The sequence below is a fragment of the Occallatibacter sp. genome (assembly GCF_035317045.1).
Taxonomy (GTDB): Bacteria; Acidobacteriota; Terriglobia; order Terriglobales; family Acidobacteriaceae; genus Telmatobacter.
Map to the genome: position 1 here is coordinate 57,672 of NZ_DATHHT010000039.1, position 115,343 is coordinate 173,014.

Genomic DNA, 115,343 nt, shown 5'->3' on the forward strand with positions numbered 1-115,343 from the left:
CGAGAGTGAGCACAGGCGAGATTTTGCCTGTTGCGAAATTGTAAAAATCGATGGTGGGGTGAGGATCGGCGTCGCTATCGAGGACGTACAGACCTGCGGCGGTGACGGCGTGGTGTCCCCAGAAGCCGACTTGGGGACGGTCGTGGACGACCAGGGTTTCTGCGCCACAGCCACCGCGGGAACGCGAGGTTGCGAGCAATGATTCGACCGACGCGACGGTTGAAGTGGCAATGAAGTAGCCCAGACGGGCATTCGGTGCCGGGCGCCTTCAGGCGTCCGGCCCTTGCCATTTCAGGCGACGGGATCGTTAGGCGTGAATCGGATGAGGGTTACTTCGAATCCGGTCGAGAGTAGAAGTCGATTAGATTCCCATCCGGGTCGCGGAAGTAAATGGATCGAGTTCCCCAAGGCTGCGTGGTCGGTGGCTTGACCCAGATCTTCACGACGTCCCGCAGCCTTTGGTATTCGCCATCGACATCGGCAACTCTGAACTCAAGGATGATGCTCCTGTTGCTCGCTGCTGTAGCTGAGCCTGGAATATAACGTTCCTGCGCCTCGGCCGAGAAGATGGCCAGGGCACCAACGTTGGTGTGGAACTCGGCGTAATCTTCGCCTGACATTTGCGCGTCCCGTTTGAGAATAGCAGCGTAAAACTTGACCATCTCTTTCATGTTTTTCGTGACCAGGCAGGTGTTCACGAGGGCTGGGGCCTCGGTGAGGGCGGGTTCTTTGTCGTGAGCAGATTGTGCGTTCGCGGGGTACACGACGAAGAGTGCGATCAGCGAGACGGCGGTGAACCGCAGACAACGAGGTCCAGTCATCTTATGCCTCCCCATGATCGAATCGCCGGCGACGCAGACGGAAGTTGCCTGCGAGCAGGAGTGCCAATCCAAGCATGCTGCGGCATATACGAGATCAAGCGAAAGGACAGTGATGCCATCCGGCTGGACCGGTCTCTGAGCGGGCTCTAAATCAGCTTTGCCTGGGCGCGGTTGATCAGGCCGATTTGCGTTTGGCGGACTTGGCAGGCGTCTTCACAATGCCGATGCCTTTGGCTGGTGGTTTTGCGCTCTTGGGCGGTTTCTTGGCCGAGACCTTGTCCGAACCGATGCTCTTGCGCAGGGCGTCCATAAGGCTGACCACATTACTTGGTCTCTGTTGCGGCGCTTCGTCAATGGGAACAGGCATATGATTCACCTTCGCTTCGACGAGGGCCTTGACCGCTGTTTCGTAGCCGTCCTCAAACTTGTTGATGTCGAGTTTGCTCGACATCCGTGCGATGAGCGTCTCAGCGAGCTGAAGAGAGTCGGAGTCGATGGCTGGCTGCTTGATGTCGCGGAAGTAGTCGGCGCGGTTGCGCAGTTCGTTCTGATAGCGGAGGGTGTAGGCCATCATGCCGGGGCTGTCGGGGCCCGCGGGCACCAGGGCGATGACGTTTTCGCGGCCTGAGAACGAGACTTTGCCGATGGCGGCCTTGCCGGTTTTCGCCAGGGCCTGCCGGACGACGTTGAAGGCTTCGGCGGACATGTCGTTTTCGGGAGTTACGAAGTATGGCTTCTCAACGTATTCGGGATTCAGGTCGGCAACTTCGACAAATTGCGATACAGCAATCGTGTGCTTGGAGGGGATGCGCAGGTTTTCAAGTTCGCTGGGCTCGATGATGACGTACTTGCCCTTGCTGTATTCGTAGCCCTTCACGATCTCATCGTTCTCGACCGCGGTTGTGGCTTCTTTGCTTTCGGCCGCGCTCTCGAGCACTTTCTGATGGCGGATTCGTTCGCCGGTGCGGCGGCTGATCTGGTGAAAGCTGATCTGGCCCTTGCTTTCGGTGGCGACGTAGAGGCTCACTCCAAATGCCACGAGCGAGATTTGAACGTTGCCCGACCAATAAGGACGTGCCATGAGACCTCCAATAAAGGCGGGCCGGAAAGAGCACAGGAAGCGCAGACCCGCAGACTGAGGAGTTTAGCGCATTTTGTAAACGTCGGAGAAGTGTATATATAGTAAACGACAGGACTTTCGTCTTGTCTTCGCCTCCGTTATCGGGAGCAGATTCGAACGGCCAAGGCCGAGTTTCGGCTAGTGCGCGATCTCGATTCCGCGGCCGAGGATGACGATATAGGCAGATCCAAAAACAGCCGCGCCTACCCACCATGCCACCTGACGCGGCACCACAAGCGACGTCTCAGGAAGCGGCCTCGGAATCATTCCGTCAAGCCAGAGCATGCCCGAGGATCCGCCAAACGCGGCCGGGATGGTGGACTCCAGCAGCAGCTTGATGCCCAGCGGATCGAACATTCCGGCAGCGCAACTGAAGATGCAGCTGGCGAGATAGGGAAGCCGGCCGATGACGTTGTATGCGGCACGCGTGGAGCAGAAGGGCCGAACCGCAAGGGCGAGCAGCCATGCGACAAGCACGTAGAGACCGAGGCCAACGATCGCCATTGCCGTGCGCAACAAGGCCTGGTGGGGCAGCCCTGTAATCACCTGCTCCCAGTCTCCGAAGCCGAAGATGCCGGAGAACATGAAGTAGCCGGTGCCGGAGAAGAGATTGTGCGCGGCCAGCAGCCAGCAGAAGTAGCGAAGGCTGGCGCGCGTCCCGGCAGCGTGTGTCGCCAGCAGCGCCAATGTGCCGGCAGCGAGGTTGACGAGCGTCCCGCCCGCCTCGACCCATCGATCCTCATGCAGGCTTGAGAGATGGTTGCTAGTGAGTTCGATGGGGACTCCGCCGCGAAGCCAGGAGGTGACGCCATGGCCAACCCCCTCGTGCAGCAGCACGGTTATACCCGTGGCGACGATCGCCATGCTGATAATGGTCGCCTTGCTGTGCGCGGAAGGCATGGCGGGAATTCTATCCCACGCTGGATGCCCGATGCCCCTCCCTCAGGCCCTGCGGATGAGGTGGACGGCGGACCAGCCTACGGCAACGCCGACAGAGCGGAGCATGGTGGCATCAAAAGGCAGAAAAAGTGCGAATCCGACGGCCGCGAAGGACCAGATAAAGAGGGCCCAGGTAAGGGTGTTGCGGCGATCTGCGTAGCTTTGCTTGAGTCGGGCCAGAAGTCTCCCGCTCTGAGAATGATCGTCCATTGTGTCGCTTGTCTCCTCTGCTCTGGAATCGGTCGGGGAGATTCCCGGAACACATCGTTTGGACCCAAAAGTACAGTCTGGGGCTACGTACAAAGTAACCTCCCCTCGCTGTTACTTAAATACTCCTTATGGGGAATGCCCTACACCCCCAAGGTGGTCCGGATGCCAGCCAATAAACGTTGTTAACCATGCCACAGGCTCGTCCGTTGTCTGGATAGAAGGGCCGGGAAGGCCTCTTCGATTTCGGGGGAAAACAATGCAAACGCGTCGCCTGGTCTACCGGATCCTTTCTGCCGTTGCTCTTTCCGCACTGCTTCTGGCCACACTGGGAGCGGCCCAGCCTCGCATTTCCACCCCGGGGGCCGCGCAGGTACCGAGCTTGGAGCCGGTTCCCAACGAGCGCGATGTGGCGGCGAATCAGTCGGAACTGATCCAGTTGCTGCGGCTGAGCCCTACCCTGACCACCGTGGTCTCGCACGATCCTTCGCTGCTCTCAAACCAGGAGTACGTCGCGCGGAACAACCCGCAACTGGCAGCGTTTCTCGCCGCGCATCCCGATGTGGCGCGGAATCCCGAGTTCTACCTGTTTTCCCATCTCAAGCATGAAGGCGGACAGCCCGATGAGGCGCTGGAGCGCGCAGTTTGGCCAGATGTGTATCGTTCCCAGCCACAAATGTCGAGCTTTGATCGGGTCTGGAGCGATACGGTGCCGCTATTGGCATTTGCGTGCGGCTTGACCGGCATCTTCGTGCTGGCTCGCATGTTCGTCGAGAATCGCCGCTGGGGCCGCATCTTCAAGCTGCAGAGCGATGTCCACGGCAAGCTTATCGACAAGTTCACCAGCAACCAGGAACTGGCCTCCTACATGGAGACCGAGGCGGGCAGAAAGTTTCTTGAAGCGGCGCCGATTCCCGTTGGGATCGAGCAGGACCGCCGCATGCCGAGCGCCGTCGCGCGCATCCTCACGCCGCTGCAGGCTGGCATTGTGATGGTGCTGCTGGGCATTGGGCTGCTCTCGCTGCGGCATGCGGGGCCCGATATGGACACGCCCATGCTGGTTTTCGGAACGGTCGTGCTGATGCCCGGAATCGGCTTTATCATCTCAGCAGGCGTTTCGTGGCTGCTGGCGGCAAAGCTGGGCCTGATGCCCGCTGACTCGGCCGCGCAAAACAGGTTCGATCCGCCCCTCGGCGCTTCCTCGGGATTCAAGGACAGGCAGTGAGTTGCGGGGAGCGCGGTGAAGGTGAGGAAGCAGAGACCCATGCCCTGGGAATCGACCATTCCGAACGTGCTGGCAGGCGAGGGGCAACCCCTCGCGGCCGGCGCGTCCGCCGCGGCGATGGATAACGAGCAGTTCGCCGGTTTTTATGCACGCTCGGCCCGATCGCTCTGGGCTTACCTCGCGCGCGTAAGCCGCGATCGCACACTTGCCGACGACCTGACGCAGGAGAGCTATGTGCGCTTTCTGTGCGCCAATCATCCTTCGGATGGCGAAGTGGCGGCACGGCGCTACCTGTTTCGAATAGCAACCAATTTGTTGCGCGATCACTGGCGGCGTCCGCGGTCATCGTCGATTGACGATATGCCGGAAGAGTTGTTTACAGCGCGCTGCGGCGAAGGCCACGCAGATTCGCTGGCGATGCTGGGCCCGGCGATGGCGCAGATGCGGCCCCGAGATCGGCAACTGCTCTGGCTGGCGTATGCCGAGGGCTACTCACACCACGAGATTGCGGAAGTGACGGGGCTGGCTTCGGCGAGCATCCGTCTGCTGCTGTTTCGCGCGCGACGCAAGATGGCACGTTTGCTCCGTCAGAAGGAGGAAGCATGAGCCCGTTCACATGCGCGCGCGAGCGAGAGGTGACGGAATTGCTGCGCCAGGGCTACTGGCCTGAGGCGTGCCCGGAGGAACTGCGCACGCACGTCGAGACGTGCCGAAGCTGCTCCGATCTTGTGCTTGTGACCCAGGCGCTGCAGGCTTCACGCAAGCAGACACTGGACATCCCACATCTTGAATCTCCCGGCGCCTTGTGGTGGCGCGCCCAGCTGCGGCGACGCAATGCGGCAATCGAGACTGTTGGGCGGCCGATTCTGGGTGCGCAGATCTTCGCGCTGATGCTCTTGATCGTTGTTGCGGCGGGTGGTCTCGTGTGGAAGGGAACCCTGGTGATGGCATGGCTCGAGGATCTGCCGCAGGCGCTTCATCTCGATGCGCTGGTGCCGTCCGCGCTTTCGAAGTCCGGCGGCATGGGCTGGATCGTGCTGCCCGCACTGGCAACGGCGGCGCTGTTGAGCGGCGTTGTAGTTTACCTGGCCACAGAAAAGCAATAATCTGGTTGCATGTTTCGTCTCTGCCGATCTGATTTCTGAAACCGCCCCGGACATATGTACGATACGGCAGCAGAGGAGTATGGCCATGCCGACCTATGTGATTCTTCTTCGTGCCGTCAATCTTGCCGGCCACGGCAAGCTGCCGATGACCGACTTCAGAAAGATGCTGACCGGGATGGGATTTGAGAACGTCGAGACGTACATTCAGAGCGGCAATGCAGTCGTGGACTCGAAGGGCTCCGCTGCCAAGGTCGCGCAGGCCGTGGCAGCCGGCCTGGAGAAGCTGATGGGCGCTCCATGCGGAGTGGTGGTCCGCACGCAAGAGCAGATGGAGCGCGTGATCCGCAAGAATCCCTATGCGGCCGAAGCGGCGGCGAAAGGCGCGTTGGTGCATGTCGCGTTCCTGGCTGGACCGGCCGGGCCACTGGCGGTGGCCGGACTTGATCGCATCGTTACGACGTACCCCAAGCGCCGAGACCGGTATCACCTTGCCGGGGACGCTCTCTACCTGCACTTGCCGGACGGCGCGGCAGAGACGAAGTTTACCGGAAAGGCACTCGACAAAGCCATTGGCGTGATGGGAACCGCACGCAACTGGAACACGGTTCTCAAGCTACATGCGATGTCGAAGCGATAGACACATGATCTCAGCCGATGAAAAAATTAGGTGAGGTTGTCTAGTTTCCAGCGAGCACGGCATCGGCGATGCGCGCGGCTTCGACTGCCGGACGAGCATCGTGCACACGGACGATCGACGCTCCGTGCAGGATTGCCGTAACGAGCGCTGCGATGCCGGCGATTTCGCGGGACTCGACCGGGGCCGCGTCGCCACCGAAAAGGGGAGCCAGGGTGTGACCGAGGAAGGACTTCCGCGATAGACCCGCGAGAAGCGGGCAACCGAGCGCGAGGAATTCTTCCTGGCGTGCGAGCATTGTGTAGTTCTCGTCGAATTTCTTGCCGAAGCCGTAGCCGGGATCGAGTATCACTGCTTCAGCGACGATGCCGGCGCGCGCAGCAATCGCAAGACTCTCCGAAAGCCCGGCGCGGATGGTTTCAATGAGCGTATCGGGAGGCAACTTCGCCTGCGCACGCCATTCTTCGGGCCGGCCGCGTGTGTGCATCAGCACCACGCCGCATCCTGATTTCGCACAGACATGCGGCATCGCTCCATCCCACGTGAATCCGCTTACGTCGTTGATGATTTCGGCGCCGGCCAGGAGTACGGCACGCGCAGTGTCGGACTTGTAGGTGTCGGCGGAAAGAATCGCATCGGGCCGGTATTTGAGGATGCCCTCGATCACTGGAAGCAGCCGCGCCTGTTCTTCCTCGGCGGTGACCTCGGCTTCGGTGGGATTGCCGGCACGGGATCCGGGCCTGGTGCTTTCCGCGCCCAAATCGAGCAGGTCAGCGCCATCGTCGAGTAGCGTGAGCGCCTGCGCCACCGCGGCTTCAGGATCGAGAAATCGTCCGCCGTCGCTGAAAGAATCTTGCGTAATGTTGACGACGCCCATCACCAGCGTTCGCCGGCCCAAGTCGAGCGAGCGTGTCCGCAGCGTCCAGTGCGAGATGGTGCGTCCTGAAGGAGTCATCGCATCGAAAACATCTACATGGACCCTGACCCGGCACCATCAGATGTCCGATTCGATTCTATGGGTACGGCTGCATCCGGCGGCAGGGGCATTCACGAATCGCGGCCTGCTAAACTCCCTGCATGTTCCCCATCCGGCGAATGTTGGCGCTCTGCCCGGCTCTGCTTCTCTTCTCCGCCACCTGCACTTTTCCGCAGACCCACCATACTCCTGCCTCCGCACGACGCCCGGTACATGCTGCGCCGGCAAAGGGAGCGATGGCCGACCGCATTCAGGCGATCCTGTCCGATCCCGCGCTCAGCCACGCGGAATTCGGCATCAGCGTGACTACGCTCGACGGACAGCCGATCTACGGACTCAACGAGGGCAAGCTGTTTACGCCTGCCTCGAATGCAAAGCTTGCCACCACCGCCGCTGCATTTGCGCTGCTGCCGGTGGAGAGCCTTACGTGGACCACGGATGTGGTTGCGGGCGGCGACATCGATTCTTCAGGTGTTCTTCACGGCAACATCCTGATCCTGGGCTCGGGCGATCCCACGATGAGCGCGCGGCAGTATCCCTACAAGCCGCCATCTCAGCCTGCACCGCCGCCGATACCCCAAAATCCTCCGGCGAAGTCGCCCACCGGGAAGCCGGCCGCCACTCCCACGCCGCAGGAGGTAAAGGCTGAACCAAGCGCCCTCAATGTCCTGGACCTGCTGGCCGAGCAGGTGGAGCAGGCCGGAGTGCGCACCGTCGAGGGCGCCGTGGTGGGCGACGACAGCTTTTATCTCAGCGAGCCCTATGGAACCGCGTGGGCGTGGGACGACTTGCAATGGGGTTATGGGGCGCCCGCTTCGGCGCTTTCGTTTGCCGACAATACGATTGAACTGACGGTGACAGCAGATCCCGCAAAGCCCGGCGGGACCCTGGCCCAATGGTCGCCTGACGTCGACTACTACACGTTCGAAAACTCGATGACGATGGCGCAGACCGGGGATGTCGCGCATCCGGGCCTCGAGCGCAGGCCGGGGAGTCTGCTGGTGAGGGCCTGGGGAACGACACCGCCCCAGGGCCTGCACGCGCCGCTGGCGATCGAGGATCCGGCCGAGTTCATGGCCTCGGCATTCAAGGATGCTTTGTTGCGCCGGGGCGTAAAGGTCAATGGGGATCCGACTTCAGCACACCGACTGCCGACGGGGACGGGAGAATTTAATGCAGAGCGTTCCGAGGCTCTAAGGCTGGCACCCCGCATGCTCGAGACCGTTGAGGCTCCGCTGAATGAACGCAAGGTACTGGCAAAGCACATCTCGGTGCCGGTTGCGCAGGACATCATGGTGACCAACAAGGTGAGCCAGAATCTGCATGCGGAACTTCTGCTGCGGCTGCTCGGCAAGACTTTCGCCAAGGATGGAAGTCTGGCGCAGGGCGCGCGCGTGGTGCGGCAGTTCCTGGTGGACGCTGGCGTGAGCGATGGAGACTTCTTTTTCTACGATGGCTCGGGTATGAGCATGGACGACCGCATCACTCCGCGTGCCTATACGCAGTTGTTGTCGTTTGCAACGCGGCAGGCGTGGGGAGTGCCATGGCGCGCGACGTTCCCGGTCGCCGGTGTTGATGGATCGCTCTACGGGCGCTTTCGGAATTCGCCGCTCCGGGGAAAGCTATGGGCGAAGACAGGCACCCTGAATGAGACGAATGCATTGTCGGGGTATCTGCAGACGGCGAGCGGAAAGACGCTGGCCTTTTCGATCCTGGTGAATGGACACAGGCCGGGAAGCGTGGTCGAGCTTCCTGCGATGGAGGAGATCTGCGAAGCGATCGCGACGACAGAGTAATCTCGTGCTCCGGGGGTGAAAGACAACTGCAGGTTCCTCCGCTCGCTGCGCTCGGTCGGAATGACAGGGTTTAAATGCCTGGTTTGAGGGCGGCGACGTATTCGGTTGCAGTTGAATAGCCAGTTAGCGTGCGCCCTGCTTGACGAACAGCCTTGCGGCGAGCAGCGTACTGCCGCAGCCCATCAGGGTCAGCACCATCGCCTGGACCCATAGTTCGCGAATGCCTGCTCCGCGCAGAATGATGCCACGCAGGATCTCGATGTAGTACGTGGCTGGGATCAGCCGGCTGATGCCCTGGAAAAACGGCGGCATGTTCTCGATCAAAAAGATGTAGCCGGAGAGAAAGACCGAGGGCAGAATCGTGCCCATGGAAAGCTGGAATGCCTCGGCCTGGGTCCGTGCGCGCGTTGAGATCACGAGGCCGATACCCAGCACCGTCAGCAAGAATGGAATGGAGAGCATGAGAAGCAGAACCACGTTGCCGTGTACCGGCACAAGAAACACCGTGCGCATCACGAGCAGGATGACGCAAAGTTCGCTGAAGGTAAGAGCGCCGTACGGGATCATCTTGCCGACCATCAAGCCGAGCGGGGCGACTGGGGTCATGGTGAGTTGTTCGAGAGTGCCGCGCTCGCGCTCGCGTACGAGGCTCAGCGCGATCATCAGAATCGCCATCACCTGAAGCAGAATTGCAATCAGTCCGGGGACAAAGAAGTTGGCCGAGCGGGTTGCGGGGTTGTAGAGCACCGATGGGCGCACTTCGATGGGCATTGCGCCATCGGGCAGCGCGCGGCCCAGCGACTCCTTGAGCGCGACGCCGGTGGCGGTGCTCGTGGCCTGACCCGCAACCGATGGGTCAGAGCCATCAACGAGGACGAGGACGGTGGCGGTGGTGCCATCCTGCAGGCGACGGGCGTAATCGTACGGGATGCGGATGCCGACGCGAACTTTGCCGCCACGAATCGCTTCGTACATCTGCTCCTGCGACTGTGCGTAGAGTTTCAAATCGAACACGTCGGACCCGGCGAAGGCCTGGAGCAGGCGGCGGCTGTCTTGCGTATTCGATTCGTCCAGGACCACGGTGGGGATCTGGCGGATGTTCGTGTCAACCGCGAATCCGAAGAGAAACAACTGCAGCATGGGGATGAGCAGCGCGAAAAAAAGCGTGCCGGGGTCGCGGATGATGTGCAGAAACTCCTTGCGGCAGACGGGAGCGAGACCGCGAAAGAGGACCTTCATCGCTGCGACTCCATAATGCGGTAAGTGAGGCTGACAAAGACGTCTTCCAGCGACGACTCGATTGTTTCGATGTGCGCTTGCGGTAGCTGGGCGCGTAACTGCTCCAGTTTGTCAGTCTCGGCAAGTGCATGGATGGTGTGGCCGAAGACGGTGGCTTCGCGCACACCTGGAAGATGACGAATGCGATCGAGCAATTCCGAAGGGTTCGGCACGCTGATTTGGATACGTGACGTGCCGGCGGGATTGGCGTCGGGGAGTTTTTGCAACTCGGCGACGGTGCCGATGGCGATCAGCTTCGATTGATAGATATAGCCGACGCGACCGCATCGTTCGGCCTCGTCCATGTAATGCGTGGTTACGAAGAAGGTGACGCCCTGGCCGGAGAGTTGAAAGAGCAAGTCCCAGAGCGCCCGGCGCGCCACTGGATCGATGCCGGCGGTGGGCTCATCGAGAAAGACAACCTCGGGTGAATGGATGATGGCGCAGGCAAGGGCGAGGCGTTGCTTCCATCCGCCGGAGAGTTGGCCGGCACGTCGATTCATGTAGGGTTCAATGCCGGTGAGTGCCTGGACTTCGCGGGTTCGAGCGGCGGCCTGGTTGGCATCGAGGCCGTAGACGCCGGCGTAGAAACTTATGTTTTCTGCGACGGTGAGGTCTTCGTAGAGGCCGAACTTCTGCGACATGTAGCCGACGTGGCGGCGAATCTCGGCCGCATCTTTGCGGATGTCCATGCCAAGGATGTGGCCGGTGCCTTCAGAAGGGCGGAGCAGGCCGCAGAGGGCCTTGATGATGGTGGTCTTGCCGGATCCGTTAGGGCCTAGGAAGCCGAACAGCTCTCCCTTGCCCACTTCGAAGCTGACGTCGTTGACCGCGGTGAATGCGCCGAAGCGGATGGTCAGGTGATCGGCTGCGATGACGGCGGTCATTCCAGACGCACCGTCGCCGACATGCCCGATTTGAGAATCTGCTGCGCGTTTTCGACGTAGACCTTGACGCCAAAGACTTCGTGCTCGCGGTCGCTCTTGGTCTGCACGTTGCGGGGAAGAAACTCGGCTTGCGACGCGATCTGACCGACGTGGCCATCGAATGCGCGGGTGCCGAAACTGTCGACGCGCACCGTCGCATGCTGACCGAGGCGGACGCGTGCAAGATCGGTTTCAGGAATGTAGACCTTGACCCAGAGCTGCGAAACTTCGAGCATCGTGATGACGATGCGGCCGGCGGGAACCAGGTCGCCGGGGCGGACGCTGACGACTTCGACGACGGCATCGGCCGGGGCAGTCAATTCTGCCTCGCGCAGGCGTGCATCGAGCTCAGCGACAGAGCCCTGCGCTTCTGCAAAGCGGCCGCGTGCCGATTCAATGTCCTCTCTGCGGAAGCCCTTGCGCGCGAGGACGGCGGCGGCTTCGGCCTGCTTGTATTTGTCTTCGGCGGCGCGCAGATCTTCAGGGCGCGTGCCGGCCTGGAGCAGTGCAAGATGCTGTCGGGCTGACTCGGCGCGCTGGGCGGCGGCATCGCGCTTGTCGCGGGAGTCGTCGAATTGCTGGCGCGAGATAGTGTCTGTTGCCACCAGCTTTTGCATGCGCTGAAAGGAGACCTCGGCGTTGGCGGCGTCGGCAGCGGCGGCTGCATAGTCGGCCTTGGCCTGATCGATTTCCTGCCGGCGTGGTCCGTTGCGCGCTGCCTCGAATGAAGCCTGCTGCGCGCGGGCTGTGGCATCGCTCTGGGCGATCTCTTCTGGACGATTTCCTCGCAGCATCTTGTCGAGATCTGCCTGTGCCTGATCGACCTTTGCCTGGGCCTGGGCGCGCTGTGCCTTCAGTTCGTCGCATTCGAACTGAACGAGCACGGTGCCGCTCTTCACTAACTGGCCCTCCTCCACGTGAACAGCAGTAACGCGTCCTCCGATGCGGGAGCCGATCTGGATCTCGCGCGTTTCGACTGTTCCGGAGTACTCGTAGCGGCCACGCTGCGCCATCCAGACGAAGAGGCCCCAGATGACGGCGATGAGTGCGACCGCGGCAACTCCGGCGATCAGGATGCGGCGCTTCATGCGATTCCCTCCCCGCAGAATCGGCGGCCGCGCACGGTATCGACGCGGGCCAACAATAAGCCTTGCGTTGCGTGGCGGAGAAAGGTTTCGAAACACTTTCAGCATGGCATGTGGTTTGAAAAACGCTGTGCGCTGGAACACAGGGGTCGGCGGGGAACCAATGCCTTATCATCGAAACCAGATGCGGACTCGGATTTGCAGTTCTTTATTGGCCCTTTTTGCCGGCTTGGCAGCCCTCATGGTGATGACAGGATGCAAGTCTCTGCCGCCCTCGAAGCCCGAGTCGGAGTGGACGCCGGTAGAAGCGCAAGGAGCGCAGGTGTTTCACCAGGCCTGCGCGAAGTGCCACTATCCGACGACAACGCAAGGTCTGCATGGGCCGGGACTGCAGGCCATCACCAAGGTCAAGGCCATGCCCTCGGGCGCGCCACCTACGGATGATCGCCTGACAGCCGTGATCCTGCACGGACATGGCACCATGCCCGGCACTGCTCTCGATGACCAGCAGTTGCAGGATCTGCTGGCATATCTCCACACGCTATGAGCGGCGACGAAGACAGGCACGCGACAGAACCCGGAGAACAGAGCGAAGGACCCATCATCGGCCATGAGGGAGAATTGAGCGGCCTTCCGGCACCAAAGGGGGAGTTGTTGCCGTTGCCCGGGCTCGCCGCGATTTCGCTCTATCTTCTGGTCCTTGCGGTAGTCATCGTTGTGGGAGTGGTGGGTGGACACTATCCTGCTCTGTTCCTAGTGTTGCCGGTATTTCTTTTTGCCGCATGCGGCGGACTGCTGATGCGGTTTCGCTGGGCGTGGGCTATGGCGTTGTCTGCCGTGTTGATGCTCGGCGGTTACAACCTTTGGCTCTTCGCCCGGCAGCACCTCGTGCCCGGGTTGATTCAAGGCCTGCTGAACATGATGTTCTTCTTCTACCTGGTGCGGCCTGAAGTGCGGGAGAAGCTGCGGTAGAGGCAATTTGAATAGCTTCTCGCAAATATCAGACCCGTGCGGCGTACACAACAAATCGTTCGATGAAATCGTTAAGGGAATGTTCCTCAGCGGCCAAAGCCCGCAACCAATTGATTGAGATATTTGGCACGGCTAAAGCCGTGCCCTTTCAAAGCAATGCACTCCCAACATTCTCGTGGAACCCCTACGCGGCGGGATGGTAATCTCTTGCCCATGCCGCTGAGAATGCTGAATCGTGTTGCCGCTGCTTTTCTGATCATTGCCACAACAATTGCCGCAAACGCCGCCGACGCGCCCAAGAAGCGCGACATTAACCTCGACGATCTTGCCAAGCTGCAACGGGTGAGCGGGCCCGTCGTTTCGCCGGATGGCGAATGGGTGCTCTACACCGTCGGCCAGGTCGATACCAAGGAAGACAAGGGCCAGTCGCATCTCTGGATGGTGAAGTGGGACGGGTCAGTTCATCTGCAATTGACTTATGGCAAGGAAGGCGCATCGTCGCCGAAGTTCAGCCCCGATGGGCGCTACATCAGCTTCACGTCATCCCGGCCGGGGACGGTAAAGGGCGACCAAGTGTGGGTGATGGATCGCCGGGGCGGTGAGGCCGAGCAACTCACTAACATTACCGACCAGAATGTCCAGGGCTACAGCTGGTCGCCGGATTCGAAGAAGCTGCTGCTCACGCTGCATCCCAAGGCGGAGCCCGATCCCGAGGAGGGCAAACCGCCCGCGCCTCCCAAGCCCATCGTCATCGACCGCTACCACTTCAAGCAGGACATCCAGGGTTATCTGCGCGACGACGCGTACAACGCCCTCTACCTGTGGGACCTGACCACCAAGAAAGCCGAGAAGCTGACCAGCGACAAGAACGTAAATGAGAACGACGCCGAATGGTCGCCCGACGGCAAGTGGATTGCATTTGTCAGCAACCATGATCAGGATTCCGATCGCACGAACAACACGGATGTGTTTGTGGTCGAGGCGAAGGCAGGTTCGGCCGCGAAAAAGCTGACAACGTGGAGCGGACCGGATGGCGGGCGACTGGCGTGGTCGCCGGATTCAAAGTCGATTGCCTACTCGCAGGGCGCGAAGATCGAGTTGCTGGAGTATTCCCAGAATAAGCCGGCCGTGGTGACGCTGGACGGAGCGGTGAGCTATCCCGCGGCGAAGTTCGATCGTGGCGTGAGCCAGCCGATTTTCTCGTCGGATGGGCATCTCAGCTATCTCGTCGCCGATGACCGCAATGAGTACCCGGCCGAGGTCGAGCTTGGGGGAGACGGCATCAAGCGCGGGCTCTCGCAGCAGGGCGCGGTGATGACGTGGGACCAGGAGGGCGGGCACACGGCCGTCCTCTACACCAACGACACAGCGCCGGCAGAGATTTATGCGCTCGAGAACGGGGCAAATGGGACACTGCGCAAGCTCACCACGCATAACGATGCGCTGGTCGCTGAACTGAACCTGGTTCCCACCGAAGACCTTGATGCGAAGGACAAGGAAGGCATCGAAGTCCATGGACTGTTGACCCGGCCGGCGGACTTCAAGGCGGGAACGCCTGCGCCTATGATCCTCTTCATTCACGGCGGTCCTAACGGTCAGGATGCGCATACGTTCGATTTCCTGCGCCAGTGGCTGGCAACCAAGGGCTACGCCGAGTTGAATGTGAACTATCGCGGGAGTTCCGGCCGCGGGCAGGATTACGCAAAGGCGATCAAGGCCGACTGGGGGCACTTTGAAGTCGAGGATCTGCTGGCGTGCGTCGATAAGGCCGTTGCGCTAGGCGTGGCCGACCCCAACCGGCTGGCGGTGACAGGCTGGAGCTACGGCGGAATCCTGACCGACTATACCGTCGCCAGCACTGATCGCTTCAAGGCCGGCATCAGCGGCGCAGGAGTGGCAGCGCCCATGTCGTTCTATGGCGTCGACCAGTACATCCTGCAATACGACAACGAACTTGGACCGCCATGGAAGAATCTGCCGCTCTACATCAAGATGAGCTATCCCTTCCTCGAAATCGACAAGCGGGTGCACACGCCCATGATGTTCATGGGCGGAACCTCGGACATGAATGTGCCCTTGATTGGCGGCGAGCAGATGTACGAGGCGCTCAAGTCGCTGGGGCGGCCTACGGAACTCGTTGTGTATCCCGGCCAGTTCCACGGATTCACGCGGCCGAGCTTTATCAAGGATCGCTATGAGCGATGGCTGGGGTGGTGGGACAAGTATCTGAAGGCGCCGGCTCCGGCGGCTGCGCAGCCGAACAAGCAGGCGGAATAGGAAGAAAAGCAGAACCGAATCCCGTAGGCGGCTGGAAAAATCTCCAATCTGCCTGCGGGATTTTTTATTCCTCGAACGCAGATTCGCGATGCCTGGTCGGCGGGATGTCGCGCTCGCGTCGGAACATCCCAATCAGCGCAATGACCGTAGCAATCATCAGCAGAAACGCGCCGGTCGCTACCAAGCCGACGGCAACGGGAACACCTGCGCCTGTAGTGGTGATGTCGATATGAATCGAACAACCAGATAGCGGGTAGGCGAACGAGAGGCCCGTTGTGCCGTTGCAAAAGTAAAAGATGACGAACAGCCCCGCAGCCAGGCAGACGACTGCCGTTACCAATACGCCCTTCATCCGAGTCCCCCTTGCGCAGGATTTTAACCTGCAACCGGCCTCTCTGCACTGCCGCTACAATAGAGAAGATGGAACTGGTGCAGATTGAGCCTGCGCGCAAGACCCCCGCTCCCAAGCCGGAGTGGCTGAAGGCACGCGCCCCGGTGGGCGAGAACTTTCACGCACTGAAGCGGCTGGCGCGGTCACTGGGTCTGCATACCGTGTGCGAGAGCGCGCAATGTCCCAACATCGGTGAGTGCTGGCATCACAAGACAGCAACCTTCATGATGTTGGGGAATCTGTGCACGCGCCGCTGCGGGTTTTGCGCCGTGCCCAAGGGCCGGCCCGAACCCATTGACCATGACGAACCGCGCCGTGTAGCTGAAGCCGTGGCCACACTCGGCCTGGAACATGCCGTCATCACCAGTGTGAATCGGGACGACGATCTCGTGGGCGGCGCGCGCATCTTCGCCAGGGTGATCGAAGAGATTCGCCTTCAGGCGCGGGGATGCCGCGTCGAGGTGCTGGTCCCCGACTTCCAGGGCAACCGCGAAGCCATTCGCATCGTCGTAGACGCGAAACCCGAAGTGATGAACCACAATACGGAGACTGTGCCGCGGCTCTATCGCGTGGTGCGATCGGGCGCGCGGTATGAGCGGTCCCTTGAATTGCTGCGCTACTCAAAAGAATTGAGGCCCGAAGGAATTACCAAGTCGGGCGTGATGGTGGGGCTGGGTGAAGAGACGCACGAGTTGCTCGCAGTCTTTCGCGATCTGGCTGCGGTGGGATGCGACATTCTGACGGTTGGGCAGTATCTGCGTCCATCCCGCGACCACCTGCCCATGGCGCGCTTGTACACACCAAGAGAGTTTCAGGAACTAAAGACCGAAGCGCTCAAGATGGGCTTTCGGCACGTGGAGTCGGGACCGCTGGTGCGCTCGAGCTATCACGCGCACGAGCAGGCTGCATCGACCGGCTTGATGGTGGTGGCGATGCAACCTTCAGCCTGAATCTCGTCCTGCGACGAATTGCGAGTTGATGAAACAAGGAGTGATGCAAAACCATGTCTACTGCCCGACGCGATTTTCTCAAGCAGGCGGGGTTGATGGGGTCGATCGCCATGTTGGGCGGTCCTGGTGCAGGAGCCATGGCGTCCGGCACCAAATTGGCCAGCGCAAGTGAAGAATCCCTGCCATTGCAGGCGGAAGAGACTCCCAAATACCACATCAAGTTTGCTGTGTGCGGCATGAGTCACGACCACATCTACGGAATGGTGGGAGCGATCCAGCGCGGCGGCGGCGAACTGGTCGCAGCATGGGGTAGCGAAGAGGATAAGATCGCGGCTTTCACCAAGCGGTTCCCCAACGCGAGGATTGTGAAGACGCAGGACGAGACTCTGAACGATCCTTCGATTCAGCTTGTCTTGAGTTCGCAGATCGCGAGTGAGCGCGCACCGCTTGGCGTGCGGGCAATGAAGCTTGGCAAGGACTTTCTCTCCGACAAGCCCGGCATCACCACGCTTGAACAATTGGCTGAAGTGCGCAAGACGATTGCCGAAACGAAGCGCATCTACGCCATCATGTACAGCGAACGTCTGGAGGTGAAGGCCGCTGTCTACGCAGGTACGCTGGTCCAGCAGGGCGCGATCGGCAAAGTGATCCAGACCATCAACATTGCGCCGCACCAGATCTTTCAGCATAGCGGCGTGGCTGGCGGCGGCTCGGGCAGGCCCGACTGGTTCTGGAATCCAGAGCAATACGGCGGAATCCTCTGCGACATTGGTTCCCACCAGGTGGACCAGTTTCTCTTCTACACCGGATCAACCGAAGCCGAAGTCGTGGAATCTCAGATCGCTAATGTCCGGCATCCGGATCATCCCAGGTTTCAGGACTTCGGTGACATGGTGCTGCGGGGAAATCGCGGCCTCGGTTACGTGCGGCTGGACTGGTTCACTCCCGATGGCCTCGGCACGTGGGGTGACGGGCGCCTCTTCATTCTCGGGACGGATGGATATATCGAGATCCGCAAATACACCGATGTGGCCGTGAAACCGCAGGGGAACAACCTGTTCATTGTCGACGGCAAGCAGGCACGTTCCATCGACTGCAACAACATGCCGCTGCCATTTGGTCCGCAGTTTGTGGGGGACGTCGTCAACCGTACCCACGTCGCGCAGGATCAGGCGCAATGCCTGCTCGCCGCGGAACTGGTGATCAAGGCGCAACTCGCGGCCAAGCGGGTCACGCTCCAGTAGCCAGAATGCCCTTAAGCTTCCCTTTGAGCGGGATCTAGGTTCCGGCGCCGGGTTGTAGAATAGCCGTTGGCAATTGCTTTGCGAGGAACAGACGATGGCATCGTTTATGGATGGCAATCCAGCACTTAAAGGACTCTCCGGCGATCTGAAGCGGCGCATGGATGCGGCAGTGGCAACGTTTCAGGCCAGTCTTGCTTCTACCCGCACCGGCCGAGCCAGCGCGCATATGCTCGATCAGATCAAGGTGGATTATTACGGCACGATGACGCCGATCAACCAGATGGCGCAGGTGTCCGCACCCGAGCCGCAGTCGATTCTGATCCAGCCGTGGGATCCGTCGATCCTCAAAGAGATCGAGAAAGCCATCCAGGCTTCCGACCTCGGCTTCAATCCCCTCTCCGACGGCAAGATCATTCGCGTGCCCGTGCCTCCCATGACCGAAGAGCGGCGCCGCGATGTGGTGAAGCATCTGAACAAGGTTCTCGAGGAGCACCGCACCGCGGTTCGCAATGTGCGCCGCGACGGCAACGACGCGCTGAAGAAACTCGCCAAGGAAAAGAAGATCAGCGAAGACGAGGAGAAGCGCGCCCTTGAAGAAGTCCAGAAGATGACCGACGAGGAGATCCGCCGCATGGAAGAACTTTCGCGCAGGAAAGAAGCCGACGTGATGCAGGTCTGAGTGGACCAGGATCAGCACGCGTCCGGGCAGAAGAGGCCGCTGCCGCCATGGCTGGGCACGCTCGTGATCGTTGCCATCGATGCCGCGCTGATGGCCTCAACGAACTCCTGCTTTACGATGCTGGACGATGAGAGCAACAGCATCGCGATTGCAGGCCGTCCTGTCGCGCATGCGTTGCGCCCGTTTCTGTTTCGCGACGGGAATCGCGAACTCCACCCGCCTGAGACTGAAATTATCTGGCATCTCTGGCTGCTGGTCACGCATTATTCCTTCGCGCTGCTGCGGCTACCAGCCAATTTCCTTTTCATCGGCGCAGCCTTCTTCGCGGCCAAAAGTGCTGAAAAGCTTGCGGGAAGAAACGCGTATTGGACGACGCTCCTAGTTGGGTTCGCATGGCCGTTTGCGTTTCAGTATGGACGCATCGCCGGCTGGTACGCACTTTCCACTTTCCTGCTTGCACTCGTCACCTGGATTTATTTGCAGATTGTCGAGGACCGAGCCGGGTGGTGGGGCCTGTTCGCCGCGGCATGTGTGTTCTTTGTCTGGTCAAACTATTTCGGGTTCGTATTCCTGGCTTTGCTGATGGCCGATCTCGTCGTCTTCCATCGCGCTGTTGCGTCGAGGCGGCTGGGGCCGCTTGCAATCACGATGGTGGTGGTTGCGGCTTCGTTTCTGCCGCTGTTACGGGTAGCTTTCACCGATGTCGGCGAATACGTGGCATATTCAGGAACCGCCATCAGCCTCAGGCATGAGATTGCCGCGATCGGATATCCCGCATTTGCGATTTTCGGCTCGGCTGCGGTCGCTCCGTGGTTTCTGCCCTTGAGCCTTCCTATCCTGATTGCTACGGCCACGCTGGCGATAGCGATTGTGCGCAGTGCCGCTCGGCGCTGGCTGGTATATGTGGTTTGCGGAATGTTGGCTATGGAGATGGCCCGCGTATATAACATCAAGCGCGTCCTCATCTTTCTGCCATGGATATTTCTTGCGATTGGAATGACGGTGGCTCGCGGCGTCTCCCGAAGTCCGTGGCTTGCACGCGGTGCGGTCTTTGTCATGATTCTGGCGGGATGGATCGGTATCCTGTCGGGGAATCACTACGCGACGACGAACCTTCATGAGCCGTGGGACAAGGTGGCAGGCGTAGTCGCTGCAGATGCGCGGCACGGATCAACAATCGTCAGCGAGAATGCTCCGTTCTTTCTTTACCTGGACTATCAGCTCGATCTTCAATCCATGATGCAATCTGCAGACGGTAGCGATCTTGGAGAAGGCTTTTATCGTGCGCACGGCTCCACGATCCTCGATCCGAACAGCGCGGAGAAACAGCCAAATCCGCTGCGCGGCAAGATCGTACTGGTCAACGGCGCGGGAATGCTCGAGGATGTTGAAGCGATGAATGCTCTGAAAGAAGCTCTTGGCCGTCGTTGTTCGATTCTCGGCGAATACCGTGCCGCGCCCGATCCGGCTTTTGCATGGAAGCGGCGCTTCACAACGGACGTTCCCCTTTTGCCCTATCGCACCGACGTGACCTGGTTCGACTGCAATTGAAGTTTTGCGACGCATTGAGAACACAGAGATCCAACAAGGGAGGCGTCAGGATGAATCACGATCTCGGAAATACCGTTGCCTTGCTTGCGCGTACGCCGGCTGCTCTGGATGGGTTGCTGCGTGGGCTGCCGGAAGCCTGGACCCATCGCAATGAAGGCGAGGGGACATTTACGGCCGTCGATGTCATCGGCCACCTCATCTACGCTGATCGCGTCGATTGGATGCCGAGGGCGAGCTTGATCCTCGAGCACGGTGAGAACAAACCGTTCGAGCCATTCGATCGCTGGGGACATGTGGAGGAGTGCAGAGGCCGAACCCTGCCGCAATTGCTCGACGAATTCGCGCGGGTGCGAGCCGGATGCCTTGACGACTTGTGCGCGCTCAACCTGACACCGTCGCAGCTGGAGTTGCACGGACGCCACCCGTCGCTGGGCTCGGTCACGCTTTCGGAATTGCTGGCCACGTGGGCAGCGCACGACCTGACGCATCTGCACCAGGTATCGAGGATCATGGCGTACCAGTACCGCGAGGAAGTCGGACCGTTCGGGGCATTTCTCGGTGTGCTGAAGTGCGAGGGCCACAGCGGATAAAGAAGTTAAAGTTCCGAGTTCTTAGTTCAGAGCGACTTCAACACCGAACATGAACTGGCGCGCAGCGTCTACTTCTTCGGCCGCTTGTAGAACGGGATCGGAACCTGCTTTGCTCGCACTGAATTCGCGCGGCACTGGACTATGACATCGGTTCCGCTGGCTGCAACACTGGCAGGGACCAGCGCCATGGCGATGTTGGTCTTGAGAAACGGCGCGGGCGAGCCTGAGGTGACAACGCCAATTTGCTTGCCTTCGAGATCGTGGATCGTGTACCCATCGCGCCCTATGCCGCGATCGACCATTTCGAGGCCAATGACTTTGCGTTTGGGGCCGCCGCTGGCGACCACGGCGAGCAACGCATCGCGGCCGATGAATTCGCCCTTATCCAGCTTGAGAAAGCGATCGAGGCCTGCCTCAAGCGCATTGATCTCCTCTGAAATCTCGTGGCCGTAGAGGCTCATGCCGGCTTCGAGGCGCAGCGTATTTCGGGCGCCCAGCCCGCAGGGGCGGATACCGAATTCTTCTCCTGCCTCCATCAGCGCGTTCCACATCTTTACCGTCGTGGCTTCGTCTGACGGGATGTACACTTCGAAGCCGTCTTCGCCGCTGTAGCCAGTGCGCGCGATCAGCACGTTGTGAACGCCGGCCACCTGTCCAAACGCGAACCAGTAGTTCCTGATCGCCGCGAGGTCGACCTTGGTCAGCTTCAGCAGCGTCTCAAGCGAGCGCGGCCCCTGCAACGCGAGCTGCGAATAGTAGCTTGAGTAGTCCGTGATATGAATTCCCGCCCAGCCACCCACCTGCTGGCGAATCCACGCGTAATCCTTGTCTTTGGTTCCGGCATTCACCACCAGCAGGTAATCGTTCTCGCTGAGTCGATGCACGAGAATGTCGTCGACAAACGTACCCTGTGGCGTGAGCAGCGCGGAGTAGTGTGCCTGTCCATCCTTGAGGCGGGCAACATCGTTCATAGTGATGTGTTGCACCGCGGCCAATGAACCCGGGCCGCGGAACTGGATCTCGCCCATGTGGCTCACGTCGAATATCCCTACGCCCGTGCGCACCGCCACGTGCTCGGCGATCAGCCCGCCGCCGGGGCCTGGATATTCGACCGGCATATCCCAGCCGCCGAAATCGACCATCTTGGCTTTGAGCGCGCGGTGCGTGGCGTTAAGGGCGGTCTTTTTCAACGCGGGGACGACGGTCAACTCTGGAGTAGTCATTCAAAAATTCCTCTCACAACCATGCTGTACCCTACCAACGATAGGGATTGGGCGGCCAGAGGGTCAAACCCGGCACGCCGCATCGACTTTGCTTTGGCGAAAATCCATTCCGTGGTCCATGGTGCTGAGCCGCGCGCTCCTGGGCGTGGCCATCCCCCTTGCGGCTGCGCGCCTGCGCGCTCCAGAGGCATGGCTGGGAGCGATGATCGCGGCGGGTTTTCTTTCCGATATTTACGACGGTGTTCTCGCGCGCCGCTGGGGAACTGCAACCGCGGCACTGCGCATTGCAGACTCGGCTGCCGACACGGTCTTTTATGTGGGCGTGCTGGTTGCCGTGGTTGAGCGCCATTGGCCGGTCATTCACGCGCGGCTTTGGCTGCTGGCTCTGCTACTCGGGCTCGAGGCTGCGCGGATCGTTTTTGATTGGGTGAAATTCGGCCGGATGGCCAGCTACCACTCCTATGCGTCCAAGGCCTGGAGCGCTCTGCTGGCCCTGGCGACCATCGCGCTGCTTTGTTTCAACCGCGGTTTCTGGCTCTCCACGGTAGCGATCGCCTGGGGCATTCTGTGCGATCTGGAGGGCCTTGCCATGTCGGCGCTGCTGCCCAAGTGGACGCATGACGTGAAGAATCTGCGCCGGGCACTGAGGATCCGCCGCAAGATGCTGGTGCAGCCTCAGCCGGTTGCAAATTCAAGGTGAACGCTTGAGCTATGTGAGGAGAACCAGGTGAATCCAGTGCGTGGAATTCTGATGATTGTGGCTTCAGCATTCGCTTTCTGGCGTGGCTGGCAGATTCACCACGGCCGTTATGCATGGATGGCCTACGGGCTCGGCGTTCTGGCCCTGGCGCTGTCGGCGTGGCACTTCGTTCACGGCCGCCGCGATCGTTCCTTGTGAGTGACAAGGCGCACAACGCAGCGCTTGTCCTTCGAAATCCTCGTATAATTCCCGCCAATTAACTTTATGGACTATTTCCTGATCATTGTTCTTGGGATCGTTGTCATTTCGGTCTGGAACAGCAGCCGCGACGCCAATGCACGCATGCGCGACGCGGTCGATCGGCTGGAGCGCGAACTTGATTTTCTGCGTTCGCAGCTGGCGGCGCTGGTGAGGGCGAACGCGAAGAGCGGTGAGGCGGCTGAACAAACTGCAACCGCGAAACCAGCAAGCGCAGAAGCGGCCCCCAAGGCGCCAACTCCGGTCGCAGCCCAGGCCGCGCACAGCGCCACGCCTTCGATCGCAGCGTTTACGCCCGTAGCCGCAGCCAAACCCGTTGAGCCGGTGGTTCCGGCCGCCGCGCCTCCTGCAGCAAGTCCGCAACCGACTGCTCCGATGCCGGCTGCGGCCGCACCATCGGGTCCAAAGCCGCCTGTTGCTCAGGCTCAGCCGCCGGCTGTTCAGGCGATGCCAACGGCGACTCCGGAACGCCCGACCCCGAATCAAGCGGAAGCTCAAATTCCGCCCGCAAAACCCCCGGAGCCGGCGAGACAAACACCCGCAACATCCGCGCCGCCCGTCCATGCGGCGGCCTTTCAAACGGCACCGGCTGCAGCAGCCAAGGAGCCCGCACAGGCGGCGACACAGCCCTTCTCGCTCGAACAAACGCTCGGTGCAAACTGGCTGAACAAAATCGGCATTGCCATACTGGTCATCGGCCTCGCTTTCTTCCTTGCTTACAAGCTGCAGACCTGGGGACCGGGAGGCAAGGTGCTCTGCGGATTCGCTGTCAGCCTTGCCCTGCTCGGCGGAGGCGTGTGGCTTGAGCGCAAGCCGGCCTACCGAATTTTCGCGCGCGGAGGCATCGGCGGCGGATGGGCGCTGGCCTACTTCACCACCTTCGCCATGTACCACCTGCAGGCTGCGCGCATCGTCGACTCGCTGCCCTTCGACCTTGTGCTGATGATGCTGGTGGCGGCGGGGATGGTGGGCCATTCCCTGCGATACAAATCGCAGACCGTGACCGCGCTTGCGTTCCTGCTGGGCTTCGGCACGCTGCTCACGAGCCATGTGGAGGAGCCGAACCAGACCGTCGTCTTCTCGCTCGCTGCGAGTGCGATTCTGGCAATTGCTCTTGTCGTCGTCACGACCATCCGACATTGGGCCGTTCTGGAGTTGTGCGGCCTGATCGCGGTTTATGGGAGTCACTTCGTCTGGCTCACCAAAGTGCTCCCCGACAACCACACCGACTTCGCCGAGTTCTGGCCATCGACGGCGCTCATTCTGCTTTACTGGCTGATCTTCCGGCTGGCCTACGTGCTGCGTACGCCGCTCGACAAGCGGGAGGAAAACCTGTCGAGTGTCTCGGCGATAGTGAATTCCGGCGGCGTGCTGGGCCTCTTGAAATTTCAATCGGCGCATCCCGAGTGGGCGTTCTGGGCGCTGGTCGCTCTAGGCGCTTTCGAGATGGGTCTGGCCTGGTGGGCGAAGGAGAAGCGACGCCAGGCGTTTGTGGTGCTCTCCACCATCGCGGTCGTCCTGCTGGTCTCGTCTGTGCCGTTCCGATTTCACGGCGTGAGCTGGCCCGTGATGTGGCTGGTGCAGGCGCAGGTGCTGGCCATCGCCGGGTTGCGGCTGGGCGAACCCGTCTTTCGTCGCCTCGGCCTGCTCACTGGCGTAATAACGGGCGGCGTTCTGGCGCTGCACGATGTAATGCCGCTGGCAATCGAGCGCGTAATGGCAGGCGACACAAGCCGGCATTGGTCGCTGACCGCTGGACTGGCGCTGGCCGCGATTCTCTATTGGACGCATGCCGAGGTCTATCCGCGACGTTGGCCAGAGATTGCCGCGAACGCCCTTGAGAGCCTGGCGCTGAAGCTCTCAAGCTGGCTGGCGCTGGGTGCAGCTGCAACATGTTTGTGGGTCGTGCTGCCTGAGCGCTGGCTGCCACTCGGCTGGCTGGTGCTGTTTCTCGTTCTTGTATTTGCTGGACATCGCTGGCGCGCGAACATGCCGCTGGTGGAGGGCGACGCGCTGGCGCTCGGAGCGGCTGTACTGTTGGTCTTCGATCACGTGTTGCCGCTGGCATATTTCCGGCTCAGCAACGCGGACCTGGGTCATCATCCGGCCGATACAACGGTGCTCGCTTTTGCTGCGCTTGCGTATTGGTTGCGGGGCGAGGTGTTTCCCCGCATGCTGCCGCAGTTTGACGAGCCAGGATCGCCGACGAAGACACTGGCGGGATGGCATGCCTTTATCCTGCCCTGCGCAAGCTGGCTGGGGCTCGGCGCGGCAACCGCGGCTCTGTGGGCGTGGATGCCCGATCAATGGCTGCCGCTCGCATGGATCGCGCTGGCTCTCGTCCTCGTTGTCCTGGGACATCGCTTCAGGGCCATCATGCCGCCGCTCGAGGGCGACATGCTTGCTCTGCTGAGTGCGGGAGTTCTCGTCTTACATCACGTTCTGCCGCTGGTATTCCTGCGCTTTGGGACTGCGGACACGAACAGCCATCCAGCGCTGACGGCTGTATTGAGTCTCGCCGCGCTTGCATTCTGGTCGCGTGCAGAGTTGTTGCCCCGCTTTCTGCCGAAGTTAAATGCCGTATCAAATTGGGATCCCGCTGCGTGGGAAGCCGTGATGCTTCCGCTGGCCAGCTGCATCGGAACTGCGTCGGCGGCTGCGGCGCTGTGGGTAGCGTTGCCATCCGCGTGGGTCGCGGTCGGATGGCTCGCGCTGGTGTTGGTACTCGGCTTTGCCGCGGACTGGATCGCGAGCGGCGCCCTGGCACTGCAGACGGATGCGTTGGCCGTTGCCTCGCTTCTCGGTCTCTCTGGTTGGAATCTCTGGCACGGCGACTGGAGTCATCGCACGCCGCTTTTGATTGGGGTGGCGCTGCTCTATTGCGGAATGAGACGGAAGACCGGCGTGCGCAACTATGTGCCGGCTGCGTACTCCTGGGCTGCGACGGTTTTTCTACCTTTCCTCGTCATCGACATTTTCAAGCCGATATGGGTCGCGCCAATTCTCGTGGCGCTTACGCTGGCTCTCTTCGAGACAGGCCGTTTCACACGCAAGGGATTCCTTCGGTGGCAGAGATACGCGCTGTTCGCAGTAGCGATCTCAAGGCTCGGTACAGATAATCTCCTGGCCACTGGCGCTGATTCTTCCAGACACTTTGCCGATCACTTCAGCCTCATCAATTCCTGCCTGCTCGAAGTGTTGATACTAGCGACGGGCGGTTACTGGCTTTACGAGCGCACACGCAACACCGATCGATGCTCACGACGGGACCACGTTGTCGGGCTTATCGCAGATTTGCTTGGCACGACATCAATCGCGCTGTGGTTTCTGTTTCAATTTCCGTCCTACTGGGTGCCGGTGCCGAACGGTGCCGCGTGGGTAACGGCCATCTGGGCGGCGATGGCCACTGTGCTGATGGCAGTGGCATGGGTGATGCGGCGACACACGTTTCTGGTGCAGGCGATCGCGCTGGCGATGGTCGCAGTGCTGCGTGGCTTGCTCTTCGACCTCTTCGCCGAAGCGCATGGCGATTTCTGGCACGGGATTCTCTTTCATCTCTCGGTGGCCGCGCTGGTGCTGGTGGCCGCGCTGCCGTTCGCGTTCAAACTGCGCGGTCCAGAATTCTGGGCAGGCGCTTCGATCAGTCTTCCAGAGCCCTTTGTGGCGGTCTTGAGCAAGCCCGAGCATTGGTTCTTCTTCGCGCCTTTTGGAGTGATGGTGGTGGCGCTGGCAGTGAAGCTCAGCTCAGGCCACATCACAATTGCGTGGAGCCTGCTTGGGCTGGGGACATTTCTGTTTGCGCTGGTTGTCGGCGAGCGCAGCTTTCGACTTGCGGGTCTGGGGCTGCTGCTCGTGAGTGTGGCAAAGATCCTGCTGATGGATGTTTGGGCCTTGGCACCGCCGGACCGGTACGTCACACTGATCGTTTTGGGGACTGCGCTGCTCGCGGTGTCGTTCCTTTACACGCGGTTCAGTGAGAAGATTCGCAAATATCTGTAAAATCGATCGTCCTTGACGCGCGCAGGTGTTTGGCAGATGGTGAAGATCTCCGAATTACCCTTAGGGCAGCAAAAGGAATTCCGCAACATTCTCGCTTAGGCGATTCCGCAGAAATGATTTGTCAACGCCGTCGCCCTGCACGCCAGAAGCTGCTTAAGCCGAGATACAGAAACACTACGATGATCACCGCGGCGGCGAGGAAAGTCCGGTGATCCGGCCCTTGCTGCCAGCTCGTTCTCGTTCTCCATAAGACCGGTGTGAAGACCAGCACCGGGAGGAGAAAAAACACTCCGGTAACTTCGAGCCAGATTTTGCCACCGACGCTGCGGAAGGGCTTGAAGAACCCGCCGAGTCCACGCGCAATTCCACGCGTGCCTTGACCCGCGACGCGTGCCTGGCCGGCGACGCGTCCATCACTGGTCGCGCTTGTTGCAGCGCTGGCCTGTTGAGCTGCGCGGGCGCCCTGCACTGGCTCGCCCATGATGGCTCGACCGGCAACACGGCCAGCCACGCGCAGTCCCACGCCCAGCACTCGTCCGACGGATTCAGGTCTCACTTCGTTACCACCCCTGCAACCAGGACCCGTTGCCGGGGACCCCGGATATGATGGTAGCAGCGGCGGACCTGCAGGCGACCTGTTCGCATGCAACATGGGTGCCATTTGCCGGATGGCCGTTAGAGAAGTAAGGTATAGAAATCAATCGCCGCTCCCTGCGCAATTATCCGCGCTGGCCGCAGCCGGAGGTAAACCCTTGACATCACGCCTGCGCGAACTGATTCAGCAACTGGGAGAAGCAATCCACGAGTCCGTTATTGAAAGCGAACAGATCGCCGGCGTCGTCCAGGACATCCGCAAGCATGGGTTTGACGTGCTCTTGATGCTTGAAGCCACAATTGGCCTTAACGAGGTATCCAAAGAGACCGAGGAAGCTGACGCTGCCGCGGAAGCCGCCGGTGGCACCTTCACGAAAAACGATGTGAACTTCCTGCGTTCGCTGCGCATCTCCATCGAAGGCGAAGACAACGACGAACTGACCCAGGGCGAAGACGAGACCCAGGCGGGCTGAGTCGCCTGGGTTCGTTCAACTGCTCCCAAAAATCTTTCAGGGGCTAAAGCCCACACTTATTCGCGGTCTTGCGGCACGGCTGAAGCCCTGCCCTGATACAAAGCAGAAGTGCTGAGTGGCTTTTGTATACACGGATACTTAGCTGCGCCAGTGGAGTTCAACCGGGGCCTCAAGCGGATGCTTGCCGGTGCCGTCGAGGCGCGCCTGCTTCAAGGCGAAGTACCACTTGGCGGGTTTGTCGGCGTCGTCGATGAGCATGAGGCTGGGGTTGTGTTTCAAGCCTTCGGCCTGCTGGATCATTGTCTCCTGATCTTGACGAACGAATTTCGCTCCGAAGAATTTAGCGATCGGCGTGAGGAACGGGATGTAGTAGAAGACGTTCCATGCAGCGATGACGTCGATGCGGCAAGTTGACGCGGTCACCGGCGTCACGGTCGTCAGCGAGGAGAACCACTTGTCGCCGCAGCGGATGATTTCAGTGCGGCGATTAGGCAGTACGAAGTCGATGGTGGTTTCAATGGGCTGGCCGTAGACGCCGAGGAGTTTGTAGGGCGCGGAGTTGCCGCTCGGGGCATGGGCGCTCATGCGAAAACCTTCGGGAATCGGCTCGAAGCGCTTGGTCTTTTCGCGAATGCTGGCGCGCGAACGCCACCACCACGCCTGATGAACGAAGGGGCCATGGGCCGGGTCCATCAAGCCGATGATGCCGTGGTCCACATTGCAGGGCAGGTCGGCGGCGAGGTGGGCAGTGCGGAAGCGTGTGCCGAACTTGACGAGTTCCGGAACAGGACGGGGCTGCACGCCGATCGAACGCTTTCCGCTTCCCAGGCCGGGCACGAAAACCCAGGCGTGTCCGTCGCGCTCTTCGCAGGGAAACGCTGTGGCGTAAATGCGAGTCGCGTCGAGGTGGTCGTGGCTGGAGAGCGACGGGATCAGCTCGCAGCGGCCGCTGCATGGCTCAAATTCCCAGCCGTGATAGCGGCAGGTTACGCGGCTGCCGTCAAACCAGCCTTCGCTGAGAGGGATTCCCCGATGGGGACAGCTATCGCGCATCGCGAAGACGCGGCCATCGGTGCGTCGGCCAAGCACAAGCGGGAAGCCCAGCAGCATCGCCTTGGCCAACTTGCCCTTGCGGAGCGTGTCGGTGCGCAGGGCCGGGTACCAGTCGTCGTAGAGGAGAGTGGCGCTGGGACCTTGTATGGGCGCTCCTGCTTCGGTTGTGGTGACCAGGGGCATGTGGCTCAAAGGATAGCAGTTTGGAAGAACACTAAGAGTGCGCGAGGCTGAATTGATCCAGGCTACCGAGGAAGAGGACTGTATCGGGGCATACCCCTATTATCCCGTCTCCCAGCTCAAAGACCTTCTTTTGACGGGCTTACAAGGGCACGCGCGGCCACACTATTCTAATGAATAGACTTAGCTGTAGAGTCCTCTGCCGGAAGGGCTTCGGACGGTGAGGAAGGGCAAGAAGGCTGCCCCCAAAACCCCGAGCAACATTCCAAAGAGGCTCTGTGAATTTCTCATAGTCCTATTGTGCGCCGGACGCTTGAAATTATCTGCAAACCTCGAGGAAGTTTTTTCGTTGTGGAATGTGCGAGTTAGAGGGTTTGTGTTGTTGACAGGGGTTGACTGATTTTGCAGGGTCCGAGAAACCGGATTGAAAAACTCTGCCATTAGGCCGGCAGGAGTCCCGCGCTTCGCAAACACGTCTGAGCGGGGAGATGCAGCGCTGTAACGATGCAGCGGAGAGATGCAGGAGAGGTAGTAGAGATAGACGGGCCGATCAGTGTGGCAGGTTCATCCGTTTAAGAAGATCGCTATATTGGCCGTCGGATCGGATACTGTCCAGAGCCGGGTCCACCATCATCCAGTTCGACTCCCAGCACTTCTGGTCGATTGCCGCATTGATTCGCGAGAAAGCAAGATCCGGTTTTCCGAGGCGGATGTAATTGACTCCAATATCGTAGGGAACGCACGGCTCGTTCTGACGGGCCAGCAGAATCTTCATTCGAGCTTCCCAGTAGGCCTTCCACCCATCGCGCTTGTAGATTGCAAGTATGCCGCTGGCTTTGGCATCCGATGTTTCCATCCCAACCTCGAATGCGTCCGATTCCACCGCCTTATCCCGCATCCCTTTCATCTCGTAGATCCTGCTTGCCCATCCAGCGACGAAGTTCCGTTTGCCGGGCTCCATCTCCAGGGCTTGCTGCAGATGTATGAGGGCTTCATCGTAGTGTCGCGCAAAGAAGAGCGTCGATCCGAGGTGCCGGTTTATGATGAACGAGCCCGGTTCAATCTCCAAGGCTCTCCGCATGTGTGTAACCGCCTCTTCAGGACGGTTCACGGCGTCGAGGTAAACCGCAAAATTCAGTTCGGCGTCAGAGCTATTTGGGCTGAGCGCAATTCCTCGCTTCAGATTCTCTTCCGCGTCCGACCAGCTCCATTCAAAGATGGCCTGGGTAAGGCCGAGTGCCGAATATGCCTCCCCGTTGTCGGGATCGAGTTCAATCGCCCGTCGTGCGGCCGCATCGCTTCTGGTCATCGCATCCTGCGGTCGGATGGTGCCGAAGACACCTTCGATTTGCACAGCGGCGGCAAGACCGGAGTAGGCCTGGGACAATGAAGGATCGATGGAAGTGGCCTGCTGAAAGTAGGCGGAGCTTTTTTCTGGTTCGCGTTTTTGGAGAAAATAGCGGCCGCGCAGGTAGGCGTCATGGGCCTCGGGACTTACCGCGTGGGTAGTTGCCGGCATAGCGACGTCGCTGTGGAGCCGGCGGGCGATGGCCTGTGCGGCTTCGCTGGGCAGCGCGGCAACGTCGTTTGTGCTGCGGTCATAGCTCTCGGCCCAGAGGTGAGCGTCCGTGTCGGCGCGGATGAGCTGGAGGGTCATGTGGACCTGTCCGTTGGCGCGGGAGACGGAGCCTTCGAGGATGGCGTCGACGTTGAGGGCGCGAGCGATTTCGGGCAATGGGCGATGGGCAGCCTTGTACTGCATGGCAGACGTTCGGGAGACAATGCGCAGGGTGGAGTTTTTGGCGAGCATGGTAGTCAGCTCGTCGGTCATGCCGTCGGCGAAGTATTCCTGATTGGGATCGCCGGAGAGGTTGTCGAGGGGAATGACTGCTAGCGAGGTGATGGGCGGGTTCGGGTCCCGATGCAGAAGGTCTGCGATCTTTCTCGGGCCGATAGCCATCACGATAAACAGAACGGTAAGCGCGACGAAGCGGGCAATGACAGCAACTTGAACGGCGAGCGGTTTCTTCGGGGATTCGTGGAGCGGCGGCGTGGGAGCTTCGGGTGCTGTGATGCCGTCTGCAGGAGCAGGTTCGAGGGTGGGCACCGCAGGGGAATCCGTGGCTGGCTCTGCGATGGAGACTGTGGGCGCGATGAAGCGGTAGCCCATGCCGGTGACGGTCTGGATGAATTGAGGATCTTCGGAGTCGTCGCGGAGAAGGTGGCGGAGCTTGCGGATGGCGGTGTTGATGCCGTGCTCGGTGTCGACGAAGACTTCGCTGGACCAGAGGTGCTGGGCGATTTCGGTGCGGGAGACAAGCTGTCCCTGGCGCGAGGCGAGGAGGATGAGTAGCTCCATCGGCTTGCGTTCTACGCGGAGGGCGCGGCCGTTGCGGAGCAGCTCAAAGCGGCTGCAGTCGAGCTGGAAATCAGCGAATTGGTAAGTCGGACCGCGCACGGGGCCCCCTCCGCGTCCGAGATCAAGATTGTCGGAATCCAAGGATAGCGCGTACGGTGCTGGATTTTAAGCAGATATTGCTTCACCAAACCTTTACCAGACGCTTTACCACCGCTTCATTGCCTGTGCGACGCAGATCGGCGTTATCTCGGTAGCACGCCGGCGATCCCCGGCCGAGGAGAGATTCAGATGAGGACAAGAAATTGCAGCTTGATGTCGGCAATGGGCGCGCTGGTGCTCGCGGTGGCGATGGTGCCAAGCGCCCTGGCACAGTGTGGTCTCAACAAGAATTACGTCAAACCCGCTGCCTGGCATCCCCAGCTTGGCTCAGCACAGTTCATGCGTGCCGCCCTTTTTAACGATGATGACCGCGACGACCGCGACGGCCCTTCGATCGTCGGCATGTGGCACGTAACCTTCACCGCCCATACGATGAACGGAAATCCTATCCCCAGCAACGCTTACCCAATGATCGATAACGCCCTCGTTGTCTTTCATAGTGACAAGACAGAGATCATGGAATCGGCCCGGCCGCCGCAGGATGGAAATTTCTGCCTGGGCGTCTGGGAGAGGACGGGAGGTCGCTCCTACTATGTCAACCACCTGCCCTGGCTTGGCAACGATACAGCGAACGCACCCGGCGGCATCGGCAATCCCACGGCTGGGGCGCAAATCACCGAGCGCGTGACCCTTGGCGAAGACGGCAACAAGTACTCGGGAAGCTTTACGCTGGTGGCCTATAACCTCGATGGAAGCAAGGCCGTCACATTTACTGGCGTCCTGGCCGCAACCCGCATCACCACCTCAACCTCCTTCCCCAGCCTGTTCTGATCGGGGCTGACCAGCACGTCCCCGTCCTGCTCATCAGGAAGGGGACGTGCTCCCGGGGAATGCTCTCCGGGACGATCTCGGGGCCCTCGCAAACAGAAATCGCCGACGTGTGATCCAAATTACAAACCGAGTCGGAGCGGTGTGCGGAAATGAACGATCCGCTGGTTCATCGGACATAGGGGTCTCTCACCGTGAAGGCCTAAGCGAGACTATCTCAATGAAACTACAGATCTTGTAAGTCACCGTGCTTTGGCGCACAGCATGCAATCATAGAAAGCAATACTCTCATTCCCCAGAGCAAAATTTCCTTCAGGAGGCGTCCATGCGTGGACTGCTTCAGGATGTTCGCTTTGCCTTGCGGCAATTGCGCAAGAGTCCGGGATTCACAATCACCGCAGGGTTGATGCTGGCGCTGGCCATCTGCGCGAATAGCACGGTCTTCAGCTGGATCGACGGGACGATGCTGCACCCCATTCCCGGCGCTCACGATACCGGCGCGCTAGTGAGCGTGATGCGGGGGCAATGGAATATTTCTCCTTCGCCGCCGCTTTCGTATCTCGATTATCGGGACCTTCGGGAACAGAATCGCAGCTTCGCCGGAATCCTCGGATATAACCACGACTGGCTCACGCTTACGGGCGGAGTAACGCCGGAGCGGATTTACGTTGGCAACGTCACTTCGAACTTTTTTGACCTGCTGGGTATCCAGCCTATGCTGGGACGCTTTTTCCTTCCGGAAGAAGAGACGCGGCCTGACGCTGTTCCCTATGTGGTATTGAGTTACTCGTTGTGGAAGACGCGGTATGCAGGGGACCCGGCGATTGTGGGCAAGACCATCGAGATCGCGCGGCATCCGGTAACGGTGATCGGCGTGGCGCCGAAGGGGTTCAGCGGAGCGATGCCTGGGATTCGGGAAGATTTGTGGGCAACGCTGAACCCGATCGGCTCAAATGCGTGGCGCATGACGCACCGCAACGCGACATGGCTGAACGTGCTGGGAAGATTGCGGCCGGGAGTAAGCCGGGATCAGGCCACGCAGGATCTTGAGACGATCATGCGGAGGATCGCTGTCGCTTATCCGAACGATCATCTCGGCGTGAATACCATTACGCTTGATCCGATGTGGCGTTCGCCCTTTGGCGCCAACATCTATATGGCCACTACGCTGCCGATTCTGCTGGCGATTGCAGGGATCGTGCTGCTGCTGACGTGCGCCAACGTGGCCACGCTGGCGTTGGTACGCTTCGTCGCTCGCCGCCGCGAGATTGCCATCCGGCAATCGTTGGGTGCGGGACGAATTCAGTTGGTCAGGCAGATGGTGCTGGAGGGATTCTTTGTATCCTTCGCCGGCGGAGCACTGGCCTTGCTGCTGACGGCGTGGACGGCGAAAAGCTTTGCGCGATTCATTCCGCCAAACGCAAATCCAGTTGTCCTCAACGGAACTGTGGATCACAACGTTGTGATGGTCATCTTGCTGCTTTCGGTTCTGGCGAGCATTATCTGCGGGGCATTTCCCGCATTGCGCTCGTCCCGTGTGCCGGCCGCAGAGGCGCTGAAGGAAGAAGCGGCGAGCGTATCAGGCGGATCGCACAATCGCCGGTTGCTCAGCGGCCTGGTGGTGGCGCAGATTGCCCTTTCATTGGCGCTGCTTGTGACCTCGGGACTCTTTCTGCGCACGCTCAGAAACATCAGTTCCGCGAATCCCGGGTTTGAGCAGGACCATATTCTGACCGCCTCGGTAGGTCTGGCTATAGCAGGCTACCCTGATGAGGAAGTGCGCGAGATCAGGCACAAGATTCTCGATCGCGTAATAGCGCTGCCGGGCGTTACGGTTGCATCGCTTACGGACTGGGTTCCTTTCAACTTCAACCGCAAGTCGGTGGATGCGTATCCCGAGGGTTATGTTCCGCGTCCGCACGAGTCTCTTGAATTGCGCAGGGCCGATGTGACACCGAGGTATTTCGAGACGCTTGCAATACCAATTCTCGAGGGCCGCGATTTCACCATGGACGATAGTGAAAAAGCGCCCGGCGTGGTGGTTGTGGATCAAACGGCGGCAAGCCGGTATTGGCCACGACAGGATCCCCTGGGGAAGAAGCTGAAGATATGGGGCCAGCCGTTCACGGTCATTGGACTGGTGAAGAACTCGAAGCACAATCTCATGAACGAACTGCCGGAACCCATGATCTACATGAGCTACTTCCAGCAGCCAGACAGCGAATTGACAGTGCAGGTGAAAACGAAGGGCAATCCCGCCGATATGGCGCCGCTCCTGGAGCAGGCGATTCACCAGGTCGATGTGCGCCTGCCGGTATTTGATGTGCGCACGATGCACGAGACTACGCAGATGTCGAGCATGTTTGCGGTCATGCAGAGCACGTTCGCAGGAATGTTTGCCATGATTGCGCTGGTGCTGGCCGCGACGGGGATCTATGGCGTGGTGGCGTATCGCACGCAACTGCGCACGCATGAAATTGGCATTCGGGTGGCGCTCGGTGCATCGCGGTCGGATGTGCTGCGGCTAGTTTTGATGCAGGGAGCGCGGCTCACGATCGCGGGCCTGATGGTGGGACTGGCGCTTGCGTTCGGATTGACGCGCTTCATCGCCGGGTTGCTCTACGGAATCAGCGCGACCGACCCGTTAACCGTGATCGCAGTGGTTGTGCTTCTGGGAGTCATGGCGATTTTGGCGTGCTATCTGCCTGCGCATCGCGCCATGCAAGTCAATCCGGTTTCCGCGATTCGCGAGCAGTAAAACAAAGCCCGGGCCCACCGTTCAAGGTGAGACCGGGCTTGCTGGTGGCGCGATCGATGAGAGCGAGGTTTACATGCCTCCGCCGCGGCTGGCCGGCGGAACGATGCCATTCATGCGCAGATAAACAACCATCTGGCCGTAGTGATCCATCATGTGGGAGATGCCGAAGGTGGACATCCCTGCGCGGGTGCCGTTGGCCGTCATAACGAAAACATTCTCAGGGGTAATGCCGTTGACGTAGGTGTGAGCCTGCGTGAACGAGTCCTTGAGCGCCTGGATGATGTCGGCCTTGGCAGTGAGCTTTTCAATCGCGTCGGCTTTGGCCTTCATGTCGGCTTCGGACATGCCGCCGCCGCCAAAGAAGTAGAGGTTGGCCTCAGTGACGTGCTTTACCTGTCCTCCGAAAGTGCGTACGCCCTTGAAGTCACCGGCTGTGGCGGGCGGCGCAAAATCGAATTTATCTGCGGGCATTGCTTCTGCGGCGTCAACAAATTCCTTTTCCATCATGCCGAGCAGTTTCCCGTATGTTTCTGATGGCGACATTGCCGTCCCGACAGCAGGCTTCGCCGGCTTTGCGGGTGCTGCGTCTTGGGCGAAAGCAAGTGCGGGTGCGGCAGCCACAGCGCAACACAGCAGCATGCGAGCGGCAATTCGTGAGGGGATGTGCATTGGATCTCTCCTTGCGCGGCTGCTTCGTTCGAGTGGAGGGATAAAAGCTCAGGCCGCGTGAAGGCAAATCTAGCAGACGGACTGCGCGTCCAGATAGCGAAATTCCGTGAATCTGTTGCAGAAGGCCGGGAAGGAGTATCAAGCCGGTTTTTAACAATGTCGAGTGACGGTTTCTGTTCCAGATGACCGGTGCATCTTCAGAGGAATCCCACGCAAACTGCCACTCGTCACAAAATCAAAGCTACCACTTGACATTCAAGTACAATGCATCGTCTACTTGGATGCCAAGTGAAGAAGATGACGCTACCAATTCTGCAAGGCACCCTCGACCTGATGATCCTGCGCACCCTCGCAACCATGGGTCCGCAACATGCGTATGGTATTGCCAGCCGGCTTGAGCAGGTTTCAGGAGACCAGCTGAACCTGAACCAGGGAACGATCTATCCGGCGCTGGTGCGACTGGAGCAGCACGGGTGGACGCGCGGGTCCTGGGGCAAGACCGAAAACAATCGCGAAGCGAAGTACTACACCATCACCAAGGCGGGATTGAAGGCGCTGGATGAAGAGACTGCTCGCTGGCGGCAGATGGCGGACGTGGTGGAAAAACTTCTCGCGGAGGAACAATAGCCATGGCTCGCCTGCGCAGACTCCTCGCCAGATTCCGAAGCCTGTTCGGCAACAACCGGGCCGAGAATGAACTTGCGCGCGAGGTTGCGGCCCATCTGGCTCTACTCTCGGAGGAATTTGAACGTCGCGGCATGTCGCCGGAAGTAGCGCGGATTGCCGCGAAGCGCGCCTATGGTGGCGTGGAGCAGGCGAAGCAGGCTCATCGCGATGAGCGGTCGTTTCTTTGGATCGAGCAAGGCGTGCAGGACCTTCGCTATGCGTTTCGCATGCTGGCGAAATCGCCTGGCTTCGCCGCCGTTGCTATTCTGACTCTTGCGCTCGGCATCGGCGCTAATACCGCGATCTTCAGCGAGATCGACGCAGTGATGTTGCGATCGGTTCCGGTGGAGGATCCACAGCATCTCGTGATCTTTGGGTGGAGTGCGCAGCATAAGCCGAAACTTCGCAGCCACAGCGGCTACGGCGACTGTACGGCCGACTGCGCTTTTTCAATGCCGTTCTTTCAGGCTCTGCGCGGCCACACAAATACGCTCACCGACGTGGCGGCATTTGCAGGCCCCATTGAAGTGGGCTTCAGCGGCAACGGCCCGGCAAACATTACACGCGGCCTTTTTGTCTCCGGTGATTACTTCACGACGATCGGAGTAAAAGCCGCTTTGGGAAGATTGCTAGGACCTGCCGATGATACGCCCTCCTCATCCCCGGCGATTGTTCTGGACTATGGCTACTGGCAGCGAGCCTTTGGTGCTGACCCATCGGCCGTGGGGCGCATCGTCCGCCTCAACAACGTGGATGCAGCCATCGTCGGAGTCGCCAGCCCCGGCTTCAACAGTCTGACCCCCGGCAAACATCAGGACTTCTTCATGCCGTTTTCGCTTACGATGCGAGTGCGGAGCGAGTGGTGGGATATCGAGGACCGGCTCTCCGACGCCGGGACGTGGTGGGTGTTGATCGCAGGCCGGCTCAAGCCGGGCATCCCGGTTGCGCAGGCGCAGGCCGAAACCACCACACTCTTCCGTTCGGAAACGCTGCATGGAGCGAAGCCGGCATTTACTGAAGCCGACGCGCCCGTGATCAGGCTGCTGCCCGCGCAACAAGCACTCGACGGGGAGAGCAGCCAGATTGCTCCTATGCTCGATCTCATCATGATTGCCGTAGGCCTTGTTCTCCTGATTGCGTGCGCCAATGTCGCCGGTCTCATCCTGGCGCGTTCCACCAAACGCCAGAAGGAACTGGCAGTCCGCCAGGCCCTTGGCGCCGGGCGGGCGCGGATCGCCCGACAGCTTCTTACTGAGAGTGTTCTGCTGTCGGTTGCCGGCGGCGCGCTGGGAATTCTGTTTGCTGTTTGGGGCGTGGAGGCAATCACCAGGTTTGTGTCCAACGGCCTCGATCAGCCCTTCTCGTACGTCATCGGTCCCGACTGGCGCGTGCTGTCGTTCACCCTGGGCCTCACGCTCGCCACGGGAGTTTTATGCGGACTCGCCCCAGCTCTGCGTGGATTGCGAGGCGACCTCACGCCGTCTCTGCGGGAAAACTCATCGACGATTCCAGGAGCTGTGCGACAGGTCGGGCGGCGTTTTCGCCTCGGTGACGCCCTGGTAGTGGCGCAGGTCGCGCTCTCCATCGTGGTGCTGGTTGGCGCAGGGTTGCTGGTGCGCACCTTGCAGAAACTGCAAACGGTCAATCCTGGATTCGACACGCAAAACATCCTCTTGTTCGGCCTCAATCCTAGCCTTGCGGGATACAAAGATCGGCAGACCGTGCATCTCTATCACCAATTGCAGGATCGATTCGCAGCATTGCCAGGTGTCGTCTCTGCCAGTTATTCAGAGAGTGCACTTTTGAGCCAAAGCTGGTCAGGCACGGACGTGCATCTCGACGGGGCCCCGCCTAAAGAGAATGTCGACACGGCATTGCTTGCAGTGGGCTCGGATTTCTTCTCGATGATGCGCATCCCGATGCTGGCTGGCCGACCGTTTACGACAGCGGACTTCGCTGCGGCAGAAGCGACGAGGGCCGCAATCACAGCTGCGGCGGAAGCGGCTGCAGCTTCCCACGATACACCTGGTGCATATCCGACCGTCGGCACCGCGCATCCGCAAACCGAGCTTCAGGCGCCTCCCGTGCCCGTTATCGTCAACCATGCCTTTGTGCAGAAGTTCTTCCCCAATCAGGATCCTTTGGGGAAGCATATGGGCAACGGGCAGGAAGATGAGCCTGCAATCGGCCCCCGGCCCGGCTATCGCATCGTGGGTGTCGTCGGCGATACCAAGTATGAGCAGCTGCAAAGCGAAATCAGGCCCACCATGTTTGAGCCATTGGAGGGCAACAGCGCCCACTTTGAGTTGCGGGCCACGGGCGATCCCACCGCGCTGGTGAAACAGGTGAGAGACATCGTTGTGCAGGCCGACAATAACCTGCCGCTCTTCGAGGTGCGCACACAGACGCAGCAGATAGAGCAAACGCTTTTTAAGGAGCGGCTGATGTCCCGCTTGTCGAGTTTCTTCGCAATCCTGGCGCTGGTGCTGGCGTGCATCGGCCTCTATGGATTGCTTTCGTACGAAGTGGCGCGACGGACACGTGAGCTGGGCATTCGCATGGCTCTCGGTGCGCAACGGCGCGATCTGATGCGGCTCGTGGTGCGGCACGGGCTGACGCTCGCTCTTTCCGGCGCAATCATTGGCATCGGCGCGTCCATGGCTGCCACGCGGCTCATGGCCAGCATGCTCTACGGCGTGCGGCCCAACGATCCTGCCACGTTCGCAGGTGTTTCGGTCTTGCTGCTGCTGGTGGCCTTTTCAGCGTGTGCGATTCCCGCTTGGCGCGCGATGCGCATCGACCCCATGGTGGCGCTGCGCGAAGAATGAAGCAGAGCCACTTTGCGTGTTTTGCGCGATAAAACGACGGGGAAACAATTCGCGGAGGCAAAATAACAATGACGCAGTGGAGACGGATCGTTGCCAGATTCCGCAATCTCTTTCGCAATCACCGGGTGGAAGCCGAACTTGCGCGCGAAGTTGCGTCGCATCTGGCTTTGCTCGGGGAAGAATTTGAACGTCGCGGCATGTCGCCGGAAGAAGCCAGGATCGCTGCGAAGCGAGCCTACGGCGGCGTGGAGCAGGCGAAGCAGGCACATCGCGATGAGCGAACGCTGTTATGGATCGAGCAAACCGCGCAGGACATTCGTCACGCCGGCCGTACTTTAGCCCGCAGTCCCGGCTTCACCTTTGTCGCTGTCGCCACGCTGGCGCTGGGCGTGGGCGTGAATACAACGTTGTTTACCGCCTATAACGCAGTCGCGCTCAAGCAACTTCCGGTTGCCAATGCGAGCAGCGTCGTGCGCCTCATGCGGACCCTCGACAGCCACTTCATTGGCGAGAATCAGTACGCCTTTTCTTATCCCGAATTCGTCAACCTTCGCGATCGTCAGAACGCGTTTCAAAGTGTGGTCGCCGCCAGTTGGCCGGTGCGGGTCCTCGTTTCAAATGCGGACGAAACCGGCGGTGGATCGACTCAATTCAAATCCGCGCAAGCGCAGATCGTCTCCGGCAATTACTTCGCGGCTCTCGGAATCAATGCAATGCTCGGCCGCGTTTTTGGCCCGAACGAGGATCGCGCTCCCGGCGGCAATCCAGTTGTCGTGCTCAGTCATGCGTACTGGCAGCGCCAGTTCCGTGGCGATCACGAGGCGCTGGGGAAAATCATAAGGATCGGCAACACCTCCTTCACCATCATCGGTGTCGCTCCGCGCGAGTTTACCGGCACAAGCCTCAATCCGCAGGTTCCGGATCTGTGGGCTCCGGTTTCGATGCAGCAGCAACTCGTGCCCGGACAGGACTGGCTGCACAAACCCACCGACTTTGAGTTCCAATTTCTTGCCCGGCTTGATCCTGGCGTCGGATTCAAACAGGCGCAGGCCGAGACCGATGCGCTGATTCGACAGTTCGCCACCACCTACGTCACGCGCGATCACACTCTTTCCGTCGTGCTCGAGCGCACGGCCTTCTTCGGCAATACCGGCGATCCTCGTTTTCGCGCTGGTGTGGGAGCGGTGATGGTTCTCTTCGCGTTGGTTCTGCTGGTGGCTTGCGCCAATGTCACGAATATGCTGGTTGCCCGCGGCGCCGCGCGGCAAAAGGAAATCAGTGTCCGCCTCGCGATGGGCGCCAGTCGTGCTCGTGTTGTGCGGCATCTTCTTACTGAAAGCATGTTGCTTGCACTGGGCGGCGGCGTCGCCGGACTGGCTCTGGCAGCGGCTGCCAGCAAATTGCTTTGGGTCGCGCTTAACCAGATACTCGTGCGGCAACTCGGAAGCGATTTTGTCCTGAGCCTGAATCTCAATCCCGATGCGCGCGTGCTGACCTATTCGCTCGGCATAGCCGTGGCTACGGGTTTCCTCTTCGGGCTCTCACCGGCGTTGCAATTCACGAAACCCGACCTGAACACTTCGCTCAAGGATGAAAGCACCTCGTTCGGACGCGGCATAACACGTTCGCGGCTGCGCGGATTGCTGATCGGAGGCCAAGTCGCTGTCTCAATGCTGCTCCTCACAACCGCCGGCCTGCTCATCCGCGGCCTTGCGCGCTCCCAGGCTGCTGAGCCCGGCTTTGATACTCACAGCGTTTACCTCCTGCGTGCCGACTTCGGAGATGATCCTGTCAAAGCAAGAGCCACGTTTCATCGCATGGCGGACTGGCTCGGGTCTCTGCCGGAAGTGGCGAACGTCTCCTACGGCACTGCTCCCATGATGGGCACCTGGACACCTCTTATCACCATCAAGAGGGCCGATGTTCTGCAGGGATCCATCGAGGCTCGCACTCTCGCGGGTTATGCGTCCGACAATTTCCTGAACACCCTGGGAATCGCTATCCTGCGTGGCCGCAATTTCACTTCGCAAGAATCGGCGACCGGAGCGCACGTCGCCGTGATCAGCGCTTCCGCGGCACGTCTCTTCTGGCCGAATCAGGATTCTTTGGGTAAACATTTCCAACTCGACATGCATTTCGACGGCAAGCTCACCGAGTTTGAAGTCATCGGCATCGCCAGGGATGTGCGATTCGCAAACCTTACGCGCATCGATCCAGCGCGTGTCTATCTCGCGGCTGATCCCGCACTGATCGAGCCTATGTTCTTCACGGTCCATGGCGATCCGCAGGCCGCACTCGCCGGAGTGTGGAAGCATCTGCGCACGTTCGACAGCGACATGCTGCCGAGCGTCTCTCTTTGGAATGTGGAGACCATGCTCCTCGACCCGCAGCGAACACTGGCCCGCGCACTTGCGATGCTTGCGGGCATCCTCGCATTGCTGGCGCTCTCGCTTGCGGGCATTGGAATCTACGGCGTCATGGCGTACGTCGTGACCCAGCGTACGCAGGAGATCGGCATCCGCATCGCACTGGGCGCAACCGCGAGCGGAGTTCTCAGGAGCATTGCTGTCGCAGGGCTGCGTCCCGTCCTGATTGGCATGGTTGTCGGAGTAGCTGGCGGCGCGGGCCTCTCGCTCCTCCTGCACCGCACGCTGGCATTTCCGGGGTCGGCAGATTTTCTCTACGGGGTCAGCTTCTACGACCCGCTGACCTTTTTGGGCATCACGGTGTTTCTGGTTGCAGTTTCTCTTATGGCTAGCCTGGGACCCGCTTTGCGCGCAATCAATGTCGATCCACTAGTAGCCCTGCGCTATGAGTGAGGCAGTTCGTAGTTCCAAGTCACGTTTGATCTGCCGAAACTCCGGGCGGTACTTTGACCTACGAACCTAGAACTCCGAACCTACTTCTCGTCGGCATTGCTTAACTTGCCGCCCTTCACAGTGAAGCGCTCGCTGCGCCAGACTATGGTGTTGCCGGCGAAGCCTGCGATCCATAGGCCAGTTGCGACGATGTCGCGGAGGGGGAGCAGAAGAAGGCAGGGCAGCACCTGATGATCGCCGAGCACTTCGGCGCCTACCGTCATGGCAAGCGAGATGCGGAGGAAGAAGCAGAGCGCGAGCAGCCACAAGCTGAGGGGGCTGATGCCGCTGGCGATGAGGTTGATGGCGGCGAGAGTGAATCCTTGCGTGAACAACAATCCTAAGTAGCCGCCCGGACGTGCGTCGCGCACCGTGCGCAGCCAACGTAACTGGTGATCGCAGAAGCTGCGCCATGCGTAGGCGGGCACACTGGTTTCGACTACCTCCGCGGAAAGCGCGATGCGATATCCGGCTTTGAATATGCGTTCGCCCAGTTCATAGTCGTCGGCGAGATAATCGACGAGCGCTTCGAAGCCGCCGATTTTCTCAAGGGCGTCGCGGCTGACCGCGAGCGTGGAGCCGAGCCCGTAGCGGAGGCCGCCCTCGATCATGCGGGCAACCAGAACACTGGGCATGAAGTCAGCGGCAATGCCGAGCGATTCGAGCCGCGAACCGAGCGTGCCATGTGCCCGGCCGCGATAGAGTGCAGTTACCAGGCCCACCGGTTTGAGCGGCTGCTCGTGTGGCTGCTGCGTAACCGGCGCAAATTGCGCCATCACGCGCTCAAGGTAGCGCGAGCTTACGGTGATGTCGGAGTCGTTGACGAGAATATATTCGCAGCGGGCCTGCTGCACGAGTTGGGTGAGCGTACTGACCTTGCCGTTGGTACCGAGGCGCGCCGGACACTCGATGAGGCGGATGGTGCGCTCGGGGAATTCGGTTTGCAGTTGCTGCACGGCAGGAACTGCAGGGTCATCGAGTGCCGAGACGCCAAAGAGAATTTCGTATCCGCCGGTGTAGGTCTGGCGGCAATGCGAGCGAAACGCTTCAAGCATGCCGGGGTCGATCCCCTTGAGCGATTTGAGAATCGAGACTCCCGGAGCAAACTGCGGGAGCGGTCCGCGGCGTGCTGCGATGTAGACGCACGCTGCGATGATGGCGAATACGTAATAGGCCATCCCAGCGATGGCCAGGATCGTGGTGAATGCTTCAACGGCCAGTGAAATTGCGTGTGGAACCACAGGGGCTAGTGTAGCGGATGAAGTCCACAGTCATAGTTTAGAGTTCACAGTCAGCGACATTGCAACCTTTTGAGGAATGAGAGCCGAAAACTGGAATCTGTTTCACAAATATTCCCCGCGCTGGTTGATGTTCCTCAGGGTTTAGACCCGTTGTCCTTTGGGTTCTTTTCGGCATGACTGAAGCCGTGCCCTGACACAGAACTTACTGATGAATCAGGCTGTAAAAACTGCGAACGAAGCACTGCGAACTCTGAACTTAGAACCGTGAACTGTTCTCACTCGTAGCGCAGCGCTTCTATCGGGTCGAGGTTTGCTGCTTTCCACGCGGGATAGATGCCGAAGACCAATCCGATGGCGCAGGAGACACTGAAACCGATCGTGACCCACATGGTCGACATGGTCGCGGGAAGGCCGATCGGAAGAAAATAAATGATCCACGTGAGCACGGCGCCAAGCAGAATGCCAAAGATGCCGCCCAACGCCGTGAGCGTCACAGCCTCAGTAGTGAACTGCAGCAGCAGTGCGCGCCTGGTGGCGCCGAGGGCTTTGCGCACGCCAATCTCGCGGGTGCGTTCAGTCACGCTGACAAGCATGATGTTCATCACGCCTACGCCGCCAACCATCAGGCCGACGCTGGATACTGCGATCATGAAAAGCACAAGACCGCCTGTAAGTTGACTCCAGAGCTTGGAGAGCGAGTCGGGGCCGAAGATTTCGAAATTGTCCGGCTTGTCGACCTTAACCTTCCGGCGAATACGCAGCATTTCGCGGATTTCTTCTTCGACCAGCGATTTGTTCTTCTGGTCGTCGTACTTGACGCTTATCGACATGTCCTTTAGCTCGGGATAGAGGTTATGAAAAACGCCAAGCGGGAAGAAGACGCCATTGTCCCCCGGGTTCTTGCCGGAGCCGAAGGGCTGCTTGCGCTTTTCCAGGACGCCAATCACGGTGAAAAGGCCGGACGCGACATTCACATCCTTGCCAATCGGATCCGCGTCTCCAAACAGTTCTTCAGCCGTGTCGTGAGCCACCACGCAAACGTGTGCGCGCCGCTGATCCTCATCGTCTGTCCAAAACCGGCCTTCTTTCATCGCCAGTTCTGATACGGTTTCGATCTCCGCAGTTGCACCTGCAAGGAATGCTCCAGAGACCTTTTTGCCGTTGTATTTCACGTCGACATCGCCAACGTGGAAGGTTTGATTCACGTGCTGATATATGCCATCAACGGCGACCACGTGAGGCAACGCCCGCAAGGCGAGGACATCGCCGAGATTCAACTTCTTGCGGGTAAGCATCTCGGTCGTAGGCCGTACGCCGATTAGCGGCATGTGAAATATCCAGAAGACATTCGTGCCCATGGAGGTGACCCAGTCGTTCACGCGGTTGTTGAGTCCGGTAATGACCGAGGAGATGGTGATCACCGTGGTGACGCCGATGACAATGCCGAGAATGGTCAACCCCGACCGGAGCTTGTTGGTTCTCACGGTATCGAGAGCCATCTTGACCGATTCCCGCGTCTGTCCCCGGGCCATGGTGTGCCTGATTTCTAGTAAGTTCTGAGTTCAAAGTTCGTAGTTCAGAGTTGATTTGCTGATGACGCCCTCGGCACTCCTAACTTAGAACTTCGAACTAAGAACTACGAACTGTTTTTACTCGTAGCGCAATGCCTCGATCGGGTCCAGGTTCGCCGCCTTCCATGCGGGATAGATGCCGAAGATCAGGCCAATCGCGCACGAAACGGTGAAGCCGGTAACTACCCACATGGTGGACATGGTTGCAGGCAGGCCGATGGGCAGAAAATAGATGATCCACGTGAGGATCGCGCCCAAAACAATTCCGATGATCCCACCCACGGCACACAACGTCACGGCCTCGGTGGTGAATTGGACCAGCAGCGTGCGCTTGGTGGCGCCGATGGCTTTGCGCACGCCGATCTCGCGGGTTCGCTCCGTCACGCTCACCAGCATGATGTTCATCACGCCCACGCCACCTACCATCAGGCCGACGCTCGAAACGGCGATCATGAACAGCACCAGGCCACCCGTAAGCTGATTCCACAACTTCGAAAGCGAGTCGGGCCCGAAGATCTCGAAGTTATCTGGCTTATCCACTTTGAGCTTGCGCGAGATGCGGAGCAGTTCGCGGATCTCCTCTTCGACAAGCGCCTTGTTTTTCGGGTCGTCGTATTTCACGCTGACCCACATGTCCTTGTCTTCTGGGTGCAGATTGTGAAACGTCCCGAGTGGGAAGTAGGCCATATTGTCAGCCTGATTCTTGCCGCCGCCAAAGGGCTGCTTCTGCTTGTCGAGGACACCGATGACGGTATACAGGCCGGTCTCGATGTTGACTTCCTTGCCGACAGCGTATTGATCGCCGAAGAGTTGTTCCCACGTGTCGTGCCCGAGAACCACAACGTGCTCTGCCTTCTTGTCTTCTTCGTCATTCCACAGGCGACCTTCTATGAAGTTAAGGTCTGTAACCTGCCCGACTTCCGCAGTGGATCCCTGCAGGATGGTGCCGGCAATCTTCTTGCCGTTGTATTTCACGCTGACGTCGCCGACGCGGAATTGCGACTTGACGTGCTGGAAACCGCCATCGGCTGCAACCACGTGGGGCAGTCTCCTCATCGCATACACTTCATCAATGTTGAGCTTCGGGCGACTGAGCATCTCCGTAGTTGGGCGCACGCCGATTACGGGCAGATGAAAGACCCAGAAAACATTGCTGCCCAGCGAACTTACAAAGTCCTGGACGCGGTTGTTCAGTCCGCTGATGACCGAGGAGATGGTGATGACGGTCGTGACACCGATAACGATGCCCAAGATGGTGAGGCCCGAACGCAACTTGTTCGTGCGTATGGTTTCGAGCGCCATCTTGACGGATTCGCCGGTTTGTTGACCTCGCATAGGTTGCTCCGTGAAGTTAAAAGTTTTCAGCTCTCAGTCGTCAGTCTTCAGTTGTCGACCGTTCAGTGCAGAAGGAATCTGTATAGATCCCACGAGCGCATGGATCATCCTTCCCATTTCCTGCGAAAGCCTCGACGCCGATTCGATCTGATCGAGTGATACAAATCCAAGAGACTGTGCCAGCGAGCCTCTCGCGACCCCGAGAAATTGGACCCCACTCGTTGGATAAACCCGCAGACTGATAACTGACGACTGAAAACTCACAGCTTGCGTTTCTCACATTTCTGCCCGTAACGCTACCACTGGGTCGAGCCTTGCGGCTTTGCTGGCGGGGTAGACGCCGAAAAAGATGCCTACGCTGCAGGCCAGGAACAGTCCCAGGAAGATGGCCCAGATGGGTACGGCTGTCGGGAACCCTACAAAGACCGTGATCAGCTTGCCGACCAGCACCCCAAGGAGAATTCCAAAGATGCCTCCCACCGAAGCCAGAGACGCACTCTCGATCAGGAACTGCATCAGCACGTCGCGCTGCTTCGCGCCTAACGCCTTGCGCACGCCGATCTCACGCGTCCGCTCCGTTACGCTCACGAGCATGATGTTCATGATGACCACGCCGCCAACGACCAGCGCAATGGAGCCCAGACCCATCACCACCCACGCGAACACGCCGAGAAGCTGATTGGCGATGTCGAGGAAGGTGTCATTGGTCTGGATTTCGAAGTCGTCAACTGCTCCAGGAGCGTTGTGCCGCCGCGAACGCATAATCACACGGGCTTCGTCTTCGGCGCGCACCATGCCCAGCGAACCGCCACCAGCGCGCGCATAAATGTCCACTGAATCGTTATAGCCGTAAATTTGCTGATAGGTCGTGATTGGAACGGCAACCCAGTTGTCCTGCGACTGGCCAAAGGTTTTGCCCTGCCGGTCGCCAACGCCGATGATGGTAAAGGGAATGCCGTCGACGCGAATCTCTTTGCCCAGCGGATCGCCGCCGCCGATGAGGTTGTCGACGATGTCATAACCAACGATGCAGCTGTGGAATGCATGATCTTCGTCTGCGGGTGTAAAGCCGCGGCCGAGCGCAATATCGATATTGTTCAGCGACATCATCGAGGCGGTATAGCCCCGGATGCCGGTGTTGTTGCTGGAGTGTCCGTTGTAGACCACGTTGGTGTTCTTGAACAGCGATGCACCCACTTCGCTGCAGTCGTCGCAGCCATCCTTGACAGCGTCGTAGTCTTCGATGCGGATGATCTTGCGCTTCTGATAGCTGAAGTACTGGTCGGCGGAAAGGATCACGCTCGACATGCGGTTCACCGTGAACACGTCGGCGCCGTAACCGGAGAGTTTGGTGGAGATGTAGCGCTTGGCACCCTGCACCAGGGTGAGCACCATGATTACCGAAGCCACGCCCATCACCACACCGATCAGCGTGAGAATGGAGCGTAATTTATTGCCCCAGAGGGATTGAAGCGCGAGTTTAAAGGCTTCGAGAATGCTCATGAAATCACTTTCTGCTTGCCCGGCGGATTCCTGGCGGCGCCAAATCCAGTTTACGCATTGATCGGGTCGATCTTCTGCGTCAAGTGACGAAACGGCTCCCGCGACCTCCACATTGAAGCCGGATGACCGCCAGTCAGGATTCGCCGATGTCTTATAGACGGCTACGTGGGATGCCGGGCCGCAGGTTTCCCTTGAATCCAGCGCTCCTCGATAATTGGTACGCAGCCGGAATCCCGACGGTTCCGGAATATCCGGTATGGGGGGGTGCCAGGCGAGTCAGCGGACTAGCGGAGTTCGCTTGGATGCTGGGAGGAATCGAGGAATTGCTGGATTTCCTTCTCGGCCTGCGCATCATGGGCTGCGGTGGCAAGATCGAGTGCATGGCGCGCGGTTTCGACGGCTTTTGAGTGATTTTCGGCCTTGTCAAAGGCCTGGGCCAGACCGAATTCGATACGTAAGTTATTGGAATTGCTTAGTTTTGAAGCCTTTTCCAACGCCTCTACCGCGCCTGCGTAGTCGCCGCTCCATTCCATCACAGAGCCGAGGTTGAAGGCGAAGGCTGCCGAGGTGGGATCGAGTTCGGCTGCTTTTCGTAGTGGCACAACGGCCTCATTCTGCCTTCCATTCATCTCGAGGGACATCCCAAGGCTCTCAAGAAATATCGTTTCCTCAGGATTGAGCGCGCTGGCCTTGCGGAACTCTTCGAGAGCATCGCCCGACTGCTGGGTGGCATTCAGCAAGTTCGCAAGGTTGAAGTGAGCCATGGCATCATCGGGATCCCGCTGGAGGGCACTGCGCAGCATTTCGATCGCTTGCGGCAATTGGTTGCGGTTTGCCAACGCGAAAGCCTCATCCACCATTTTGTAGAACTCGGTGGCCTGGGGATCGATTTTGGCAATGCTGTCGTCTGGGTCCACATTCACGAATTCGGGGATATTGACGGCGCGATTGGCGGCTGTTGTGTTCTCGACCAGTATCGCGGGGGTGTCATTGCCGCTGGCGTCGATGTGGGTGAGCATCAGTTGCGTGTAGGGCGAGCGCGACTTCGATGAGAACGCGAGCCACTTGCCGTTCGGCGAAAAGGTATGCCACGAGTTCATCAGAGACGTGTTGCACGTCATCAAACGCGCCTTGCCGCCATTAAACGGAATGATGTACAGCCGGCTGTCGGGCCGCATCAACAGGCCGTTTTTGTTCTGCACGAAAACGATCCATTTTCCATCAGGCGACACCTTGGGAAAGTTGTTGCTCATCCCGTTTCCAGTGGCGCCGGCCAAGGGAACGGCCTTTCCGCCGCGTCCCTCGTTGAAGGGAATCTTGTAGAGGTCGTACTGAATCTGCGGCTCGCGGGGGTCGTTGGCATACGTGGGCTTCGGCGCACCGGGCGGAAATGGGTCGCGCGCTGTTGCCCGGCTGAAGATCAGGTATTTTCCGTCCGGTGACCAGAACGCGCTGGTCTGGACCAGGTTGGGATCGTCGGCACCCGGCAAGGGCTGCATCTTCTCTTCTTTGCGGTCGTACCAGGCCAGAATTCCGCGGGTGGGATAAAACACCTGGAGGAAGCGAAAATCCTTGTAGTTGGTGCTGAAAAGCCGATCAAGCAGTCCCGACGCGAGCCCCGGAACTTCCTTTTGGTTCTTGTTGGCGTTGTTCGGTGGGCCGATTGAAGTGACCACATATCTGCCGTCCGGCGAAATCTGCGACATAAATCCAAACCGCTTGGTCGCGGGCGAAGAAGTACTTGCCTCAGAGTTCAGGTGGAAGGAACTCCAGTGGATCATGTCCTGGGTGTGGATGGTCATGTTCTTCGAGACCGGGACGAGTGCATAGAGCCCCTTGTCGTTCCTTGGTCCATCCATGTCGAGCCCGAATGTCTTGCCATCGCGCGAAAACGAATGGCAGTTCGCACAGGTGGGCAGTTTCTCCATCACCACATGGCTCTCTGGTTCGGAGACGTTGCGAATCTCCCATTTGATCAGGGGAATGGCAGATTGCGGTAATGGAGCAATTGGAGCATCTTCGGGTGGCGCGGAAGTCCGGAGGGGAACATTGCGATAGAAGATCGGTGCTGCAACCGGATCGGTCGAGGTTGATATGGTCACACTGCCGGCCGATACCGGCTTGTGGGCATCCCCCGTGATTCCGCTAATCGCGATGGTTGCGGGGGCGTTCACCGAGAGCTTTTTCATGGTGGCCCATGTCGCCGCGTCGGGCTGCCATGAGTGGGTTGCGGCCTGCTCTGGCGTCAGTTCCGGCCCCGGACCGGCGTCGGGATCAAGCTCACCGATTTGCATGTTCTTCCCCGGTGCTTCGACGCGCATTGGGGGTTCGTGACCGCCGAAGGAAACGTCGATCACCCAGCCCGTTGCTGCCTGGCTCAGGTCATGCCACAGAAATGTAGGAGCCGTGATATCGGGCGGGAAGACTGATCCGTTCAGCGGATAATCTATCGTGATCTTCGCGGCATTCGCCGCGCGGGCTGCCGGCTTCTCCCCGGGATGGGCTCCGGCTCCAGCGCCGCACAAGACAGCGATAGCAGCAACGGCGAAGACCCACGCGCGCCGGGCGCAGGCGGAGTAGAGAAACTTATTCAACTGGAGGCACTGGTTACATTTTTACAGATAGAGTGGCTGCGGTCCACTCGCGTGCCTTGACCTTTCAGACGCACTGCCGGGAGCAATCGAGACTTCACCTCTAAATCGGCCGCGGGCTGGTGTTGTGGGCGTCGGTTACGTTGTCCGGTTGATCGGTAAAGGATTTGCCCGCATGATAAGCGAATTTCTGGTCTTTTCCGTCGATCCTGCGGATCGCGTCCATGGCTCCGTCATCCCAGGTAACCCTTGCCTCACCATTTACATACGCCCAACGTCCGTGTTCCCGATGAAGGGATCGCCAAGCTCCGCCATCGTCGTCCAACGTGATGTAAAACTTGCCCCCGGAACCGTCGCCAACCTCCCACTTACCCAGGAAATGGCCGCGGGGCGGAACTCCGGGAGATGTCGGAACTGCTTCGCCGATCGGAACGCCGCCCGATCCCGAAAACTCCATGCGGGCGACGTCGGCGAGATTGAAGGTCTGGCGGTGGCCGTCTTTGAAGACGATTACGATCTGGCCGGGAGCAGCTTTGCTAGCGTGGGTCTGGGCGGTCGCAGCGACGACTCCCAGCACCAGGACCGCACATGTGGCGAATCGGACGACAAACTTGCGCATCGTGTTCTCCTTCGGAATGAGCGGATAAGATGGCAGACCCGCGCCCCCATTATCTACGGGGACGGCGGGTTCGGGGTTCCTTCATTTCGCGAGAATTACCGCTGAATGAGTTTCACGGAAAGACCGAGAAGAGTGATCGCAGATCAGTCTCGCTTCCGGCGTTGCGGATCAGCGGGGTGACTCCGAAGATTTCCTGGATCGTTCGCAGGGTCGAACCGTGGGTGTAATAAGTCGAATTGGAGTAGTGATTGCCCTTGGCGTAGGGCGACAGCACGATCATCGGAATTGGACCATCCCCTTTTGCAGCCTCGTCCCAGGTGATGAAGAGAACTCCGCCGCTGCGATAGGCGGTGGAGTTGAGGATCATGGGGACGTTTTTCTTGAGCCATTCATCGCCGTGGGCGATGGCGTTGCCGCCACAACTGTCGTGCATGTCGTTGCACATGTCAGGGGTGATGAAGTTGTAGCGGGCTACAGTGTTGTTCTCGAGATCGTGCGCGAGCTGCGTGAATTGCCGGATGTGCGAGATGCACACCGTGGATGAACTCGAAAGGTGGCTGGTCTGGTCGTCAAAGTAGACAAACGGATTGTGGCGGGACTGGTAGATTTGGCTTCCGCTGGAGTCGACCGGGCCTTGGTTGTTCAGCGGGCAACTGGTCGCGCTAATGTACTCGTCGTAGGAGCGCCAGGAGATTCCGGCATTTTCGAGGAGTTTTACCAGGTGATTGCTGGTGGTCTGGTTATGCTGTGAAGGAGGTCCGTCATCGTGGATGCCGAAGCTGGTGCCGGCCTCGAGCCAGAGGTAGTTCGGCAGGCTCGGGTGGTTCCCCGGAGGGTTGTTGTAGTTGTTGGCGTAGGAGGCCATGGGCAGAAGGGTGAAGTTGATGTAGGGAGCTTCAGGATTGCCCTTGATGTTGAGGCTGCCATCACCGGTCCAATTGTGATTTTCCATCAGGATGATGAAGACAGTCTTGATGTGGTGGAGAGTAGTCGTGGCGTCGGGCTCGGGTTGGACGGGGCCCGCCTCCTGTGCAAGTGCGAACAAAGAGAAGGTTAGAGCACAGGCGACCAAGAGGCTGCTGCGGGTTTTCTCGCGAATTCGGAACATCACCGCTCCTTAATGGGAAGATTTTGATCGCGGCGCTCGATGGCTGGACCGCTACAGGAGTTAGATGGCATCCGGCGGTGGTGTGAGAGGCGGTGCTGTGAGCGATTTCAAGTGCTGCGGAAACGCTGCCGCATCTAAAGCGATATGAACGGCAGATCGAAGCGCATCCTGGTGGTCGGCGCGGGTATGGCGGGGCTGGCTGCGGCGCGGTTCCTCGCGGAGTCCGGCCGCAAGGTGCTTGTGCTGGAAGCACGCGATCGTGTCGGCGGGCGCATCCGCACCCTGCGCGAACAGGGCGAGATTCTCGAACTCGGCGCGGAGTTCATTCATGGGCATCCGCCCGAGCTTTGGGAATTGATCCACGAGGCCGGGCTGGAGACCTATGCCCTGGATGGAAAGGTCGTTTGTCACAGACAGGGCAGGCTCAGGAAGTGTGCCGAGCAGAACGAGACCTTCCGCTTCCTGCATGGGCTCAAAAAGTGGAAAGGAACCGACCTCGCGTTTGCCGATTACCCGGCACTCGAAAAGCTTTCGCCAGAGAAGCGGGAAGAAGTCGTCAACTATGTGCAGAGCTTCAATGCGGCCGATTATCGGAAGATCGGCGTGCATGCTCTCGCCGTGCAGCAGCAGGCTGAAGAAGAGATTGGAAGCGACGAGATTTTTCGCGTCCGCGAGGGATACGACCGGGTGCCGGAGTTCCTTGCCGGCAAGGTGCGGGAAGCCGGCGGCCGCATTGAGCTGTCCCGGACCGTGGAAAAGATCGAATGGGAACGCGGGCGCGTTTCGGTCTTTGTGCGGGACGGCGGCGAACTGGCCCAGTATTCGGCGGATCTGGCCGTGATCGCGCTGCCGCTGGGAGTCTTGCAGCAACTGGGCGTCCTGATTGACCCGATTCCGGATACCTTGCTCGCGGCAAACCAGCTTGCCATGGGACCGGTGCGGCGGTTCACGCTTGTGTTTCGCGAGCGCTGGTGGGCGACGCTGGACCCGGTGAAACTGCCGAAGCTCAGCTTCCTCTTTGCACAGGATGCGATGCCGCCGGTATGGTGGACGGCACATCCCTGGGAAGCGCATACCCTGACCGGTTGGATCGGTGGACCACGATCCGCTGCATTTGATCAGTTCACCCGCGAACAGGTTGGCGATGCCGCATGCAAGGAACTCGCGAAGGTCTTCGCGCTGCCGCTGGACCTGCTGCGCAGTCAACTGATTTGTTGCGCGACGCACGACTGGCAGGCCGATCCGCTGACCTGCGGAGCCTACAGCTATGTGCCCGCGGGCGCGCTTGACGCAGTTTTGAAGATGGCAACGCCGGTGCAACAAACGCTCTATTTTGCGGGAGAACATACCGACACAACCGGCCACTGGGGCACCGTGCACGCGGCCATGCGCTCCGGAATACGCGCTGCCAAACAGGTGCTGGTCGAAGTGAAGACGCAGGCGCCCGAGGCGTCCGCAATCGCGGGTCTGGGCTGACGGTGTGGGCGAGGCGTCAAGCCCAATTCCCTCTGAAAACGCGAATCATCTGGATCCTCCGACCCTGAGCAGCCTTCCTGGTCACAATTCGGGGATCGTTTCCCGGGCTGACGTCGTACGATACTCTGGCGCAGCTTTTCCTGACACCTCTTGACCCCAAATCTGTGAGACCTCACGCCTTGGAGGGCCTGATGATTTCCGCTCGTACCCGGTTAGCGCTTGTTGTGCTGGCGCTTGCCACGCTTTCCCCGATAGTTGCAGCCGCTCAATCCTCCACCAGTTCCGCTTCCGGTCAATCGCCACTGCTTTTGCGCAACCCCTCCCTCTCGAAGGACAAGATCGCCTTCCTCTATGCCGACGACGTTTGGACCGTGAACCGGCAAGGTGGCGAGGCCGAGCGGCTCACTTCAGACGGCAAGGTCGCCGCCGGCCCGTTCTTCTCGCCCGACGGATCGGAGATCGCCTACTCCGCGCACCTCAATGGAAACGTCGATGTGTACGTGATGCCGGCAGGCGGCGGCGTGCCGCGACGCATTACATGGCATCCGGGCGGGAGCGTAGTCGTTGGCTGGAAACCCGACGGCAAAAACGTGCTCATCACCAACGGCGCGATCAGCTTTCGCGATTTCCTGAAGCTTTCGACGGTGCATGCCGACGGCTCAGGCATCCCTGAGCCACTGCCCTTGCCCTCTGGTGTACAAGGCTCCTATTCCCCGGATGGACTGTCCATCGCTTACCAGCCGATCACCAAGTGGGAACAAGCCTGGAAGCAGTACCACGGCGGCCAGACCACGCCGATCTGGATCGTCAACCTGAAAACGCTTGAGTTAGTGAAAGTGCCGCGCGAAAACTCCAACGACTCCGACCCCGTATGGGTGGGAAATTCCATCTACTTTCTGTCGGACCGCAGCGGGCCGATCTCGCTCTTTAAATACGACACGGATTCGAAACAAGTGAGCCAGGTTGAGCCAAACAAGAGCTACGATCTGAAGTCGATGCAGGCAGGGCCGGACGGCCTCGTGTATGAGCAGTTCGGCTCCATTCATCTTGTCGATACCGCGAACGGCAACGATCATCTGGTGCCGATCCAAGTGCATGGGGAGCTGGCCAACCTTGCACCGCACATCGAAACCATTCGCCCCGACGAAATCAGGAATGCCACCCTCTCCCCAACCGGTGCGCGCGCGGCATTTGAAGCGCATGGCGAGATCTTTACCGTCCCCGGCGAAAAAGGCGATACCCGCAACTTGACCAACACGTCCGGCTCGGCGGAGCGCGATCCCTCGTGGAGCCCCGACGGCAAAACCATCGCCTACTTCTCCGACGCATCCGGCGAATACCAGCTCTACTTCCGAGACCAGACCGGGTTCAAGCCGCCAACCGTGATCGACCTCGGGCCCGATCCCAGCTACTACTACAGTCCGACCTGGTCGCCGGACTCAAAGCATCTTGCCTTCCTTGACAAGCACAACCGCCTTTGGCTCGTTGACGTTCCTTCCGGTAAACCCGTTCAGATCGACAAGGCGCTCTACAGCACGTTGGGCTACAGTTTCAACGAAGTCTGGTCGCCCGATTCGAAGTGGATCGCCTACGAACGCGACCTGGAGAATCAGCTTCACGCCATCTTCCTCTACTCGCTCGAGACGCATAAATCGACGCAAGTGACCGACGGGATGAGCGACGCCTCGAGTCCAGCGTTCGACCTGAATGGCAAGTACCTCTACTTCATCGCATCGACGGACGATGGACCTTCGCACGCCGGCATCGACCTCTCGTCGCTCGATCGCGCCCAGACCAGCGCGCCCTATGTCGTCGTGCTCGCCAAAGACGGAGCGTCGCCGATTCCACCCGAGAGCGACGACGAAAAGATCAAGGAAGAAAAGAAGGACGAGCCCAAGCCGCCGATTGCCGACGACAAAAAGGATGCGAAGGCCGACGATAAGGACAAAGACAAAAAAGCCGGCGACAAAGACACGGCCAAATCTGACGATAAAGATAAAGACAAGGACAAGGATAAAGACAAGGACAAAGACAAGCCCGTAAAGGTCACCGTCGATCTCGAGGGCATCGGCAATCGCATCCTGTCCTTGCCCATTCCGCCACGAAACTACGGTGCCATCGCCGCCGGAAAAGCTGGCGTCATCTATCTGCTCGAGGGCTCGCCGTTCGGCCGCGCCTCAAGCTTCCAGGGCTCCGGCATCCATTCAGTGTGGCGCTTCACACTAGAGAAGCGTGAACCGGAGATCGTCCTCAGCGACGTCGATGCCATCCAGATCTCGGCCGACGGATCAAAAATTCTCTACGCGCGCAAAGGTGGATGGGCCATCGCACCGGCCGACGATCTCAAGCCCGGCAATGGCAGCCCCGGCAAGCCGCTGAACCTCGGTGGAATGCAAACCATGGTCGATCCGCGCGCGGAGTGGCGCCAGATTTACCACGAAACCTGGCGCATCCAGCGCGACTTCCTCTACGACCCGAACACCCACGGCCTTTCTGTCCCCAAGATCGAGGCCAAGTACAAACCCTATCTTGATGGCCTCGCCTCGCGCGCCGAGTTTACCTATCTCTCGACCGAGATGCTTGGCGAGGTGAACATCGGACACATGTTCGTCGGCGGAGCGCGATCGCACGATGACGGACCGAAGACCGGCCTGCTGGGCGCCGACTACAAAATCGAAAACGATCGCTATCGCATCGCCAAAATCTACGGCGGCCAGAACTGGACGCCCGGCCTCACCTCACCGCTCACCATGCCCGGCGTCTATGTCAAGGAAGGCGAATATCTGCTCGCCGTCAACGGCCGCGAACTGCATGCGCACGACAACCTCTACCAGTTCTTCGACGGCACGGCTGGCAAGCAAACCGTTCTCCATGTCGGCCTCAATGCCGACGACAAAGACGCGCGGGATGTCACCGTGGTTCCGGTTGGCGACGAGACCGGATTACGCAACCTTGACTGGATCGAGAGCAACATCCGCAAGGTCAATGAACTCTCCGGTGGCAAGGTGGCCTATGTCTACATGCCCAACACGGGCGGATCGGGCTACACCAACTTCAACCGCTACTTCTATTCGCAGCTCAACAAGCAGGCCCTGGTGCTGGATGAGCGCTGGAACGACGGCGGCCTGATTGCCGACTATGTCGTCGACGTGCTCAAGCGCTTCCCGCTCTCCGGCGCGATCGAGCGCGACGGCAAGGCGATTCACGACCCGGTCGGCGCCATCTTCGGGCCCAAGGTCATGCTGATCAACCAGAACTCCGGCTCCGGCGGCGACGCCATGCCGTGGTACTTCCGCAAGGCGGAGATCGGTAAGCTGGTGGGCACGCGCACCTGGGGCGGCCTGGTGGGCATCGGCGGATATCCTCCGCTGCTTGACGGCGGCTTCGTGATGGCTCCGCGTTACGCCATCTATGGACTCAAGGGCGATTGGGAAGTTGAAAACCACGGCATCCCGCCGGACGAAATGGTGGAGGAGTTGCCCAAGGACATCGCCGCCGGCCACGACAAGCAACTCGAAACCGGCGTACAGATGGTGCTTCAAGAATTGAAGGAGCACCCGATTCCGGCGATTCCAGTTCCGGCCTACCCGAACTACCACAAGAGCGACGGACTGGGAAAATAGAGTTCGAGCAAGGCCCGGGTCTTTTCCGCGGACAAGATCTGGGCTTTGCCTGCGCAAATCCGGCCGGCCCATGTGAATTACGATATGCAACCCTCTAGTTGCTGATATCTATTGAGCGATCTGGATTAAGCCGGCGATTGCCGCATAAGGCCTGCCCGGCTTCACGCTGGCTGGGTTCCCTGGCTCGGCGATTCGTTCTGCTTTGACATGCGGACCGACGCTGATCTGGTTGGCAATGGAGATATCGCTCACGGCGGCAGACTTTCCCGGACGAAGTTCACCGAAGCAAGCCTCAAGCTTCTCCGCGTCGACGAAAACTGCACCAATCTTTTCCAATCCCATCCGCTTGAAGTGCGGTGCCGTGCAGGTACCGGGGCTGCACAGCTTCCAGATCAGGTCTCTCTTCAGCATCGCGATTTCCGGCTTCTCCGCAATCGCCACCGCCACCGTCAGCGGTCGATACCACGCCAGAAAATCAAATGCGCGCCCGCAGTCGACAATCACCATCGCGGCCCAGCTGTCGACGCGCCACGGCGGCGTTGCCGTACCCATCCGGTCTTTGTTTTGATCGACGAAATAGGGGTTCCTGCACCTGCCGCCAAACGTCGGATACACCAGCACGTCGCCCGCCTGCATGAGCAGCTCCTGCGGCTTCTTCATCGTCTCGCGTGGCTTCGCTCGGGCTATCGGGGCCAGGACGCGCTCGCGCACTTCGTCGAGCACCTTCTTCCGCTTGCGCAGGTCCCCGGGCTGCATTCCCATTTTCTCCAGCATCGCAAGGTCGCGGTTGTTGTCCATGATCTCCAGCGCAATCTCTCTCGCCCGTTTGTTCTCGATACCCCGCTTCGCAAACTGGTCCGCGACCACCAGCCAGAACGTTGTGTGGTCCACGTCATCTGCACGGTCCGCGGCGCAGCGTTCGCTCTCGCACAGAATCTCCAGCAACCTGTCGCTGTCAAACGGCAGTTTCGCGACGGCGCCAATCGTGCTTCGCAGATCGAGTGCAAAGTCTCCCGCGTACAGCCCTGTAGCCCAGATCCCCATACCGCCTCCCGACTTTCAGATTGTATGCAGAAGTTCCTGGGAAATTCGGCATGACCAGTTTGGCAACCTCGACCGCACGCAGACTTCCCCGCGAATCAGGTCCGCACGAGGGCATTCCAGGGGGTTGTTTTGAGGTCCCTTCAGGCGGACGAGTTTCGGCGGTCCGGGTGGGGTGTGTCGCTGGCGACTGCACATTTCATTCGCGTTGACACTCGGAGGTATCGCAATCCACAGGCTGTTGCATGTCGAACCGGATGATTTTTTCGGCGACCGCCATAACGATGAATTGATTGACGGAGATGCCTTCATCCCTGGCCAGGATCCGTAATTCTGCACGCATTGTTAACGGCAGTCGTAGTGGAAAGCAGTTTGCATTCTTCTTGCTGTCTGGCATGGCCCTAGTTCACCCGCAATTCGTGGGTAGGGCGCACCAGCGCGTGCATTGACAGCTCACAGGAGTGTGAGTAGATCAAAAGCCTAATGCGCAGAGGAATGACAACTTATTGTCGCACGAGTGACGAGCAGAAAGAATATTAATGTTAGATACAAGACATAACAAGTAGCAGCGTTGCTATCTAGCTCTCTATACGCAACTTAGTGGTTCGTATCGATCACCTTTTCAGGACACATCCTGGCAGCCCGGTGTTTGGCGCGAGCTATTGCCGGGGCAGATTGGGAAGGCTGGCCAGCAGAGATGCATCGTCGAGGGAGTCGATCATGTGCAGTTCGGCTAGGCGAACGAGAATGACTCGTTTGGCCTCAATCACCGCCGGATCGCGGGGACCAATGGCCTCCTCCAAGCCTTTGAGGCTCTCGCAAACCGCAGCGAGAAGGTCCTTGTGTTTTGTGATCATTGCGCTCGCGTTTCCAAGCGCCGGATTGATGGCTCCTTATCAAGCTCTTGATCTGGACGGGTTGTATCCAGGGCTTCTACGCGGGGGCCCTTGCGCGGCAAAAGGACGTGTTCGGGCTCGAGACCTCTGGCTGCAGCAACTCTGCCAGCTTGCTCGGATTCAAGGCGTTCGATGGTGCGGATGAGCGCGAGCCTGAGTTCGAACAGGGAGGCCTCGTTGGTTTCGAGACGGCCGTAATACTCAACGAGCGCTAATGTGCGGTGGAGGAGTTCGCACAGGACGGAAGAGGATTCCTGAGGATTGTTTTGGGATCCCATGTGATTAGACCTCGGCAACAAAGGGATGCGTACCTCGTATGGAATCAACATAATCATGGGAACTCGTTGAGTGCAAGAAAAATCGTACGGCTAACGTAGCGTTATCGGGGTTACCACGATGCAATATGTACGGCAGCGTACACAATACGTATTGGTGGCTATTACAGAAGATCGACTTGGTCCAGGATGACGACGGTCTGCGACGGACTAGCTCTTTATCCAGGTGGTTGTATCTATGGGCTTTCCTGGTTGGTGCGGGGAGGCCAAGAAGCGGCTTCGAAATGCCAAGGGGCCAGAAGCACTTTAGTTGTTCAGCGGAATCTTAGATCCGCAGAATCGGCCATTTGCCGCTATCGCGTCGGACCTTGAAGATTCGGCCGCGTACGTCGAGACGATAGATCCCATCTGGCGGCGATTGGTCGGCGCAATCGATCCTAAGGCTGGTCGAGACAGCATTTGCGGACGTCCCAGGGGTCAGCCTTGTCACCAGCGACACCGTGCACTTGTATTGGACTGCATCTCCGGCTCCCCGAAGAGTGCCTGGAAACACATCGGTCTTGTCGGTGCCCCTTTTCATTGCGTGCTTACTATTCTAAGTAGACATTGGTTGCGAAGACACTCCCTGAACCAGAACCGTCACGGCCTGACCTTGCCGACCGACCAACGTGGTATCGGAATCAGCGTCCAGAACTGCCGAATCCTTTGCCGAGGCGTGCCGACTCTTCCAGGGTTTCGACTTCCTGGACAGGACCGGTGAGGATCGGGACTGGAATCATTTGGGCAATCTTCTCGCCAGCCTTGATTTCAATTGCGGCCATGCCCAGGTTGGTCATCACGATCTGCACTTCCCCTCGGTAACCCGCATCGATCACGCCCGCGGTGGTGGCGATGCCTTTCGAGGCCATCGACGAGCGGTCGCGCACCAGGAGGCCGAGTGCAGTGCCGCTTTCGGGGTGACGCGCTTCGACGGAAATGCCGGTGCGGACGCGGATCGTCTTACGGGGTTCCAGCAGGACAGTCTCGATGGAAAACACATCGTAGCCAAGGTCTTCGCCGGGGTGAGCCACGACGGGCAGGCGGGCGCCCGGTTCAAGCAGTTTCACGCGCAACATGTGCTCATGGTAACGGGCCAGAGAAGATGGGGTTGTGGATTCGGGGTACACTAGGGCTGGCAGGAGGACCGGGCGGTCGCTGCCGGGATTGGCGCAAGCGAGTTCCGGGGGAGGAAAGTCCGAACTCCGCAGGGCAGTGTGCCGGATAACGTCCGGGATGTGCGCTTCAAGGCGCATAGACGGCCAGTGCCACAGAAAACATACCGCCCCGGGAATTTACGTTCTCGAGGTAAGGGTGAAAAGGTGCGGTAAGAGCGCACCGCTCCGACCGTAAGGCCGGGGGCAGGGTAAACCCCACATGGAGCAAGACCAAATAGGGAGGGAAGCAGCCGCGAAGAGCCACGCGGCGCTGCGCATCGGCCCGATGCGTTCAGGCGGCTCGAGCTATTGCCGAAACCTCCGGGTAGGTCGCTGATGAGCGTAGCGGTAACGCTGCGCCTAGAGGAATGACCGCACACGACAGAATTCGGCTTACAGGTCCCTCTGCCGAATTGTCATGGTGTCACGGTGCGTGATCCGCGCCGTGACGCCGCCAACAACTGAAATCTCTTCCCGCAACAGGCAATCGAGATTCCCTGACGTAACCGAGCCCGCACGATTTGATTGCAGATTCGATTTGTTGCTGCGTATACTCAAGGCTCCCTACCATGAAGACCCGCTGGTCGATCGCCGGAGCTCTACTTTTCGCCCTAGTGTTGGCGCCGTCTGCGCTGCGGGCGTCGGCGAGACCGATGGGAGCATCTTCATGCCATGTGTCGAAGGCGCAACTCCACTCCTCCAATCGCGCCGGCAAACGGGCGGGCGGGAGTTTGGTCCAGTTAGTGGCTTTCGCACCGGGACATCACACCCCGGCGCCCCGGCTGCACCGGATTCGCGGGAAGAAGATCAGCGTCCAGGGGAGCACGATTCTAATGCTCCAATGCTTTGCGCCGACACGCTATCTCGTCCCGGATGTATCGTCCGGACTGCAAATTATGGACGGCCCCAACCCGTCCCGCGGCCCCCCCTCGCAGTTCTCCCTCTAAGCCCGACCTTGACCCTTTGAGTACGACACCGGCAGCCGTGGTGTATCGGTCCTCAGTCTCCAGATTGGTTCAAGCAATCCGTATGTGTTGGCCAGATGGGCCAGGGATGTATCAAATTCCCTGCCATCGACGATGCTGGCGACGCACAGAAATCGAAGAAGAAAGAACAAGTTTGGGATCCCTCAACTTCTTGCCTGGGGGAACCAAATGGACTAGATGCCAGACCTCCAAATGGGAACTAGTCCAATGGGGTTGGGACGCTTGGGGAAGGCAGTTCCAGCCCGTCTATGTCCAGAGCCGGCACCCTGCCGGCAGAGGACAGCGCACGTTGCGGCATCCGCAAGGGTGCCGCAGCCTGCGGATTCACCCGATCTTACTCGTGGAACGAGATCATGCAATTCCATCTTTATTGCGTGAGAGGGCCAGCGAAACACCCAACCCAAATGGATCATTTGCCTGCGATGCCATAGCAGAGTGGGAACAACTGTCGCGAGCACGACGGGAACGAGCAACGCTGGAGAGCCGCGTACCAGCGGAAAACCGGGGCAAGGAAGGAGAGAACTGCGGAGATGTGGCCTGGTTCGCGACGCCATCCGGCGATGCAAGTGAAGACATGCGTAAGCCCAGCGGAACGAAGAAGGCTCAGGTTAGCACACGCCTCGAATTGAGTTTGCTGCGAACTGGGCTGTGGTTGTTGTGAATCGGGCTGCGTTTGCCCAACATCCATTGGATACTGATTGTGGCGAAATTCAGCCAGACTCGATCTCAAAAGCCAGGAGCTGCCCGTGAAGATTGTTGCAACGATTGCCCGCTATCTGCTGGGAGTGATCTTTCTCTTCTTCGGTTCGAACCTGTTGTTCCACTTTCTGCCCAATCCCCCGCTGCCGCCGGGACCGATGGCGAATTTCAGCACTGCGATGGCAGAGTCGCACTACACCATCTTGGTCGGGTTCTTTCAAGCGGCGCCGGCGATTCTGTTGCTGATCAACCGCTATGTGCCGCTGGCGCTGACAGTTCTAGCGGCGGAGATTGTGAACATCATAGTTTTCCACATCACGATGGCACCGAGCGGGTTGCCCATGGCCCTGGTGGTGTCGATCCTGTGGCTACTGGTGTTTCTGCGGGTGAAAGGCGCGTTTACCGGGATATTTGAGCCGACGCCGCAGCATTGAATTTGGGAACGATGTGCGGGATTACGTTCCTCGCCTGCGTACCTACAATAGGAAGTGATGATCGAGTATCTCTATCTGGGTCGTGTGGGGTACGACGAGGGATTGCGGCTGCAGGCCGAAGTTGCGGCTCTGCGGCTCGCGGCGCGCGTGGACAACACGCTGCTGCTGCTGGAGCACCCGCCGGTGCTGACGCTGGGGCGGAACGCGCGGCGGGAGAACGTGCTTGCATCAGATGAATTGCTGGCGCGACGTGGAGTTACGTTGCACGAGATCAATCGTGGCGGCGATGTAACCTATCATGGGCCGGGGCAGCTAGTGGGCTATCCCGTCTTTGATTTGCGCAGTTTGGTGAATGCGAAGGGCGGCCGGCTGGGGCCGGTGGACTTTGTGCGCATGATGGAAGAAGCGCTGATCAGGCTGTGCGGCGTGTATGGCGTACGCGCCGGGCGGATTGCAGGACTGACGGGGGTGTGGTGCGGTGGTCCTGCGGACGACGGGAACCTGGACGCGAGCAAAGGCAAAGAGAGAAAGATCGGGGCAATCGGAATTCACGTTTCGCGCGGAATCACTTCGCATGGGTTTGCGTTTAACGTGACGACGGACCTGCGGGATTTTCAGCTAATCAATCCGTGCGGCATTACAGACAAGCCTGTGACGAGCCTGGAGCGGGAGATCCCGGAGGGAGTGAGTTTGCCGAGACTTGAAGAGATGGCGCACAAGGCGGCGCGGCAGTTCGGGCAGGTTTTCGCGCAGCAGGTGCTGGCGGTCGAGAGCCTGGATGCGCTGCGCGCGCAGGCGGCGGCGAAGCGGGAGTTGCCGGCGGAGGATACACCACGGCAGGTTCCGGCCGAGGTGGAGCGGCTGCATGGCGATCCGGAGCGGCCGGTGCGGGCCTGAGTGGGACTGCGTAGGTTGGGGGCGAGCGGTATGGGCTGCAATTTATAATCCGGCAGGAACCGATTGCCATCCCACGGACGAAGGCCTGCCCGCGGGGACCGTGCATCCCGCATGACGGAGTGAAGGATTGATGCCAACCGACGTGATCATGCCCCAGATGGGCGAGTCGATCTTTGAGGGCACCATTACGAAGTGGCTCAAGAAGGTCGGCGAGCCCGTGGAGAAGGACGAGCCGCTCTTCGAGATCTCGACTGACAAGGTGGACGCGGAAATTCCTTCGGAAACGGCCGGCGTGCTCATCGAGATCAAATTTCCCGAGGGGGCGACGGTTGGGATCAATACGGTTGTAGCCGTCGTAGGGGAGAAGGGGTCTGTGGCGAAGACCGCTCCGGCTCTCGAAAAATCCGCTGAGAAACCCACTGCACCGAGGCCTGAGCCGGGCGCTGCTCCCGCTCCACAGTCGGAGTCCCATGCGGCTGGCGCGCAGGAAACGAAAGCACCGCCGTCTATGGCTCGAGCGACAAGCAGCAGTATCGAAATCGTGATGCCGCAGATGGGTGAGTCGATTTTCGAGGGGACCATTACCAAGTGGCTGAAGAAGGTTGGCGACACAGTGGCCAAAGACGAGCCACTGTTTGAAATTTCTACGGACAAGGTGGATGCGGAGATTCCTTCGTCCGTAGACGGAGTACTGACAGAGATCAGGGCGGCCGAGGGCGAGACGGTTCAGATCAACGTGGTTGTCGCGGTGATTGGCGGCAGCAGCAGCACCTCCGGTGGCACTTCCCGTGCGATTGATCGCGCCTTCGGCGCAGCGGAGGCGTTGCCCTCGTCGGTGCCTGTCTCGAAAGCCGTGGGACAGCAGACAGGGCCGGTCGTTTCGGTGGATGCCGGCGGGAAGATCAAGTCGTCGCCGCTGGTGCGGAAGATTGCGAAGGAGCACAACGTCGATCTGCGGCAGGTGCAGGGGACGGGTTCGAATGGGCGGATCAACAAGGACGATATTCTGCGCCATGTAAGTGAGGGCGGCACGAGGGCTGCAGGTGCGGTGAAGGCACAGACAGCCGCACCGCAGATTCCGCAGCCGAAAGCGTTGACGGCGGAAGTTGTGCCGCTGACGAAGATGCGGTCGATTATTGCGCAGCGGATGGTGGAGAGCGTACGGACCAGTCCGCATGTGCACTCGGTCTACAAGGTGGACATGACGCGCATTGTACGGATCCGCGAGCGGGAAAAGGCTGGCTTCGAACAGCGCCACGGAGCGAAGCTGACGTACATGCCGTTTATCGCGGTAGCCGCGGTTGAGGCGCTGCGGCGGTTTCCGATTGTGAATGCGTCGCTGATCGACAACGCGATTCATTACCACGCAAATATCAATCTCGGCATCGCGGTGGCGCTGGAGTGGGGATTGATTGTGCCCACGGTGCGCGAGGCGGAGAAGCGCGATTTTGCGAGCATTGCGCGCGCGATCGCCGACCTTGCCGGACGGGCGCGAACGAAGAAGCTGCTGCCGGATGAGGTGGGCGGCTCGACGTTTACGCTAACCAATCCCGGCATCTTCGGCGATGAGTTTGGCATGCCGATTATCAACCAGCCGGAGGCGGCGATTCTGGCGATCGGCGCGCTAAAGAAAGAGCCGGTGGTGCTGAGCGATGCCGAGGGGAACGATACGATTGCGATTCGCTCGATGCAGTACTACTGCCTTGGTTTCGATCACCGCATCATCGACGGCGCGGACGCGGGGAAATTTATGAGTGAGTTCAAGCGGACGCTGGAGAGCTGGGATCGGGCGATCGGGTAAGCGAGGCCTTTGCGCTTGAGGTTCCAACGCCCCTACGGGGCTGGATTCTTATTACTGCGCTTTCCCAAGGCTGCACCTTCGCGTTTGCTCAGGTTTGCCCTGGGCTATTTTCCTTCTGTCCCTCCGGGACAGTGAGCTGGCCAGTTCGAGAACCAGCCGTAAAACCTGCGGACCGCAATAGTCGCCTTTGCTAACTTATTGCTTCCCAGCCCAGGCGAGGCCGTCGGCGTCTTTCCTGGTTGAGATGGTGCGCGTGACTTTCCATGTTGTGGTGTCGATTTCGGCGACCTGGTTGCCGTGTTCGCAGGAGACGTAGGCGGACTTGCCGTCGGGTCGGGCGAGGAGTTCCTGCGGATAGTTGCCGACGGGAACGGTGTGCGCGACTTGCATGGTCCTCAGGTCGATGACGGCTACCTTGTTCTGATCGGGAAGGGCTACGAGCAGCCAGCGGCCATCTGGCGTTGGTGCGGAGCCGTATCCGATGCCTTCCATGGAAATCCAGTTGGCGACGGTGCTGGTGGCGGTGTCGATGACGGCCATCTGCGGCTTGGTCTGGTCGGCGGTGAAGACCCATTTGTCATCGGGCGAAATCGCGATGCGCTGCGTGTTTCCCGAGATCGGAATCACCTTGAGCACTTTGCGAGCGGCAATGTCGATAACGGAGACGGTGCCCGGGCCGACGTTGGCCGTGTAGGCGCGGCGGCCGTCGTGGGAGAGGACGAGCATGTGGCTCTCGGGCTGGCCAGTTGGGATTGCGCTAAGGATCTTCAGCGTTTTGGGATCGATGATGGTGATGGTCTTGTCGATCTCGGTGGTCACGTAGAGCAGGCCGTCTTTCGGGCCGATCATGGGGCAATGCGGGCGGATTCCGTGATCGAATGCGATGTTGCCAACAACCTTTTGCGCCGCAATGTCGATGACGGCGATGTTGGTGCCATCGGTGCCGGGCTTGCCTACGCCGGAATTGCCGTAGATGGGCACGAAAGCGAGCTTGCCATCGGCGGAGGCGATGACTTCGTGGCCGGTGATGCCGCCTTCGGGGACTGAAGCGAGAACGGTGCCGCTGGCCGGATCGATGATGGCGAGGCTCTGGGCGCCTTTTTCGGCGACGAGGAGACGCGGTTGCTGAGCGACGCACGCGGGGATGGTAAGGCAGACCAGTGCCGGACATGCGGCACGAAGAAAGAAATGCAAGACGACCTCCTGCACTACGCATTGAATCTTACGCGAGTGCGGAGGCCGGGTTGGAATTCAGTTTTCTCATGTCTCAAAATCGAGACATGGGAGGCCGCGCGTTCTACTGGGGACCTGCGGTTCCGTTCACTGGCCGAGCGCCCCAGAGCAACTGCAGGTTCCTCGGCTTCGCTCGGAATGACACGCTCTCCTACTTTGGAATGACACACGCTCTCCTACTAATGACAAGCGAGAAATCAGTGCGAGGCCCAGGGATTGTAGGTGCCTACGCTCCAGCTGTGGCCTTCGGGATCCTTGACTGAGAATTCGCGGCTGCCGTAGTCGGTGTTCTGGAGCTCGCGGACGATTTTGCCGCCGGCCGCCTTGGCGCGTGCATAGACCGCATCGGCATCGGGGACGATGATGTAGGCGCTGCGGGTCTCCTTGTTGTCGAGTTCCAAGGGCGATTTGAAGCCGCGGCCGTACTCGTCGTCCTTTTCTGAGCCGAGCATGATCATGCCGCCGCCGATGGTGAGTTCGGCATGGCCGACGGTGTTGTTGGGGCCGGGGTAGACGGCGTGGCGCTCGAAGCCGAAGACATTGCAGAGCCAGTCGATGGCGGCGTTGGCGTCGCGGTAACGCATGGTGGGCGTGATGGTGGATGGTGAAGCGGGCGTGGTGGTGGACATGAGGAACCTCCGTGGAAAGTCAGAGTACGTCGACAGAGTGGCACTTGAGGTCCACTCTCATCTTGGAAGAATCGGAAATGCTTATCGATTTGCCTGTTTCCTCACCGCATACGCCACCACCGTCTCGCCCGGCTGGCCGGCGTCTTCCACCAGCTTTTCTTCCAACTCGTGTGGAACCTGCATTTCACATGCGGCGATTTCTTCCTCGCTCGCTCCCACAAAGCAAAGCTCGCAACAGCCCAGTGCCTCTCCGGTCCCCATCCGCACCGGCGGCCCGAAAACACGGCACGTCATCGGCCGCCACGCATACACATCGCAAAGCCCGCTCACAGGATCCAGTGCCGGGCAAGGCGCATCGTTCGCGAACTCCTCAAACCGTTCCTGCTCCTCTTCCGTTGTCCCCAGCGTCCCCGTAGCCGCATCGCCCGGAAACTCCTGCCCGAACTCCGCAATCCAAGCCTGCGCGCGTTGTTCGATGGCCTCGGCTTTCTGGGGGTCTGCTGCATGCAATTCCCGCATCCCGGCTTTCAACCGCTCTGCGTCGAGCGCATTGATGGCAAACGCGCCATGACAGCATTGCGTACATCCCGGGCGGCAAACCAGCCAGGGCCCCGCCCGACGCGCCGCATCGGCAAGGGCCTCGTCCATAAGCTGCACGAGTTGCGTATCGCCGGCCGGCAATCCCATGTTCACAGGATAGCGAAGACTGGCGCCGCTGGATTCCGTTCTCTCCGGCCAACGTGCTATAACGGCCTCGAGACGTCCCAGTGACGCACAGGAGGGTTCCCTCCTTCGCTGGGACCTCGTCGAGGTTGCCTTGCTTTTCCTCCAGCGCACCCCCGCTGCCCCTCTTGCGCCGTTCATCCGAATGCTGTGGTATGCCCGCGTGGATCATGCCGCGCACGAGCGCGAACGGATCCTCCCCACTGGGTGCGTCCAGGTAATCCTCAACCTGGCGCGCGACTACGTGCTCGATTGCCCTGAAGGCCGCCCAGAGGTACGCAGGCCACCGGCTCTCGTCGTGGGTGCCCGGTCTGTTTACGAAATCGTCGACACCAGCGATATGGCCGACCTCATTGGCATCGTCTTCTCTCCCGGCGGATTCACGCCCTTCGCATCCGACGCGGCTCACTATTTCAGCAATCAGACGGTTGCGCTTGATTCGATCTGGGCAGACGACACGCAACCGTTGCGCGACCGCCTGCGCGAAATCGATTCTCCGCAGGCACGGCTGCAATGCCTCGAACAATTCCTCGTCGCGCGCTTCATTTCGCGGCTCGAGGGTCGCCAGCGTCCTGCGCAAATTCAGTTTGCTCTGCGCTACTTCGCGCACAATCCCAGCATCGCAAGCGTTAGCGAAACCGCGCGCCAGATCGGGTGGAGCGAGCGCCGCTTCTCCCAGGTCTTCCGCGAGGAGGTGGGACTCACACCGAAGGTCTGGTGCCGCATCCAGCGCTTCCAGCACGCGGTTCGCCAGTTGCACTCCGGCGCCGACATACGCTGGGCCGAACTTGCCCTCGACTGCGGATACTACGACCAATCGCACTTCGCCAATGAATTCCGTGCCTTCTCTGGAGTCGACGCCACAACCTACTCGGCTCGACGCACTGCATGGGCCAACCACATCTCCGATGACTGAGCTTCTCCCATGCATGAACCTGTTATGCAACCATTTGGTTGCGTTATACCCCCCCCCTCCCGGTTTCTGGGAGGAAGTGCACTGGAACCCGCTCTTTACGGCGCCCTCTCTCTCGTAAATATTTGCGCCTATTCGGCTTGCGTTCCAAATATTTCTTAACAAATGGCTTAGCACCGGAGCAACAAGCGCGCGACAAAGACTGAGAAACGGAGAGACTGCTGGTTTCCGGCACTAAATTTTTATTGCTGTTTCTATTGTGCGCCGGGAGCAGGAAATTACCTGCAATTTCGCGGAAAGGATTTTTCGCTTATAGATCAACGGCTTGGAAGGAAAAGGCTGGCCAGGGCAGTTGACAAAAACGAACCCACAGTCCGCGAGAACTTCTGTTTGTTGCAATGCACGACGGGGTTAAAATGAAGCACCCCGGAGAGCGAAACCCCAGAGGCCCTGTGACGCCATGCCCGTCGCCCAGCTAACTCTCGAGTTGCGGATTGAACACGCACAGTCGCTGAAGGATCGGCGACAGGTAGTGCGGTCGATGAAGGACCAGTTGCGTCAGGGGTTCAACATCTCGGTAGCCGAGATGGATGAAGCGGTCACGTGGCAGTCGGCGACGCTGGGGGTGGTGGCGATTTCCGGTTCGCGCAGCTACCTGCACCAGCTGATCGAAGAAGTGGAGCGCGCGGCACGGCGAATGTCGAACGAACTGGGCGCCGAACTCACGGACAGCTTCTGGGAGTATTTGGAGAGCTAAGGCAGAAGCCGAACCGGAGGACGCACGAAGCGAACGCGGCAAAGCTTGTCAAGGCAAGCGGCTGTTCGGCATTATCAAGTCCGGGTGATCGTTGATGCGGAGATGGCTCACTGGTCGGACGATTCGAGTTGTCGTTCTCATTTGTGCGGGCTCGGTGCCGGGCTTCGCACAGCCTGCTGCCCCCGCTTCGGCTTCGGTGAGCATTCGCGTCGATCTTGCAAAATCCCTCGGACCTTATACCCCAATCTACAGATGGTTCGGGTACGACGAATCGAACTACACGACCATGAAATACGGCAAGCAGCTGTTGCGCGAGCTGCATGATGTGAGCTCGGAACCTGTCTACATTCGCGCGCATCACCTGCTGACCACAGGGAATGGGGTTGCGGAACTGAAGTGGTCTTCTTCGAATGTCTTCTCGCTCGACGCCAACGGAAAGCCCGTCTACGACTTCACCATCACCGACCAGACGTTTGATGAGTATCAGCGGGCCGGAGTGCGTCCATTTGTCGAGCTGGGATTCATGCCGAAGGATCTGGCCGCAAATGTGGCCGGGGTGACTGAGTACCAGTTGCATTACCCGCAGCCGACGATGGCGGGCTCATCCAACAATCCTCCGAAGGACTACGCGATGTGGGGCGAACTGGTGCGGAAGTTCACCGAGCACCTTGTGGAGCGGTACGGCCGCGACAGGGTGAGCAACTGGTACTTCGAAGTGTGGAATGAGCCCGACATTGTGTATTGGCACGGGACGCAGGAAGAGTATTTCAAGCTCTATGACTACGCAACGGCGGGGGTTCGCGCGGCGTTGCCCGGTGCGAAGGTGGGTGGTCCGGCGACGACCGGTCCCGGGTCGGAAAAATCTGTCGCGTTCCTCGAAGCATTTCTGAATCATTGTCTCAGCGACCGCAGCGCGGCTGACGGCAAGGCGGTGCCATTGGATTTCATCTCGTTCCATCCCAAGGGACACCCGGAAACGGTGGACGGACACGTGCGCATGGGCCTTGGCGATGAACTGAGGGCGGCCCGAACCGGATTCGATATCGTTGCGAAATACCCGCGATTCAAGCGCCTCCCCATCATTCTGAGCGAGGCCGATCCTGAAGGCTGCGCCGCCTGCTCCATGAAGACGAACCCGGCAAATGCCTACCGCAATGGCCCGCTCTATGCCACCTATACGGCGGTTGCAATGAAAGAGCTATTCGGATTGCAGGACAAGTCGGGAGTGAACCTCGCGGCGATGCTGTCGTGGTCGTTTGAATTCGAAGGCAAGGATTATTTCGAGGGATTTCGCACACTCGCGACCAATGGGATCGACAAGCCGATTTTGAATGTCTTCAGGATGGCGGGCATGATGTCGGGCGATCGCGTGGAGACCGAGAGTACCGGGCGCATTCCGCTCGATGACATCTTGAAATCCGGAGTCAGAGGGGCGCCGGACATAGATGCTTTCACAACCAGGGGAGAGCGACAGGCGGCCGTGATGGTGTGGAATTACCACGACGACGATCTGCCTGCGTCGACGGCAACTGTGCAACTGACGATTGCGGGAATTCCTGCCGGAGTGAAGCGCGTCTTGCTGAAGCACGATCGGATCGATGACACGCACAGCAATTCATACACGGTGTGGAAGCAGATGGGTTCACCTCAGTCGCCGACGGCCGAGCAATACGCTCGGCTGCGCAGGGCTGGGCAACTGGAGTTGCTGAACTCTCCAGAGTGGCTGGATGTCGACGAGGGAAAGGTGATCGTCGAGATGGAGCTGCCGCGGCAGGCTACTTCGCTGCTGCGCTTGCAGTGGTGAGATTTCGCCACGCCGGGTGGGTTTTGTGCCACGGCAAATTGCGCCAGGCACCCTAGTATTCCTGCGCCAGGCTCCCTAGTATTCCAACGATCAACCCGGGTTTGGAGCCGAGGAGTTTAGGCATGATTTCTCCGCGGAACAACGGTACCACTTGTCCCATTTCAGGAATGGTGGCGGTGCGCTGCTCTGCTATCCTGATTGGTTTACTTCGAGCCACTGAGGAGGTGCCGTCGATGCCGGAGCACAGGGGACGAAAGCACCATCAGGACCGAGTGGCGGAGACGCTGCGCGAAGAGATTGGCGCGATGATCGAGGGCGAGCTCTCGGATCCGCGCATTGCGTTCTGCTATGTGACCGAGGTTGTGCTGAACCCGGGGGGCAAGTCGGCGCGCGTGTACGTTGCTGTGGACAATGCCGTTCCCGATGTTGCCAAGGCCGAAGGAGAGACGGTTGCGGGGCTTGAGGCAGCCAAAGGATACATTCGGTTCGGGTTAAAGGAGCGGATGGGTGTGCGCCATGTGCCGGAACTGAGTTTTCTGGCGGACCGGTCGGGGCGTTTCCAGGCGCGGATCGAGGAGTTGATGGATCGATCGCGCAAGCGGCAGAAAGCTCCGGTGAAGTAGGCGCATGGATCTGCCCCGAACCGGCGCGAATGGCCACGAAAGACTGAAAACCGCAGTTGATCCGATTGCGAGCATCCTGAAGGTGATTCGGGAGGGTGAGATCTTCCTGGTCTGTTCGCATGCGGGGCCAGACGGGGACGCCGCGGGCAGCATGCTAGCAATGGGGATGCTGCTTGAGGCGATGGGCAAACGAGCCGACCTGGTGGCGGCGGATCGCCTTCCGGAGATTTACAGGGGCCTGCCGGGTGCCGAGGGCATTCGCACAGCGAAGCACGTGCATGGACCGTACGATGCTGCGATTCTGCTGGAGTGTGACGGGCTGGCGCGCACGGGGCTGCAGGGACTGGAAGAGCTTTTCCTTGTCAACATCGATCACCACGCAACCGGGATCGAATATGCGCACGTCAACTGGATCGAACCCGATGCGACTTGCGTGGGCGAGATGGTGCATCGGCTCTTTCTGGCTGCCGGAGTCGAGGTCACGCCTGCGGCGGCAACCTGCATCTACACGACTGTGCTGACCGATACTGGCGGATTCATCTACGGTGCAACCGGGGCATCGACGTTCGAATTGGCGCGCGATCTGACGCTGGCGGGGGCGAACCCGATTCGCATTGCGCAGCAGGTGTATTTTTCGAAACCGATGGCGAAGCTGCTGCTACTGGGGGCAGCGCTTCAGAATCTGCACCGCGAGGGCCGGCTGGCCTGGCTTTGGATCACGCACAACGACATGGTGCGGAGTTGTGCCGCCGAGGAAGACTGCGAGGGCATCGCGAATTACGCTCTTTCGATTGCCGAGGTGGAGGCGGCGGCCTTTCTGCGGGAAGGGACGGAGAATCGCGTACACGTGAGCCTTCGCAGCAAGGGCAGGATCAACGTCGCAGCGATTGCGGAACGGCTGGGCGGCGGAGGTCATGAGAATGCCTCGGGGTGCGTGCTGGCGGGTCCCCTACGACTAGCCCAAGAACAGATTTTGGGGGAGTTGCGCGGTGCGCTTGCGGGGATGGCCGCGGAGCCGGGTTGAGAACCGGTGCGAATCTGTTAGCCTAGCTTTTGTCTGAACGCGGATTAATTTCTGCGGTTTGCCTTGATTCAAGGTGTGCACTATATTGCCCGGCCAGTGGGGTCCCCCAAACCCCGAGGGTAGGCCGGAGGCTGGTTCAGAGCCGCTCCGGGATGCAGTAGAGGCGGAGCCGCTGGAACGCCAGCCTGGAGAATCGCTCGACGTGGAGATTCAGCTGGACCGAGCTGCACCGGATTCACCCGAAGGCCGACGCTTGCGCCTGCCGACATGGGCGGAAACCTGCGAGGGCGCGGTCTTTGTGATCTTCAGCGCCTTCTTCATCCTTTATGGAGTGGCGCCTCTGCTGGGTGGTGATGGCCTGGGCCTGGTGGGCGCCGATGAACCGCGCTATGCACAGATTGCGCATGAGATGCTGGTGCGCTTTGACGCTTCACATGCTTTGAAGGACCGGCTAAGCGCTTGCGTCACGCCGTATCTCTACGGACATCCCTGGCTGGAAAAGCCGGCGCTTTACTACTGGCGGGCGATGTTTGTGTTCCAGGAGTTCGGGGTGCATGACTGGAGCGCGCGGCTGCCCTCGGCGAGCTTCGCCTTCATCATGGTGGCGCTGATCTATCTGCACATGCGACGATTCCGCCCGGGCGGGCACCTGGACGCGGCGCTGATCACGGTGGCCTGCGCGGGGATTATCGGGTTTTCGCGCGGTGCTTCGACCGACATGCAGATGGCGGCACCGCTCTCGATAGGGCTGCTGGGTTGGTATGCGTGGTACGAGACCAACTCGAAGTTCTGGCTGTTTGATATCTACTTCTTCACCGCCATAGCCACGCTGGCCAAGGGGCCGGTAGCTCCTTTGCTGGCGATGATCATCGTTTTCGCGTTTGCGTTTCTCCGCAAGGAGTGGTCCATCGTGCAGCGGTCGATTTGGTGGCCTGGAATTGCGCTCTACTTCGCCATCACTTTGCCGTGGTTTATCGCAGTACAGCACCAGAATCCGACGTTCTTCCGCGAGTTCTTTCTGGAGCACAACCTGGAGCGCTTTGCCACCAATCGCTACCAACATGCGCAGCCGTTCTGGTACTACCTCGTCGTGGTGTTGCTGGCGGTGATGCCATGGACGGTGATTGCCTTGCGAGCATTCATCGACGGTGTACAAACCTCGGTGGCGGAGTGGCGGCTGCGGCGCCTGAATCCGAAGAGGCGCGCACCGAATCGCCCCGGGGACGCATTTCCTGAGTTTCTTGTGCTGTGGGCGATCATCCCTGTCGTCTTCTTTTCGTTTTCGCAGTCGAAGCTGCCGGGCTACATTCTGCCTTCGATTCCGCCGATTACGATTCTTACGGGAGATTATCTTTTCCGACGCCGGCAAGCAGGTTTGAATCGATGGGAGTTGATGGGGCACGCCGCGGTGTGCGGATTGATGACGACGTTCGCATTCCTGCTGCCCTGGTTTGTAGGACACGGGCCGGTGATGCCGCCGGGGCGCGCGCTGACAGTGGCGCTGCTGGCCTCGGGCGGAGCAGCGCTCCTGATTGTGGTGGTGGTGCAGGGTTACGGGGTGGCCCGTCTGCGCCTGGCAACCACAGGTGTGCTGGTGGTTCTCATGTTTTTTCTGTACGGGGTGGGGCCGTTTTTTGGCATTCCGGCGATTGCGTCATCCAAACGTGCGATTCACCTGTTCGACAAGTCGTACTCGGCGCGACCCCTGGCCGATCATCTTGCACTCCTGGCGCCTTCGGATGAGACGGTTGCCGTTTTCCGCGTGCGCCGCGATGTGGAGTACGGACTAGCGTTCTATCGTAATCGCGAAGTGGTGAATTATGAAGACACTGGCGTGCCCGAGGAAGAGCATCTGCTGGTTGCGCGCATGACGGGGCGGCGCGGCGTGGATCTGCATACAGCGGCAGCTCTGCAGGAGTACCTCGAAGGCCGCCACTATGAAGAGATTCTGAGTTGGCCGGAGCAGGGCCTCGAGGTTTACCTGGTCGGCGCCCGGTAGATTTCAGCTTCCCGCAGGCAAGATTCGGGCGTTGTGTAACTTGCAGGAGAACGGTCAATCGTGGCAAAGTGACCGGAAGGCCCGTTGGCAGCGTGCGCGGTCGTGTGGTGCGTTGCCTTCCTGACTTGTATTGCTGACGCCGGCAAGAGCCGGCCGCATCCAACAGGAAATCATGGCAGCTGGCGTGACTATCGAAATCCTCGATCTGCGGCATTTTGCTGCGCCGGTACTGCGGCCAGTGCTCGATGCCGAAGGAGAGCTGTGGAGCAGGCGGCTGCACTGGGATTATCGCGCCTCGGCGCGGCTGCTGATGCAGTATCTCGACAACCATTTGCTGCCGGGCTATGCCGCGCTTGAATCCGGACAAGTGACGGGGTACGCCTTCTGTGTATACGAAGAAACCAAGGCTGTCATCGGAGATGTCTTTGCGCTGCCGGGACAGAATCCGGAAATTGCGGTTGCTGCGGAGCCGGCGCGTGAGATCGAATCGACGCTGCTGAAGCATCTGTTTGAGACGCTGCTGAATTCGCCCAATGTGGACCGGATTGAGTCTCAACTGCTGCTGCATCCCTCGGGAACGCACGCTGGGATTTTTCAGGATGCGGGATTCGAGATCTATCGGCGGCATTTCATGGTGCAGCAGCTGGCCGGACATTGGAGCGCTCCACGGGTTGATCTGCTGCCCGGACTGGAGCTGAGGCCGTGGCGGGATGAAGACCTGAATGCGGCGGCGCGGCTGATTGCGACGGCATATAACGGCCATCCAGACAGCTTGATCAACGACCAGTACCGCTCGGTGCACGGATCGCTGCGGTTTCTGCACAACATCGTGCGCTACTCGGGGTGCGGAGTCTTTTCCGCGCAGGTATCGCACGTGATTGTGGATCGCGGAAGCCATGAGCTGGCGGCGCTGGTGTTAGGTTCGCGGGTAAGTCCGCAGAGCGGACATATCACCCAGTTGTGCGTGCACCCGAGCTTTCGGCGGCAGGGGCTCGCGCGCATGCTGCTTTCGGTGGCAGCGGCGCATTTTGTGCGACAGGGTGTAAGCGAGATTTCGCTGACGGTGACGGAAGCGAATGCGAATGCGATCGAGCTTTATAAGAACGAAGGCTATGATTGCACGCACATCTTCGACGCCGCTGTGTGGGAACGGGATAGCGTGGCCTGAACGCGCACTCCTGGTTGATTCACTTGTGTACTTTCAAATAGCCGAGGATGCTTTTGGGAACCTTCCGGCAGGCGCAGTGCTTCTGATGCGCCTCGTGCCATTGGATTCTCTGCTCGAGAGTTGCCCTCGGTGGCATCTGATTGTTGGCGTGCCAAAGCTTATTCATGAATGGACTTCTCGAGAGAGTCTACCGAGCGATCAGGTACATGACCCAGCTAATCACGATGGCGGAGCCTACGAAGAGCGACCAGCAGTAGAGGCCGTAGCGAAACATGCGTCGCGGGGTTTCGCGCTGCGTGATTCCGAAGACGGTCGAAGCGAATGTCGCGAACAGGAGCACTGCGGCGAAGTGAGAGGGGCTGAACACTAAAGCTTCCTCCCGGTGCGGATGTTGTGTGCGTCGACGGCGGCGATGATGTTCAAGAGGCCGGCAACGACGATGAAGCGCGTGCCCCAGTCGGCGACGGTGAGTTGAACGGAATCGGTGCCGAGGCCCATGGCGCGGCCCACGATGTAGAGCAATCCGCTGCCGAGATCGCCAGCCAGGCCGAGCATCTCAAGAATGTCGTGCGCGTTTGCGTAAAGGCGGCCCTGCATGGCGAGGCCCAGGACGAACATGCACACGATGGAAATGGCCAGCAACGCGCCGCGACCCCATTTGCGCAGGAGAAAATGTCCGGCGCCGGGGATAAGCCAGCCTGCAATCAGGGGGAGAAAGACGAACCCGCCTTGCGCGCTTTTGGGCGCAGCCGCGTTCTTGTTTTCAGCTTCTGCCATTCCTTTCTGACTATAACGCATGGAACATGGGTCAGGGTTCACGCTGAGAACCACACGGGAGCGCTGTTTCAGGCTGTTTTTTCCCTGATCCATTGCGGGAAGAGGGGATCGAGGAAGAAGTATTCTCCCTTATAGCGGTCGATGACGTCTCTGGAGTCGAGCGATTGCAGGGCCTTTTGCACGGTCGACGCGGGGCCAAGCCGAAACTCTTCGCGGACCCGTTGAGAGTAGATTTCCAACGCGCCGCGATAGGCGAGCGCTTGCAATGCCGCCCGTTGACGCGCCGAAAGCTGTTCCCACAGAAGCTCGTAGTAGGTGGATTGGCTCGCAACGAGGCTCGCAGTCACGGCATTCACGTCAGATACATCGAGCTGGCGCTTGCCCTTGATCTCAGCGTAATCCCAGAGCTCATGGGCAATACGCTGTACGTCGTAGGGAATGAGATCGGCGGCGTTGAGAAGGGCCTGCAGTGCGGAGTCGTCGATAGCCCTGCCACGTTGGGAAAAGTGGCCAGCAATAAAATCACTCCAGTCACTTGGACCGATCTTGTCGAGGAACATCTGGGGCCCGGCTTTGTGGAAGGGCCGCCTGGAGGAGAGCATCTCTTCCATCAGGGAGGGTTGAGAGCCGGCAAATACATAGCCGACTTCTCTTTGCTGCTGGACCTGGTTACGGAGAACATTTTCGACGGAGCCGCCATTGAATTCGGAGATCTGCTGGAATTCGTCGAGGCAGATCGCCATGCGGAAACCCCCGTTTTTTGCCAGCTCTCCGGGAAGGGCGAAGATGTCTGGCGCGATCGGGGTTGGGTCGTATTCCGATCCCTTGCCGAGCGAGACGCTCACTTCGCCGGTGGTCATGTTGTAGTTGATTTCAGGTTTTACCTGGCGGCCGAAGCGGGTGGCCCAGTCCTTGACACGATTCCATGGGCCGGCCGCGCGCAAAACCTTTTCAGCAAATTTCTCAAGGAACTGAGTGTAGCTGGAATAGCTGCTTACGGTGAGGCTGACGGTGTGGATGTGTCGCTTCCGGAGCTTGAGAAGGGCCATGGCAACCAGAGAACTCTTGCCGAACCGTCGGGGAGAGAGCAGAAAAATCTTCTGGCCGTCCGCCAAATCGCGAACAAGGGCACGGAGCTCTTCTTTGCGGTTGACAAAGCCCGCATCATCGACGATTTCGCCAAAGACGAATGGGTTTTCCATATACGCCAACTAGCGTAACGCCCAATGGGGTAATAAGCAAGACCTATCACGCCAACTAGCGTAACGCTAAAGAGCGTAATGGGTTCCCGTCGCAAAACATCGATCAGCTGGATGGGGCCTTCAGGTGGCGAAGCGCCGAAGTCATCTCGCGCTTTCTGGCACGCCGGCGAAATTACTTTGGGAGTTCGCTCATCGCGACCATTCATAACCTGTGCTCAAATACGCACCAGTTCGCGCTGGATTTTGCCGGTTACCCAGGCTTTGTTGGGGGCGGTGAGCATGTCGATTTCACTGCGGATGCCGAATTCGGGGAGGTAGATGCCGGGTTCGACGGAGAAGCAGGTATGGGGCAGGATCTGGCGGATGTCGTGGGTTTCGAGGTTGTCGAGGTGCGCACCGGGGCCGTGGATTTCGTGGGCGATATTGTGGCCGGTGCGATGGGTGAAGTAGTCGGCAAATCCTGCGGCGCGGACCACGGCGCGAGCAGCGTCATCGGCTTCGAAGCCGCAGATGGAGCGGCCTTCTGCGAAAGCCTTTTCAACGGTGGCGATGGCGGCGTCGCGGGCATTGCGGACAGTTTCAAAGACGTGTTGTTCGCGTTCGGTGGGCTCGCGACCTATTACACCCGTCCAGGTGATGTCATAGAAGATGGCATCGGCTTCGTCGAGGCGTCCCCAGATGTCGACGAGCAGGAAGTCGCCTTCTTTGATCTCGGCGGTGCGGTCGGCAGTGGGTTCGTAGTGGGAGTCGGAGCAGTTGGCGTTGACGCTGACGTTGGGGCCGTTTTCCCAGACGAGATTGGCGCGCCTCATGCCTTCCGAGAGCCACTGCACCATGTCATACTCAGTGACTTTGCCTTGCTTCCCTTTTGAGGGGCGCAGGCGGCGGCCGATTTCTTTCCAGGCTTCTTCGAGGAGTTCGTCGATTGCCTTTTGCGCGACGGTGTGGCTGGCGATCTGGCTTTCCGAGAGAACCGCTTCAAATTGGCTGACGAGGTCGGCGGAACTGACGATTTGTTTGCCGATGCTGCGGAGGAACTCGACCGTACCGGCGTCGACCATGGAGACGTACATGATGGCGTTGTCGGGAGAGTACTGCATGGCGATGCGTTTGGCTCCGCCGAGCATGGCTCTGAGACCGAAGGCCAGCTCCTGCCAGCTTGAGTAGAGGCCCTTCGAACCGGAAAGTGTGTCGAGGCGACCCTGCTCGATGCGGTGCACCAGCTTACGCGGCTCGCCGGTGGCGGGGATGAAGTAATACCAGCGGCGCGTGATGTGGGCCTTGGGATCGAGGCCAAGGATGCGCTCGCCGATAGGGTCGCGATGATGGTGGTCGTAGAAGAGCCAGCCGTCGTGGCCGGCCGAGCGCAGGGCCAATTGGATTGCATCCAGGTTCATAGAGGCATTCTAGTGCGTGAATCGGGCCCCGTTCATTCAGAATGACGCAGCCTAAAGGATGAGGAAGAGTTTTCGGTCGGGACGGACGGCGATTGCCCCGGACCTATCCCAGGGTTCCCCCTGGCTATTCTCGGAAGATTGTCTTCTGTTCCCTGTTCGGGTCATTACCTGTGCGCGAAGTGGTATTCACGCGCCTGTTTCGTACCCCTAGACTAGCCGTTGACTTAAGGCCCTGTACTTCCCCCACTTCCGGGCTCAGGGCTGCAATCGTCGAACTGCTTTTCGCTTCGAGGTAACCAGCCTATGCGCCTGAGAGGCCTGATTCTGCTTTGCTCCTTTACGGTGATGGCGGTAGGCCTGCACGCGCAGGCAATCACCGGGACGATTCTGATCAAGAAGAAGCTGACGAAGCCGAGCGTTACCGCATCGGTCTCTGTGTATCAGCGAGGCACCGCAGTGAAGCTCGGCAAGGACGCCGAACAGGATCCGATTGCGTATGAGCGCTCGCGCGTTGTGATTTATCTGGAAGGTCCGGTACCCGCGGATCAAAACCAGGGCGCGCCGGCGACACAGCAGATCCAGCAGCTCGATCGCCGCTTCATGCCGGATATGGTTGTGGTGCCGATTGGATCGACAGTCACGTTTCCGAACATGGATCCGATCTTTCACAACATCTATTCCCTGTCCAAGCCGAAGTCCTTCGATCTTGGGAGCTACGACAAGGGCGAGACGCGGAAGGTGACCTTCCCGAAACCCGGCATCGTGGAGATCTATTGCCATCTGCACCCGAACATGGAGGCCACGGTTGTGGTGACTCCGAATCGCTGGTATGCGCGGCCGGATCGCAACGGACAATATCGAATTCCAGATGTGCCTGCGGGACAGTACACGGTGGTGGCGTGGCATCGGAGCGCCGGCTTCTTCCGCAAGACCGTGGTTATCGAAAATGGACGGGACGTTGCGGCCGACTTCTTTATTCCGCTCGAGATCGACTCCCGACAGGAAGCAGAGAAGGATCATGAACCAGGGCGCAGCGGGGGGTCCCGTTGAAGACACGTTTACGAACCCGCGCACTGCTGCTTTGCTTTCTGCCTTTTGCTGTCCTGCTGGCAAGCAGCTTCTGGATGATTCAGCGATTCGTGCAGTCGACGGTTCGCGATGGACTACATACCTCGCTGCGCGAAAGCCAAGTGGCGATTGCCAATATTCACGCGAAGGGCGATCTGCAAAATAGCCGATTTCTGAAGGTCGTCGGTGAAAACTCTGCGCTGAAGGCAGGGATGCAGCTTCTTCTCGCGAATCCCCGGAGCGCTGACGCCCGCAGCACGGTTGAAGATCAGCTTCGCGAACTGGGCGAGCGTATGGGTTTCGATTTCATGCTGGTTTCCGCGCCGAACGGTACGCCACTCGCAGGAATGGCGCGACCGGGCGCATCGAAGTCGCGCAAGGGCCAGCTTGTCCCGCTCAATCTTGGTTCGCTCGATCGCAGCAGCACCGGGTTCCTTCTCTTAGATGGACGCACTTTCCAGGTGGCATCGGTTCCCGTGGATGAAAACGACGAGAACATCGGCGTGCTCTCCGTTGGAGAATTCTTTGATTTTTCAGATCTCTCCACTCTCGTGGTGTTGGTGCACGACGGAAAGGTTATCGAGTCGAACATTCCGGATGTGTCGTTCCAGGAGCTTGAGAACGCACTGACGACCTGCAAGGCGCAGTCAGAGTGTGACCTAACGCTGCATGGAACGAATTGGATCTCGCTGCCTATGGAGTCGTACGGCGGTGACTACACGATGCTCAGTTTCGAGAACGTGGATAAAGCAACCGCTCCCATCCAGTCGAAATTGCGAAAGCTCTTCATGGAACTCGCGATCGCCTGCGTGCTGGTGGCGTTTCTTTGCAGCATTGGTTCGTCGAGTTCGATCGTAAATCCGATTGCAGCGGTAGTCTCGCATTTACGCAATGCGGCTCGCACGGGCAAATTGCGAGAGCTGGAACCTCAATCGTCGACGATTGTTGAAATTCAGGAATTGGCGGAGATTTATAACCGCGCGGCATTCTCTGTGCGTGCTGCCGGCGAGCGCCTCGAATCTGCCTATCTTCAATTCGTCGGTTCATTGGCAAACGCTCTCGACGCTCGCGACCAGTACACTGCCGGCCACAGCCGGCGTGTGAGCGAACTCTCGTGCGCGGTTGCTTCCGCGCTGGAAATGCCGGAGGAGAATGTCGAGCGGATCCGGGTTGGGGCGATGCTGCACGACATCGGCAAGATTGGTGTCGCAGACAGCGTTCTGCAAAAGCCCGGGCGTCTTACCAACGAAGAATTTGCGCAGGTGAAGCTGCATCCTGTCATCGGTCGCAGAATTCTGGAAGGTGTGGGAGGGTTCGCGGAGTATTTGCCGGCAGTTGAGTTACATCATGAAAACTGGGACGGCACGGGTTATCCGAAAGGCCAACGCGGCTGTGAAACGCCCATCGACGCGCGCATCATTCACGTGGCGGACGCATACGACGCGATGACGACCAATCGCTCGTATCGAAGCGGAATGACGCATGAAGCAGCAATTGCCGAATTGATGACGTATTCCGGGATTCAGTTTGATCCGGAGATTGTTGCGGCGTTTGTGAAACTCCCGCTGGACGTATTGATGGTCAAATCTCCTTCCGAGGAATCTCCAGTTGAGACGGAAGAAATGGCGGCGGTGAAAGTCGGATGAAGACCAGGTGCCATCTCGTCGTATTTTTCTCCTTGCTGAGCGCATCGGTTGGGTCTGCGCAGGAGGCGAATACCGGCGTAGATCTTCGAGCGACTCTGGCCGCACAAGCTGTCGCATCGAACGAGCTGACGGAGGCGCCGCGATCGGGATCGCCGATGATTGCGGGTTCACGCTCCGTACTCTATCCAACGATCAAGTTCAATGAACATCTATTTCTGACTGGCGCATTGCAGCTTGTTACGCGTCCCTACTACTACGCGGATCTCTCCACGACCGGTTACGGCGCGAAAGGGAGTGTTCTGCAGGCCACGCTGAATTACTCGCGCGTATCGCAAAAGGGCTCCGTTCTCTTGCGCGCCGGGCAAATGTCCACCGCATTCGGGTCATTCGTACTGCGTTACGATGATGCGGAAAACGCTCTCGTCGATCTTCCGATTTCGTACGGATACTACTACGCGCCAGTGTCCATTCTCGGGGTCGCGGGAGCACAGATCGACGCAACGCGCGGCAAGTTCGACGGACGGCTTCAATTTGCGAACTCGTCTCCGGCAAACCCGCGCAGCATTTTCGCGAGCGACCAGTATGGAAACTGGGCGGGCGGTGGCGGCTTCACCATTCGCCAGGGACTGCGCATCGGCGCGTCGGGATATCGCGGACCGTATCTCGACCGGAAGTATGCGTACTACTTCCCAGGCGAGGCGAACCCCAGCAAGTTGCCGGCGCACGCTGTGGGTATCGACATGAATTGGGCTCACGGCCATACCACGGCATACGCGGAAGCGCAGAGATTCGTGATGCCGTATACCTTGATTCCGGACTTTCGGGACACAGCAGGGTACGCGGAGGTGCGGCAGGTTCTAAGTCCGCGCTGGTTTGTTGCCGGACGTTATTCAATTACGAGCACCAATGCGACGGGAAGAACGAACTCGTTCGAGACAGCTGCAGGCTATCGGCCTGACCGGTTTCAGCTGTTGAAAGTGGGATATGAGTTCAAACATTACAATACTAGCACGGAGCACGACGACCACGTGCTCGGGATCCAGTTCATCACGACTCTTCACAAATCCGTGGGCCGCGAGTAGAGATTTGTTCGCAGTTCTCGCAGACGATTGGGATGCCTACCTTTGACGCCGGCCTCACTCAACCTTCTTTGTGCTGAGAAGATGCGGGTTGGGTTGGTTCGTGGTCTCCCACGCTTGCGACAAGGACAAAGACGTCGCAAGAATGGGGCACCCAGCTTCGATGCCATGCGGAGGAAGGGCAACCGCAGATCCCTCGGCGCGCTACGCTTGCTCGGGATGACAGTTCTGGTGGTGAGCTAGAATGCGTTGCGCTCAAGGATGACAGCTCAGGTTTCGAGGAGAAGTTGGAGTGCGGCGCCGGGTTACAGCGCCGCCAGGGCATCGGCCTGGGAGGGGAAGAGGCCGGCGTACTTGGTGATGCCTACCATGGTGAAGACCTTGGTGAAGTGGGGCGAGAGGCCAAAGGCATAGACCTTCTGGCCGGAGTTTGCCGCCTCAATGAGCATCTGGATGACGAGGGCGATGCCGCTGGAGTTGATGTAGTCGACCTTGGTGAAGTCGAGCAGCACGAGCTTGGCGGTCTCCTTGGGCAACGACTGGTAGCTACCAAGGACCGCATCTTTGGACGTACTGGCAATGTCACCCTCAAAACGGAGGGCTGTGACGTTGTGGCCTGCCGGGGAAGTCAACTGGTCTACGCGCGCTTTGGTTTCACTCTGCACGATCTCGTGTCTCCGTGTTCTTCTTGTTAGTCCGCTACCGCATCCAGACGAATGACCAGCCTGACGTAACTGCTTTTGCCGTTGGAGCCTTTGACCCATTCGGCCTCATCAACCAGCGCCTGAATCAAGAACATACCCATACCGCGGGGATCTTCCTCACCATGAATCTTCTTATCGATGTCGGGCTTGGCCGGGACGGTTTTCAAGCCCTTGCCATCATCAATCACTTTTACTTCAAGTGCGTTAATGCCTGCTGAAAGGACTACGCCAACGGAGAGGTCGTCGTTCATTTTATTGCCATGTTCGATGGCGTTGATGCAGGCCTCAGCGACAGCCGTCTTCAAATCTTCAACGCGATCTTCACGGAAACCCATCAGCTTGGCCACAGCGGCAGCGGTGCTCATCGCCACTTTCTCATAGCCGAGCTGCGAAGGCAGCCGCACCTCCACGCTTGTGGACTTCAGCTTGCTCATGCCGGTATCTCCGTACCCTTTGCGCACCGGCACATTGCCAATGCGGTCATGTCGTCACTTTGCGGGCCGCCGTCGGCAAAGTCGTCAATTGTCGCCCACAATGCATCGAGGATAACATCGGCCCGTTCGCCCGGGCACTTGGAAAATTCGTCCATAAGTCTTTCCGGGCCAAACTCTTCCTCGCCGCGGAATACCTCCGTGAGGCCGTCGGTGTAGAACAAGAGCCTCGTGCCTGGTGTAAACACGGCTTCCTCGCTGGAGTAGCGCATGCCGGGCAAAAGGCCCAGAGGCGTACCGGCTGCCTCGAACTGGCGGGTTGTGCCATCGCACGAAACCAGGAAGCCCGGGTTGTGGCCGGCGTTGACCACTTCAATTTTTCCCAGCTCGGGGTGGAGACGCAGGAAGATGGCGGTGACATAGCGGCGGCGGGCCTCTTCGCCCTCGCGCCAATGGTGCTCGTTCATGCGGGTAGCCAACTCGCCGAGGGGTGGCCCGGTGATGGCCATGGCGCGGAAAGCCGCGCGGAAGCTGGTGGACATCATGGCCGAGGCGAGGCCTTTGCCTGCAACGTCGGCGACAGCGATCAAGAGGCTTCCATCGGGCTGCTCGACGATATCGAGGTAGTCGCCACCAACTTCGTAGCAGGTGACGGAGCGGAAGGCCAGCGAGTAACCGGCGATGTCGGGCAACTCCTGCGGCAGCAGGGAGCGCTGGATATTGCGCGCGGCGTCAAGATCTTGCTGTACACGGGCCCACTGCAGGTTACGCTCGTGGTTGCGGGCGTTTTCAAGGGCAACTGCGGCTTGCAAGGCAAGGCCCTCGATGAAATCGGCTTCGTAGATGGTGAGTTCGCGACCGTCTGGCGGAGCGACCACCAATTCGGCCATGCGCTTGCCTTCGCGATCCTGCAGAAGATAGATGGGGAGCGCGTGGGCCTCGTCTGACTGGGCGGTGAGATCGGGCATTTCGCCGTAGCTGAGGTTGGTGCCGGGAAAGGCAGCGCCCGCCATTTCAAGTTCGCGGACGACGATACGCAGGACGGCGCCGAGGACGGCTTCCTCCCGGATCGTGGAGTGAACTTGACGCGAGGCCTCGAGCAGCGCCTGCAGGCGGGCTACCTGCTGCTGGAGATCGATGGTTTCGTCATTGCCGGACAAATGAATGCCTGCTGCCATAAATCCACCAATTACTTGCGGGGAATCTCAATCTATCACGGGGAGGTGTAGGAGCGTCGATACCTTTCTTGAGATGGGTTTTATCCCATCCACCGGTGGTTTAAGAACCTCTATTTAGTGCCATCCGGTTACGTTGCGAATCCTAGGTGAATCCGGAAGTACCCACTTGCTACTGCCGGGGCATTACCTACGGGAACCTTACATCCAGCGCGTAGATCTTTTCAAGATGGCGGCTTGAGCCATGGTTTCCGAATGAAAGTGTCTCTCTTCGTCTTCGGCATTGCGGTCAACGCCCAGCGGCATTCCGGCTGCAAAGGTCCTTCTTCGACCGCCGGGGAATTCAGCGAATCTTCGAGAATGAAATGCTGTACAGGCGGAAACCTAGGTTAGGTCGATGCCGCATTCCGGCAGGAGGATTTCAACCAGCAAGCCTGGAGGCGTGGCGTTTTGGGCGCCGATAGTTCCGCCATGGGTTCGAATGACACGATCAGCTATGGCAAGGCCGAGACCGGTGCCGCCCGACTGCCGATCGCGGGCATCCGCCACCCGATAGAAGGGTCGAAAGATATTGACGAGCTCGGACTCAGGAAGGCCCGGGCCATAGTCGCGAATTGCAATGCGGACGAAGGCTTCCTTGGGCTGACGCATAAATTCCATGGTCACTTCGACCGAGGTTCCGGGATCGGTGTAGTGAATTGCGTTTCGAACCACATTCTCGATCGCTCCGTGCAGTAGTTCCGCATTCCCTCGAACGAAGTACGGCCCCTCGGCAGTAAATTGGACGCCGCGATCAAGCACCCGCGCCTCGAAGTTGGCATCACGAACGATCTGGGAAACGAGATCCGTGAGGTCGAGCTGGACCATGGGCACTTGTCGCGCGGAGACATCGAGCTTCGCAATCGTCAGCAGGCGCCCGATCATTTCGTTCAGGAGAGCGAGGTCCTGCTCCATTTGGTCGAATGCGGGGTCATTGCCTTTTCGCTGGCGACCGAGATCGAGGGCGACATTCAGCCGAGCCAGGGGTGAGCGCAATTCGTGGGAAACATCGGAGATGAGTTGGCGTTGACCAGATACAAGAGCTTCGATGCGAGAGGCCATGGCGTCGAAGTCGCGCAACAGATCTCCAATTTCATCTTGCCGGGAGGCGATAGTGGAACTTGCTCGGGTGCTCAAATCGCCAGACGCCAGCTGTTGCGATGCCGCACGCAAACGAAGAATCGGTGCGGTGAGGTATCTCGTGAGCAAGTAGCATACAAATCCTGAAACAAGGAAAGCGACTCCCCACTGCACCAGAAATGTAGTTCGGTTGAAGCCAGCCGCAGCGCGAGGACCTGCGGGGAGTTCCGTAGCAAAGATGTATTGGCGCCCGCTATTTCCGTTCAGGATTAACGCGACGCGCGCTATCCCGAAGACCATGCCGAATTCGGATGTCTTCAAACCCGTGACACGCGTCGCCATCATCTGAAAAGTTTCGCAGCCATGACCTGCGATGCCCCTTCCCGATATGTCGAACAGACACGCTTTCAGAGAGGTGTCGTGAACGAGTCGATCAAGGTACGACGACGCTGCGGATGTGCCCTCCCTTTCAAGGGTCTCCACCGCAATCGTTCCGGAATAGCGGGCTGTTTCGGCCAGCGTCGAATGCCACTGCGCAGGCACGCCGCGCGGTTCGAGCATGAAGGTAAGCACCAGGGAAATGCCCGTGACAATGACGGTCGCCCAGAACCACAGGAAGATCTTGAGCAGGAGGCTACGGAAAGTCAGTTTCATTTCGTTTCCGGGCGTACAACGAAGAGATAGCCGCTGCCGCGAACGGCCTTGATTTTAGGGCCATGCTCGGAGGCTCCCAGCTTTTTTCGCACGTTGCTTACGTGAACGTCGATGACCCTATCGAAGGGGCCAAGCTTTCGTCCCAGCACAGATTCGGTGAGTTGCTCGCGACTCAGGATTTTTCCGGCGGCGCGCAAGAAGGTTTCCAGGAGGGTAAATTCCACGCTGGTCAAGTTGAGAGGCACATCGTTTAACCAGACCTCGCGCGCTCGGGGATCGAGGCGGAGATCTCCGACCACAACGGGCTCCGTTGTCGCAGCGACTCGAGAGGTTCGGCGCAGGATGGCTCGAATGCGGGCGATCAGTTCGCGGGGGTTGAAAGGTTTTGGCACGTAATCATCGGCACCAATCTCCAAGCCGAGAATCCTGTCGATATCTTCGCCACGCGCAGTGAGAATCAACACCGGTACAGGAGACCTGGCACGCAGCCGGCGCAGGACATCGAGGCCTGTTATGCCCGGAAGCATGAGATCGAGCACAACAAGAGCATGTTCCATCGAGAGGGCGCGCTCCAACCCTCGAATCCCATCGTTGGCTACTTCGATTGTGAAACCTTCAGATGTCAATCGTTCGGTGAGCAGCCTGCATAACTGAACGTCATCGTCGATGATGAGAACGCGATCCATTCGCTTAAGAGCTGCAACCTTCGACTCGATATTAGTCCATTCCCAGTTGGCGAAAGCGTCATTTACATATCTTTACGTTGCTTAGCAAGTCTTATCGCAGCTTATCCAATCTTTATCGCATGCGCCCCATACCGATGCTGGAATCGTGAAGTGGAAGTAAGAGTGGCCACCGTAGCGGCCGAGATCGAAGTGAGTCGATCGCACGAGGCGTCAACACCAAGCATCAAGGAGGGAAGTTATGAAGCGCATGAGTTCTATCATCGTCGGTTCGTTGGTTGCGATCCTGATCATGGGTGGTACGTTCGCGGTCAAACTGCACGCACAAGTTGGACCTGGAGTAGTTTTCAACGTTCCGTTCGCATTTTCGCTGGACGGTCACAACATCGCTGCGGGCAATTACAAACTGAACCTGGTTTCGGGCCAGTACATATTGTCGATCCGCAATCTGGAGACGGGAGATCTCCGGTTCTTCGGGGTACAGCCGGGACAACAACACGCGATCGAGGAGCATGGACGGCTGGTCTTCGGTGGCTGTGGATACCACAGATACCTGGCGGAATTTCACATGCCGGGGACTGACACCTACAGCGTGACAAGGACGCCAGAGAGGGTGAAGAACGCGGAGGCGCAAGCATGTCCCACGGGGAATTCCGTATTTCTGGCTGCGCGTTGATCATCAATCCGCAAAGGCGGGGGCCCTACTCTATGTTCCGTGTTCAAGGGAAATCAGGGTTCTGGGCCTGCCGCCGCGCGGATGTCGCGGGCTTCGAGGATGTGCGTGGGGTATCGCTGGCGCGCGATGTTGAGCATGGCGCGGCCGATCTGCCGGGTGGAGAGGACGCGGTTGGGGAACGCGCGGCGCAATAGCGGAAAGAGCGGGCCGAGGATCGAGTAAAACAGCCGATACATTGGCGTTTTTGACTGGATATCGTCCATTGGCTCGATGAAGCCGGGTCGGAACATGTAGGCCTTGAGCGGCAATTTGAGCAAGGCGTTCTCGGTGCGTCCTTTGACGCGAGCCCACATCATGCGGCCCTTCTCGGAACTGTCAGTGCCGGAACCGGAGATGAAGATGAAGGTCATGCCGGGGTTGACGCGGGCCAGCAATTCAGCGGCAGCCATGGTGTAGCCATACGTGATGCGCTCATAGTCCGCCTCTTTCATTCCAGAAGACGCGATGCCGAGGCAGAAGAAGCAGGCGTCGAAACCGGTGAGGGTCTCTTCCATGCCGGCGTATTGAAGCAGGTCGCGATGGATGATTTCCTGGAGCTTGGGATCGTGGAGTCCGGTGCCGGATCGGCCCAAGGTGACAACCAGCGTGACGTCGGGGTCGCGGAGGCATTCAAGCAGGACGCCGCGGCCGACCATTCCGGTTGCGCCAAAGATGAGCACCTTCATTGGATCCGACCCCGATCTCCTTCATCAGCATAACCTTTGAACCTTTGTGTAGTTTTCTACCGGGACCGAACAACGGGATTTGTTGAGCAAGAATCAAAGAAGGAAGAGGAAACCTATAAATGACTAAATTCTGCAACGCTCTGGCGCTCACCCTGTTATCGGCAAGCCTTGTTGGCGGTTCGGCTTATGCGCAAGACCACGATCAGGACCACCACGACAAGGACAGAGACAACCATCACTTCGTGGAGCACAAGGAATGGAAGAAAGGCAAGCCGATCCGGCACGAGGACTGGGACCGCGGCGAGCGCGTCGACTACCGCCAGTACCACCTCAACGCCCCGCCTCGCGGATATGAGTGGCGAATGATCGACGGCAATTACGTCATGGTCAACATTGGGAATTTCCAGATCCGCACGATCGTCGTCGCACACTAGAGCATTGACCGTTTCCCAACCTGGCCGCCGAAGTCGCGCATCCGGCGGCCGATCCATTTCCGGATGCGAAGACCTGACGCGGCTATTGTTCAAGAAGAACCGCGAGTCAGATGCTTGATGCAGTTTTTGCTGCCCAATCCCGTTTCCGCGGGATATGCTCGTTGCCATGCAACCCAAAGCATTGCTGCCTACGCGGTCGGGTGCCGGCAGCCCGTTTCCCTTCCCGATCCGGATCGCACTCTGCGTTCTGGTGACTCTTTGTTTGGTGGAAGGTGCGCAAAAGGCGAATGCAGAGTCGAGTACGACGACCGTTGCGTCCTCGGACCCTGTCAGAATTGAGGCGCTCGGAAAGGGCGCAGTGCCGCTGGATGGCGCATGGCAGTTTCACGCGGGCGACGACTTGCAGTGGGCCAGGCCGGAGATCGACGACGCCACGGGCCACGATGGATGGGAGCAACTCACGGCCGATGCGCCATGGGGCACGCAATCGCATCCGAACTACGACGGGGCCGGTTGGTATCGCCGCCGCATCGATGTGACGATGGCGACAGGGGCCACGAGGGATGTGGCCCTGCTGATTCCGGCAATTGACGACATCTATGAGCTTTACTGGAACGGCCAGCCCGTTGGGCACCTTGGGACTTTCCCGCCAAATACCGATTTTTTGAATGCCATTCCTGCGCAGACCTACGGCCTGGGCCCGGTGCGCAGTGGCGTGCTCGCCGTGCGAGTGCTGAAGGTACCATTCGCTTCAAACGATGACGGCACGGCCGGGGGATTTGAGGGCGTGCCGATTCTTGGCAGCCCCGAGGCGATCGCCGCGATCAAGGATTCGCTGGATTACAAATGGCTGCGCGGCCAGCAGTTTCGGTTTGCGTTGACGGGGCTGTATGCCCTGGTTTGCATTTTGAGTTTTCTAGCCTGGTTGCGCGACCGACAGCAGAGATTGCTGTTCTGGATGATGGTTTACACGTTCATGCCGACGCTGGAGTTGATGTTGAACGGCATGCGCCTGCAGTACTCCAATATCTGGCTTACGTTTTTTGTCCAGGCCGCAATCCAGATACGCGAAGTGTCGCAATGGTACGTGCTGATTTACCTGCTGCAATTGGAAGATGCTCCAAGGCTGATGCGGGTGATCAAGATTTTTGCCATTGCGTCGATGATCGCGGGAACTGTCGATGGGACGCTCGGGTTCTTTTACGGGGTTCTATCGAAGTACGCATTCCAGATTTCAGATGCTGCGCTGACACTTTTCATTCTTCCGGGAGAGGCCATTCCAATCTTTCTTGTTGTCTACGCAGTGGTGCGCAGGCGGCGGCTGGACTCGGCGCGATGGCTGGTGGCGAGCATCGCGCTGGCCAATGACGTGGTGTATGCGGTTTCGAATGCCTCGCAGCAAGGGATTCGATTTACGCATTGGCCGTTGGCGGGTTGGATCAACCGGCTGCATCTGACAATTTTTGGAACCGTCCTCAGCGTGCAGACCGCATTACGTACGGCGCTCTTCCTGGCGATTGTGTACGCGGTGCTGCGCTATGCGTTGGACTATCGACACCGGCAGACGGCTATGGAGCGCGAGTTCCAGAATGCGCGCGAAGTGCAACAGGTGCTGGTGCCGGAGGCCCTGCCGGCGATTCCCGGGTTCAACCTGACAAGCGCATACAAACCGGCGCTCGAAGTTGGCGGTGACTTCTTTCAGATACTTTCGACCGGGGAAGGTGGAGCATTGATCGTGATTGGCGATGTGAGCGGCAAGGGCATGCCGGCGGCCATGACGGTTTCGCTGCTGGTAGGCACCGTGCGCACGCTGGCGCACTACACGCAGAGCCCGGGCGAGATTCTGACCGCCATGAATTACCGCATGCTGAGTCGCAGTGCTGGCGGATTTACGACTTGCCTTGTGGTACGGGTGGATACAGACGGCAAACTCACGGCTGCGAATGCGGGGCACCTGGCTCCCTACGTGAACGGCCATGAGTTGCAACTTAGGAATGGCTTGCCGCTGGGGTTGGAAGCGAAGACGACTTATGCTGAATCGACATTCACTCTGGGGGCGAACGAGCAACTTACCTTGCTGACGGATGGGGTTGTGGAGGCACGCGGCAGGACGGGAGAACTCTTCGGGTTCCAGCGCACGGCAACCATCGCCTCAGGGACCGCCGAGGCGATTGCTCAGGCGGCACGGAATTTCGGACAGGAAGACGATATCACCGTGCTTACCTTGTGCCGGACAACTGCAGCCGCTGAGACGACTGCGGATATTGGTTCTCCTGCGTTGTCGCCTTCGCCCGCGTAACGTTGCAGTTTCCCGAACATTCCAGGCAAATCTGCAGCGTGGTTCTGTTATGAGAAAGCTATGGATCGGATAACTTGAAATTTCTTGCACCGCATGACGAGTTATGAAAGAAGTAACGTATTACTTATTATCTTAAAGTAACTCTATATCAGGTCGATGAGCTCTCATTAGTAACTCTCTTTAGTAATTCATCGTAATTAGCTCGTTGGTGGAATTTCCAACCTCTTTAAATCCGCGTATTTCATTAACACGGAGCTTGGATTTCTCCCTCGCCAAAGCATCCAGGAAAACCGTCAGCGACAAGGGTGAACGCGATGAAACTGCTGAGCGATCAAAGCGGATATGTCCTGGTGATGCGGAGATCATCACTGCTGGTGACTGGGAAGGCGGCTGAGAAGGAAGCAAGTGCTATTCAGCCCGTCCAAACCGAGAGCAGGGCAGAAACTCCAGTCTGTTCGGTGCCGCATTGCTGTTTCTATTGTGCGTGGTGCGGACAACCGATCCTGCTGCCCAATGACCGGATTGGCTCTCCCTTCGGGCATCCAGACGCACGCAAGATCGATGTCCGGTCGATTGCGACGGTTTGCCACAGCTGCAAGCACATTGGCAACTACTCGATGTTTCGCGCGTGCCGTGGTTTCAACACGCGCCACAAGGTCATGCATTCACCGATCAAAGGCCAGACTGTCTTGCTCCATTGGCTGCAATGCGTTGAGCGGACATGTCCCGACCGCGTTCCGTTGTTCGCACTGCTCGAAGACGGCACGCCCGCGGGAGAAGCCGAGGCAGCCGCGTGGATGTGGGATGAGCTGACGTGTGCGTCGGGCCATTCCATTCGCCCAATTCATGTGGATCCCGCGTATCCGCTGCCGCTTCGCACGCCCTCTGGAAGCCGCTGAGCGGCGGTTATTCGCTCCAACTCTTGGATTGCACCACCGGGGTCGTACTTTTCGGTTTCGCGTAGATTCGAGGTTGTGAGAGAATCCAGCCATTCTCAGTTTCCCCGCTTCCCAGATCATCTTGAAGGAAAGCCGATGCCCGAAGCTGCTGCTGTCTCACTGCTGACCCTCGAAGTTGAACGCGCCGGAGACGTTGCCACAGTGAAGTGTCACGGCAAGCTGGTGTTGGGTGTGTGCGATGTGCTGGCCAGCAAAGTGAAGGCACTGATTCCGGACACAAAGCGGATCGTGCTGGACTTGACCGATCTGAATCAGATGGACAGCATGGGGCTGGGCACGATTGTGCGGCTCTACGTCTCGGCTAAAGCGGGAGGGAGCTGCCTGGTACTGGTGAACATGGCCCCCCGCATTCGGCAGCTGCTGGGCATCACTAATCTGCTTTCGGTGCTGACGGATATGTGCGAACAGGGCGTGACGATCCGCTTCTAGTTGGGGAAAAAGCAAAAGCAGTCGATGGTGATACGAGACCGCATCCAGGTTCGTGCTTTCCCACTCATGCCACGATAAAACTGTGTCATGAATGGGGCACCCGCGATCTTTACCCTGCAATCTTCAGAGCAGGTCCTTTGACGACCCTTCACTCCGTTCGGGGTTGCCAAGGATGACGGAGTTGGTGGAGCGCGCGTGATTTATCCTTCGGGGTGATGCCGCAGCAGCGCAAGACCCTTTCCGTCGCGATGATTGCCATGAACGAGGAAGCCAATCTGCCGCGCACGCTGGAGAGCGTGACATGGGCCGATGAAATCATCGTGGTGGACTCGGGGTCGCGCGACAGGACGATTGAGATTGCGCAGTCGTTTGGGGCGAAGACCAGCTATCACGCATTTGGCGGGCATGGTGAGCAGAAGAATGTGGCTCTGAATCTGTGCACCTGTGACTGGATCCTGCTGCTGGATGCGGATGAGGTGCTAACGCCGGAGTTGCAGACGGAGATCCGCGATGTGCTCGCGGGTGAACCGCAGTTCGATGCCTACTGGATCAAGCGACTGAATCTGTATTTCGGCAAATGGATCCGGCATGGCGGGTTTTATCCCGACCATAAGTTAAGGCTTTTCAAGCGCGGGGCAGCGCGGCTGAGCGAGGGAGTGGGGCCGCACTCGACTCCGCAATTCGAGGGACCGCGGGGTAAGCTGCGCGGCGATATGCTGCACTACGCCTATCCGACGTTGGGCGTCTATCTCGAGCACATGAATCGCTACAGCTCGGAGATTGCGCAACTGTTGCATCAACGCGGGAAAGACAGCAGGTCGGTGGCCGCGTTTGTATGGAACGCGGTACTGAACCCGGCGGCAACGTTTGTTTATAACTACGTTTTCCGGTTGGGTTTTCTGGATGGGCGCGAAGGATTGATCCTGCATATCAACCACTCCGTGTATATCCACTGGAAGTACATCAAGGCGTGGCGGCTCGGACAGGGAAAAGAACAGTTCTAGGTTCAGAGTTCTAAGTTCAGGGTTCCTGATGCGGCGTTTGGATGACGGGCACTGTCAACTCTGAACTAAGAACTTAGAACTGCCAACTGCCTTAGATGTGGCAGCTGGCCTGGCCGCGCTTTTCCAGATATTTCTGATGGTATTCTTCAGCGCGCCAGAAGGTTTGCGCCGGTTCTACCTTGGTGACGATGCGTTTCGGCGCGAAGTGGGCGGTGAGCTGTTCGATTTTTGCTTTGGCCTGCGCTTCCTGCTGGGGCGAGTGGAAGAAGATGGCGGAGCGATACTGCGCGCCCCAGTCGGGTCCCTGACGATTCAGCGTGGTCGGGTCGTGCAGCTCGAAGAAGGCGTCGAGGATCTGGTCGTAGCTGACCTTTTCGGGATCGAAGTCGAGCTCCACGACTTCGGCGTGGCCGGTCTGGTCGGTGCAAACATCGCGGTAGGTGGGCTTATCGAGCTTGCCGCCCTCATAGCCAACAGCCGTGGCGGTGACTCCGGGTATGGCGGCGAAGGCGGCTTCGACGCCCCAGAAACAGCCTGCTCCAAATGTCGCTTTTTCGATGGTCATGGTTATCAGATGCGCGAGCAATTCATTCGGTGACAGAAGCGTTGATGGTTTGGCGACGAGACCTCCGCGGGGGCGCGGTTCTTACTTGGTTTTTCACTTCTCGACGTGTGCTTTGAGGCGCGCGAGGGTCTGGTCCCATTGCTTGGAGACGGAAGCGAGGTAGGCCTGGAGGCCTTCGAGGGGCTCGGGGGCGAACTCGAAGAGGCGCTCGCGGCCGGCGTGGGAGCTGCGAACGATGCCCGCGCGCTCCAGGACTCCCAAGTGCTTGGTGATGGCCTGGCGGGTTAACTTCGAATCATCAGCAAGCTGCGAGATGGAGCGGGACTCGCCGGAGCAGAGCCGGGCGACGAGCGCCAGACGGGTTTTGTCGCCGAGCGCGGCAAAGACGCGTGCCCGGGCCTTGGGTTTGGCAGTGATACGCTTACGAATTTTGTGTGACATGGCTCTCGATATTCTTCATCTGTTCGGTCCAGCCGCCATCGTTCCTGCGAAATGCCTCGGGACGCCAGTCGGCGGGAATGCTGTTGAAGCCGGACTCGGTGAGTAAAAGCAGTGTACAGCCGGGAATCGCTTCGAGGTGAAATTCGACGAGAGTACGGGGTGCGTTGGAGTAGTCGGCGGATGTGTCGGTCTTTTCGAAGGACTGGACGTGGGGCCAGTAGAAGGAGAAGAGGCGCTCGGGTTCCATCGTTTCGATGCGGGCTTCCCAGGTGACGTGCTCGTAGCCGGGATAGGTGATGTGGCCACGGGAGACCTGGCCGGGGATAAAGGGCCCATCCAGTTTGACTTTGAACCATTGGCCGAACTCGCGGTAGTCAGTGAGTGCGCGCCAGACGCGGGAGACGGGGGCCTTGAGCTCGACGCGTTTTTCGATTCGGTTCGATTCCATGAGCAACCTCAGGGTTGCATAATATGCCGATTTGCCAAGATATACAACTCAACGGTTGCGCATCAATCACGGGAATGACTGATGAGATTGTAGATCAAGCCGTAATTGTCGCGAACGTAGCAGCGCGGAAAATCCGGCTCGTCCTTGATCACAATGCAGCCTTTTGCCAGGAGACGGCGCTTGGCGGCTTCAACGCTATCTACCGTGACTTCGAGAACCGGGCCGAGCAGCGGTCCCTGTTCGATGAAGATGTTGATGTGCTGGCCGTGAAGGCTGACCATGTTCTCTTCTTCGCCAGTGACTTCAAAGCCGAGACTGTCGACATAGAACGCGGCGGCGCTCTTGGGATCGGGCGCCTGGATCAGAATGTCGGAACTGAATGCATTTGCCATGCTGCGTCCTTGCCACCGCAGAAAGGGCACGCGCCCTGACGCGGACGAGTGCGCTCTGCGGGCTCGGCACTCAATCTAGCACGCGATGCGCGGTTGTCGCATCCAGATGTGGGGGAAGTCGTTCTAGCCTCGCTTCTTTCCGCCAGGCTTCCCACCAGGGCGTTTGCCGCCGGGACGTGAGCCTCCGCCTGGTTTCCGAGTGCCGCCGGTCTTGCCTTTGTAGCCGGAGCCGGACCTGGCCGACCCACCCGGCCTGGAGCCGAATGCCGGCTTGGAGCGGGCGCTGCTTCCGGAAGAAGTTCTGCCTGTTCCGCCGGGCTTTGGTTTCCATGCCGGTTTTCCTGCGGCAGGTGGACCGGAGCGTTTGTTGGATGGTCTGGCACCTCCCGGGCGGGGTTTGCCAGTGCTGGTGGTGAACGGTCGTGAGCGGTCGCCTTCCGCGCGAGGTGGCCGGCCAGCACCGAATTCCCGAGTGCCGGTGCGGCCAGGGCCGCCAGTTGGCCGTGCACCGCTGGGGCGGTCGAAGCTAGGGCGATCAAAACGAGGGCGGTCTGGACTTGGTCGATCAGGCCTTGGACCGTCCGAGCGTGCTCGATCAGGCCTTGGACGATCTGGGCGATCTGATCCGGGCCGGGCCGTTCGCGCCCGGAACTGGCCGGGACGGCTTCCAGTACGACCAGCGCCTGGCCTGTCAGAACCAGCACCAGGAAACGGCGGACGGCCCGTTGCGGGGCGGCCGGTCGGAGGGCGGCTGGCACTGGGGCGAGTTGGAGCTTCGCGTTCCGGCTCCACTGCTTCAATCTGCAGCCTGTGCGGTCTTGGCGCCCGGACTTCGTCACGGTCGGGGACAGCCTCACGACGTGGGCCAGCTTCGGGTTTGAAGGCTGGACGATCTGGACGAGCGGAATCGGGTTTCTTCCACGGCTTCTTCTCGAAGGAGCGAGCGCTGTCAGTACGGCGACTCCCCGCAAATCCACCAGTCGGCCGACCTTGGCGCGGAGGAGCTGATCCGAATTCTGCGGGACGCTGATCGGAGCGCGGCGTCCGTTCGCCAAACCGAGCCGGTGGACGGGCAGTGCGATCGTCCTTCTTCCATGCCGGACGGCCTGCGCCAAACTGTGGCGGGCCGGAACGCGGTGGCCCAGAGCGCGGCGAGCCAGAGCGCTGCGGACCGGTTCGCGTTGGACCAGGCCGCGATGAGCCGACGCGGACGGGACCGGGTCCAGAGCCTTCGGGGCGAGGACGGAAGCCCTCCCCTTCAGGTCGCGTCGGGCGCGAAGGTCGGTCACTTCCAAATTGCCTCTTCGGCGGAAATCCGGGTCGCGGCGAAAACGGAGGCCGTCCGGCAGCAGGCGGTACACCTTGCGGACGACCCGGCGTGGCCCTGAGCGTAGGCAATTGGGCATCCATCGCTTTTCGTCTGCGGATATCCTTCAGTTTCGGTTTGCGGAGCTTGCCGTCGGCGGCTTTGCGCAGGTCTTCGAGCTCTTCGGCTTCAAGTTCGCGCATCTTGCCGGGTTCGATATCGAGCACCAGTGGACCGTACCCGACGCGGCGAATCTTCTCGACGTAGTGGCCGATCTCCTCAAACATCTTGCGCAACTCGCGGTTGCGGCCTTCGATGATGACAACTTCGTACCAGGGATTGTCGCCCTGCCGGACCTTGCGAACCTGCGCGGGGGCAGTTTGCACTCGGCCTGAGCCGGGCTTGCCCCGTTCGATTCCCACCCCTGAACGCAGCCGATCGAGCTCTTCTTCGGTGGGCTCGCCGCTGACTTTGACGAGGTAGGTTTTCTCGACACCAGCAGCCGCGCGGGTGAGCTTGTTGGCCAGGTCTCCGTCGTTCGTCACAAGCAGCAGGCCCTCGCTCAAGTAGTCGAGGCGTCCGACGGGGTAGAGGCGCTCGCGCAACTTCGCAAAAAACTCCATCACCGTCGGCCGCTTCTCGGGATCGCTGACGGTGGTGACGAATCCCCTAGGCTTGTTGAGCATGAAGTAGCGGAGGCGCTCGGAGCCCTGCAGCAACTTGCCATCGACGCGGATGTGATCGCGCGCTGCGTCGGCCTTGGTGCCAAGTTCGGTGATGACTTTGCCGTTCACCTGCACGCGGCCTTCGGTGATCAGATTTTCGGCGTGGCGCCGGCTGGCGACTCCGGCCTGGGCGAGGATCTTCTGCAGGCGTTCGAGCTTGGGTGCCGGGCCGGATTCTGCGTCGCCTGGCTCGGTGTCCTCATCGGCTTCGGCAGCATCATCCGCTTCGGCAGCGATCAACGCGGCTTCGCCATCGGCGGCCTGCGCCTCGGTGTCGGCGGCGGAGGCTGCCAGGGATTCTTCGGCCGCAGCGGCTTCGGTTTCCGGGCTATCGGATTCAGGCGGGGTGGCGTCGGGACGCGCGTCGTCGTTCATGGGGAGATCTCGGTTCTGCCTGCTGCGTTTTGGGTCACGGCTCGGCAGGCGCGGGCTTGTTCGGCGAGAGGCCAGCTATTCGGCCGGTTCTGCTTTGTCCTGGGTGTCGTGCACCGTCGCCGTCATTTCGGTAGAGGTTTCGGTCGTTGCAGGCGAATCGTTATCTGGTTCTTCCGGTGCGTTCTCATCCAATGCGGGGCCAGTACTGCCTTCTGCTTCGTACTCAGCAGTCGCAGCGTCGCCCTCGTCGACGGCAACCGGGTCGACTTCCTCGAGCTCGCTGGCCATCTTCTCGAATTCATCCATCGAGGGCAATTCGGCGACGTCTTTGAGGCCGAAGCGCATGAGAAATTCTTTGGTGGTCTTATAGAGGATTGGGCGGCCGATGACGGGCTTGCGGCCAGCGGTGGTGATAAGCTTACGCGCCAGAAGCGAACCGAATACACCGGATGAGTCGACGCCGCGGATCTCATTTACTTCAGGTGCGGTGACGGGCTGCTTATAGGCGATGACGGCGAGTGTTTCGAGGGCAGGCAGCGAGAGCTTCAGTGCGGGCTTGAGACTTTTGATAAACATGCGGACCGCGTCGTGGCACTCCGGCTTGGTGGCCATGCGATAGCCACCGGCAATTTCGCGGATTTCGACGCCACGGTCGTCTGAGGCATAGAAGGCGATGAGCTCGTCGATGAGCTGGCGGAGAATGGTCTTGATTTCACGGTCGCGCTGGCGGGCTGCGCGTTTGGCTTCAGCTTCGGGGTCGAGCGTGGCCTCTTCGGCGGGGGTGGTCCTGACGGTTTCCGGCTGTACGGTTTCAGGTGCCAATTCGCTGGTCACGGAGGCAGAGTTGGAACCGGGCTTGACTTCGGCGAGTCCAGGGTCGGTGGACTCCGGCTCGCCGAATGGTCGGCCGTCTTCGGTGCGCAGGTCGAGGTATTCCAGCCCCTCATCGTTTGCGGGCTGCGAAGGGTCGGCCGGGTTGGCAGCGGATTCGGCTGCAGCTTTCTGGGCGGCGGCATCCTGTGCCGCTTTCCATTCAAGGGCTTCAGCACCAAAGAGGGTTGCGAGCTGAGTCAGGGTGACCGGCTCTTCCGAGGCGTAAATAACGGCTTCCAGCTTGGATTTCAGGCTCATGCAGCAATCAGTACCTTCTGTATGGTACCGGACGGGAGGGGCGATTGCGTACCCAGAGCGGAGCAGATTCGAAATGGGGAAAAAAGAAAGGGCGTTCGGATATCGAACGCCCTTCGCTCTGAAAGGAAACCAAGGCAACTTGCATGGAGGAGGGCTATGCGACGTGACGGAAGAGCCAGAACAATGTGCCAGATAGAAGTGCCGCGGCGGGTAGAGTGAAGACCCATGCCGCAGCAATGTTGCGGATCGTGGACATCTGGAGGCCGCTGCGATTTGCGGCCATCGTTCCGGCCACGCCCGAACTGAGGACGTGGGTGGTACTGACAGGAAGGCCAAAGTTATCCGCTGCGAAGATGGTAGCCATCGCGACCAGTTCGGCAGTGGCGCCCTGCGCGTAGGTAAGGTGCTCCTTGCCAATCTTTTCGCCTACGGTCACAACGATGCGCTTCCAGCCCACCATCGTGCCCATTCCAAGCGCTAGAGCAACGGCCACTTTCACCCAAGTGGGAATGAACTTGGTGGCCTTGTCGACCTTGCCCTTATACGCCGTCAAGACGGAGTTCTCGGCCGGAGTGAAGGCCGGGTTGTGGTTCTTCTGCATGAGGCGAATTGCCTCGCTAGCGACGTACATGTCATTGCGCACGTTGGTCTGCTGGTTTGCGGGAACCGCTTTGAATTCCTTATAGAGCGCAACTTCGTGGCTGAGGTCCTCGACCAGCTCGCGGAGCGCCAGGATCGTGTCGGGCTGCAGCTGCTTGGTGCGGATGTAGTCCGTCACCGTGGTGCGTGCGTCGGCACCGAGCAAGCCTGTCTTGTCAACGTGGGCGTCGAGGATCTTGCCTGCGTTGTCGGATGCGGTGATGAATTGCTGCACATCAGCGGGCGTTACCGCGTGATTTAACGCGTAGGCGGTGGGCACCGTGCCGATCAGAATCAGCATGATCAGTCCCATGCCTTTTTGCCCGTCATTTGAACCGTGGAAAAAGCTGACGCCGGTGCACGTGAGCACAAGCAAGGCGCGAATGGGCCATGGTGGAGGCGTGCTGCCTTTCGGTGCCTCGTAAAGCCCCGGGTACTTGATGGTTGCCTTGGCAACCAGGAACAACAATGCGGCTGCGCCAAAGCCGACGATCGGGGAGATGAGCAGCACTTTGAAGACCTTGGTGGCCTGCTCCCAATCGACGCCTGAAGTGCCGGTGTGCACGCTCATCAACTGGTTGGCGACGCCCACGCCAATAATGGAACCGACCATGGTGTGCGAACTGGATGCGGGAAGCCCGAACCACCAGGTGCTGAGATTCCAGAGGATGGCGGCGATGAGCAGTGCGAAGACCATGGCGAAGCCTGCACCTGAACTCACTTGAAGAATGAGTTCGACGGGCAAGAGGGTAATCACAGTGAAAGCAACGGTGCCACTTGAGGTGAGGACGCCGGCGAGATTGCACATCCCGGACCACACGACCGCGATGTTTGGTTCGAGCGAGTGAGTATAGATCACTGTCGCCACGGCGTTTGCGGTGTCGTGGAAGCCATTGACGAACTCGAATCCGAGTGCGATCAGCAAGGCGATGATCAACAGAATGTAGGGCCACGCGCTGCCCAGGGTCACGCCACTGAAGTCCTGAGAGATGTGGCTGGCGATGAACCAGACTCCGACAATCAGAGCGATCAGAACGACGCCTCCGCTGATCATGGCGTGGGTCGGATGCATCTTTTTTTCGAGCAATGCAGCAGCGGGTGGACGGGCTGCGACAGCGGTTGCCGATTCGGACATGGGTGAACTCCGGATTGAGAAGTGAGATTGACTCTGGGCGCAGGGGGAGCGGGGTTCGCCAGACGCAGTAAGGAATATCCGACTCAGATGAATGCCAGATGAAGCGGAGGTGAATTTGCGGGAGAGGTGGCCTGACTGGGTGTGGAGACGGCTGGACCGACCTGGAGCCTTGATCAGAAGACCCTATTTGAGTTAGGACAGGTGCCTGAAGAGCCAGTAGAGCGAGCCGGAGAGCAGAGCTGCGGCGGGCAGCGTAAAGACCCAACCCGCGGCGATGTTGCGAATGGTTTTGAAGCGCAGGCCATTGCCATTTGCGGCCATGGTGCCAGCCACGCCGGAACTGAGAATATGCGTGGTGCTCACGGGAAGGCCAAATTTGTCTGCGGCGAATATGGTTCCCATAGCCACCAGGCCGGCGCTGGCGCCCTGTGCATAGGTAAGGTGATCCTTGCCAATGCGCTCGCCCACCGTAACGACCACACGCTTCCAGCCAACCATGGTGCCGAGGCCGAGCGCCAGGGCTACCGCTACTTTGACCCAGGAAGGAATGAACTTGGTGGCATTGTCGACCTTGGATTTGTAGATCTTCAGCGCGGCTTTCTCGTCGGTGGTGAACCCGGCGTTGGACTTATCCATCAGGCGCAACGCTTCGCTGGCTACGTACATGTCGTTGCGGACATTGGCCTGCTCATTTGGCGGGACGGCCTTGAATTCCTTGTAGAGCGCTACTTCGTGATCCGTATCTTCGACCAGCTCGCGCAATGCGAGGATGGTGTCGGGCTGCATCTGCTTGGTGCGGATGTAGTCGGTGACGGTGGCACGAGCGTCGGAGCCGAGGATGCCGCGGGGATCGACGTGGCGATCGAGGATGCGGCCGGCCTGCTCAGAGGCGACGATAAAGTCCTGCACCTGCGCGGGACTTACGGCGTGGTTGAGCGCGTAGGCCGTGGGCACGGTTCCGATGAGGATGAGCATGATGAGACCCATGCCTTTTTGGCCGTCGTTGGATCCGTGGAAGAAGCTGACGCCGGTGCAGGTGAGCACCATGAGCGCCCGAATGGGCAACGGCGGCGGTGTGTTGTCTTTGGGGGCCTCGTAGAGTTCAGGGAACTTTGCGACCTGCTTGGCGAGCAGGATCAGCATGCCGGCGAAAAGAAATCCGATGAGCGGCGAAATCAGCAGGGCCTTCAGGACCTTCATGGCCTGTTCCCAGTCGACGCCCGATGTTCCGCTGTGCATGTGCATCAACTGGTTGGCGATGCCGACGCCAATGATGGAGCCGACCATGGTGTGCGAACTTGAAGCAGGAAGGCCGAGCCACCAGGTGCCGAGATTCCAGAGGATGGCGGCGATGAGCAGCGCGAACACCATGGCAAAACCGGCGCCCGAGCTGACTTGCAGGATCAATTCGACAGGCAGAAGCGTGATGACGGCGAATGCGACCGTTCCAGAAGAGAGAAGAACGCCGGCAAGGTTGCAAATGCCCGACCACACTACGGCGATGTTTGGCTCGAGCGAGTGGGTGTAGATGACGGTGGCTACGGCGTTGGCGGTGTCGTGAAAGCCATTGACGAATTCGAAGCCGAGCGCGATCAGCAACGCCAGGGCGAGCAGGCCGTATGGAGCGTAGCTGGTGATGGACGCAGCGTCGAGATCACGGGTTACATGAAAGACGATGTAGACCACTCCAGCGGCAAGTGCGGCAAGGAAGGCAAAAATGCCGGTCTTGCTGGGCGAGCTCTTGAGCTTACGGTCGAGCAGCGATGTGTTGGATAAAGCGGTGGCCGTGGTTGCCGCCATCAGATCTCTCCGGCTGCGACAAACGATTTCCGAACGAGCGCGGGGAGAGCTGATACGAAATCGGCTGGGAATTCTTGATTGAATTGAGGATGGAACGATCTTGGATCGCTGCAGAAGGGACAATCAAAGCAGGATTGCATAAAACCCCAACAACTGAATACGTGCCACAGTTGTTTGATGCGCGGAGCCGTTATCAGGTCCCGCACTATTGATTTTACATGAGATAGCGGGAAGGGGTGGCCTAAGCAGGGCTGAATGTGGTGTGTGATTCCAAAACTAAATCTTTTGACATCATCGCTTTAGGCGTTTTCTTTAATTCGAGAATGGGACCCGCATTTCCGGGAGTTTTGCACCGTTTCTTCACCATTGTTGGCATCGATGCGTAGATGCATTGGCAATGCAGGAATTAGCGGCTAAGTGGCCTAAAATATATGCAACTAAAGGGTTGCGCAGGGATAAGCGCCTTTCATTATGCAACTAATCGGTGGCATTTTAGAGCGGCAGGGTTTTCGCTAAAGCCGAGGCGCAACGACGAGCTTAGAGCCTTTCTTGAATGGGCGTATATTCTGTGCGCAGCTCATGAGATGGTATTGCGCGCGAACCAGTCGACCAGCTGATCCTCGGAGATTTCACCGGCGGCGAGAGCCAGAAACGTCAGGTAGGCATCTTCCTGTCCTGCTGTCATTTCCAGACCGTTCACTTCGCAGAATGCAAAGGAGACTACGAGCGCGGTTCGCTTGTTTCCATCCACGAAAGGATGGTTTGCCGAGATTCCAAAGGCATACGCAGCCGCCAAGCGGTTCAGGGGCGGATGCGAATCAGCGTAGTTCCAGATGTTTCTCAGTCGAGCAAGAGCGGACTCCAAGAGCCCAGGATCGCGAACGCCTTCGGAGCCTCCGTGAGCCGTGAGTTCGGCATCGTGTGCCATCACCGCATCGGCAACTTCCATCCAGATGGGCTCTGCCATTTACTTGGCGAGTTTCCGAAGAGCATCGCGATACTTCTTCATAACCTTTTCGGTCGCTTCGACCTTGCGATTGAACTGCTCGTCGTAAGGCGTCAGATGGGCACCGTATGGAGTCTCAGAAAGACACACGGTGTCACCCTTCTCAAGCTTTAAGCGGGCAAGAGTTTCTTTCGGCAAAACGATTCCGACTGAGTTTCCAATCGCGATGATTTTGGCAGTTGTCGGCATGGTCTGTACCTGGCGACTCATATTATAACAAATGTTATAACGCTGGTCGAATCCCTGGCGCTATCGCCATTCATCGGTGGCGTTGGCGACGCCTTCGTTCACGACGGCGTCGAAGCCGGTGCTCTTCTTGATGAAGATCTCGGAGAAGGCACGGTCCTGACGGAGCAGAATCGCCTGAAGGCGAACGAGTTCGAGGAGCGCGAGGAACATGGCGACGAGGGCGCGCTGGGACTTGCTGTGGCTGAGCAGCTTGCGGAGAGAGAGCGGCCGGTCTTCCATGGAGAGGCGGCGGGTGAGGAACTGGATCATCTGGCCGACGGTGATGGAGTCGTCCTGCACGTTGAAGGTGGGGCGATTGCGGGCGCGCTCGAGGATGTCGCGGAAGATGCGCACCAGGTCGACGGTGTCGGCGGCGATTTCGGGCTCGGCCGCTGCGTCCTCTTTGAATTCGCGGACGCCGGGGTTGGTCCAGGTGGCGGCTTCGAGCATCTGCTTCTGCTGCAGCATCTGGGCGGCGTTTTTGAAGCGCTCGTGCTCGAGGAGACGCTCGACCAGTTCGCGTCGCGGGTCGTCGCCATCGTCGTTGGGGCCGGCGGGCGAGCGCGGGAGCAGCATCTTGCTCTTGATGTGGATGAGCAGCGATGCGGTGTAGATGAAATCACCGGCCACGTCCATGTCCGTCGCCTTCAGCTTGTCAACGTAGGCGAGGAACTGTGCTGTGATCTTGGCGATCGGAATGTCGTAGATGTCGATGTCCTGCTTGCGGATGAGGTCGAGCAGCAGGTCGAGCGGGCCATCGTAGACCTGGCCCACGGTAACTGAAAACGGCGACTGCTCGTTCTCTTCTTCCGGCCTCTTCGGTTTTGCGGGAGCGGCCTTGGCCGGCTTGTCCTCAGGGACCGGCTTGGATGTAAGCACGAGCCGTGGCGCAGCGTTCACCCCGGGCTCTTTCGATGGCGGATCGCCATGCGGAGGCTCCGGCGTTGGCTCGGGCGAGTCGGGCTCCGGTTCGGGATCAGGATCGGTGACAGGGCCGCGATGGCCAGGCTCGGGATCCTCGACGGGATGCGGCGCCTGCGGGGGCTCCTTGATGGGGTCCTTTTTTACTGGATCGATGTTCGGATCGGTCTCCGGGTTTTTGGGAGCTTCGCTCAAAGAAAATCTCGACTTCAGAGGAATTTACCTGGTTTGTTTACTTCGCGGCTGGTGTCAGTTTCATTGCCGCTCGCACCTCGACCATGGTTTGCTCGGCGCGGGTGCGTGCGCGATCGGAGCCATCTTTGAGGATATCCTCAACCTCGCCGGGGGTGAAGCGGGCGCGCCGCTCCTGGATGGGATTCAGGATCTGGACGAGGGCGTCGGCAGCCCAGCCTTTGCACTCGATGCATCCGATTCCTGCTGACCTGCAGCCATCGTAGACCTTGGCCAGCGTCTCCGGTGTGGAGAAGACTTTGTGGAGGTCGCCGACGGGGCACTTGTCGGGGTCACCCGGGTCTTTGCGGCGAATGCGGGCCGGGTCGGTGACCATGGTCTTGAGCTTCTGGCGGACGATGGGTTCGGGGTCGCTGATGAGGATGGTGTTGCCGTAGCTCTTCGACATTTTGCGGCCGTCGGTTCCGGGGAGTTTGGGCGACGGGGTCAGCAGGACGTCGGGTTCGGGCAGGACTTCGCGGTTGTTCAGTTTGTAAAAGTTATTGAAGCGGCGGGCCACTTCACGGGTAAGTTCGACGTGGGCTTGCTGGTCCTGTCCTACCGGGACATATTTCGGCTGATAGAGCAAAATGTCGGATGCCATGAGGACGGGGTAGCCGAGGAAGCCGTAGGTGGTCAGGTCCTTGTTGGTCAGGTTTTCCTGCATCTCCTTGTAGCTGGGGACGCGTTCGAGCCAACCGAGAGGGGTGATCATACCGAGCAGCAGCGGCAGCTCAGCGTGCTGAGAAATACGGCTCTGCTGGAACAGGACAGTTTTCGCCGGGTCGAGCCCTGCAGCGAGGTAATCGAGGATAACTTCGCGCGAGTTTGGCTCGATGTTTGATGTATCCGCGTAGTCGGTGGTGAGGGCATGCCAGTCGGCTATGAAGAAGTAGCACTCGTACTGGCCGCTGTCCTGGAGCTTGACCCAGTTGGCGAGGGCGCCCATGTAGTTGCCCAGATGGAGCTTGCCCGTGGGGCGCATGCCGCTGAGAACGCGCGGGCGAGAGGATGGAGATACAGTGTCAGACATTCTTTTTTCGATTCCGGAGTGAGGCCGGGATGCGTCGCCCAAGTTTGATCAGAAAGGCCAAAGTGAGGCTTGATTTATTGTAGCGGTTGCACGTGCCGTTATCCGCGGCTCAGCACGAATAGCACCACCGTGAATGCGGGGGCCAAAAGCAGGCGCATGATGTAGCCGCCGACGAGGATCATCAGAATCCAGCTTATCCACATGGGAATGCGGTCGTAGGTCTGCACAGCGTTGTACGGAAGCACATTGCGGAGTAACTGGCTGCCATCGAGCGGCGGAATGGGAAGCAGGTTGAAGAACAGAAGCGCCAGATTGATCTGCACAGCGGCGATGCCCAGCAAAACTACAGCTTGCACCGCCGGCGACGCGTTGGGCAGAAGGACGCCGTGAAGGGTGAAGTTGACGATCTGGCGTCCGCCCGGCGCGGCGTGGATGACGACAAGGAGAATCACAGTGGCGATTACAGCCAGCAGGAGGTTCGAAGCAGGCCCAGCCAGCGTGACGAGATTTTCGTCGCGGCGGATTTTGGCGAAGTTGCGGCTGATGACGGGAGTTGGTTTGGCCCATCCGATGAGGACTCCGCTGAAGAGGCTGAAGCCGATGAGCGGACCGAAGATGATGATGGCGGGCATGATGAGGGTGCCGACTGGATCGATGTGGTAGATGGGGTTGAGGGTGACGCGGCCCTGGAGCCGCGCGGTCTGATCGCCGAGGCGCGACGCCACCCAGGCATGGGAACACTCGTGAACGCTCAACGAGAAGATGAGCAGAACAAACTCAAAGACTGCGATTGCAAATTCGGCAGACTGCACCAGACACTCCCTGGATTTGGAAAGCTCAGGTTAGCATGGTGCGCTGCACGGCAGTTTCATCGCCGCTAGACCTTGTAGGCCGGATAGTGTCCGATGACCTCACCGGCGCCGATGGTGGTGCCACCCATGATGATTTCGTGGCTGCCGATGCGTGCGCCGTCGCCGATGGTGGTTGGCTGGAGCTTTACATCTTCCCCGGCGCCGTTGTTGGAGTAGCTGTGCGAGAAGATACGGACGAATGATCCGATTACGGCGTTTTTGCCGATGGTGATGCCGCCGCGGTCGTGGAGCAGCACGCCCTGGTGGATAACTGCGCCGTCGCCAACAGAGAGCTTGTAGCCATAGGTGAGGTCGACGCCGTTGTGGATCTTGACGCCGGATCCCATGTGGTCAAAGATGTGACGCCCCAGCATGCAGCGAAAGCGCATGCCCAGCCAGAGGTTGAGACCGATCGGGGAGCGGTCGAACATCTTCCAGAACCAGAGAAGCGGCTTGCGGATAGCGAACTCCGCCACATCGATGCCACCGAAGTACTCGGCCTCGAGCGTGACGTTCTCGGGGTCGAGCGACATGCCAAGGACGTTTCCCGGCAACTCACTTGAGAGCGTGACGTTCGGTTTTCCGCCGTGGGGGCGCCCGAGGTAAAGCTGGTAGAGCTGGTCGCGGACAATCTCGGCGCGGCGCTCGGGAGAGCGATGGCGATAGAACTCTTCGTCGAGGAAGCGGACCCAGCGGCGGAAGACTTCCTCTGCTTCGGGGGTGGGGTGCGGCTGACTGGAGACGTCTGGCTGGGGCTTGGGATTAGTAGCCATACGTTATGGACGATAAATCAAAGGGGCAGGATGCGGCGAATGCGCCGTGTTGCGGCGGTCACGCCCGGCGGCGACACCGCGCGTTATCCTAAAGGGTCCGGTGATACCCGCTCTGAATAAATAGAACAGGTACGACGGAGTCATTTCCCACCCATTTCGCAAAAGCGCGAAATGGATGGGGCACCCAAGAGAGTTGAACCATGCCTGAAGAAACCGCTCCCGCCGTTACCAGTGAAACCGCCGTCCCTGCTGCGCCCGTTGCCACCATTGCAACGCTGGGCAAGCATGAAGGCCAGTCTGTCCAGATCAAGGGATGGCTTTACAACTCACGCGAATCGGGCAAGCTGCTGTTCCCTATCTTTCGTGATGGAACGGGCACGGTGCAGGGTGTGGCGCACGTGAAGAGTGTGCGGCCTGAGGTGTTTGAGGCACTGAAGGGCCTGACGCAGGAGTCGTCGGTGATTGTCACCGGCAAGGTGCGGGCGGACAAGCGCGCGCCGGGCGGGTTCGAGCTGGATGTCGAGGATATCGACGTGATCCAGCGCGTACCGGAGTCGGATCCGTATCCGATCACGCTGAAGGAGCACGGCGTCGATTTCCTGATGGAGCATCGGCATCTGTGGGTGCGGTCGCCGCGGCAATCGGCCATCTTGCGCATTCGCGCGGAGATCATGCGGGCGGCGGCTGAGTATTTTGACACTAACGGTTTCATCCGGACCGATCCGCCGATTTTGACGCCGGCGGCTTGTGAAGGCACCTCGACCTTGTTTCCGGTTGATTACTTTGGCGACCCGGCGTACCTCACGCAGTCGGGGCAGCTTTATATCGAGTCAACTGCATTGGCGCTGGGAAAGGTGTATAGCTTCGGGCCGACGTTCCGGGCGGAGAAGTCGAAGACGCGGCGGCATCTTACCGAGTTCTGGATGGTGGAGCCCGAGGTTGCCTATTGCGATCTGGACGGGCTGATGGAACTGGCGGAGAACTACCTCTCGCACATTGTGCAGAGCGTGATCAAGAATCGAGCGCCGGAGTTGCAGGTGATCGGGCGCGATCCTGAAAAGCTGAAAAACATCCTTCCGCCGTTCCCGCGCCTGCGCTACGACGAGGCGGCGAAGATGCTCAACGATGCGCATGCGAAGGGGCTGCTGGAGCAACCGTTTGAATACGGCAATGACTTTGGCTCGCCGGACGAGACGTGGCTGAGTTCGCAGTTTGATCGACCAGTGATGGTGCATCGTTATCCGGCGGCGGTGAAGGCCTTCTACATGGAGCCCGACCCCAAGGACCCGAACTTCGCGCTGTGCGTGGATGTACTGGCGCCCGAAGGCTACGGCGAAATCATTGGCGGATCGCAGCGCGTTTCGAGTTACGAGCTGCTGAAGAGCCGCATCGAGCACCATCAGCTTCCGATGGAGGCGTTCCAGTGGTATCTCGACCTGCGGCGGTATGGATCGGTGCCGCATGCGGGATTTGGCATGGGCATTGAGCGCGTGGTGGCGTGGGTGTGCGCGCTCGATCATGTGCGGGAAACGATTCCGTTTGCGCGGACGCTGCATCGGATTTATCCGTAGCCCGCACTTTCGGCTTTGAACGTTTCCGGTGGGAGTTCCTATGAACCAGGCGGCCCTTGGTTTTCGCGCCCACTCCGGTTGGACTTCGCTGGTCGCGATCGCGCTCGAAGATGGGTCGCCGATGGTTCTTCTGCGGCAGCGGCCTCAACTCGTCAAGACATTTACGTATGAGTTCCGCCAGCCGTATCACACCGCGGAGAAGGTGCCGAGGTCTGAGGCGCGCGGTGTTATTTCGCACATACAAGCAGAGGCGCGAGGTCTGGCTCATCAGGCTATTCGATCCGTCCAGAAAAGGCTGCTTATGGAGGGCTATGAGCTCCAATGCGGCGGATTGCTGCTTGCCTCCGGCAGACCGCTCCCGAGTCTTCCGCAGATACTGGCGTCTCATGCACTGATTCACACTGCTGACGGAGAGCTATTTCGAAACGTTCTGCTTCACGCATGCAGGCGCTGCGGCATCGAGATATTTACCGCGAAAGAAAGCGAACTGATGGGCGAGGCGGGCGAGGAACTGGGTCTCGAACCGGAAGAGATGAAGCGCAGGCTGGCTGACCTGGGGGTCGGACTCGGTCCTCCCTGGACGCAAGATGAAAAGCTTGCATCGCTGATCGCATGGACTTCACTTGCGAAGCGACGTTCGAGAAAAAAATGAGCGCAAAGCAAAACCGCGACGCCCTTGAGCGTCGCGGTTTTGTTTTCAGGCCGACTGCAAGTTAGAAGGTCAAGCGGAGGGCCATCTGCAACTGGCGCACGTTGAAGGCGAAGTTGCTGTTGTTGGTGCTGGTGATCCCACCGAACGGTGTGGCCGTGAACTGCGCCAGGTTGTTGGTGTGGGTGGTGGTGTTTTCAGAGATCGCATACGCGGTTGCGCCTACGCCGGTGACATTCTGGTGGTTGGTAAGGTTGAAGGCCTCGGCCAGGAACTCCAAGGCGTAGTGTTCGTGGACGACGATCTTTTTGGATGCGCGCAGATCGACTCCCCAGGTTTTCGGATACTGGAAGTCATTGCGATCGAGTCCGGGAATGCGGTTGGAGCCGCCGGTGCCGTTGAACGAGCTGGTGTTGATGATCGACTGCTGCGTTGTCGATCCGGTGGGATAGAGTTTCGCCGACGATCCGCTGATGCCGACCGAGTAGGGCAAGCCGCTCTGCGTTTGGAAAGTGGGAGCGAGCTCAAAGTCGTTCAGCAGGTAGCCGACGGGTCCGTGAAAATGCCAGGGTGAATCCGCAACAGTGTAGATCAGGAATCGATACGGCACGTTCTGGTTGGAGTTGCCGTACTCGAATTTGATGTTACTGGGATCGAGCAGCGCGGTTGCTGAAGCGCCGGTGGTGTTGTTTTCACCGAAGTCGAGTGCATGCGACCAGGTAAAGTTTGAGCCGAACGAGATGTGGTACGACATCTGGTGCTTGAACTGGGCGACCAGAGCCTGGTAGTTCGAGGTGACTCCGCTGAAGATATCTGTGATCGAGCTGAAGTTGGGGTTGGGGCGATGATTGGGGTTCGCAGTGTTGAAATAGACATTGGCAGTGACGGCGCTTCCCACGGTGAGCGGTCCGGCACCGGTAACGTTGAAAGTTACAGGCGTAGGCGCGGGCAGGTTGGTATCGACGAAGTCAGGCAGACGTCGGCCCCACGATCCGAGCCAGGACACGCTCATGACGTCGTTTTTGCTTAGTTGCTGCTCGAGTGACAGATCGGCCTGGTGAATCTCAGGGACCTTGAAATTCTTGTCGATGTAGAAGGAGGTCGCATTGCCACTGGACCCCTGGAGACAGCTTGCATAGGAACCGGACGGAACGATCTGCGGAAACTGCGGAGCGCAGGAGGTGCCGGGGTTGAGAGTGGGGTTGACCTGGCCGGCTGAAACACCGGTGCCAATGAGTGCCTGGTAAAGCGTGGAGTTGATAGCGCGTGCGAAGAACTCACCGTAACCGCCGCGGAGGATCGTCCTTCCCCCGCCGTAGACGTCATAAGCAAATCCGACGCGCGGACCAATGTTGTCCTTGTTGTCATGAAGGGATGAGGTCTGCGGAACCAGAGAGTTGGGAAGTTGCTGGTCGGGGTACTTCTCAAATTCCCAGCGAAGGCCCAAGGTCAGGCTGAGGCGCGGGTTCACCTTCCACTCGTCCTGCGCAAAGAGCGCGTAGTCGCCGGTGGTGAACTCGAGGCCGGCCGCGCCGACGCCCTGGTTGTAGGAGGTGTAGTTTTCGGCGGTTTTGCCGGCAACCGGATTCTGCGACAGATAAAGGTCAGAGATGTAATTGCCCAGCGGGGTGTTGCCGCTGTAGCTGAATCCGCCGTACTGGTTGAAGAGGTTGGAGATCCGATCGTCGGTGTGAATGTAATCTTCACCGAGCTTGATGGTGTGGTTGCCATGGACCCAGATGACGGTGTCGGCCAGCTGCCAGCGGCGCTCGTCGGGAAGTGCGGCACGATTGAGGAACTGCGCTGTGCCGAACTGGAAGAAGCCACTGAGAAAGACGTTGGGTGGCAGACCCAGGGGATTGGCGTAACCGCTGGGTGTGTTGATCAGGTTGGCCTGTTCGTAGGATGTCGGCGCCTGATTGAACTCAAACTCGAAATCGCGTCCGTACATGAAGCGCGCTTCATTGCTCCATTTGTTAGTGAGGAAGCTGTCGAGCTTGCCGACGATCCAGTTGTCGCGCACGTAGTCATTGCCGAAGCTGGCCATGCCGTAGGCGACCGCCGGAGCAGTCTGGATGCCGGCCGGGGAAGACCAGCGCATCTGGTTGGCCTCAACCGAGGCGTGGTTGCGCTGGTTTATCTGCCAGTCAAGCTTGGGAAAATAGATGACCTGTTTGCCGATGCGGGGAACGGTGCCGAGCATGGAGGTGAGGCCGGCGATGCCGTTGTTATACACGGTTGTGGCGTCGGTGGTGCTGAGCCCGGTGTTGTGGACGACCTGTGCAATCTGCGACTGGGCATAGCTGCCAGTGAGGTTGTAAAAATTGGCATTGGCACTGGTGCCCGTGATGGTGGAAGCTGCCGGAAAATCGTGATAGAAGCGGTCGGCCGCCAGGAAGAAAAAGAGTTTGTCGCGAAGGATCGGGCCACCGACGCCGAATCCGAATTGACGCCGCAGATCGGTGGGTTTGAAGGAAACGACGGAGTAGGTGACCGGGTTCGCAGAGATCTGCACAGGGTGAGTGACGAAGGAGTTCTGAGCGGCCCAGGCACTGTCGCGATCGTAGTAGTAGCCTTCGCCGTGGAAAGCATTCGATCCGCTCTTGGTGATCGAGTTGACGATGCCGCCGGCGGAGCGGCCGTATTCCACCGAGTAGTTCGAGGTGTTTACCTGGAACTCCTGCACGGCGGCTTTGATTGTCGAGTAACCGGCGCGGGTCCGGCCACGCTCTTCAGAGAAGTAGGCCTGGTTGTCGTCGGTGCCGTCGATTGTGACGTTGTTAAGCAATGTGCTCTGGCCGCGGAAGCTCAGCAAGCCAAATCCGTTGCTGTCATTCACCACGCCCGGAGTGAGCAGCGCGAAGGCCGACCAGCGGTAATTGTTTTCGGGCAGATCGTGGAGCGAGACCTGGTCCACCACGCCGGCAAAATCCGGTGTCGTGGTATTCACGAGCGGCGCTTCGCCGGTGACTTCAATGGTCTGGGCGGAACTGCCGACCTTGAGGCGTGCCTCGACGTCCGTGAGAGATCCGACCTGGACTGTCAGGCTTGTCGCGTCGTAGGTGTCGAAACCAGCCGCTACGATTTTGACCTCATAGACGCCGGGCTGCAGGTGGATGACGCGAAAGTAGCCGGATGCGTCAGTAACAGCTTGCTGCTGGGCGTTGGTGCCGTTGTTGCGCACTGTAACCGAAGCATTGGGGACAACTGCTCCGGTGCTGTCGAGAACGTTACCGCCCACAGCACCGTCGACGGCCGATTGGGCTCGGGCTATTGATACAAACGTAAGCAGAGTGAAAAGGGCCGCGAGACACGCGAAGCCCTTGCGCAGATTGGAACCTGTCATACTTCCTCCATCAAGTTGTGAAGCCACGATCGAGCCTGTTGAGGTGCGTCGACTTTTCTTCCAGGCCTGACCACATTCTTTCCCTTATCCGCACAAGATTGGCGGTATTCGTCCTGAAAAGCAACAAGCTTTCCCGGGAATCTGGGAAGTTAAAGCTAGGCAATAGTATTCCAGAAAACTGTGAATGGAATGTGACGGCAGCCTTAGTCTGTTTCGCAGTGCGGTGCGACTGGGGGCACACGGGGAAACGCTGGTGCTGAGTTCGAAAAGCTGGCGAAACGCTTCGGATCGGAGCGTCGTACGCACCCTTCCTCGCGCATGCGCATCCCATCGAATACAAAGGCTTTCGCTGGAGAGAAGAAAATGCCCCTTACTGCAACTGAAATCAATAAGATGAAGTATGCGCAGCCCTCAACTGAGGGAGTGTTGCCCGTCATTCTGGAGCGCTGGAGTCCCCGCGCCTTTGCCGACCGGGACGTGAGCCCCTCCGATCTGAGGACGATTTTCGAGGCTGCCCGCTGGGCGCCGTCTTCCTTCAACGAGCAGCCATGGCGGTACTTCGCAGGTCACCGCAACTCTGAGACCTACAAGAAGATATTCGAGACTCTTGTGCCGTTTAACCAGGCCTGGGTGCGGACCGCGCCGGTGCTGATTCTGGGTGTCGCTAAAACTCGGTTCAGCCACAATGACTCCCCGAATAACTACGCGATTCACGATCTCGGCGCCGCGGATGGCTTCATCACACTGCAATCGGCCGCGATGGGGATCGCCACCCACCAAATGGCCGGCTTTGATCAAGCGAAAGCGCGCGAGGCATTTGAAATCCCCGAGACGTACGCAAT

101 protein-coding genes and 1 other RNA gene (2 of these 102 cut by a window edge) are annotated in these 115,343 nt (G+C 59.3%); 47 read left to right on the forward strand and 55 right to left on the reverse strand.

Annotated elements, in window-relative coordinates; genetic code table 11:
* The 5 genes from VK574_RS18630 to VK574_RS18650 form a co-directional block, all read right to left on the reverse strand.
* A protein-coding gene (locus VK574_RS18630; protein WP_472801378.1) for a hypothetical protein crosses the window boundary here: on the reverse strand, positions 1 to 199 show its 5' portion. The gene continues 116 nt to the left of window position 1, outside the view; only the first 199 of its 315 coding nucleotides appear in the window; its start codon is at positions 197 to 199; its stop codon lies off the left edge, out of view.
* Positions 200 to 329: 130 nt separating this feature from the next.
* Complete coding sequence (locus VK574_RS18635; RefSeq protein ID WP_472801379.1) at positions 330 to 821, reverse strand: VOC family protein; 492 nt, start codon at positions 819 to 821, stop codon at positions 330 to 332.
* 175 nt (positions 822 to 996) lie between these two features.
* Entirely contained in the window at positions 997 to 1,902 is a 906-nt protein-coding gene (ku, locus tag VK574_RS18640; RefSeq protein ID WP_472801380.1) for a non-homologous end joining protein Ku, read from the reverse strand.
* Positions 1,903 to 2,079: 177 nt separating this feature from the next.
* On the reverse strand, positions 2,080 to 2,841 hold the full coding sequence (locus tag VK574_RS18645; protein WP_472801381.1) for a hypothetical protein: 762 nt from the start codon (positions 2,839 to 2,841) through the stop codon (positions 2,080 to 2,082).
* A 42-nt stretch (positions 2,842 to 2,883) separates the two neighbouring features.
* Positions 2,884 to 3,090 carry a hypothetical protein gene (locus tag VK574_RS18650; protein WP_472801382.1) on the reverse strand — a complete coding sequence of 69 codons (207 nt, stop codon included), beginning with the start codon at positions 3,088 to 3,090 and terminating at the stop codon, positions 2,884 to 2,886.
* Positions 3,091 to 3,346: 256 nt separating this feature from the next.
* Here VK574_RS18650 and VK574_RS18655 point away from each other — a divergent pair, with 256 nt between their 5' ends.
* The 4 genes from VK574_RS18655 (at position 3,347) to VK574_RS18670 (ending at position 6,055) form a co-directional block, all read left to right on the forward strand.
* Entirely contained in the window at positions 3,347 to 4,312 is a 966-nt protein-coding gene (locus VK574_RS18655) for a hypothetical protein (protein ID WP_472801383.1), read from the forward strand.
* A 39-nt stretch (positions 4,313 to 4,351) separates the two neighbouring features.
* Positions 4,352 to 4,918: an RNA polymerase sigma factor gene (locus VK574_RS18660; RefSeq protein WP_472801384.1), complete on the forward strand. Its 567-nt coding sequence runs from the start codon at positions 4,352 to 4,354 to the stop codon at positions 4,916 to 4,918.
* A complete protein-coding gene (locus tag VK574_RS18665) occupies positions 4,915 to 5,418 on the forward strand; it encodes a hypothetical protein (protein WP_472801385.1) in 504 nt (167 codons plus the stop codon). The genes VK574_RS18660 and VK574_RS18665 overlap by 4 nt, the downstream gene beginning before the upstream one ends.
* Positions 5,419 to 5,503: 85 nt before the next feature.
* Positions 5,504 to 6,055, forward strand: a complete 552-nt coding sequence (locus VK574_RS18670; protein WP_472801386.1) for a DUF1697 domain-containing protein — start codon at positions 5,504 to 5,506, stop codon at positions 6,053 to 6,055.
* A 40-nt stretch (positions 6,056 to 6,095) separates the two neighbouring features.
* Here the strand turns inward: VK574_RS18670 and folP are convergent, their stop codons facing one another.
* A complete protein-coding gene (gene folP / locus VK574_RS18675; protein WP_472801387.1) occupies positions 6,096 to 7,007 on the reverse strand; it encodes a dihydropteroate synthase in 912 nt (303 codons plus the stop codon).
* Between the two features lie 257 nt (positions 7,008 to 7,264).
* On the opposite strand from folP, the gene dacB reads away from it, so the two are divergent.
* Positions 7,265 to 8,824 (forward strand): D-alanyl-D-alanine carboxypeptidase/D-alanyl-D-alanine endopeptidase, encoded by a 1,560-nt coding sequence (gene dacB / locus VK574_RS18680; RefSeq protein WP_472801388.1) that lies wholly within the window; start codon positions 7,265 to 7,267, stop codon positions 8,822 to 8,824.
* Between the two features lie 123 nt (positions 8,825 to 8,947).
* On the opposite strand, the gene VK574_RS18685 is transcribed toward dacB, so the two are convergent.
* Genes VK574_RS18685 through VK574_RS18695 form a run of 3 tightly spaced genes read right to left on the reverse strand, consistent with a single transcriptional unit; the run spans position 8,948 to position 12,116 of the window.
* Positions 8,948 to 10,063 (reverse strand): ABC transporter permease, encoded by a 1,116-nt coding sequence (locus VK574_RS18685; RefSeq protein WP_472801389.1) that lies wholly within the window; start codon positions 10,061 to 10,063, stop codon positions 8,948 to 8,950.
* A complete protein-coding gene (locus VK574_RS18690; protein ID WP_472801390.1) occupies positions 10,060 to 10,989 on the reverse strand; it encodes an ABC transporter ATP-binding protein in 930 nt (309 codons plus the stop codon). The genes VK574_RS18685 and VK574_RS18690 overlap by 4 nt, the downstream gene beginning before the upstream one ends.
* Positions 10,986 to 12,116, reverse strand: coding sequence for an HlyD family secretion protein (locus tag VK574_RS18695; RefSeq protein WP_472801391.1), 1,131 nt, complete (start codon positions 12,114 to 12,116; stop codon positions 10,986 to 10,988). Before VK574_RS18695 ends, VK574_RS18690 begins: the two co-directional genes overlap by 4 nt.
* A gap of 208 nt (positions 12,117 to 12,324) precedes the next feature.
* On the opposite strand from VK574_RS18695, the gene VK574_RS18700 reads away from it, so the two are divergent.
* From VK574_RS18700 to VK574_RS18710, 3 genes are all read left to right on the forward strand, one after another.
* Positions 12,325 to 12,660, forward strand: coding sequence for a c-type cytochrome (locus VK574_RS18700; RefSeq protein ID WP_472801392.1), 336 nt, complete (start codon positions 12,325 to 12,327; stop codon positions 12,658 to 12,660).
* Positions 12,657 to 13,085, forward strand: a complete 429-nt coding sequence (locus VK574_RS18705) for a hypothetical protein (protein WP_472801393.1) — start codon at positions 12,657 to 12,659, stop codon at positions 13,083 to 13,085. The genes VK574_RS18700 and VK574_RS18705 overlap by 4 nt, the downstream gene beginning before the upstream one ends.
* Before the next feature lie 213 nt (positions 13,086 to 13,298).
* Positions 13,299 to 15,362, forward strand: coding sequence for a S9 family peptidase (locus VK574_RS18710; protein WP_472801394.1), 2,064 nt, complete (start codon positions 13,299 to 13,301; stop codon positions 15,360 to 15,362).
* Between the two features lie 64 nt (positions 15,363 to 15,426).
* On the opposite strand, the gene VK574_RS18715 is transcribed toward VK574_RS18710, so the two are convergent.
* Positions 15,427 to 15,714 (reverse strand): hypothetical protein, encoded by a 288-nt coding sequence (locus VK574_RS18715; RefSeq protein WP_472801395.1) that lies wholly within the window; start codon positions 15,712 to 15,714, stop codon positions 15,427 to 15,429.
* Between the two features lie 68 nt (positions 15,715 to 15,782).
* Between VK574_RS18715 and lipA the strand changes: the two genes are divergently transcribed.
* The 5 genes from lipA to VK574_RS18740 all read left to right on the forward strand — a co-directional run bounded on the left by lipA (position 15,783) and on the right by VK574_RS18740 (position 20,767).
* On the forward strand, positions 15,783 to 16,703 hold the full coding sequence (gene lipA, locus VK574_RS18720; RefSeq protein WP_472801396.1) for a lipoyl synthase: 921 nt from the start codon (positions 15,783 to 15,785) through the stop codon (positions 16,701 to 16,703).
* A gap of 53 nt (positions 16,704 to 16,756) precedes the next feature.
* Positions 16,757 to 17,947 (forward strand): Gfo/Idh/MocA family protein, encoded by a 1,191-nt coding sequence (locus VK574_RS18725; protein WP_472801397.1) that lies wholly within the window; start codon positions 16,757 to 16,759, stop codon positions 17,945 to 17,947.
* Between the two features lie 94 nt (positions 17,948 to 18,041).
* On the forward strand, positions 18,042 to 18,626 hold the full coding sequence (frr, locus tag VK574_RS18730) for a ribosome recycling factor (protein ID WP_472801398.1): 585 nt from the start codon (positions 18,042 to 18,044) through the stop codon (positions 18,624 to 18,626).
* Positions 18,627 to 20,177 (forward strand): hypothetical protein, encoded by a 1,551-nt coding sequence (locus tag VK574_RS18735; RefSeq protein ID WP_472801399.1) that lies wholly within the window; start codon positions 18,627 to 18,629, stop codon positions 20,175 to 20,177.
* Between the two features lie 50 nt (positions 20,178 to 20,227).
* Positions 20,228 to 20,767: a DinB family protein gene (locus VK574_RS18740; RefSeq protein ID WP_472801400.1), complete on the forward strand. Its 540-nt coding sequence runs from the start codon at positions 20,228 to 20,230 to the stop codon at positions 20,765 to 20,767.
* A gap of 68 nt (positions 20,768 to 20,835) precedes the next feature.
* On the opposite strand, the gene gcvT is transcribed toward VK574_RS18740, so the two are convergent.
* Complete coding sequence (gene gcvT / locus VK574_RS18745) at positions 20,836 to 21,990, reverse strand: glycine cleavage system aminomethyltransferase GcvT (protein WP_472801401.1); 1,155 nt, start codon at positions 21,988 to 21,990, stop codon at positions 20,836 to 20,838.
* 118 nt (positions 21,991 to 22,108) lie between these two features.
* Between gcvT and VK574_RS18750 the strand changes: the two genes are divergently transcribed.
* The 3 genes from VK574_RS18750 to VK574_RS18760 all read left to right on the forward strand — a co-directional run bounded on the left by VK574_RS18750 (position 22,109) and on the right by VK574_RS18760 (position 26,947).
* On the forward strand, positions 22,109 to 22,690 hold the full coding sequence (locus VK574_RS18750; protein WP_472801402.1) for a CDP-alcohol phosphatidyltransferase family protein: 582 nt from the start codon (positions 22,109 to 22,111) through the stop codon (positions 22,688 to 22,690).
* Positions 22,691 to 22,717: 27 nt separating this feature from the next.
* Positions 22,718 to 22,888 carry a hypothetical protein gene (locus VK574_RS18755; RefSeq protein WP_472801403.1) on the forward strand — a complete coding sequence of 57 codons (171 nt, stop codon included), beginning with the start codon at positions 22,718 to 22,720 and terminating at the stop codon, positions 22,886 to 22,888.
* Between the two features lie 66 nt (positions 22,889 to 22,954).
* On the forward strand, positions 22,955 to 26,947 hold the full coding sequence (locus VK574_RS18760; protein WP_472801404.1) for a DUF2339 domain-containing protein: 3,993 nt from the start codon (positions 22,955 to 22,957) through the stop codon (positions 26,945 to 26,947).
* Positions 26,948 to 27,068: 121 nt separating this feature from the next.
* On the opposite strand, the gene VK574_RS18765 is transcribed toward VK574_RS18760, so the two are convergent.
* On the reverse strand, positions 27,069 to 27,503 hold the full coding sequence (locus tag VK574_RS18765) for a hypothetical protein (RefSeq protein ID WP_472801405.1): 435 nt from the start codon (positions 27,501 to 27,503) through the stop codon (positions 27,069 to 27,071).
* Positions 27,504 to 27,699: 196 nt separating this feature from the next.
* Between VK574_RS18765 and VK574_RS18770 the strand changes: the two genes are divergently transcribed.
* The gene (locus tag VK574_RS18770) at positions 27,700 to 28,014 is read left to right on the forward strand and encodes a hypothetical protein (RefSeq protein WP_472801406.1); all 315 of its coding nucleotides are present in this window, start codon (positions 27,700 to 27,702) and stop codon (positions 28,012 to 28,014) included.
* Between the two features lie 138 nt (positions 28,015 to 28,152).
* Here VK574_RS18770 and VK574_RS18775 read toward each other — a convergent pair whose 3' ends face one another.
* The gene (locus VK574_RS18775) at positions 28,153 to 29,250 is read right to left on the reverse strand and encodes a Rieske 2Fe-2S domain-containing protein (RefSeq protein ID WP_472801407.1); all 1,098 of its coding nucleotides are present in this window, start codon (positions 29,248 to 29,250) and stop codon (positions 28,153 to 28,155) included.
* 547 nt (positions 29,251 to 29,797) lie between these two features.
* Complete coding sequence (locus tag VK574_RS18780) at positions 29,798 to 31,705, reverse strand: winged helix-turn-helix domain-containing tetratricopeptide repeat protein (protein WP_472801408.1); 1,908 nt, start codon at positions 31,703 to 31,705, stop codon at positions 29,798 to 29,800.
* 189 nt (positions 31,706 to 31,894) lie between these two features.
* On the opposite strand from VK574_RS18780, the gene VK574_RS18785 reads away from it, so the two are divergent.
* Complete coding sequence (locus tag VK574_RS18785) at positions 31,895 to 32,536, forward strand: hypothetical protein (RefSeq protein ID WP_472801409.1); 642 nt, start codon at positions 31,895 to 31,897, stop codon at positions 32,534 to 32,536.
* A gap of 322 nt (positions 32,537 to 32,858) precedes the next feature.
* Positions 32,859 to 35,291 carry an ABC transporter permease gene (locus VK574_RS18790; RefSeq protein WP_472801410.1) on the forward strand — a complete coding sequence of 811 codons (2,433 nt, stop codon included), beginning with the start codon at positions 32,859 to 32,861 and terminating at the stop codon, positions 35,289 to 35,291.
* Between the two features lie 69 nt (positions 35,292 to 35,360).
* On the opposite strand, the gene VK574_RS18795 is transcribed toward VK574_RS18790, so the two are convergent.
* On the reverse strand, positions 35,361 to 35,960 hold the full coding sequence (locus VK574_RS18795) for a DinB family protein (RefSeq protein ID WP_472801411.1): 600 nt from the start codon (positions 35,958 to 35,960) through the stop codon (positions 35,361 to 35,363).
* 297 nt (positions 35,961 to 36,257) lie between these two features.
* On the opposite strand from VK574_RS18795, the gene VK574_RS18800 reads away from it, so the two are divergent.
* The 3 genes from VK574_RS18800 to VK574_RS18810 all read left to right on the forward strand — a co-directional run bounded on the left by VK574_RS18800 (position 36,258) and on the right by VK574_RS18810 (position 42,273).
* Positions 36,258 to 36,587, forward strand: a complete 330-nt coding sequence (locus tag VK574_RS18800) for a PadR family transcriptional regulator (protein ID WP_472801491.1) — start codon at positions 36,258 to 36,260, stop codon at positions 36,585 to 36,587.
* Between the two features lie 2 nt (positions 36,588 to 36,589).
* A complete protein-coding gene (locus VK574_RS18805) occupies positions 36,590 to 39,454 on the forward strand; it encodes an ADOP family duplicated permease (protein WP_472801412.1) in 2,865 nt (954 codons plus the stop codon).
* A gap of 68 nt (positions 39,455 to 39,522) precedes the next feature.
* Positions 39,523 to 42,273, forward strand: a complete 2,751-nt coding sequence (locus VK574_RS18810) for an ADOP family duplicated permease (RefSeq protein WP_472801413.1) — start codon at positions 39,523 to 39,525, stop codon at positions 42,271 to 42,273.
* 80 nt (positions 42,274 to 42,353) lie between these two features.
* Here the strand turns inward: VK574_RS18810 and hpnI are convergent, their stop codons facing one another.
* From hpnI to VK574_RS18845, 7 genes are all read right to left on the reverse strand, one after another.
* Positions 42,354 to 43,553 carry a bacteriohopanetetrol glucosamine biosynthesis glycosyltransferase HpnI gene (gene hpnI, locus VK574_RS18815; protein ID WP_472801414.1) on the reverse strand — a complete coding sequence of 400 codons (1,200 nt, stop codon included), beginning with the start codon at positions 43,551 to 43,553 and terminating at the stop codon, positions 42,354 to 42,356.
* A 275-nt stretch (positions 43,554 to 43,828) separates the two neighbouring features.
* Complete coding sequence (locus VK574_RS18820; RefSeq protein ID WP_472801415.1) at positions 43,829 to 45,085, reverse strand: ABC transporter permease; 1,257 nt, start codon at positions 45,083 to 45,085, stop codon at positions 43,829 to 43,831.
* Positions 45,086 to 45,202: 117 nt separating this feature from the next.
* The gene (locus tag VK574_RS18825) at positions 45,203 to 46,459 is read right to left on the reverse strand and encodes an ABC transporter permease (RefSeq protein WP_472801416.1); all 1,257 of its coding nucleotides are present in this window, start codon (positions 46,457 to 46,459) and stop codon (positions 45,203 to 45,205) included.
* A 276-nt stretch (positions 46,460 to 46,735) separates the two neighbouring features.
* Entirely contained in the window at positions 46,736 to 47,962 is a 1,227-nt protein-coding gene (locus tag VK574_RS18830) for an ABC transporter permease (RefSeq protein WP_472801417.1), read from the reverse strand.
* Between the two features lie 284 nt (positions 47,963 to 48,246).
* A complete protein-coding gene (locus VK574_RS18835; RefSeq protein ID WP_472801418.1) occupies positions 48,247 to 50,556 on the reverse strand; it encodes a tetratricopeptide repeat protein in 2,310 nt (769 codons plus the stop codon).
* Between the two features lie 100 nt (positions 50,557 to 50,656).
* A complete protein-coding gene (locus tag VK574_RS18840; RefSeq protein WP_472801419.1) occupies positions 50,657 to 51,172 on the reverse strand; it encodes a hypothetical protein in 516 nt (171 codons plus the stop codon).
* Positions 51,173 to 51,284: 112 nt separating this feature from the next.
* Positions 51,285 to 52,280: an alkaline phosphatase family protein gene (locus VK574_RS18845; protein WP_472801420.1), complete on the reverse strand. Its 996-nt coding sequence runs from the start codon at positions 52,278 to 52,280 to the stop codon at positions 51,285 to 51,287.
* 144 nt (positions 52,281 to 52,424) lie between these two features.
* Between VK574_RS18845 and VK574_RS18850 the strand changes: the two genes are divergently transcribed.
* Together VK574_RS18850 and VK574_RS18855 are read left to right on the forward strand one after the other, a co-directional pair.
* Positions 52,425 to 53,756, forward strand: a complete 1,332-nt coding sequence (locus VK574_RS18850; RefSeq protein WP_472801421.1) for a flavin monoamine oxidase family protein — start codon at positions 52,425 to 52,427, stop codon at positions 53,754 to 53,756.
* A 191-nt stretch (positions 53,757 to 53,947) separates the two neighbouring features.
* Positions 53,948 to 57,379: a S41 family peptidase gene (locus VK574_RS18855; protein ID WP_472801422.1), complete on the forward strand. Its 3,432-nt coding sequence runs from the start codon at positions 53,948 to 53,950 to the stop codon at positions 57,377 to 57,379.
* Positions 57,380 to 57,487: 108 nt separating this feature from the next.
* Here the strand turns inward: VK574_RS18855 and VK574_RS18860 are convergent, their stop codons facing one another.
* The 5 genes from VK574_RS18860 to VK574_RS18880 form a co-directional block, all read right to left on the reverse strand.
* Complete coding sequence (locus VK574_RS18860; RefSeq protein WP_472801423.1) at positions 57,488 to 58,423, reverse strand: hypothetical protein; 936 nt, start codon at positions 58,421 to 58,423, stop codon at positions 57,488 to 57,490.
* 196 nt (positions 58,424 to 58,619) lie between these two features.
* Positions 58,620 to 58,817, reverse strand: a complete 198-nt coding sequence (locus VK574_RS18865) for a toxin-antitoxin system HicB family antitoxin (RefSeq protein ID WP_472801424.1) — start codon at positions 58,815 to 58,817, stop codon at positions 58,620 to 58,622.
* A gap of 262 nt (positions 58,818 to 59,079) precedes the next feature.
* Complete coding sequence (locus VK574_RS18870) at positions 59,080 to 59,277, reverse strand: hypothetical protein (RefSeq protein WP_472801425.1); 198 nt, start codon at positions 59,275 to 59,277, stop codon at positions 59,080 to 59,082.
* Between the two features lie 639 nt (positions 59,278 to 59,916).
* The gene (locus tag VK574_RS18875; RefSeq protein ID WP_472801426.1) at positions 59,917 to 60,171 is read right to left on the reverse strand and encodes a hypothetical protein; all 255 of its coding nucleotides are present in this window, start codon (positions 60,169 to 60,171) and stop codon (positions 59,917 to 59,919) included.
* Positions 60,172 to 60,271: 100 nt separating this feature from the next.
* On the reverse strand, positions 60,272 to 60,706 hold the full coding sequence (locus VK574_RS18880) for a dUTP diphosphatase (protein WP_472801427.1): 435 nt from the start codon (positions 60,704 to 60,706) through the stop codon (positions 60,272 to 60,274).
* A gap of 60 nt (positions 60,707 to 60,766) precedes the next feature.
* Here VK574_RS18880 and rnpB point away from each other — a divergent pair.
* The 4 genes from rnpB to sucB all read left to right on the forward strand — a co-directional run bounded on the left by rnpB (position 60,767) and on the right by sucB (position 65,601).
* An RNA gene (rnpB, locus tag VK574_RS18885) (RNase P RNA component class A) lies at positions 60,767 to 61,196 on the forward strand.
* Between the two features lie 1,320 nt (positions 61,197 to 62,516).
* Entirely contained in the window at positions 62,517 to 62,903 is a 387-nt protein-coding gene (locus tag VK574_RS18890) for a hypothetical protein (protein ID WP_472801428.1), read from the forward strand.
* Positions 62,904 to 62,960: 57 nt separating this feature from the next.
* Complete coding sequence (lipB, locus tag VK574_RS18895) at positions 62,961 to 63,800, forward strand: lipoyl(octanoyl) transferase LipB (RefSeq protein ID WP_472801429.1); 840 nt, start codon at positions 62,961 to 62,963, stop codon at positions 63,798 to 63,800.
* A 130-nt stretch (positions 63,801 to 63,930) separates the two neighbouring features.
* Positions 63,931 to 65,601: a 2-oxoglutarate dehydrogenase, E2 component, dihydrolipoamide succinyltransferase gene (sucB, locus tag VK574_RS18900; protein ID WP_472801430.1), complete on the forward strand. Its 1,671-nt coding sequence runs from the start codon at positions 63,931 to 63,933 to the stop codon at positions 65,599 to 65,601.
* 195 nt (positions 65,602 to 65,796) lie between these two features.
* Here the strand turns inward: sucB and VK574_RS18905 are convergent, their stop codons facing one another.
* From VK574_RS18905 to VK574_RS18915, 3 genes are all read right to left on the reverse strand, one after another.
* A complete protein-coding gene (locus VK574_RS18905; RefSeq protein ID WP_472801431.1) occupies positions 65,797 to 66,795 on the reverse strand; it encodes a cytochrome D1 domain-containing protein in 999 nt (332 codons plus the stop codon).
* A 236-nt stretch (positions 66,796 to 67,031) separates the two neighbouring features.
* Complete coding sequence (locus tag VK574_RS18910; protein ID WP_472801432.1) at positions 67,032 to 67,463, reverse strand: VOC family protein; 432 nt, start codon at positions 67,461 to 67,463, stop codon at positions 67,032 to 67,034.
* 81 nt (positions 67,464 to 67,544) lie between these two features.
* A complete protein-coding gene (locus VK574_RS18915; protein ID WP_472801433.1) occupies positions 67,545 to 68,150 on the reverse strand; it encodes a YkgJ family cysteine cluster protein in 606 nt (201 codons plus the stop codon).
* 130 nt (positions 68,151 to 68,280) lie between these two features.
* Here VK574_RS18915 and VK574_RS18920 point away from each other — a divergent pair, with 130 nt between their 5' ends.
* The 7 genes from VK574_RS18920 (at position 68,281) to VK574_RS18950 (ending at position 76,474) form a co-directional block, all read left to right on the forward strand.
* A complete protein-coding gene (locus VK574_RS18920) occupies positions 68,281 to 69,102 on the forward strand; it encodes a DUF6597 domain-containing transcriptional factor (RefSeq protein ID WP_472801434.1) in 822 nt (273 codons plus the stop codon).
* A 457-nt stretch (positions 69,103 to 69,559) separates the two neighbouring features.
* Positions 69,560 to 69,856: a DUF503 domain-containing protein gene (locus tag VK574_RS18925; RefSeq protein ID WP_348263521.1), complete on the forward strand. Its 297-nt coding sequence runs from the start codon at positions 69,560 to 69,562 to the stop codon at positions 69,854 to 69,856.
* 94 nt (positions 69,857 to 69,950) lie between these two features.
* Entirely contained in the window at positions 69,951 to 71,660 is a 1,710-nt protein-coding gene (locus tag VK574_RS18930; RefSeq protein ID WP_472801435.1) for a GH39 family glycosyl hydrolase, read from the forward strand.
* 233 nt (positions 71,661 to 71,893) lie between these two features.
* Positions 71,894 to 72,283 carry a 30S ribosome-binding factor RbfA gene (rbfA, locus tag VK574_RS18935; RefSeq protein ID WP_472801436.1) on the forward strand — a complete coding sequence of 130 codons (390 nt, stop codon included), beginning with the start codon at positions 71,894 to 71,896 and terminating at the stop codon, positions 72,281 to 72,283.
* Between the two features lie 4 nt (positions 72,284 to 72,287).
* On the forward strand, positions 72,288 to 73,307 hold the full coding sequence (locus VK574_RS18940; protein WP_472801437.1) for a DHH family phosphoesterase: 1,020 nt from the start codon (positions 72,288 to 72,290) through the stop codon (positions 73,305 to 73,307).
* Between the two features lie 202 nt (positions 73,308 to 73,509).
* Positions 73,510 to 75,306: an ArnT family glycosyltransferase gene (locus tag VK574_RS18945; RefSeq protein ID WP_472801438.1), complete on the forward strand. Its 1,797-nt coding sequence runs from the start codon at positions 73,510 to 73,512 to the stop codon at positions 75,304 to 75,306.
* A gap of 172 nt (positions 75,307 to 75,478) precedes the next feature.
* Positions 75,479 to 76,474 carry a GNAT family N-acetyltransferase gene (locus tag VK574_RS18950; RefSeq protein ID WP_472801439.1) on the forward strand — a complete coding sequence of 332 codons (996 nt, stop codon included), beginning with the start codon at positions 75,479 to 75,481 and terminating at the stop codon, positions 76,472 to 76,474.
* Positions 76,475 to 76,661: 187 nt separating this feature from the next.
* Here VK574_RS18950 and VK574_RS18955 read toward each other — a convergent pair whose 3' ends face one another.
* The 4 genes from VK574_RS18955 to VK574_RS18970 all read right to left on the reverse strand — a co-directional run bounded on the left by VK574_RS18955 (position 76,662) and on the right by VK574_RS18970 (position 79,850).
* Positions 76,662 to 76,841: a hypothetical protein gene (locus VK574_RS18955; RefSeq protein ID WP_472801440.1), complete on the reverse strand. Its 180-nt coding sequence runs from the start codon at positions 76,839 to 76,841 to the stop codon at positions 76,662 to 76,664.
* The gene (locus VK574_RS18960) at positions 76,841 to 77,251 is read right to left on the reverse strand and encodes a DUF6677 family protein (protein WP_472801441.1); all 411 of its coding nucleotides are present in this window, start codon (positions 77,249 to 77,251) and stop codon (positions 76,841 to 76,843) included. Before VK574_RS18960 ends, VK574_RS18955 begins: the two co-directional genes overlap by 1 nt.
* A 68-nt stretch (positions 77,252 to 77,319) precedes the next feature.
* Positions 77,320 to 78,453, reverse strand: coding sequence for an AAA family ATPase (locus tag VK574_RS18965; protein WP_472801442.1), 1,134 nt, complete (start codon positions 78,451 to 78,453; stop codon positions 77,320 to 77,322).
* Between the two features lie 215 nt (positions 78,454 to 78,668).
* Positions 78,669 to 79,850, reverse strand: a complete 1,182-nt coding sequence (locus VK574_RS18970; protein ID WP_472801443.1) for a M24 family metallopeptidase — start codon at positions 79,848 to 79,850, stop codon at positions 78,669 to 78,671.
* 303 nt (positions 79,851 to 80,153) lie between these two features.
* On the opposite strand from VK574_RS18970, the gene VK574_RS18975 reads away from it, so the two are divergent.
* Genes VK574_RS18975 through VK574_RS18985 form a run of 3 tightly spaced genes read left to right on the forward strand, consistent with a single transcriptional unit; the run spans position 80,154 to position 83,646 of the window.
* A complete protein-coding gene (locus tag VK574_RS18975; protein WP_472801444.1) occupies positions 80,154 to 80,900 on the forward strand; it encodes a hypothetical protein in 747 nt (248 codons plus the stop codon).
* A complete protein-coding gene (locus tag VK574_RS18980) occupies positions 80,897 to 82,564 on the forward strand; it encodes an HD domain-containing phosphohydrolase (protein WP_472801445.1) in 1,668 nt (555 codons plus the stop codon). Before VK574_RS18975 ends, VK574_RS18980 begins: the two co-directional genes overlap by 4 nt.
* Entirely contained in the window at positions 82,561 to 83,646 is a 1,086-nt protein-coding gene (locus VK574_RS18985; protein ID WP_472801446.1) for a hypothetical protein, read from the forward strand. The genes VK574_RS18980 and VK574_RS18985 overlap by 4 nt, the downstream gene beginning before the upstream one ends.
* 302 nt (positions 83,647 to 83,948) lie before the next feature.
* Here the strand turns inward: VK574_RS18985 and VK574_RS18990 are convergent, their stop codons facing one another.
* The 5 genes from VK574_RS18990 to VK574_RS19010 all read right to left on the reverse strand — a co-directional run bounded on the left by VK574_RS18990 (position 83,949) and on the right by VK574_RS19010 (position 88,412).
* Positions 83,949 to 84,308: an STAS domain-containing protein gene (locus VK574_RS18990; RefSeq protein ID WP_472801447.1), complete on the reverse strand. Its 360-nt coding sequence runs from the start codon at positions 84,306 to 84,308 to the stop codon at positions 83,949 to 83,951.
* Between the two features lie 26 nt (positions 84,309 to 84,334).
* Positions 84,335 to 84,781: an ATP-binding protein gene (locus tag VK574_RS18995; protein ID WP_472801448.1), complete on the reverse strand. Its 447-nt coding sequence runs from the start codon at positions 84,779 to 84,781 to the stop codon at positions 84,335 to 84,337.
* On the reverse strand, positions 84,778 to 85,956 hold the full coding sequence (locus VK574_RS19000; RefSeq protein ID WP_472801449.1) for a PP2C family protein-serine/threonine phosphatase: 1,179 nt from the start codon (positions 85,954 to 85,956) through the stop codon (positions 84,778 to 84,780). The genes VK574_RS18995 and VK574_RS19000 overlap by 4 nt, the downstream gene beginning before the upstream one ends.
* Before the next feature lie 381 nt (positions 85,957 to 86,337).
* Entirely contained in the window at positions 86,338 to 87,726 is a 1,389-nt protein-coding gene (locus VK574_RS19005; protein ID WP_472801450.1) for an ATP-binding protein, read from the reverse strand.
* The gene (locus VK574_RS19010) at positions 87,723 to 88,412 is read right to left on the reverse strand and encodes a response regulator (RefSeq protein WP_472801451.1); all 690 of its coding nucleotides are present in this window, start codon (positions 88,410 to 88,412) and stop codon (positions 87,723 to 87,725) included. Before VK574_RS19010 ends, VK574_RS19005 begins: the two co-directional genes overlap by 4 nt.
* A 238-nt stretch (positions 88,413 to 88,650) precedes the next feature.
* On the opposite strand from VK574_RS19010, the gene VK574_RS19015 reads away from it, so the two are divergent.
* Positions 88,651 to 89,085, forward strand: coding sequence for a hypothetical protein (locus VK574_RS19015; protein ID WP_472801452.1), 435 nt, complete (start codon positions 88,651 to 88,653; stop codon positions 89,083 to 89,085).
* A 53-nt stretch (positions 89,086 to 89,138) separates the two neighbouring features.
* Here VK574_RS19015 and VK574_RS19020 read toward each other — a convergent pair whose 3' ends face one another.
* On the reverse strand, positions 89,139 to 89,810 hold the full coding sequence (locus tag VK574_RS19020; RefSeq protein ID WP_472801453.1) for an NAD-dependent epimerase/dehydratase family protein: 672 nt from the start codon (positions 89,808 to 89,810) through the stop codon (positions 89,139 to 89,141).
* 119 nt (positions 89,811 to 89,929) lie between these two features.
* Between VK574_RS19020 and VK574_RS19025 the strand changes: the two genes are divergently transcribed.
* The 5 genes from VK574_RS19025 to VK574_RS19045 all read left to right on the forward strand — a co-directional run bounded on the left by VK574_RS19025 (position 89,930) and on the right by VK574_RS19045 (position 94,935).
* Complete coding sequence (locus tag VK574_RS19025; protein WP_472801454.1) at positions 89,930 to 90,244, forward strand: RcnB family protein; 315 nt, start codon at positions 89,930 to 89,932, stop codon at positions 90,242 to 90,244.
* 166 nt (positions 90,245 to 90,410) lie between these two features.
* Positions 90,411 to 92,543 carry a PP2C family protein-serine/threonine phosphatase gene (locus tag VK574_RS19030; protein WP_472801455.1) on the forward strand — a complete coding sequence of 711 codons (2,133 nt, stop codon included), beginning with the start codon at positions 90,411 to 90,413 and terminating at the stop codon, positions 92,541 to 92,543.
* 314 nt (positions 92,544 to 92,857) lie between these two features.
* The gene (locus VK574_RS19035; protein WP_472801456.1) at positions 92,858 to 93,442 is read left to right on the forward strand and encodes a hypothetical protein; all 585 of its coding nucleotides are present in this window, start codon (positions 92,858 to 92,860) and stop codon (positions 93,440 to 93,442) included.
* A gap of 135 nt (positions 93,443 to 93,577) precedes the next feature.
* The gene (locus tag VK574_RS19040; protein ID WP_472801457.1) at positions 93,578 to 93,931 is read left to right on the forward strand and encodes an STAS domain-containing protein; all 354 of its coding nucleotides are present in this window, start codon (positions 93,578 to 93,580) and stop codon (positions 93,929 to 93,931) included.
* Positions 93,932 to 94,146: 215 nt separating this feature from the next.
* Positions 94,147 to 94,935, forward strand: coding sequence for a glycosyltransferase family 2 protein (locus tag VK574_RS19045; RefSeq protein ID WP_472801458.1), 789 nt, complete (start codon positions 94,147 to 94,149; stop codon positions 94,933 to 94,935).
* Between the two features lie 91 nt (positions 94,936 to 95,026).
* On the opposite strand, the gene msrA is transcribed toward VK574_RS19045, so the two are convergent.
* From msrA to VK574_RS19115, 14 genes are all read right to left on the reverse strand, one after another.
* Positions 95,027 to 95,500 carry a peptide-methionine (S)-S-oxide reductase MsrA gene (msrA, locus tag VK574_RS19050; protein WP_472801459.1) on the reverse strand — a complete coding sequence of 158 codons (474 nt, stop codon included), beginning with the start codon at positions 95,498 to 95,500 and terminating at the stop codon, positions 95,027 to 95,029.
* Between the two features lie 93 nt (positions 95,501 to 95,593).
* Positions 95,594 to 95,941, reverse strand: a complete 348-nt coding sequence (locus VK574_RS19055; RefSeq protein WP_472801460.1) for an ArsR/SmtB family transcription factor — start codon at positions 95,939 to 95,941, stop codon at positions 95,594 to 95,596.
* Positions 95,922 to 96,389: an SRPBCC family protein gene (locus VK574_RS19060; protein WP_472801461.1), complete on the reverse strand. Its 468-nt coding sequence runs from the start codon at positions 96,387 to 96,389 to the stop codon at positions 95,922 to 95,924. The genes VK574_RS19055 and VK574_RS19060 overlap by 20 nt, the downstream gene beginning before the upstream one ends.
* A 62-nt stretch (positions 96,390 to 96,451) precedes the next feature.
* On the reverse strand, positions 96,452 to 96,781 hold the full coding sequence (locus VK574_RS19065) for a VOC family protein (RefSeq protein WP_472801462.1): 330 nt from the start codon (positions 96,779 to 96,781) through the stop codon (positions 96,452 to 96,454).
* Between the two features lie 123 nt (positions 96,782 to 96,904).
* Positions 96,905 to 99,187: a pseudouridine synthase gene (locus VK574_RS19070; RefSeq protein ID WP_472801463.1), complete on the reverse strand. Its 2,283-nt coding sequence runs from the start codon at positions 99,185 to 99,187 to the stop codon at positions 96,905 to 96,907.
* 75 nt (positions 99,188 to 99,262) lie between these two features.
* Positions 99,263 to 100,318: an SMC-Scp complex subunit ScpB gene (scpB, locus tag VK574_RS19075; RefSeq protein ID WP_472801464.1), complete on the reverse strand. Its 1,056-nt coding sequence runs from the start codon at positions 100,316 to 100,318 to the stop codon at positions 99,263 to 99,265.
* Between the two features lie 154 nt (positions 100,319 to 100,472).
* Positions 100,473 to 102,092 (reverse strand): inorganic phosphate transporter, encoded by a 1,620-nt coding sequence (locus VK574_RS19080; protein ID WP_472801465.1) that lies wholly within the window; start codon positions 102,090 to 102,092, stop codon positions 100,473 to 100,475.
* Positions 102,093 to 102,284: 192 nt separating this feature from the next.
* A complete protein-coding gene (locus tag VK574_RS19085) occupies positions 102,285 to 103,892 on the reverse strand; it encodes an inorganic phosphate transporter (RefSeq protein ID WP_472801466.1) in 1,608 nt (535 codons plus the stop codon).
* 577 nt (positions 103,893 to 104,469) lie between these two features.
* A complete protein-coding gene (locus VK574_RS19090; RefSeq protein WP_472801467.1) occupies positions 104,470 to 104,859 on the reverse strand; it encodes a type II toxin-antitoxin system death-on-curing family toxin in 390 nt (129 codons plus the stop codon).
* Positions 104,860 to 105,087: an AbrB/MazE/SpoVT family DNA-binding domain-containing protein gene (locus VK574_RS19095; RefSeq protein WP_472801468.1), complete on the reverse strand. Its 228-nt coding sequence runs from the start codon at positions 105,085 to 105,087 to the stop codon at positions 104,860 to 104,862. It lies immediately after the preceding gene.
* Between the two features lie 60 nt (positions 105,088 to 105,147).
* A complete protein-coding gene (locus VK574_RS19100) occupies positions 105,148 to 106,242 on the reverse strand; it encodes a segregation and condensation protein A (protein WP_472801469.1) in 1,095 nt (364 codons plus the stop codon).
* Positions 106,243 to 106,279: 37 nt separating this feature from the next.
* Positions 106,280 to 107,311, reverse strand: a complete 1,032-nt coding sequence (gene trpS, locus VK574_RS19105; protein WP_472801470.1) for a tryptophan--tRNA ligase — start codon at positions 107,309 to 107,311, stop codon at positions 106,280 to 106,282.
* A gap of 98 nt (positions 107,312 to 107,409) precedes the next feature.
* Positions 107,410 to 108,123 carry a site-2 protease family protein gene (locus VK574_RS19110; RefSeq protein ID WP_472801471.1) on the reverse strand — a complete coding sequence of 238 codons (714 nt, stop codon included), beginning with the start codon at positions 108,121 to 108,123 and terminating at the stop codon, positions 107,410 to 107,412.
* Between the two features lie 65 nt (positions 108,124 to 108,188).
* Positions 108,189 to 108,935, reverse strand: coding sequence for an acyltransferase (locus VK574_RS19115; protein ID WP_472801472.1), 747 nt, complete (start codon positions 108,933 to 108,935; stop codon positions 108,189 to 108,191).
* A gap of 200 nt (positions 108,936 to 109,135) precedes the next feature.
* Between VK574_RS19115 and asnS the strand changes: the two genes are divergently transcribed.
* Positions 109,136 to 110,506, forward strand: coding sequence for an asparagine--tRNA ligase (gene asnS, locus VK574_RS19120; RefSeq protein WP_472801473.1), 1,371 nt, complete (start codon positions 109,136 to 109,138; stop codon positions 110,504 to 110,506).
* Positions 110,507 to 110,546: 40 nt separating this feature from the next.
* Positions 110,547 to 111,158 carry a hypothetical protein gene (locus tag VK574_RS19125; protein WP_472801474.1) on the forward strand — a complete coding sequence of 204 codons (612 nt, stop codon included), beginning with the start codon at positions 110,547 to 110,549 and terminating at the stop codon, positions 111,156 to 111,158.
* A gap of 61 nt (positions 111,159 to 111,219) precedes the next feature.
* Here VK574_RS19125 and VK574_RS19130 read toward each other — a convergent pair whose 3' ends face one another.
* Positions 111,220 to 114,501, reverse strand: a complete 3,282-nt coding sequence (locus VK574_RS19130; protein WP_472801475.1) for a TonB-dependent receptor — start codon at positions 114,499 to 114,501, stop codon at positions 111,220 to 111,222.
* 363 nt (positions 114,502 to 114,864) lie between these two features.
* Between VK574_RS19130 and VK574_RS19135 the strand changes: the two genes are divergently transcribed.
* On the forward strand, positions 114,865 to 115,343 hold the 5' portion of the coding sequence (locus VK574_RS19135; protein ID WP_472801476.1) for a nitroreductase family protein. Its footprint extends 145 nt past the window's final position; only the first 479 of its 624 coding nucleotides appear in the window; its start codon is at positions 114,865 to 114,867; the stop codon falls past the right edge of the window.

Coding starts and splice junctions, on each gene's coding strand:
- VK574_RS18635 (WP_472801379.1), bottom strand. CDS start 821: ATGACTGGACCTCGTTGTCTGCGGTTCACCGCCGTCTCGCTGATCGCA.
- ku (WP_472801380.1), bottom strand. CDS start 1,902: ATGGCACGTCCTTATTGGTCGGGCAACGTTCAAATCTCGCTCGTGGCA.
- VK574_RS18645 (WP_472801381.1), bottom strand. CDS start 2,841: ATGCCTTCCGCGCACAGCAAGGCGACCATTATCAGCATGGCGATCGTC.
- VK574_RS18650 (WP_472801382.1), bottom strand. CDS start 3,090: ATGGACGATCATTCTCAGAGCGGGAGACTTCTGGCCCGACTCAAGCAA.
- VK574_RS18655 (WP_472801383.1), top strand. CDS start 3,347: ATGCAAACGCGTCGCCTGGTCTACCGGATCCTTTCTGCCGTTGCTCTT.
- VK574_RS18660 (WP_472801384.1), top strand. CDS start 4,352: ATGCCCTGGGAATCGACCATTCCGAACGTGCTGGCAGGCGAGGGGCAA.
- VK574_RS18665 (WP_472801385.1), top strand. CDS start 4,915: ATGAGCCCGTTCACATGCGCGCGCGAGCGAGAGGTGACGGAATTGCTG.
- VK574_RS18670 (WP_472801386.1), top strand. CDS start 5,504: ATGCCGACCTATGTGATTCTTCTTCGTGCCGTCAATCTTGCCGGCCAC.
- folP (WP_472801387.1), bottom strand. CDS start 7,007: ATGACTCCTTCAGGACGCACCATCTCGCACTGGACGCTGCGGACACGC.
- dacB (WP_472801388.1), top strand. CDS start 7,265: ATGGCCGACCGCATTCAGGCGATCCTGTCCGATCCCGCGCTCAGCCAC.
- VK574_RS18685 (WP_472801389.1), bottom strand. CDS start 10,063: ATGAAGGTCCTCTTTCGCGGTCTCGCTCCCGTCTGCCGCAAGGAGTTT.
- VK574_RS18690 (WP_472801390.1), bottom strand. CDS start 10,989: ATGACCGCCGTCATCGCAGCCGATCACCTGACCATCCGCTTCGGCGCA.
- VK574_RS18695 (WP_472801391.1), bottom strand. CDS start 12,116: ATGAAGCGCCGCATCCTGATCGCCGGAGTTGCCGCGGTCGCACTCATC.
- VK574_RS18705 (WP_472801393.1), top strand. CDS start 12,657: ATGAGCGGCGACGAAGACAGGCACGCGACAGAACCCGGAGAACAGAGC.
- VK574_RS18710 (WP_472801394.1), top strand. CDS start 13,299: ATGCCGCTGAGAATGCTGAATCGTGTTGCCGCTGCTTTTCTGATCATT.
- VK574_RS18715 (WP_472801395.1), bottom strand. CDS start 15,714: ATGAAGGGCGTATTGGTAACGGCAGTCGTCTGCCTGGCTGCGGGGCTG.
- lipA (WP_472801396.1), top strand. CDS start 15,783: ATGGAACTGGTGCAGATTGAGCCTGCGCGCAAGACCCCCGCTCCCAAG.
- VK574_RS18725 (WP_472801397.1), top strand. CDS start 16,757: ATGTCTACTGCCCGACGCGATTTTCTCAAGCAGGCGGGGTTGATGGGG.
- frr (WP_472801398.1), top strand. CDS start 18,042: ATGGCATCGTTTATGGATGGCAATCCAGCACTTAAAGGACTCTCCGGC.
- VK574_RS18740 (WP_472801400.1), top strand. CDS start 20,228: ATGAATCACGATCTCGGAAATACCGTTGCCTTGCTTGCGCGTACGCCG.
- gcvT (WP_472801401.1), bottom strand. CDS start 21,990: ATGACTACTCCAGAGTTGACCGTCGTCCCCGCGTTGAAAAAGACCGCC.
- VK574_RS18750 (WP_472801402.1), top strand. CDS start 22,109: ATGGTGCTGAGCCGCGCGCTCCTGGGCGTGGCCATCCCCCTTGCGGCT.
- VK574_RS18760 (WP_472801404.1), top strand. CDS start 22,955: ATGGACTATTTCCTGATCATTGTTCTTGGGATCGTTGTCATTTCGGTC.
- VK574_RS18775 (WP_472801407.1), bottom strand. CDS start 29,250: ATGCCCCTGGTCACCACAACCGAAGCAGGAGCGCCCATACAAGGTCCC.
- VK574_RS18785 (WP_472801409.1), top strand. CDS start 31,895: ATGAGGACAAGAAATTGCAGCTTGATGTCGGCAATGGGCGCGCTGGTG.
- VK574_RS18790 (WP_472801410.1), top strand. CDS start 32,859: ATGCGTGGACTGCTTCAGGATGTTCGCTTTGCCTTGCGGCAATTGCGC.
- VK574_RS18795 (WP_472801411.1), bottom strand. CDS start 35,960: ATGCACATCCCCTCACGAATTGCCGCTCGCATGCTGCTGTGTTGCGCT.
- VK574_RS18800 (WP_472801491.1), top strand. CDS start 36,258: ATGACGCTACCAATTCTGCAAGGCACCCTCGACCTGATGATCCTGCGC.
- VK574_RS18805 (WP_472801412.1), top strand. CDS start 36,590: ATGGCTCGCCTGCGCAGACTCCTCGCCAGATTCCGAAGCCTGTTCGGC.
- VK574_RS18810 (WP_472801413.1), top strand. CDS start 39,523: ATGACGCAGTGGAGACGGATCGTTGCCAGATTCCGCAATCTCTTTCGC.
- VK574_RS18820 (WP_472801415.1), bottom strand. CDS start 45,085: ATGGCCCGGGGACAGACGCGGGAATCGGTCAAGATGGCTCTCGATACC.
- VK574_RS18825 (WP_472801416.1), bottom strand. CDS start 46,459: ATGCGAGGTCAACAAACCGGCGAATCCGTCAAGATGGCGCTCGAAACC.
- VK574_RS18830 (WP_472801417.1), bottom strand. CDS start 47,962: ATGAGCATTCTCGAAGCCTTTAAACTCGCGCTTCAATCCCTCTGGGGC.
- VK574_RS18840 (WP_472801419.1), bottom strand. CDS start 51,172: ATGCGCAAGTTTGTCGTCCGATTCGCCACATGTGCGGTCCTGGTGCTG.
- VK574_RS18845 (WP_472801420.1), bottom strand. CDS start 52,280: ATGTTCCGAATTCGCGAGAAAACCCGCAGCAGCCTCTTGGTCGCCTGT.
- VK574_RS18850 (WP_472801421.1), top strand. CDS start 52,425: ATGAACGGCAGATCGAAGCGCATCCTGGTGGTCGGCGCGGGTATGGCG.
- VK574_RS18855 (WP_472801422.1), top strand. CDS start 53,948: ATGATTTCCGCTCGTACCCGGTTAGCGCTTGTTGTGCTGGCGCTTGCC.
- VK574_RS18860 (WP_472801423.1), bottom strand. CDS start 58,423: ATGGGGATCTGGGCTACAGGGCTGTACGCGGGAGACTTTGCACTCGAT.
- VK574_RS18865 (WP_472801424.1), bottom strand. CDS start 58,817: ATGCCAGACAGCAAGAAGAATGCAAACTGCTTTCCACTACGACTGCCG.
- VK574_RS18870 (WP_472801425.1), bottom strand. CDS start 59,277: ATGATCACAAAACACAAGGACCTTCTCGCTGCGGTTTGCGAGAGCCTC.
- VK574_RS18875 (WP_472801426.1), bottom strand. CDS start 60,171: ATGAAAAGGGGCACCGACAAGACCGATGTGTTTCCAGGCACTCTTCGG.
- VK574_RS18880 (WP_472801427.1), bottom strand. CDS start 60,706: ATGTTGCGCGTGAAACTGCTTGAACCGGGCGCCCGCCTGCCCGTCGTG.
- lipB (WP_472801429.1), top strand. CDS start 62,961: ATGATCGAGTATCTCTATCTGGGTCGTGTGGGGTACGACGAGGGATTG.
- sucB (WP_472801430.1), top strand. CDS start 63,931: ATGCCAACCGACGTGATCATGCCCCAGATGGGCGAGTCGATCTTTGAG.
- VK574_RS18910 (WP_472801432.1), bottom strand. CDS start 67,463: ATGTCCACCACCACGCCCGCTTCACCATCCACCATCACGCCCACCATG.
- VK574_RS18915 (WP_472801433.1), bottom strand. CDS start 68,150: ATGGGATTGCCGGCCGGCGATACGCAACTCGTGCAGCTTATGGACGAG.
- VK574_RS18925 (WP_348263521.1), top strand. CDS start 69,560: ATGCCCGTCGCCCAGCTAACTCTCGAGTTGCGGATTGAACACGCACAG.
- VK574_RS18930 (WP_472801435.1), top strand. CDS start 69,951: ATGCGGAGATGGCTCACTGGTCGGACGATTCGAGTTGTCGTTCTCATT.
- rbfA (WP_472801436.1), top strand. CDS start 71,894: ATGCCGGAGCACAGGGGACGAAAGCACCATCAGGACCGAGTGGCGGAG.
- VK574_RS18940 (WP_472801437.1), top strand. CDS start 72,288: ATGGATCTGCCCCGAACCGGCGCGAATGGCCACGAAAGACTGAAAACC.
- VK574_RS18950 (WP_472801439.1), top strand. CDS start 75,479: ATGGCAGCTGGCGTGACTATCGAAATCCTCGATCTGCGGCATTTTGCT.
- VK574_RS18960 (WP_472801441.1), bottom strand. CDS start 77,251: ATGGCAGAAGCTGAAAACAAGAACGCGGCTGCGCCCAAAAGCGCGCAA.
- VK574_RS18965 (WP_472801442.1), bottom strand. CDS start 78,453: ATGGAAAACCCATTCGTCTTTGGCGAAATCGTCGATGATGCGGGCTTT.
- VK574_RS18970 (WP_472801443.1), bottom strand. CDS start 79,850: ATGAACCTGGATGCAATCCAATTGGCCCTGCGCTCGGCCGGCCACGAC.
- VK574_RS18975 (WP_472801444.1), top strand. CDS start 80,154: ATGCGCCTGAGAGGCCTGATTCTGCTTTGCTCCTTTACGGTGATGGCG.
- VK574_RS18985 (WP_472801446.1), top strand. CDS start 82,561: ATGAAGACCAGGTGCCATCTCGTCGTATTTTTCTCCTTGCTGAGCGCA.
- VK574_RS18995 (WP_472801448.1), bottom strand. CDS start 84,781: ATGAGCAAGCTGAAGTCCACAAGCGTGGAGGTGCGGCTGCCTTCGCAG.
- VK574_RS19000 (WP_472801449.1), bottom strand. CDS start 85,956: ATGGCAGCAGGCATTCATTTGTCCGGCAATGACGAAACCATCGATCTC.
- VK574_RS19005 (WP_472801450.1), bottom strand. CDS start 87,726: ATGAAACTGACTTTCCGTAGCCTCCTGCTCAAGATCTTCCTGTGGTTC.
- VK574_RS19010 (WP_472801451.1), bottom strand. CDS start 88,412: ATGGATCGCGTTCTCATCATCGACGATGACGTTCAGTTATGCAGGCTG.
- VK574_RS19015 (WP_472801452.1), top strand. CDS start 88,651: ATGAAGCGCATGAGTTCTATCATCGTCGGTTCGTTGGTTGCGATCCTG.
- VK574_RS19020 (WP_472801453.1), bottom strand. CDS start 89,810: ATGAAGGTGCTCATCTTTGGCGCAACCGGAATGGTCGGCCGCGGCGTC.
- VK574_RS19025 (WP_472801454.1), top strand. CDS start 89,930: ATGACTAAATTCTGCAACGCTCTGGCGCTCACCCTGTTATCGGCAAGC.
- VK574_RS19030 (WP_472801455.1), top strand. CDS start 90,411: ATGCAACCCAAAGCATTGCTGCCTACGCGGTCGGGTGCCGGCAGCCCG.
- VK574_RS19035 (WP_472801456.1), top strand. CDS start 92,858: ATGAAACTGCTGAGCGATCAAAGCGGATATGTCCTGGTGATGCGGAGA.
- VK574_RS19040 (WP_472801457.1), top strand. CDS start 93,578: ATGCCCGAAGCTGCTGCTGTCTCACTGCTGACCCTCGAAGTTGAACGC.
- VK574_RS19045 (WP_472801458.1), top strand. CDS start 94,147: ATGCCGCAGCAGCGCAAGACCCTTTCCGTCGCGATGATTGCCATGAAC.
- msrA (WP_472801459.1), bottom strand. CDS start 95,500: ATGACCATCGAAAAAGCGACATTTGGAGCAGGCTGTTTCTGGGGCGTC.
- VK574_RS19055 (WP_472801460.1), bottom strand. CDS start 95,941: ATGTCACACAAAATTCGTAAGCGTATCACTGCCAAACCCAAGGCCCGG.
- VK574_RS19060 (WP_472801461.1), bottom strand. CDS start 96,389: ATGGAATCGAACCGAATCGAAAAACGCGTCGAGCTCAAGGCCCCCGTC.
- VK574_RS19065 (WP_472801462.1), bottom strand. CDS start 96,781: ATGGCAAATGCATTCAGTTCCGACATTCTGATCCAGGCGCCCGATCCC.
- VK574_RS19070 (WP_472801463.1), bottom strand. CDS start 99,187: ATGAACGACGACGCGCGTCCCGACGCCACCCCGCCTGAATCCGATAGC.
- scpB (WP_472801464.1), bottom strand. CDS start 100,318: ATGAGCCTGAAATCCAAGCTGGAAGCCGTTATTTACGCCTCGGAAGAG.
- VK574_RS19080 (WP_472801465.1), bottom strand. CDS start 102,092: ATGTCCGAATCGGCAACCGCTGTCGCAGCCCGTCCACCCGCTGCTGCA.
- VK574_RS19085 (WP_472801466.1), bottom strand. CDS start 103,892: ATGGCGGCAACCACGGCCACCGCTTTATCCAACACATCGCTGCTCGAC.
- VK574_RS19090 (WP_472801467.1), bottom strand. CDS start 104,859: ATGGCAGAGCCCATCTGGATGGAAGTTGCCGATGCGGTGATGGCACAC.
- VK574_RS19095 (WP_472801468.1), bottom strand. CDS start 105,087: ATGCCGACAACTGCCAAAATCATCGCGATTGGAAACTCAGTCGGAATC.
- trpS (WP_472801470.1), bottom strand. CDS start 107,311: ATGTCTGACACTGTATCTCCATCCTCTCGCCCGCGCGTTCTCAGCGGC.
- VK574_RS19115 (WP_472801472.1), bottom strand. CDS start 108,935: ATGGCTACTAATCCCAAGCCCCAGCCAGACGTCTCCAGTCAGCCGCAC.
- asnS (WP_472801473.1), top strand. CDS start 109,136: ATGCCTGAAGAAACCGCTCCCGCCGTTACCAGTGAAACCGCCGTCCCT.
- VK574_RS19125 (WP_472801474.1), top strand. CDS start 110,547: ATGAACCAGGCGGCCCTTGGTTTTCGCGCCCACTCCGGTTGGACTTCG.
- VK574_RS19130 (WP_472801475.1), bottom strand. CDS start 114,501: ATGACAGGTTCCAATCTGCGCAAGGGCTTCGCGTGTCTCGCGGCCCTT.